Source organism: Pseudomonas maumuensis, assembly GCF_019139675.1.
Lineage (GTDB): Bacteria > Pseudomonadota > Gammaproteobacteria > Pseudomonadales > Pseudomonadaceae > Aquipseudomonas > Aquipseudomonas maumuensis.
Map to the genome: position 1 here is coordinate 1013513 of NZ_CP077077.1, position 115343 is coordinate 1128855.

Sequence of the window (115343 nt, forward strand, 5' to 3'; positions counted from 1 at the left end):
CGCCGATGTGCCGGGCTATGTGGTGGACGTACCGGTCAAGGACAACCAGCGGGTGAAGAAGGGCGACGTGCTGATCCGCATCGACCCGGAGCACTACCAGTTGGCGCTGGAGCAGGCCAAGGCGCTGGTTGCCTCGCGAAAGGCCACCTGGGAAATGCGCAAGGTCAACGCCAGGCGCCGCGCCGACATGGACAACCTGGTGATCTCGAAAGAGAACCGCGACGACGCCAGCAATATCGCCAGCTCCGCCCTGGCCGACTACCAGCATGCCCAGGCCCAGCTGGCCGCCGCCGAACTGAACCTCAAGCGCACGCAGATCGTTGCCACCGTCGATGGCTACGTGACCAACCTGAACATACACAAGGGCGATTACGCCCGCACCGGCGAGGCAGTGATGGCGGTGGTGGATGAGCAGTCGTTCTGGGTGTATGGCTTCTTCGAGGAAACCAAGCTGCCCCACGTCAAGGTAGGGGACGTGGCCGAACTGCAGATGATGAGCGGCGAGCGCATCAAAGGGCATGTGGAGAGCATCGCCCGGGGGATCTATGACCGCGACAACCCGCAAAGCCGCGAGCTGATCGCCGACGTGAACCCGACCTTCAACTGGGTGCGCCTGGCGCAGCGGGTGCCGGTGCGGATCCATATCGATGAAGTGCCGGAAGGGTTCCTGCTGGCGGCGGGGACAACGTGTACCGTGGTGGTCAAGCCGAGCGAGGGCTGATCCAGTCCTCGCGCTGACGCCATCGATAAATTGGCGGGCAAGTGTCAGCGCTTGAGGGTGGCGTTGAATCGGGCTGTTGCCGCAGTTGCTTCCTGCAACAGCTGATCCCAGTCGTCAGGCGGGTGTCCGTTACCCAGCATGCGGCGGAACACTCTGTAGGCGTCGTCGCTGCTCTCGTAAGCGCGTTTGCTGTCGTCATCATTCACCCACGCCAGCACGATGATCTTGCTGGATGCGTGATAACGGAAAAACAATCGATATTGCTGGAAGAACTTGGCACGGAACCAGTGCTTGTGTTCCGCGCCCAGTGTGCCGCCCATGCGATGGTCCGGATTGCCGGGCGCCTGGGCAATGACGTCGAAGGCCAAGCGTCTGATGGCCTTCAATCGTTTTGCCGCATTTTTCTTCACATAACCGACCGGATCTTTCCTCTTAAGCACTTCGACTTCATCGATGAGCGCCTCGAGCTTGTCGAGAAAGAGGGGGTGGGCGAACACACTCCAGCCATGCACGCATAGAGGTTTGCGCCTCGTTTCAGTCATTCATCGTCCGCCGATAGAGGTTGATCGAGATCGATTTCAACGTCGCCAACCAGTGCATCCAGGCGAGCGACAAACTCTGCATCGACAACCTTCAAACGTTGCGGGTTCGTGGCGATATCCCGCTCCAGGAACTCGAGGAACTGCCCCACGGCAGGGTCTTCCTCGGCTGTCTCTGCGCGGGTCAGTATCACTGCTCCGTCAGGGCGGATCGAGTAGTGAATCTTGTCACGCTTTTTCAGGCCCAATGCGCGGCGAACGGTTTCGGGGACCGTTGTCTGGTAGCGCTCGGTCAGGGTCGATTCCGCTTCGAAGGTAGTAGCCATGGTCGTCAGTCCGCGAGGGGTAATATCGGCCACGGTAATGCGAGTGCATTACCTGGTCAATGCAGTTGCATTACCTCGTGTGTACTGGCTGATCAACGGTTTTCCTGGCTCAAGCTGCCCCGACCAGCACGGGCACCTTCACCCGGTCGATCACCTTGGCACTGATCGACGGATCGAGCAGCCTGCCTAGCCGTGACAGGTGGCGGTGGCCGATGATGACCAGTTCGCACTCCAGCTCCCGGGCCTTGGCGACGATCGCCTCCACCGGCTGGCCGGCGACCATGCAGCCCAGGCTGTCGAAGCCGGCGTCGCGCAGCATGCTCACGGCGTTGTTCACGGCGTTCTCGGCCTGTTGCTGTTCATCGCAGGCGGCGGGGTATTCCTCCAACTCATCTTCGGTGTAGGCGGTGCGGTGATCATGCACGGCGAAGGTCGAGTCGATGGCCAGCAGCACATGCAGGGTGTGCTCGCCGGGGCGGCAGTAGCGCTGGGCGAGGGTGAGCAGGCTGGCGGCTGCCGGAGAGGCGTCGATGGCGATCAGAACCGGATGGGGCATGGGCAATCCTTTGGAGAATGGATGGCAGTGCTGCGCTCAACGCCGGCAAGTCGCAATGGCGAACCGCCGCGCCCACAGGGAGATGCGCTGCCTGCAGGCGCTGCGGTTCGCCGCCGCGGCTTGCCAACGGTGAGGCCACACCATTGTCGATTCATTGACCTCTATGGATAAATGGTCCCCCACGCACGGCGCCATTGCGTCAGACGCAATCGGCCAACCTGTTACCATCGCGTTTCCCACAGCTGTCACGGAAAACGGCCATGCAACTCCCGGACATGAACCTGCTCGTCGCCCTCGATGTGCTGCTCGACGAAGGCAGCGTGGTCGGTGCCGCCCAACGCATGAACCTGAGCCCGGCGGCAATGAGCCGGACCCTCGGGCGAATCCGCGAGGCCATGGGCGATCCGATCCTGGTGCGTGCCGGCCGTGGCCTGGTGCCGACACCGCGAGCGTTGGCCCTGCGCGAACAGGTGCATGGCTTGGTGGAGCAGGCTGGCCTGGTGTTTCGCAGCCGCGACGCCGTCGACCTGGTCAACCTCGACCGCGCCTTCAACATCCGTACCAACGACCTGTTCATTGCCCTGTATGGCGCACAGTTGCTGCGCATGATGCTGGCCCAGGCGCCGCGCACGGTGCTGCGTTTCGTGCCCGAGGGCAGTGGCGATGACGATGCGGTGCTGCGCAACGGGCAGATCGACCTGATCATCAGCTCGGCCATCGAACTGGGGCCGGAGATCAAGGTGCAGAGCCTGTTCAACACCTACTTCGTCGGCCTGGCCCGTGAGGATCACCCGATCTTCGATGCCGCGATCACCCCCGAGCGTTTTGCCGCCTACCCGCAGATCAGCGTGTCCCGGCGTGGCCGCGCCAACGGGCCGATCGACGTGTCGCTGGCCAACTGCAAGGTGGAGCGGCGAGTGGCGCTGATCACCACCAGCTTCCATTCGGCGATGTTCTCGCTGCCGGATTCGGACCTGATCCTGCCGATACCGGCCAACATCCTCAACAGCGTGCAGCGCTTGAAGCTGCCGTTGCGTTCGTTCGAGATCCCGGTACCGCTGGAGAAGGTCAACGTGATGCAGGCCTGGCATCCGCGCTTCGACAATGACCCGGCGCACCGCTGGTTGCGGCAGACGTTGAAGGCTTGCGGCAGCATCGATCCTTGATGAGGACCGCTGCGCGGTCCATCGCCGGCAAGCCGGCTCCCACCCCGACCGCGCCGCCCTCTGGCCAAGCGCCATCCTTGTGGGAGCTGGCTTGCCAGCGATAAGGCCATTACAAGCAACACAAGACAGGAGGAGATGCTAGCTTGCAGCATTTAGCCTGGATTGCGTCTGACGCAACATAAAGCTGCCAACAAGTCAGTTTTCGTCAGCATTCGACCTTCTTAGACTTCCCCAGCCCTTAAAATGTTGCTGGAGATGTCTATCCATGAGTTCCCTGACCGCGCCTTCCGCCGCGCTGGCCGCCGCCCCTGCGCCGGCCGCCCCCGCGCAGACGGCGTTCGGCCTGCGGGTGGTGGTCGGGCTGTTCGGCGTGTTGCTGGCGGTGCTATGCGCCGGGCTCAACGAGGCGGTGACCAAAATTTCCCTGAGCGACATCCGTGGCGCCATGGGCATCGGTGCCGACGAAGGCGCCTGGCTGCTGGCGGTGTACAGCGCAGCTTCGGTCTCGGCCATGGCCTTCGCGCCGTGGCTGGCCACCACCTTCTCGCTGCGCCGCTTCACCATGACCGCCGTTGGCCTGTTTGCCGTGCTCGGCCTGATCCAACCCTTCGCCCCCAACCTGCACAGCCTGATGTTGCTGCGTGTGCTGCAGGGCTTCGCCTCGGGCGCCTTGCCGCCGATGCTGATGAGCGTGGCGCTGCGCTTCCTGCCACCGGGCATCAAGGTCTATGGCCTGGCCTGTTATGCCCTGACCGCCACCTTCGGGCCGAACCTCGGCACGCCGCTGGCTGGCCTGTGGACCGAGTACGTCGGCTGGCAGTGGGCGTTCTGGCAGATCATCCTGCCGTCGCTGCTGGCAATCGCCTGTGTCGGCTGGGGCCTGCCCCAGGATCCGCTGCGCCTGGAGCGCTTCAGGCAACTGGACTGGCGCGGGGTGCTGCTTGGCCTGCCGGCGATCAGTTGCATCGTCCTCGGCCTGTCGCTGGGCGACCGCTGGGGCTGGTTCGACTCGACGCTGATCTGCTGGCTGCTCGGTGGCGGTGTGCTGTTGCTGGTGCTGTTCATGTACAACGAGTGGTCCGAGCCATTGCCTTTCTTCCAGTTGCGCATGCTCTCGCGGCGCAACCTGAGCTTCGCCCTGGTGACCCTGGCCGGTGTACTGGTGGTGTTGTCCGGCGTGGGCAGCATTCCGTCGGCGTATCTGGCGCAGATCCAGGGCTACCGCCCGGCGCAGACCAGCCCGCTGATGATGCTGGTGGCCATGCCGCAGCTGCTCGCCCTGCCGCTCACCGCGGCGCTGTGCAACATCCGCGCGGTGGACTGCCGTTGGGTGCTGGCGGCGGGCCTGGCGATGCTGGCGGCGTCGTGCGTGGGGAGTAGCCTGCTGACCTCGCAGTGGATTCGCGGCGACTTCTACCCCTTCTACCTGCTGCAGGTGTTCGGCCAGCCGATGGCGGTGCTGCCCCTGCTGATGCTCTCCACCAATGGCATGACCCCGCAGGAAGGTCCGTTCGCCTCCGCCTGGTTCAACACGGTCAAAGGGCTCTCGGCGGTGATCGCCAGCGGCCTGCTCGACGCCCTCGGCACCCTGCGCCGGCATTTTCATTCCAACCACCTGGTCGACAGCCTGGGCAACGCGCCGCTGATCGACGACAACGCCGCTGGCCTGGCCAAGCGCATCCATGAACAGGCCCTGGTGCTGACCTCGGCCGACCTGTACCTGGTGATGGCGGGTATCGCCGTGGCCATGATCTGCCTGATCCCCTTCGTGCCTACCCGGATCTTCCCGCCGCGTGCGGTGGCCTGAAGCCGGGGCTGAATTCGAGATAGAAAGATGACCAACAACCGCAAGACGCTCTTCATCGGCTCGGCACTCGCCGTGGCCGTGCTCGCCGCCCTGGTCGGCCCCTGGATGTTCGGCAGCGATCATCGCCAGCGCACCAACGACGCCTACGTGGCCGCCGACTACACGGTGGTGGCGCCGAAGGTGGCGGGCTTCATCAAGGAGGTGCTGGTGGAGGACAACCAGCAGGTGAGTGCCGGCCAGTTGCTGGCGACCATCGATCCGCGCGACTACCAGGCCGCGCTCGACGCCGCCCAGGCCCAGCTGTTGGTGGCCAGGGCGCAGAGCCTGGATGCCCGCGCCACGCTCGAGCGCCAGGCCTCGCTGATCGCCCAGGCCGAGGCGGCGGTGAAGGCGGCCCAGGCCGAGGCGGCCTTCGCCGACCACGAGGTGACCCGCTATAGCCGCCTGGCCGAGCAGGGCGCCGGCACCGTGCAAAATGCCCAGCAGGCGCGCAGCGGCGTCGACCAGGCCCGTGCGCGGCTGGCCAACAGCCAGGCGGCGTTGCTGGCCACGCGCAAGCAGGTGGACATCCTCAGCGCCCAGGTGGCCAGCGCCGATGGTCAGCTCAAGCGTGCCGAAGCTGGGCTGGAAAAAGCCCGCCTGGACCTGTCCTACACCCGCATCACCGCGCCGGTCGACGGCATGGTCGGCGAGCGTGCCCTGCGCATCGGCGCTTACGTCAACCCGGGGGCGCGGCTGCTGTCGGTGGTGCCGCTGGAGCGCGCCTATATCGTCGGCAACTTCCAGGAGACCCAACTGACCCATGTGCAACCGGGGCAACCGGTGAGCATCAGCGTCGATACCTTTTCCGGCGAACAACTCCACGGCCGTGTCGAGAGTATCGCCCCGGCTACCGGGGTGACCTTCGCCGCCGTGAAGCCAGACAACGCCACCGGCAACTTCACCAAGGTGGTGCAGCGCATTCCGGTGAAGATCGTCTTCGATGACGGCCAGCCGCTGTTGGCGCGCCTGCGCGTGGGCATGTCGGTGGAAGCGACCATCGATACCCACGGCGACACGCTGGCCGGCAAAGAGGTGACTGCGCGATGAGACGCCTGAGCCCTCTGCTGTTGGCCATGATGCTGGCCGGCTGCACCCTCGGCCCGGACTTCCGGCGTCCGGACAGCGAGGCGCCCAAGGCCTGGGCCGAGCTGCAAGGCCCCGCCGCGGCCAGCCAGCCGGTGGCCGAGCCGCTGGAACTGCGTTGGTGGGACAGTTTCCATGACCCGCGCCTGAGCGCGCTGATCCAGAAGGTCACCGAGCGCAACCTCGACCTGCGCATGGCCAGTGCCCGTCTGCTGCAAAGCCGCGCCCTGCGCAGCAGCGTGGCGGCGGACGAGCTGCCGGCGGTGGACGTGAACGCCGGGTACAGCCGTGCGCGCAACAGCGCCGAGGGGCTGAACGACCCGTCCGGCAAGTCTGGCAAGTCGGCGTACAACCTCTGGCAAGGCGACCTGGTGGCCGGCTGGGAACTGGACCTGTGGGGGCGTTTGCGCCGCCAGGTCGAGGCCGCCGACGCGAGCGTGGCGGTGGCGGAGAACGACCGCCGGGGCGTGCTGCTGGCCTTGCTTGCGGAAACCGCCGGCAATTACATCCAGTTGCGTGCCGTGCAGCACACCCTGGACATTACCCAGGACAACCTCAAGGTCGCCCGCCACAGCCTGAAGTTGTCCGAAGGCCGCCAGGCGGAAGGGGTCGCCACCCGCCTCGACGTAGCCCAGGCCAGCGCCCAGGTCGCTTCGATCGAGGCGCGCCTGCCGACTCTGGAGGCCCGTCGCGACGACCTGATCAACGCCCTCGGCCTGCTCGCTGCCGAACCGCCACGCAGCCTGCAGCGTGAGCTGCTGCAAGGCGGCGAGCTGCCCGCGCCGCAGCAGCGTTTCGCCATCGGCGTGCCTTCGGAGCTGGCCGAGCGCCGGCCGGACATTCGCCAGGCCGAGGCCCGCCTGCATGCCGCCACCGCCAGCATCGGCGTGGCCAAGGCGGACTTCTACCCGAGCATCCGCTTGTCCGGGAGTGTCGGTTTCCAGGCCATGCAACTGTCCGATTTCGGTGGTTGGGATTCGCGCCGGTTCGCCTTCGGCCCGCAGCTGTCGCTGCCGATCTTCGAGGGCGGGCGGCTCAAGGGCACCCTGGCGCTGCGCGAGGCGCAGCAGCAGGAGGCGGCGCTGAACTACCGCAAGGTGGTGCTCGGTGCCTGGCACGAGATCGACGACGTGCTGCGCCTGTACAACGCCAGCCAGCTGCGCCGTGATCACCTGGCCGAGGCGGTGCGGCAGAACCGCATCGCCCTGGAGACCGCGCAGCGCCAGTATGTGGAAGGGGCGGTGGACTTTCTCAACGTGCTGACGGTGCAGGGTGCGCTGCTGGCCAGCGAGGAGCAGTGGATCGACAGTTCGGCGGCGGTGTCGCAGGCGCTGGTGGGGCTGTACAAGGCGCTGGGCGGGGGCTGGCAAGCGTTCGACGAGACGCCAGTGAAAGTCTGAGGGGCTGCTGCGCAGCCCTTTCGCCGGCAAGCCGGCTCCCACAGGGTTTCGCATGGCTTGATGCTGTGGGAGCCGGCTTGCCGGCGATGGGGCGCAAAGCGCCCCTAGTCACAATGGCCGTAACAACCCAAAGCGCTTGCGCAACACCCAATCCAGCAGCCTTTGCGGCAGCACCCGGGCCATCAACGGCAGCGCCGTGCTGCCATTGCCGATTCGTACCAGCGCCGGCACTGGCGACTTGCGCGTGGCGGCCAGCAAGCGCTGGGCAAACACCGCCGCCGAAGTCGGTCGGTCCTGCGATGCCCGCGCTCGGGCCTGTACCTGTTCGCGCAACGGCCACCACGGCGAGTCGCTCGCCAGTACCTGCTCGGCCTGTTGCTGGGCATTGCTGGCGAACTGCGAGGCGATTGCCCCCGGTTGTACTTCCATCACCTGGATACCGAATGGCGCCAGTTCCAGGCGCAAAGCATCGGTGAGCCCATGCACGGCAGCCTTCGACGCGCAGTACGCGCCGGCGAACGGGGTGACCAGCACGCCCGAGACGCTGCCGATATTCACCACCAGCCCACGCGAGCGGCGCAGCAGCGGGAACAGCGCGCGGGTCACGCCAACCAGGGCGAAGACGTTGGTTTCGAACTGTTGACGCATGGCCTCGACACCGCCGTCGAGCAGCGGGCCCATGGCGCCGTAGCCGGCGTTGTTGATGAGGATATCGAGGCCGCCGTGGCGGTCTTCCAGCTCGTCGGCCAGGCGGGTCAGTGCCTCGCCGTCATTCACATCCAGTTGCCGTGCGGCAAAGCCGGCGGCGAGCAGGGTGTCGACGTCGTCGGGCTTGCGGGCGGTGGCCCAGACTTCGTGGCCGGCATCGCGGAAGGCGTCGGCCAGGGCGCGGCCGATGCCGCTGGAACAACCGGTGATGAGGACGGTGGGCATGGGTAGGCCTTAGGTCTGGGAGGGTCGTAATACCTGCCCCGGCCCTATCGCTGCGGTTCGCCGCTGCGACAAGCCAGCTCCCACAGGGATCACCAAAGCCCCTGTGGGAGCTGGCTTGCCAGCGATAGGGCCGGTACAGGCAATGAATCAATTGGCGAATGTACCTTGCAGATGCTCGGCACGAAACTCCAGGGTCTGCGGCCGATACCCCGAGCGCAGCGGCGGCACCGGCAGGCAATCGCTCCACTCGACGCCGGGCTGCAATTCGCCGGGGCCGCGATAGCGGGGTGCTGCATAGGTGTTCTCGGCAAGGTTCACGGTATCGCCGGGGGCATAGGCGGCCACGCGCCAGCGCAGTTCGGTCAGCGGCGCCTTGTTGCCGTTCTTCATGCGCACCTGCAGGGCGCGGTCGGCGGGGCACTGGTCGGGGGCGTAGCTCAGGCGAATGTCCAGGCGCGCCAGCTGCGAGGCCTCGCGGGTGTCCTGCCAGACCACGCCTAGCGCCACCAGGCCCAGGCCGCAGACGGCGGCCAGGGAAATCGGCAGGGCCTTGGCGGGGTAGCGCAGCAGCAGGACCAGCCAGGTGAGGATGAGCAGGGCGCCGATGATCATGGTGGGGCAGGCCTTGGTGGCGGGGGTTTGATCATCGTAGCGGGAAATGGGTATTGGCTCAAAAGCGAGAGGGCCTCGCCCTCCTTTCGCCGCTGCCCATCGCCGGCAAGCCGGCTCCCACAGGAATGTACAAAGCCTGTGGGAGCCGGCTTGCCGGCGATGGGCCGCAAAGCGGCCCCGGGGCTTACTGCGCGATGGTCTTCACCGAAACCCCACGCTCCACCGGCGTGGAAGTTCGCCCATACACATCCTCGAAGCGCTCGATATCATCCTCGCCCAGGTAGCTGCCGGACTGCACCTCGATGATCTCCAGCGGGATCTTGCCCGGGTTGCGCAGGCGGTGTACCGAGGCGATGGGGATGTAGGTGGACTGGTTCTCGGTGAGCAGGAACACGTTCTCGTCGCAGGTCACCTCGGCGGTGCCGGACACCACGATCCAGTGCTCGGCGCGGTGGTGGTGCATCTGCAGCGACAGGCTGGCGCCCGGCTTGACGGTGATGTGCTTGACCTGGAAGCGCCCGCCCATGTCCACCGAGTCGTACGAGCCCCACGGGCGGTAGACCTCCAGGTGATTCTGGGTCTCGGTCCGGCCTTGGGCGTCAAGGGTGTTGACCAGCTGCTTGACGCCTTGGACCTTGTCCTTGTGGGCGATCATCATGGCGTCCTTGGTCTCGACCACCACGATGTTCTCCAGGCCGATCACCGAGACCAGCTTGCCATTGCCATGGATCATGCAGTTGTGGCTGTCCTGCACCACCACGTCGCCCTTGGTGACGTTGCCGTTGTCGTCCTTCTCATGCACGTCCCACAGCGACGACCAGCAGCCGACGTCGCTCCAGCCGGCCGACAGCGGCACCACGCAGGCGCGCTGGGTCTTCTCCATCACCGCGTAGTCGATGGAGTTATCCGGGCAGCAGGCGAAGGTGGCTTCGTCGATGCTCAGCACATCGGCGTCTTCCTCGCTGCGCTCGAGGGCCAGCAGGCAGGTGTCGTAGATGTCAGGATCGTGCTTTTTCAGCTCCTCGAGGAAGCGGCTGGCGCGGAACAGGAACATGCCGCTGTTCCAGAAGTAGCCGCCGGCGCGGACGAACTCGTTGGCGCGTTTCTCGTCGGGTTTCTCGACGAACTGCGCGACCCGTGCCACGCCCTCGGGCAGCAGTGCGTCCTGGCTGGAACGGATGTAGCCGTAGCCGGTCTCGGGCTTGGTCGCCGGCACGCCGAACAGCACCATCTCGCCGCGCTCGGCGGCCACGGTGGCCAGGGCCAGGGCGCGTTGCAGGGCCTTCTGGTCCTCGATCACGTGGTCGGCCGGGAGCACCAGCATCAGCTCGTCACGGCCTTCGTTGACCAGCTTCATCGCGGTCATGGCCACTGCCGGCGCGGTGTTGCGGCCGAACGGCTCCATGAGGATGGCCTGGGTTTCCAGCTTCAGCGCGCCCAGCTGCTCTTGGACGATGAACTTGTGGTCCTTGTTGCAGACCACGATGGGCGTGTCCATGCCATCGAACACCAGGCGTTCGATGGTCTGCTGGAACAGCGTGTGTTCGCCGGTCAGGGCCAGGAACTGCTTGGGGAACTGCTTGCGCGACAGAGGCCACAGACGCGAACCGCTACCACCAGAAAGAATTACCGGGATCATCATGTTTCTCCAATAGTCGTTTAGAGGCAGGGGGATCAGTTGCTAGCCACGGGGCGAGTTACCCACACCGGCGACAGGCTGTTGCCGGAACCGGTGACATACAGCACGGCCGCTTCGCCGCGCTCCAGGGCGACGGGCTTGACGTCGCCGACTTTCTTGTCGCCTGCATACAGGGCAAGGTTGACCTTGACCGGGTTGATTTCACGTTCGCCACGGCCCTTGGCGGCCACCGGCTTGACCACTTCGGTCTTGCCGTCGGCGGTCTTCAGGGTCAGTTGCTGGTCGCTGAGGTTCTGCACCCGCACCAGGGCTTTCTGCTTGTTCTTGAACGGTGGCTCTTCGATCAGCTGCGGGTTGCCGCCGTTGTTGTTAACCAAGGTGTAGTACTTGTCGGCGGCCAGCTTGACCGGCACGCTCTTGCCGCCGACCTGGGCGGTGTAGTCGCCGCCGGGCAGGAAGCTGAAGTCGCTGCTGGCCTGGGCGCCGACCTGCTTGATCTGGGTGTTGCCGACGCTGGCGGCGGTGGGGCTGCTGGCGGCGTTGTACAGGCGCACGAAGGTCGAGCCCTTCGGCGCACTCGGGCCATAGAGGGCGGCATCGGCGCCGGCGAAGGCCTGCATCGAGGCCAGGGACAGGCCGGCGGCGAGGGTGAGGGCTTTGGCAATGGAAGTCTTGGTGGTCATGTGCGTGTTCCTCTCTATCTTCAGTGGTCCGTCCGGTTGGACGACAGGGCCAGGTTTTCTTCGGATTTGCGGGAGTTCTTCAGCTGCGCGATCCACTGCGGATCGAAGGCGCTGAGGTCGTTCTTCATGGGCAGATACCGTTCAGGGAATTCCCACACCACGACCTGTGGCGGGGCATTTTTGAAAGCGTCGCTTTGCAGGTACTTGAGCATCGGCAGCAACGGCCCGTGGCCGTCTTCGGCGTAGTTGGCGACGTCGCTGCGCAGGGCCTGCTGCAGGGCGCCGAGGAAGTTCCAGTGCGGGTTGGCGCTGTAGCTGGTGCCTACCAGCGCGACCGGGATGCGGCTGTCGTCGAACAGCGCGTCGCCACCTTCGGCGCCCTCGGCCTGCACCGGGTGGGTCTTGCGTTGCTGCAGGGTGTCGGGGGTGGGCAGCAGGTTGCTGAACAGCGGGTCCAGCGGCAGGAAGTTGGTCAGGTCGCCCTTGTACGGCGCGCTGGCGCCGGCCTCGGTGATGTACGCCTGTGGCTCGCCGGTGAGCAGGTGCTGGCGGTCGACGGCTTCGGCCAGCGATTGCGCGACCACTTCGGCGCCCATCGGCGTCCAGTGGGTGTCGGTGCGCAGGAACACCTGGCCGCGGGCCTTGGCCTGCTCCAGCGGCGCCAGCAGGTCGGGGGCGAACACATTGGCCTGGCGCGCCTGGGCGTGGAACTGGTTGAACAGGTCGTCGTGCAGGCTGGCCGGCGTCTCCTTGCCGATGTATTCGGAATAGAGCCGGGCCTTGGCCGGGACGATCGCCAGCACCAGCTGCACGCCCTGGCGTTGCAGTGCGTCACGCACCCCGCGCACCAGTGCCAGGTTGTCCTGCATCTGTTGCTGCGCGCCGGCGGTGGGGTTGAATTCCTCGTCGGTGAACAGCCACTGGTCGCGGCCCAGCACCACGCCGGGGCGGCCTTCGTTGAACAGCTTGAAGTCCAGCGCGGCCCACAGGTTGGTGCCGACGCGCTTGATCGGGAACTGCTCGTCGTAGTGGGTTTCGGCGGCCTTGGCCAGCTTGCCGTCGAGCAGGGTCATCTGCCCGGTGCGGTTGAAGCTTTCCAGCCCGCCGACCGACCATGCGCCCAGCCCGACCAGCAGGCCCATGAACGACAGCGAATAGGTGATGCGAAGTGTCCGGTTCATGATTCAGGCCTCAGAACTGGAAGTACAGGAACGGGGAGTAGCTCTGCGCCGAGAGCTTGAGCACCGAGGCGACGAACAGCAGCAGGACCAGGGCGCGGGTCATGATCCGCGTCCAGTCCAGCCCCACCGAGCCGTCGGCGTTGATTTGCACCGGCGTGGCCTTTGGCGTTGGCCTGGCATTGCGGTAGAAGTCGCGCAGGCCGAAGAACGCCAGGCTCAGGTAGGCGACGACCAGCGTGGCCACCTGCAGGCCGGTAAGCTGGGCGCTGTTGATTTCCGACAGCTGCCAGTCGCCGAAGCTGAACATGGCGCCGTACATGCGCGCCGCCACGTGCAGGTTCTCGGCGCGGAAGATCACCCAGCCGACCACCACCAGCAGGAAGGTGAAGGCCCATTTCACCGGGTTGAAACGCTGCGGGTTGGTGTCCAGCCCCAGCGCGCGCTCGATGGCCAGCCACAGGCCGTGCCAGGCGCCCCAGATGATGTAGGTGAAGTTGGCGCCATGCCACAGCCCGCCCAGCAGCATGGTCAGGAACAGGTTGCGGTAGGTGTTGAAGGTGCCTTTGCGGTTGCCGCCCAGGGTGATGTACAGGTAGTCGCGCAGCCAGGTCGACAGGCTGATGTGCCAGCGCCGCCAGAACTCGGTGATCGACTGGCTGATGTAGGGCTGCTTGAAGTTCTCCATGAAGCGGAAGCCCATCATCAGGCCCAGGCCGATGGCCATGTCGCTGTAGCCGGAGAAGTCGAAGTACAGCTGCGCGGTGTAGGCCAGGGCGCCGAGCCAGGCATCACCGGTGGTGGGGTTCTGCAGGGCGAAGCAGTGGTCGGCGACCACCGCCAGGGTGTCGGCGATGAACACCTTCTTGATGAAGCCCTGCATGAAGCGGGTGCAGCCTTCGGAGAACTTGTCCAGGGTGTGGGTGCGGTTGTTGAACTGGTCGACCAGGTCCTTGAAGCGCAGCACGGGGCCGGCGATCAGGTGCGGGAAGATCGCCACGAAGGCCGCGAAGTCGATCAGGTTGCGGGTGGCCGGGGTGTCGCCGCGGTACACGTCGATGATGTAGCTGATCGACTCGAAGATGTAGAACGAGATGCCGATCGGCAGCAGCACATGGGTGAGGATGAACGGCTCCAGCCCCATCGAAGTCATGATCGCGTTGAGGCTGTCGACGCCGAAGTTGGCGTACTTGAAGTAGCCGAGGATGCACAGGTCGACGCCCACGCCGAGCAGCAGCCAGCGCTGCGCGGGCTTGGTGCGCACGCCGGCGGCGCCGACTTTCAGGCCGATCCAGTAGTTCCACAGGGTGACCCCGGCGAACAGGGCGAGGAAATCCACCCGCCACCAGGCGTAGAAGATGTAGCTGGCAACCAGCAGCAGCAGGTTGCGATAGCGATTCCCGCTCACGTAGTACAAGCCGAGGAAAACCGGCAGGAACAGGAACAGGAACACGTTGGACGAGAAGACCATCCCGGTTCTCCTAGTTATGCACAGCACCTGGGGCACAGCGCCCCCCAAACCCCCCAGCAAAAAGCTGGAAGGCAACCTAGTCCCCTGTGGGAGCCGGCTTGCCGGCGATGGGCCGCATGGCGGCCCCGGCCATCGCAGGGCAAGGCTTTGCCTTGCATCGCCGGCAAGCCGGCTTCCACAGGGAATTGCGTTACTTTTTCTGTTCCGCGCTTGGGTCGTAGACCCGCGTCACATCGCCACCCAGCCGGAAACTGTTGAACGGCTGCAAGTCATGCTTGCGCTCGAGGGTGTCGCCGACGCACTGGTACAGCGCGCACCACGGCTCGAGCCAGGCGTACTTGCTGTCGATCTTCAGGTCCTTGAGGTCCTGCTTCACGCCGGCGCGGGTGTTGAAATGAACAGGGTCGCGGGCACCGGCCAGCACGCCTTCGCCAAGCCGTTGCAGGGCGAAGTTGTTTTCCTTGCGCAGGTCCACGCCGTTGGCCTGGGCGAAGCTGGCGATCATCGCCAGCGGCGGCAGGGCGTAGTTGTGGTAGGCCAGGGCGCGTTGCTTGCGCTTGACCTCGTTGGGCAAAAAGCCCTGCTCGTCGACCTGGTTGACGCCGACCTTGTATTCCTTCACCGCCCAGTCGAACAGCTCCTGCTGGTCGGTGGCCACGGCGGTGGCCATCACCGACCAGGCCGCCCAGTAACTGTGGTTGTTGATCTTCTCCAGCGGCAGGTCGCTCCAGTCGCGCACGGTCTGGCGCGCCAGGCGCACGAACCATTTTTCGATCTGCTCGGCTTCGGCGCGGTGCGCCGCCAGTGGCTGCGAGTTGGAGAACTTCAGGCGCAGCCATGAGCCGCTCATGCTGCCCAGGGCCCATTTGCGCATGGACTTGCCGGTGTGGTTGTAATCGGTGGACATCAACGCATCGGCGCGTGCCCAGGTGTCGAGCCAGGTCAGGGCGCAGTCCAGTTGCGCCGGGCGGCCATCGCGCATGTACTGGCCGACCATCTTGCTGACGCCTTTCTCGAGGGTGGTGATGTCCTCGGTGGATTTGCGGAAGGCTTTTTCCGAGGCGACATTGAGTGTCGCCCGGGCCTTGTCCGAACCTTCGTACTTGCTGCGGAATTGCAGCGCGCCGGTATAAGGCTTGGGCGCGGCTTCGCAGCGGAAATTGCCGTCGCCGGTCTTGAATTTCTCGATGCCCTCGTAGTAACCCTGGGGCGGCACCAGCGCGGCCTGCGCCGCGCCGCCGAACAGGGCGAGGGCGAGCAGGGCGGGTGCGGTCTTGCTGCTTATGATGGTCATGGTCGCCTCACTGGCCAGCTTGCGCGGTGTGCTGCGCGGGGCTGGCGAAGTTGTTGCGTTTGCAGAGTTTGGCTTCGACTTTCTGCGTACCGCTTTCTGGCCCTTGTACCTCCAGGGCGAGCAGGTTCTGGCCTGCCCAGTCTTCGTCCTCGCGCATCTGGAAGACGAAGCGCCCGTCGGTGTCGGAGGTCTCGGGCTTCTCGATCTTGATGTCCTCGTGGCGGCCGTTGAGGTACCACAGAGTGGCCTGCAGCACCTTCACCGAGCTGTCCTCGAACTTGATGTCGAGCTGGTGGTTGCGGTTGACCAGGTCCTTGATCACGCCGTTCTTGCCGTTGACCATCAGCTCGTTCTTGCCGGGCTTGAGGGTGGCGCTGGCGCTCATCTGGGCCGGGCGGTCGTCGCAGCCGTCGTCGAGCAGGCCGAGGATCTGCCGCCAGATGGTTTCCTGGTCGAGGCGGTACAGCGGCGAGAACTCCCACACCAGGATCTTCGGCGGGTTGTTCTGGAACTCCTCGCTGCCCAGGTACTGGATCATCGAGCCTTCCAGGCCGCCGCCGGGGAAAGCGACATTGAGCACATCGGCCCCGATGTACTGTTCGAGGAAGCCCGAGAAGTTGTAGTTCTTGCCGCTGTGGCTGGTGCCCACCAGGGTGATCTGCGCGTTGCCCGAATCGCCGAACAGGTCGTCGCCGCCGGCGGCGCCCTTCGGTTCGGTGGCGAACTGATCCATGTACTGCACCGCATAGCTGGTGCCGCACAGCTGGCCGGCGACGTTGTGCAGGGTGCCGGTCTTGCCCATGCGGCCGGACTTTTTGGTCTCGAATTCCTTGCGCGGGATGCCTTCGAAGGCCGGCATCTTGTGCACGGTGTCGGCGACGATCTTTGCCGCGCGTTCGGCGCCATAGGGCGTCCAGTGCTGGTCGCCGCGGAAGTAGAAGTCCTTGCCCTGGTCGGCGGCGGCCAGTTGCTCGTTGGTCAGCGGCGACAGGTCGGGCACGTTGTAGCCCATTTTGCTGAAGCGCTGGAGCATGGCCTGGTAGTTGCGCAGGGCCTTCTGGTAGTCGAAGGCGGCCTTCTCTTCGGGGTTGAGCATGTTGCGGTTAACCAGGCCACGGGTCGGCTGATAGACCACCACCAGCTCGACGCCACGCTTCTTGAACGCGTCGTGCACCTGCTGCAGGCGCTTGTAGCCGCCCGGGGTGGTGTCGAACTCGGTGCGCAGGTCCTCTCGGGTACGGAACAGCCAGTCGCCCTGGGCTTGCACCAGGGTGGTGAAGTTCTGCTGGTAGCGCGTGGTGTAGCGGCTGGCGTCGTGGGCCTCGGGGCACAGCTGGCAGCACGGTTCGGCGCTGAAGGTCGGTGCCTTGACGTCTTCGGCGCGCACGCCCTGGCTGATGGCCAGGAGGGCGGCGGACAGGCCCAGCAGTTTCATCAGGTGTGGAGTCATGGTCTGGGCTTCCTTAGTCGATCATTTCGGTCTGGCGTTCGACCGGGTCGATCAGCACGGCCTTCTGCTGGCGCACCAGCAGGTCGAGGATTTCGTCCTGGCGCTCGCCGAGCACGCCGTTGAAGCTGATGCCGTTGGCCTTGCGCGGCATCAGCATCGACACCTTGTACAGCTCCACCGACAGCGGCGAATCGATCGACAGCGGGCCCGAGCCGTTGGCCGCCAGCTCGCCGCCGACCACGATCAGCGACACCTTGGTATCGAACGGGTCGAGGGCGATGTCGCGGTCGGTGTCGGACAGGTCCTTGATATGGCCGTACACGCCCACCAGGCCGTTGGCCATGGCGACGTTCTCGTACAGGCGGATGTTCACGCTGTTGCGCACGCGGATGCCGTGGCGGCGGTTGTTGATCAGCTTGTTGCCCCAGATCAGGTTGTCGCCGCTCTCGTACAAGGTGATGCCGTCGGTGTGGTTGCGGTAGATCTCGTTGTAGGCGATCAGGTTGTTGACGCTGTTACGGTCGATCACCACGCCCGAGAGCTTGTTGTCGTAGCTCTTGTTGTTGATGATCCAGCTGTCGTTGACCTCGCGCGAGACGATGATCCCGTGCTTCTTCTTGGTGCCGTATACGGTGTTGCCGGCGATGATCAGGCGGTGCGAACGGTCGTGGGGGTCGATGCCGTAGACGATGTTGTCGCGGTAGGTGCTGTCCTTGATCACGAAGTCGCTGGTCTCGTAGCAGTAGAAGCCGTACCACATGTCGCTGAACTCGGAGCCGATGATCCAGCCGGTGGGTTCCGGGCGGCCCATCTGCTTGGCCATGTTCGGCGTGTACTGCGAGATGCTCACGCCATAGGACTTGGATTTGGCGTAGCCGAAGCTGGCCATCTTGCTGTTGACGATATAGGTCTCGGTGCCGCCCCAGCTGAGCAGGAACGGGCGGAATTCGTCGGGCTTGCGGAAGGTCGCCGGGCCGTTGGCCTGCTCGCGCCAACCGGTGACCCGGGTGTCGCTGACGAACAGCTTGCCGTCGTTGACGATGAACGAACCGCCTTCCTCGGACAGGCGCAGTTCCTTGACCTTGCCGTCGATCTCCAGCACCCCCTTGCGCCCGACCACGATCGGCAGGCGCGCCAGGTACACGCCCGGCGCGGTTTCACGCAGGTACTGGCTGGGGACTTTCTTGCTCAGCTCCACCAAGTCGACGTGGCCGTCATCGACGAAGATCGCCTGGGGGATGCCGTGCTGGCGGCGTACCCATTCGGCGCCCTTGTTGTCGCCGCCGATGAACTCTTTGAGGGTGTCCTCCTGGAGCATGCGGCGCACGCTGACCTTGCCCTTGTGCTGGCGGTCGATCTTTTGCTGTACGGCCTGGGCGGTGTAGCCGGACAGGTCGGGCAGCTTGGGCGGGTCCATCTTCAGCGGCTCGATCGGCGCGCTGGAGATGGTGTAGGTCTTGGCCTGTTGCAGCCCTTTGGCCATTTCCGGCTCGGCGGCCTGGGCAAGGCCGCCGGCCAGCAGCAGGGCGCTGGCGAGCAGGCTGTGGCGAAGGTTCGGGTGCAGGTTCATGGCTATCCTCTCCCGGCCTCAGTAGCGCCAGATCACGTCGACGAAGGCGCGGTGCATGTACGAGTCGGCCTCTTTGCCGTAGGCGTCGCCCGGCTTGAACACACCGGCGCGCAGGCGCACCAGGGCCGACGGCTCGTCGATCGACTGGCTGATCGAGGCCGGCAGCAGACCCTGCTTGAAGTACTTGGTCACGACCACGTCCATTTCCTGGCCGAGGTCTTTCTCGCCCTGCACCAGCGGGCGGCTGATGCCGCCGTCGTCGACCACCGCGTTGATGCCGCTGGAGCCGATGTTCTGCTTGCCGTCGACGCGCCAGAACTTGTGGTAGATGAAGCTGGCGTCGTAGTCGTCGCGCAGCTGCCAGGAGGCGAACAGGGTGGCCGCCTGCAGGTTGCCCAGCTCGCCGCGGAAGGCTTCGCCGAAGCGGTGTACCCGCGAGCGGGTGCCGGTGAAGTTGGAGCGGTTGCTCTCCAGGCCGGTCTGCTCGAAATTGTTCGAACCGTCGCTGCCGCCGCCGCCGCTGCCCCGGGCGTAGGCCGCGCCGACTTGCCACTGCGGGTCGAGGCGCAGGCGGATACCGAGGTCGGTGGCCCAGGCGTTGACGTCGCCGCTCTGCTTGCCGGTGGCGACCTGGTCGTTGCCGACCGCCTGGCTGCTGAGGGTATCGCGGTCGCCGGTCAGCCAGGTGACGCTGCCCCAGTAGTTGACGGTGTGGTCGTTGCGCCAGTTGTAGGCGTCGCTGTTGGCCTCCAGGCCCAGCCAGGTGAGGTCGCCGGTGCGGGTCTTGTCGAGGGCGTCGACGGTTTCGCCGGGGCTCTTCAGGCTGCCGCCGTCATGGCTGTGGTGGGCACGCAGGCCAACCCAGTGGCCGGGTGTCCATTGCGTGGCGACGTTGCCGTAGACATGGCTGCGGTCCTTGTCTTCGGGGGCCAGTTCGGTGAGGTCGGTGCGGTATTCGCTGAAGCGCTGGGCAACGCCAAGGTCGGCCTTGAGCAGGGTGGTGTCGAAGGTCCAGTTCAGCGCCTCGATGTTGGTGTCGCGCCACATGCCGTCATCGCTGCGCAGGCGCTGGCGACCGAAGCGCAGCTGCTCGCCGGGGTAAGGGGTCAGGCCGCTGTAGCCGATCCAGAATTCGCGCATGGCCAGGTAGCTCTTGTCCGGCTTGCGGCTGTCGTCGCCGTTGTCGCTGGTGGTGCCGTCGTCGTTCTGGCGCAGGGTGTCGGTTTCGATGATGTCGGTGGCGGCCACCGCCTGGCCCATGGCGAAGGCGCTCCAGTTGCCGCGCTCGCCGTACACCCAGGGGCGCAGGTCCAGGCCCAGGCCGTTGACGTCGCCGCCGGAGCGGGTGCCCAGGTCGCGGTCGTCCTCGGACTGGCCGGTGATCTTCACGTCGAGGCCGAAGTTCTTCTGCGCGGTTTCCGCCGCCAGGGTCGGCATCGACCACAGCAGGGCGAAGCTCAGGCCGATGCCGGCTTTCACGAAGGGGTTGAGCGTCATAGCGAATCCTCGGCGTCTACTTCTTCTTTCTCGTCCTGCAGCGCTTCGATGGCCAGGGTGCTGTTGGCGCTCTGGGCCATGCTGCCGCGTGCCTGCTTTTCCTGCGCCAGCAGTTGCTGGGCCTGATTGCGCTGGTCGGGCGTGAGCTGCTGGTCGAGCTGTTGCAGCAGCTCGCTCGACTGTGGGGTCGGGTTGACCTGGGAGAGTTGCGCGAACACCCAGGCATTGGTCGGCGCCGGGCGGATACCGTGGCCTTCGCTGAACAGCTGGGCCAGGGCGTAGTCGGCGCTGTTCTGGCCACCACGGGCGGCGGCGAGCAGGTGGTCGACGGCCTTTTGCGGCTCGACCTGGCCCAGGTAACCGCGGCGGTACAGCTGGCCGAGGTAGTAGTCTGCGCTGACTTCGCCGGCGTCGGCGGCGGCCTGCAGGTGCTCCTGGGCCTTCTGCGCGTCGGCGGGCACGGTCTTGCCTTCGTAGTAGAGCCGGCCCAGCAGCAGTTCGGCGCGGGGCTGTTCTGCCTCGCGGCCCTTGTCGATATAGGCCATCAGCTGGTCGGTGTCGCCCAGTTCGGGGAAGTCGTAGAGCAGCTGCGCCAGGCTCACCCAGGATGCCGGGTTCGCCGGTGCGACCTGCTCGAGCAAGTCCTTGGCGGTCTTCTCGTCGGTCTGGCCCAGGCTGCGGTCGGCCAGCACGCGGGCGACGCTGTCGACCCGGGTGGCCGGCACGGCGCCGCGGGCATGGGCTGCCTTGAGCTGCTCCAGTAGGGCGGCCTGCTGCTCGGGCTGGGCGCGTTTCTGGTAGACGGTGGCCAGTTCCACGTAGCAGATGTCGGTAGTGGCCAGCGCGGCCTTGCAGATCTTCTCCACCTCGCCCAGGTGCTGGTCATAGGTGCCCTGGGTGCGGTACAGCAGCACCTGGGCCAGGCCGGCCTCGGGGTTGTCGGCGGCGCGCCACTGGTCGATCTGCTGTTGGGCGTTGACCTTGGGGAAGCTCTGCGGGTACTGCAGGTAGAGCATCGCCAGCGGGATCAAGGTATTCGCTTCACCTTGTTGCGCCGCGAGCTTGAGCAGGGTCTCGGCCTCTTCGCGCTCGGCCTGGGTGCTGTCGGGCTTGGCCACCAGCAGGCGGCCGAGGCGCGCCTGGGCACGGGGCGAGGTGGCGGCGGCGGCGCGGTAGGTGGACTCGGCTTGCTTGAGCTTGGCCGGGTCGCGGGTGCTGACCTGGATATCCGCCAGGCCGACCTGGGCGTCGCTGTAGCCAAGGTCGGCGAGGGCCTTGTAGTTGCGCTCGGCGGTGGCGGTGTCGCCGCGCTTGAGTGCTTCGTTGGCCAGGCGCTGGTCGGGCAGGCCGGCGCAGCCGGCCAAGGTGATGGCGGCGGCCAGGGCGCATGCCCCCAGGCGCAAGCTGTCCCTGTGGGAGCCGGCTTGCCGGCGAGAGGCCAGTGCAGGCGCTGCATCCGCTGGGCGAGTGCTGCGCACTCGATCGCCGGCAAGCCGGCTCCCACAGATATCGGGGTGTCTGCTGGTCATTATCCGATCCTCTTACAGCCCGCGGGCCACGGCCTTGTCGATCAGCCAGTTCAGCGACGGGCCACGGTCGCTGTTGACCGAGGCCGGGCGGCCGGCGAGCTCGGCCGGCAGGCCGCCGTCGGGCTTGATCTGCACGCGGATATCGGAGGCCAGGTTGTCGGTGTCCAGGCTCGAGCTACCGGTGATCCGGCCGCTGCGCACTTCATCCTCGCCGGCGATCTGGAAGTTGACCCGGGTGCCCGGTTTCACTTCATCGAACTGGCGGTAGCTGAAGCGCGCCTCGATGGTCGGGGTGCTGGTACGTGGGATCAGCGCGAACACCGGCTGGCCCTTGCTGGCGTACTGGCCGTCATCCACCAGCTGGCGCGAGACCACACAGTCGCACGGGCTGGTGAGGGTGCCGGAGAGCTGCTTGCCGAACAGTTCCTCGACCTTGGCCGGCTCCAGTTGCGCGTCGTCCAAGTGGCCCTTGAGCAAATCGAGCATGCTGGTGTTGAAGGTGGCCAGTGGCGCGCCCTTGGCCACGCTCGCGCCGTTTTCCACCAGGCTCTGCACGCTGCCGTCGCGGGGCATGGTGACGTTGGTGGTGGGCACCGCGACCACGCCGGCCTCGGCATGGCTGACGAAGTACAGGCCATACAGCGACTTGGCGACGAAGCCGAAGGCCACCAGGCCGACCACGAACACCCCGGCGGTGACGGTGACCGCGCGCAGGCGGCCGAAGGCCGACAGGCCCGAGCCCCCGTCCTTCTGTTTGCGCGCCTTGGTGAAGTTGTCGCGCTGCAGGGTGCTGAGCACGTCGCCGACGCTGATCAGCTCGCCGGACAGGTGGCTGGTGATGATATGGCGCAGGGTGGCGATGTCGCGCGGTTCGAGGTTCTGGAACTCGGCGCCGGTGCGAGCGGTTTCGCGGCTGCTGGTGCGCACCAGCAGTTCGACGTCCATCGACAGGCCGAGGTTGTCGACCACGAACTGCAGGCGACCGCGCAGCACTTCGCCTTCAGGCAGCGGTTTTTTCGCGTGGAAGGACAGGCCCCCGGCGGACAGGTCGTCAACCTTCACCTCGTGCGGCTCGCGGTTGCCGTCCAGGTAGCGCAGCTTGGCGGGAATGCGCACCCGGGCATGCTGGCGCTGCGCTTCGGATTCATGCACGACATTGACGTTCACGGCGGTATTCATGGCGATTTTCGTTCCTGTTATCCGATCCGGGGGCTCACACGACCATGAACAGCACGGCGACGAAGATGCTCGCGGCCGAGAAGGTCATGGTCCGCGAGGACCAGGTGTTGAACCATTGTTGAAAACTTGCGAGGTCGCGCTTCAGGGCAGTGGGCTGGCGGGTCCAGGACTGCTTGTCGAGGCGGAAGAACACGTAGATCTTCATCACCGCGCCGACGATCTGGTTGTAATAGAGAATCAGCGGGTAGGCGGGGCCTACGTTGTGGCCCGAGCACAGCAGCATGATGGTGAGGATCAGGCGGGTGATGCCGATCCACAGCAGGTACACCAGCAGGAACTGCAGGCCGAACTTGAAGCTGGCGATCACCGCCACGGTCAGGCCCAGCAGGCTGGTCCACATCGACACGCGCTGGTCGAGCAGGACGATGCTGGTGAACAGCCCCAGGCGCTTGAGGCCCAGGCCCAGGGCGCGGGAGTTCTGCCGCAGGTTGTTGCCGTACCAGCGGTACATCAGTTTGCGGCTGGCCTTGATGAAGCTTTTCTCCGGCGGGTGCTCGACCGTGTTGATCGCCGCGTCAGGCACGTAGAAGGTGTCGTAGCCCAGGCGCATCAGGCTGAACCAGCTGGACTTGTCGTCGCCGGTAAGGAACTTGAAGCGGCCCAGGCGCCAGTGCATCAGCGAGTCGCTTTCGACGTCGGCGATGAACTCGGGGTTGGTCACTACGCTTGCGCGGAACATCGACATGCGCCCGGTCATGGTCAGCACGCGCTTGCTCAGGGCCATCGAGCACATGTTGATATGGCGCTGGGCGAAGCGCAGTTTGTGCCACTCGCTCATGATGTAGCCGCCGCGCACTTCGCAGAACTCGTTGGTGGTCAGGCCGCCGACGTTGGGGTAGAGCTTGAACCACGGCACGGTCTTGCGCACCACACCTTCGGCCAGCACGGTGTCGCCGTCGATCACCGCGACCACGGCGTTCTCGTCCGGGAGCATCCGCGAGATGGCGCGGAAACCATAGGCCAGGCCGTCGCGCTTGCCGGTGCCGGCGATGCGCACGATGTCCAGGGTGACGTGCCCGGGCGGGTTGTACTTGGCCCACAGGCTCTTGACCAGCAACTCGTCGGACTTCTCCACCAGCGAGCAGACCACCGTGGTGGGGAAGCCACAGTCGATCGCCTCGCGGATCACCGAGCTGTAGACCTGGGCGGTGGTCAGCGCATCGATGCGGAAGCTGGTGACCATCAGGTACACATGCGACGGGTCGGCGGCCTTGCCGAGCTTCTGCACCTTGCGGCGCAGGTACGGGTAGACCAGGTACAGGAAGATCATGCCGCGGATGAAATGGGTGGCGCCCATGGAGTAGCGCCAGATGCCGACAGCGCCGACCAGGAAGATGAAGTGCTTCGACTGCGAATCGAAGATATCGCTGGGCAGGGCCAGGGCGATCAGCATGAGCAGGCTCATGTAGAGCAGCCAGCCGGCGCACTGCAACAGCACTGTCTGGAACCTTTGCATGTTCGGCATCCGTCGAGAATTCGGGGTGGGAAGGGCGGCGCGCTGGGGAGGGACGCGCCGCCCGACCGGGTTTACCAGCAGATGCCTTCGGTGCGGCTGGTGGTGCAGGTCGGCTTGCTCATGAAACCGACCAGGTCGATCACTTGCTTGCCGGCCGGCGCCTGTTGGGCCAGGGCACGGAATTTCTCGTCACGGTTGCCCAGCACGATGATGTCGGCGTCGTTCACCACCTGCTCGAAGTTGGCATTGAGCAAGGAGGACACATGCGGAATCTTCGATTCGATGTATTCCTTGTTGGCACCGTGTACCCGGGCGTACTCGACGTTCTGGTCGTAGATGTCCAGCTGGTAGCCCTTGCCGATCAGGCGCTCGGCCAGCTCCACCAGCGGGCTTTCGCGCAGGTCGTCGGTGCCGGCCTTGAACGAAAGACCCAGCAGGGCGACCTTGCGCTTGTCGTGGCTTTCGATGATGTCGAAGGCGTTCTGCACCTGGGATTCGTTGCTGCGCATCAGCGAGTCGAGCAGCGGCGCCTTCACGTCCAGGCTCGAGGCGCGATAGGTGAGGGCGCGCACGTCCTTGGGCAGGCACGAGCCACCGAAGGCGAAGCCGGGGCGCATGTAGTACTGCGACAGGTTGAGCACCTTGTCCTGGCAGACCACGTCCATCACGTCGCGGCCATCGACGCCGACCGCCTTGGCGATGTTGCCGATCTCGTTGGCGAAGGTGACCTTGGTCGCGTGCCAGACGTTGCAGGTGTACTTGATCATCTCGGCCACTTCGATCGGCTTGCGGATCACCGGGGCATCGAGTTCTTCGTACAGGGCTTGCAGGACGTCGCCGCTGGCGCTGTCCAGTTCGCCGATGACGGTCATCGGTGGGTGGTCGTAGTCCTTGATCGCGGTGCTTTCACGCAGGAACTCGGGGTTGACCGCCACGCCGAAGTCGACACCGGCCTTCTTGCCCGAGCAGTCTTCGAGGATCGGGATCACCACGTTCTTGACGGTGCCCGGCAGCACGGTGCTGCGCACCACGATGGTGTGACGGCGGGAGGTGTCGCGTAGCACGTAGCCGATCTCGCGGCACACCGACTCGATGTACTCCAGGCCCAGGTCGCCGTTCTTCTTGCTCGGCGTGCCGACGCAGATCATCGACACATCGCTGGCGCGGATGGCTTCGGCGAAGTCGGTGGTGCCGCGCAGACGGCCATTGGCGATGCCTTGCTGCAGCAACTCTTCCAGGCCCGGTTCGACGATGGGCGACTTGCCCTTGTTGATCAGGTCGATCTTGGTGCCGGACACGTCCACCCCAATCACGTCATGGCCTCGTGCCGACAGGCAACCTGCACAGACTGCACCCACATAACCCAAACCAAAGATGCTGATACGCATCGCATTCACCTCGTGTGTTTATCACGCCAGCCCTTCAGCGAAGAGCCGGCCGGGTTGATTGACCAGCAGTTTTCGGGCGCACGGTTCCATGGCGAATTGACACTTCACCGAACGCAGGCATGAACAAATCCGGAGCGCAAAAAGTTATGCACTCAAAGTTGGCAGTCAAAGGCCAGTATTTAAAAGGCGTGCCCTGAAATGCAGCCGTCTTTATTGCAAATCGCTGTTCGCGAATTGCTGTGCTTGTTTTTTCAAGTGGATAAATCCTTTGAAATCAACCACTAGGACGAATTTTAGGGGCGCTTGTCTCCTGCATGGATTATGGCTTCAGGCACTTCCTGTACCGCCGTTGAAGTTCTCGGGCCGGTTAGGGATGGCGGCCCTTTGTCATCTGTAAGTCATTTCTCACGCTGGGCGCTTGAAACTCGTTACGGGTGCTATGAGCGATTGGGCGTAGCAGAAGTTCCTGGCACGTTTGCGCCATGGTTAAAGATTTCTAAATATTTTTTCAGGGGGAAATACTTTCAATCTGATAGCACGGCGCAGTTTCGTCCCCGTATATAAAGGGCGAAATCAAAGGGGGATGGTTTTATGCCAGCATGCAAAATTATTTTTCAAAATTCGTCAAAAAACTACGAACGGTCTTATGGCGTTTTGCGATAAGGATGTGCCTGATGATTTATTGGCGCTGGAAATTTGGCTGATGGCGTTTTGCAGTGTGCCCCATTGCGGGGCTGATGGGCTCATCGCGGGCTTGCCCCGCGATGAACTGCAAAGCGGCGCTGAAAAATCAGCCCTCAGCGTGATCGCGCAGGAATACCAGGTGGTCGGGTTTGGACTGCTCGGCGCTGTAGTAGTAGCCCTGTGCATCGAAGCGCTTGAGCTGCTCCGGGTCGTTGACCCGCTCCTGGATCACGAAGCGGCTCATCATCCCGCGGGCCTTCTTGGCGTAGAAACTGATGATCTTGTACTGGCCGTTCTTCAGATCCTTGAAGTCGACATCGATCACCCGCGCCTTCAGGGCGTTCTTCTTCACCGCGCTGAAGTATTCGTTGCTGGCCAGGTTGAGCAGCACGTCGTCGCCCTGGTCGGCCAGGGCCTGGTTCAGCCACTCGCTGATGCGCGTTCCCCAGAAGGCATAGAGGTCCTTGCCGCGGGCGTTGGCCAGCTTCGTGCCCATTTCCAGGCGGTAGGGCTGCATCAGGTCCAGTGGGCGCAGCAGGCCGTACAGGCCCGAGAGCATGCGCAGGTGATCCTGGGCATAGCTGAAATCGTCCTCGCCCAGGCTTTCGGCGTCGAGCCCGGTGTAGACGTCGCCCTTGAACGCCAGCAGCGCCTGCTTGGCGTTGGCCTGGGTGAAATCCGGGGTCCAGCTGCCGAAACGCGCGGCGTTGAGGCCGGCGAGCTTGTCGGAGAGGTGCATCAGCTCGGCGATTTGCGCCGGCGACAGCTCGCGCAGTTGCACGATCAGTTCCTGGGAGTCGTCCAGGTACTGAGGCAGGGTATGGCGTTGGATCACCGGCGGGGTGTCGTAGTCGAGGGTCTTGGCGGGGGAAATCACCGTCAGCATCGGGTCGGCTCCTGGAATCGTCGGGCGAATTCTACGGGGCTGCCGGCGCAACGCCAAACTATGGCGACGATAGTCAGCGAACATCGCCACAGGCAATGCTCGGCTGTCGCGTTATAGTGCGCGCCATGCCTTCAAGGAGAATGCACATCGTGCGTATCGCGTTTGCCCTGTTCGCCGGGCTGTTGAGCCTGGGTACACAGGCGGCCCCGGCCGACTTCGTCAGTTTCGACCGTGAGCGCTGGCCGGAGCAGTTGAACAGCCCGGCGCTGTTCGACGTGGCGTCGCGGGCGGAGATACTGTCGTTTGCCCGCGTGCTGCACGAAAGCGAGATGCTCGACGAGCAGGCGCTGAAGGCCCGGCTGGGCCTGCGCCAGATCAACCTGAATGTCGTGCGGGCAGTGCGCGCACGTCTGTGGCAGCGGCTGTGGACCAGCTATCAACAGGCGCAGCGCAGTTGCGAGCAGGACGCCTCATTCTGCTACCCGGTGGAATCCATGGCCGATTTACGTACACAGGCCGCCGTGTTCGCCGAAGATGTCGGCTCGTTCTACACCGAGTGGGTCGAACCCAGCCACCAGTTCCATACCCGTTACCTGGATGAGCAACTGCGCAAGGCTGCGCTGTTCCCGCAGACCACCAGTGAGGTGGCCAAGCTCTCCGATCGTGAACGCAATGGCGAGGAACTCAATGACCGGATGTTCCTGCTGACCTTCGTCAGTGGCCCGGCCCCCCAGGGCGGTAGCACCGATGCGTTGGCTGACTACCTGCGTCGGCAGAAGCTCGACGGGATTTTCTTCGTGCTCGGCAATCGCCTGCAGCAACGCCGCGATGCCGGCCCGCTGGGCGAGCTGTATGCCGGCCAGTGTGTGGGTATCCAGGGCTGGGAATACCGCTCCCATGCCCAGTGGCAGGATTGGCAGGATTCACTGCGGCGCAGCCAGGCACGGGTGCAGGCCGACCTGGCCGAGCAGTATGTGCCGCTGTTCCGTCCGCCCTATGGCCAGCGCCGCGCCGATGGCGAAGCGTTCCTGGACAGCCAGCAACTGCGGGTTTCACTGTGGGACATCGACGCCCAGGATGACGGGCCGCTGACCGCCGAGGCCTCGGCGCAGCGGGTGCTGACGCTGATGCTGTTGTGGCGCAAAGGGGTTATCCAGTTCCGTGACGGCTTGCCCAAGGCCCAGCCGGCGCTGGAGTGGTTGTTGCAGCACACGGCCCAGAGCGGGATCGGTTGGGAAGGCTGTCGGGAGTACGCACGGCGGGGGTAGGCAGCGGCCGGCGGCTCAAGGCACGCGGGCCGTACACTGCGCCTCACGTTGCATCGACTCCAGGTTGCGCTCGATGGTCTCGCAGATCGTGTCCATCGGGATCTGATGCTCGCTGATGCGAAACGGGCTCTGCAGGTCCGTGCCGATCCGTTCGATCGCCAGCAGCATGAAGCCGACCACCGTCGAAGCCAGCGGCGTGAACCAGCCCAGCGACTCCACCAGGCCCACCGGCACGATCAGGCAGAACAGCGTAATGAACAGCCGTGGGAAGTACACATAAGGGTAGGGCAGGGGCGTATTGGCGATCCGCTCCATCCCGCCCTGGGCGTTGGACAGGTCCACCAGCGTCGACTCCAGGCGCGCCAGGCGGATGCTGTCCAGCCGCCCGGCCTGGTATTCCTGGGCCAGCAGTGCCGCCGAACCGCTGAGGATATCGTTGGCGAAGTTGTTGGAGCGATTGCGCCGTTCGAACTCGCCGGGCGGTATGAAGGCCATCAGCTCGTCCGGGCATTTCTCGTTCTTGAGGTGGGCGGCCAGGCAGTTCACATAGGCGATATGCCGACGCAGCAAGGTCGCCTTCACCGGGTTCGGCCCGTCAGCCGGGTCGTCGACCAGCGTCAGTACCTGCCGGGCGAAACTGCGCGAGCTGTTCACCAGCGCGCCCCACAGCGTGCGCGCCTCCCACCAGCGGTTGTAGGCACTGCTGTTGCGAAAGCTCACCAGCACCACCAGCGCCGAGCCCAGCAGGGTGAGCGGGATCAGCGGCAGGCTGAACTTGCTGTTGAAGAACAGCATGAAGTCGATGGTGACCAGCACGTCCCAGATCAGCAGCCAGAACAGCGACCAGCCGATGTAGCCGAAGGTCTTGACCACCAGGCGGTACTTGCGGGCGAGGAGGGCTTTCACGTTGCGGGAACCTCGAAGCGGGGGATGCAGGTTCCGACGCCTACTCTCATTCAAAGTTCGGCAGAGGATCCACGGTCGCGGAAGCAGGGCGTTGATTTCTTGAGGTCATGACTCGCCAACTCAATGTATCTGATGATTCGCTGGTTGAAATGAGCGTGGTCACTTAGCAGTGCCTTGACGAGCAGGACGATAAGGATAAGCAACACGATGACTAGGATAGAAATCTTGCCAGCGCCAGACTCCCAGGATTCGCTTGCCTTGAGTACTTCGATCGAGAGCGGAGCGAGAAAGGTTACAAGTGCGATCAGTACCAGGCTTTGGGACAGGTTCAGGGACTTGGGCGGTGGCGTGCAGATTTTTGCGAACTCTGCCAGCCGAGCGGCTTGAGTGGCGGTCATGCCACTGTCCTGGAGGCGTTGCAGAAAGAGCGCATAGCGAAGAGTGAAGCTGCTTTTCAATGAGGATTGCGATGCGATGGCATGCAGGCGGTACAAGTCCTGATAGTAAGACAGACTGAAGATTTCCCGCGAGAGCCAAAGGGCAGTCATGCACAGTGCAACGCAAACTGCCAAGCCCAGTAGGAGGACGGGGCGGCCATGAAAGTCCGGCGCCTGTGTAAGCAGGATTGTCAGCAGGATGACACAAAGCCAAATGGGTAGCTTCTCGAGTCGGAACGGCTGGGTGAAAAGTGCCTGGAAGTAGCGGGGCCTACTGGCTCGATACGCTTTGAGTACTTCATTCCATTCTTCGAACACTGTGGGCTCCTGTCTGTTGATCCATCCTTTGCGTGCTGCCCACCCTCAAGGCGCCAGGCTGGGTGACCACTAAAATCCGCCCATAAAAAAACCGACCATAAGGTCGGTTTTTTCTGGATCTTGGTGCCCCGAGGGAGACTCGAACTCCCACTCCTTTCGAAAACGGATTTTGAATCCGCCGCGTCTACCAATTCCGCCATCAGGGCTTGTGGCGCCGCAGTATAGAGAGGTCGCCCAAGGCGGTCAATCGGCTTTCATGGTCAATTTTCACGCATTGGGCTAAACTTCCCGGCCCTGTCGAACCCGAACATCATCATGCGCGTCGCCGATTTTTCCTTCGAACTCCCCGATTCCCTGATCGCCCGCCATCCATTGGCCGAGCGTCATGGCAGCCGCCTGCTGGTGCTCGATGGCCCCAGCGGCGAGCTGGCCCACAAGCAGTTCACCGACCTGCTCGACTACCTGCGCCCCGGCGACCTGATGGTGTTCAACAACACCCGGGTGATCCCGGCGCGGCTGTTCGGCCAGAAAGCTTCCGGCGGCAAGCTGGAAGTGCTGGTCGAGCGCGTGCTCGATAGCCACCGCGTGCTGGCCCATGTGCGTGCCAGCAAGGCGCCTAAGGAAGGCGCGCAGATTCTCATCGACGGCGGTGGCGAGGCCGAGATGGTCGCCCGCCACGACACCTTGTTCGAGCTGCGTTTCAGCGAAGAGGTGCTGCCATTGCTCGAGCGCGTCGGCCATATGCCGCTGCCGCCGTACATCGACCGCCCCGACGAGGGCGCCGACCGCGAGCGTTACCAGACTGTCTACGCACAGCGCGCCGGCGCCGTGGCCGCGCCCACCGCTGGCCTGCACTTCGACGAGGCGCTGCTGGAAAAGATCGCCGCCAAGGGCGTCGAGCGCGCCTTCGTCACCCTGCACGTAGGGGCGGGCACCTTCCAGCCGGTGCGGGTCGACAAGATCGAAGACCACACCATGCATAAAGAGTGGCTCGAAGTGAGCCAGGATGTGGTCGATGCCGTGCAGGCTTGCCGCGCCCGTGGCGGGCGGGTGGTCGCCGTGGGCACCACCAGCGTGCGTTCGCTGGAGAGCGCGGCGCGCGATGGCGAGCTCAAGGCGTTCAGCGGCGACACCGACATCTTCATCTTCCCGGGCCGGCCGTTCCATGTGGTCGATTGCCTGGTCACCAACTTCCACCTGCCGGAGTCCACGCTGCTGATGCTGGTCTCGGCCTTCGCCGGTTACCCCGAGACCATGGCCGCCTATGCGGCGGCGGTCGCGAACGGTTACCGCTTCTTCAGTTACGGTGATGCCATGTTCATCACCCGCAATCCGGTGCCACGCGGCCCAGAGGATCAAGCATGAGTCGCACCTGTCGAATGTCGTTCGAACTGCTGGCCACCGACGGCAAGGCCCGTCGCGGCCGGCTGACCTTCCCCCGTGGCACGGTCGAGACCCCGGCCTTCATGCCGGTGGGCACCTATGGCACGGTCAAGGGCATGTTGCCGCGTGATATCGAGGCTATCGGCGCCGAGATCATCCTCGGCAACACCTTCCACCTGTGGCTGCGCCCGGGCACCGAAGTCATCAAGAAACACAACGGCCTGCACGATTTCATGCAATGGAAAGGCCCTATCCTCACTGATTCCGGTGGTTTCCAGGTGTTCAGCCTGGGCGCCATGCGCAAGATCAAGGAGGAAGGCGTGACCTTCGCATCGCCAGTGGACGGTTCCAAGGTGTTCATGGGGCCGGAAGAGTCCATGCAGGTCCAGCGCGACCTGGGCTCGGACATCGTGATGATCTTCGACGAGTGCACGCCGTACCCGGCCGAGCACGACGTGGCGCGCACCTCGATGGAGCTGTCGCTGCGCTGGGCCCAGCGCTCGAAGAATGCCCATGGCGACAACACCGCGGCGTTGTTCGGCATCGTCCAGGGCGGCATGTACCAGGACCTGCGCATGCGCTCGCTGGAAGCGCTGGTCAATATCGACTTCGACGGCCTGGCCATCGGCGGCCTGTCGGTGGGCGAACCCAAGCACGAGATGATCAAGGTGCTGGACTACCTGCCCGCGCAGATGCCGGCTGACAAACCTCGTTACCTTATGGGGGTAGGCAAGCCGGAAGATCTTGTAGAGGGTGTGCGCCGCGGCGTCGACATGTTCGACTGCGTGATGCCCACGCGCAACGCGCGCAACGGCCACCTGTTCGTCGACACAGGGGTGATCAAGATCCGCAACGCGTTCCATCGCCACGATGAATCGCCGCTGGATCCGACCTGCGATTGCTACACCTGCACCAACTTCTCCCGCGCCTATCTGCACCATCTGGACAAGTGCGGCGAAATGTTGAGCAGCATGCTGAATACCATCCACAACTTGCGCCATTACCAGCGCTTGATGGCCGGTTTACGCGAGGCTATTCAACAGGGTAAATTGGCCGCCTTTGTCGACGCCTTCTACGCCAAGCGCGGGCTTCCCGTTCCGCCTTTGGACTGACTGTTCGTAACCATTATTAGAAAATTCCATTAGGAGAGCCCAATGAGCTTCTTTATCCCCGCCGCCTACGCGGACGCAGCAGCCCCCGCCGCCGGCCCAGCCGGTACCGGCTTCGAGTGGATCTTCCTGGTCGGCTTCCTGGTCATCTTCTACCTGATGATCTGGCGCCCGCAGGCCAAGCGTGCCAAAGAGCAGAAGAACCTGCTGAGCAACTTGCAAAAAGGTGACGAAGTTGTCACCAACGGCGGCATCGCCGGCAAGATCGTCAAGGTTGCCGATGACTTCGTGGTCCTGGAAGTGTCCGACAATGTCGAGCTGAAGTTCCAGAAGGGCGCCATTGCCGCGACCCTGCCAAAAGGTACGCTCAAGGCTATCTGAGTTACCGGTTTCATTTTTCCAGTCGGGGCGCGCAAAGCGCCCCGCGTCTTGAACGGGCGGCGTGATGCTGAACAAATACCCTCTGTGGAAATACCTGCTGATCGTGGTGGTACTGGCGGTCGGCTTCATTTATTCCGCACCCAACCTCTATCCGGATGATCCGGCGGTGCAGATCAGCGGCGCCAGTTCCGCCCTGCATGTCAGCCAGGCCGACCTCGATCGCGTCACCAAAGCGCTGACCGATGCCGGTATCACCGTCAAAGGCGGCAACCTGGGCGAGAAGGGCAGTGCGCTGGTGCGCCTGACCAACCAGGAAGACCAGCTGCCGGCCAAGGATGTGGCGCGCAAGGCCCTCGGTGACGACTATGTCGTGGCCCTGAACCTGGCCCAGACCACCCCGCAGTGGCTGCGTAACCTGGGTGCCAGCCCGATGAAGCTCGGCCTGGACCTGTCCGGTGGTGTGCACTTCCTGCTGGAAGTGGACATGGACAAGGCCATGACCGCGCGCATGAAAGTCTACGAAGGCGAGGTCAAGACCTTGCTGCGCAAAGAGCGCGTCCGCTACCGCAGCCTGCCGCAGCAGGACGGCGGCATCATGCTGGGCTTCGCCGACGATGCCACCCGCGAACAGGCTCGTAGCCTGATCCGCAAGAATTTCAATGATTTCGACCTGACCACCACCGAGCGCAACGAGCTTGCCGTGCTGCGCCTGGCACTGACCCAGGCCAAGGTCGCCGAGATCCGTGAATACTCCATCAAGCAGAACCTGACCACCGTTCGCAACCGTGTGAACGAGCTGGGCGTGGCCGAGCCGCTGGTGCAGCGCCAGGGCGCCAACCGCATCGTGGTCGAGCTGCCGGGCGTGCAGGACACCGCCGAAGCCAAGCGTATCCTCGGCAAGACCGCCAACCTGGAGTTCCGCTTCGGTGCCGAGCCAGGCGCGTCCAAGGCCACCACCGAGGTGTTCGAGTTCCGCGAAGGCGGTCGCTCCGCTCCGGTCGAGCGCGGCCTGATCATCACCGGTGACCAGGTTACCGACGCCCAGGCCAGCTTCGACGAGCACGGTCGCCCGCAGGTGAACATTCGCCTCGACGGCCATGGCGGCGAGCTGATGAGCCGCGCCACGCGCACCAACGTCGGGCGCAGCATGGCGGTGATCTTCATCGAGCAGAAGCCGATCACCCGCTACGAGAAGCAGACCGTCGATGGCGTCGAGAAGGACGTTGCCGTACAGAGCTTCAAGGAAGAGAAGAAGATCATCAGTCTGGCGACCATCCAGTCGCCTTTGGGCAGCCAGTTCCGCATCACCGGCCTGAACGGCCAGGGCGAATCGTCCGAGCTGGCCCTGCTGCTGCGTGCCGGTGGTCTGGCCGCGCCGATGTACTTCGCCGAAGAACGTACCATTGGCCCGAGCCTGGGTGCCGACAACATCACCAAGGGTATCGACGCGTCCCTGTGGGGCATGCTGTTCGTCTCGCTGTTCATCATCGCCATCTACCGTGGCTTCGGCGTGATCGCCACCGTGGCCCTGGCGGGCAACATGGTCCTGCTGCTGGCGCTGATGTCGCTGCTGGGGGCCACGCTGACCCTGCCGGGTATCGCCGGTATCGTGCTGACCATGGGTATGGCGGTGGACGCCAACGTGCTGATATTCTCGCGTATCCGCGAGGAGCTCAAAGCCGGCATGTCGGTGCAGCGCGCCATCCACGAAGGCTTCAACCGTGCGTACACCGCGATCATCGACGCCAACCTGACCAGCCTGCTGGTCGGCGGCATCCTGTTCGCCATGGGTACCGGCCCGGTCAAAGGCTTCGCGGTCACCATGTCCCTCGGGATTTTCACCTCGATGTTCACCGCCGTCATGGTGACCCGTGCCATGGTCAACCTGACCTGCGGCGGGCGTGACATCAAGAAGCTGTGGGTTTGAGGGAGCTGCGATGAAAACCATCAACTTCATGGGCGTGCGCAATGTCGCGTTCGCCATTACCGTGCTCCTCACCGTGCTGGCGCTGTTCAGCTGGTGGCAGAAGGGCCTGAACTTCGGCCTGGACTTCACCGGCGGCACGCTGATCGAGCTCACCTATGAGCGCCCGGCGGACCTGGAGAAGGTGCGTACCGAGCTGGTCGGTTCCGGCTTCCACGATGCCGTGGTGCAGAGCTTCGGCGCCACCACCGACCTGCTGGTGCGCATGCCGGGCGATGACCCGCAGCTGGGCAATCGCGTGGCCGAGGCTCTGCAGAAGATCGGCGGCGACAACCCGGCTACGGTCAAGCGCGTCGAGTTCGTCGGTCCGCAGGTGGGTGAAGAGCTGCGTGACCAGGGCGGCCTCGGCATGCTCCTGGCCCTGGGCGGCATCCTCATTTACCTGGCGTTCCGCTTCCAGTGGAAGTTCGCGGTGGGTGCGATCATTTCGCTGATCCACGACGTGGTGGTGACCCTGGGTATCCTGTCGTTCTTCCAGATCACCTTCGACCTGACGGTACTGGCGGCGGTGCTGGCGATCATCGGTTACTCGCTCAACGACACCATCGTCGTGTTCGACCGCGTGCGCGAGAACTTCCGCGTGCTGCGCAAGGCCTCGCTGATCGAGAACATCAACATTTCGACCACCCAGACCCTGCTGCGTACCGTCGCCACTTCGGTGTCGACCTTGCTGGCCATCGCCGCGCTGCTGTTCTTCGGCGGCGACAACCTGTTCGGCTTCTCCCTGGCGCTGTTCATCGGCGTCATGGCGGGTACCTACTCGTCGATCTACATCGCCAACGTGGTGCTGATCTGGCTGAACCTGAGCAGTGAAGACCTGATCCCGCCGGTCAAGACCGACGGTGTGGACGAGCGCCCGTAAGGCTTAGCCCCGCGCCGTCTGGCGTAAAGAAAGGCGCGAGTGTTGAACTCGCGCCTTTTTTTTTGCTCCAAGGCTGGGAGAAGGCGGGCCCTATGCCCGCGGGTACGATCAGGAGGTTCACGTGAACAAATCAATGCTGGTGGGTGCGGTTCTGGGTGCTGTCGGTGTAACCGCCGGAGGTGCTGTGGCGACCTACAGCTTGGTGAACAAGGGGCCTGAGTACGCCCAGGTCACCGACGTGCAGCCGATCAAGCAGCAGGTGAAGACGCCGCGCGAGGTCTGCAAGGACGTCACCGTGACGCGCCAGGCGCCGGTCAAGGACCAGCACCAGATCGCCGGTACGGTGGTCGGTGCCATCGCCGGTGGTCTGCTGGGTAACCAGATCGGCGGCGGTACCGGTAAGAAGATTGCCACCGTGGCCGGTGCGGTCGGCGGCGGCTATGCCGGCAACAAGGTGCAGGAAGGTATGCAGGAGCGTGACACCTACACCACCACGCAAACTCGTTGCAACACGGTCAATGACATCAGTGACAAGGTCGTTGGCTACAACGTTACCTATTCCATCGGTGATCAGGTGGGCAAGGTAAAGATGGATCACGAGCCGGGCTCGACCATCCCGCTGGACAAGAACGGCAAGCTGATCCTGAGCCAGAATCAGCCGGGGCAGTGACGCAGGTTCAGTGCTCTTAAACGAAAAAAGCACCCCGAGGGGTGCTTTTTTTGTGCTCGCAATCTGCGCTTAGCGCTTCATGTGTTCCGGCAGGTGCGGCTGGATGGCAGTCAGCACGGCCTTGAAGCACTTGATGTTGCCCGCAACGATGTGGCCTTTCTCGAGGAATTCGTGACCACCGTTGAAGTCGCTGACCAGGCCGCCCGCTTCCTGGATCAGCAGCACGCCCGCGGCCATGTCCCACTCGGACAGGCCCGACTCCCAGAAGGCGTCGAAGCGGCCGGCAGCGACATAGGCCAGGTCCAGGCTGGCGGAGCCGGCGCGGCGGATGCCGGCGGTCTGGCCGGTGAGGGCGCGGAACATGCCCAGGTAGTTGTCCAGGTCGGCCATCTGGCTGTCACGGAACGGGAAGCCGGTACCCAGCAGGGCGCCTTCCAGGCTGGTGCGCGAGCTGACGCGCAGGCGGCGGCCATTGATCTGGGCGCCACGGCCACGGCTGGCGGTGAATTCTTCCTGGCGAACCGGGTCGACGATCACGGCGTGCTCGAGGCGGCCACGGTATTTGCAGGCGATGCTGACAGCGAAGTGCGGAACGCCACGCAGGAAGTTGGTGGTGCCGTCCAGCGGATCGATGATCCACAGGTAGTCCTTGCCTTCTTCGCCGGTGCCGGCGTGCAGGCCAGTTTCTTCGCCCTGGATGGAGTGGTTCGGGTAGGCCTTGCGCAGGGCCTCGACGATGACCTTCTCGGCGGCGCGATCAACTTCGGACACGTAGTCCTTGGCCTGTTTTTCGTCGACTTTGATGCTGTCCAGGCGTTCGATGGAGCGGAAAATCAGTTCACTGGCGCTGCGAGCGGCGCGCAGGGCGATATTCAGCATAGGCTGCATGGGAAGGTCACCTGGAGATGTTAAAGAGGAAAGCCGGCCATTCTAGCAGAAATCTTTGACGACAGAAGTGTCACATTTGCTTTCATGGCGTTACGCTGGTCGGTTCTGTAAGATCGAACCCTCCTTTTTCTGCATCCGAGAGCACGACACCTTGCTGCAAAATATTCGTGTTGTCCTGGTCAATACCAGCCACCCCGGCAACATCGGCGGCGCTGCGCGTGCCATGAAGAACATGGGCTTGTCGCGCCTGGTGCTGGTGCAACCGAAAGAATTCCCGGCCGCCGATGCCTCGGCGCGCGCCTCGGGGGCCGACGATGTGCTGGCCGGCGCCCAGGTGGTCGACAGTCTCGAGCAGGCGCTGGTCGGCTGCAGCCTGGTGATGGGCACCAGCGCCCGCGAGCGCAGCATCCCCTGGCCGTTGATCGGCCCCCGTGAGTGCGGCACCAAGGCGGTGGAGCACGCCCTGGGCGGTGAGGACATCGCCCTGGTGTTCGGTCGCGAACACGCCGGCCTGACCAACGAAGAACTGCAGCGATGTCACTTCCACGTGCACATTCCCTCCAATCCCGACTTCAGCTCGCTGAATCTGGCCGCCGCGGTCCAGGTGCTCGCCTACGAGGTGCGCATGGCCTCGTTGGCGGTGCAGGACGCGACGCCAAAGGTCGAGAAGGCGGACGCCAATGAGCTGGCGACCATGGACGAAATGGAGCTGTTCTATGACCACCTGGAAAAGACCCTGGTGGACATCGGCTTCCTCGACCCTGCCAAGCCCAAGCACCTGATGCCGCGCATGCGCCGGCTGTATGGGCGCAGCTCGGTCGAGCGTACGGAAATGAGCATTTTGCGCGGCATCCTCACCGAGACCCAGAAAGTCGTCCGGGGCGAGCCGCATAAACGGAAGGACTGAACGATGTTCGAGCGTCTGCGTGAAGATATTCAAAGTGTTTTCCATCGTGACCCGGCGGCGCGCAATGCCTTCGAGGTGCTGACCTGCTACCCGGGCATGCACGCCATCTGGCTGCACCGCCTGGGCAATGCTCTGTGGAAGCGCGATTTCAAATGGCTGGCGCGCCTGGTGTCGAACTTCGGTCGCTGGATGACCGGCATCGAGATCCACCCGGGCGCGACTATCGGCCGGCGCTTCTTCATCGACCACGGCATGGGCATCGTCATTGGCGAAACCGCCGAGATCGGCGACGACGTGACCCTCTACCAGGGTGTCACCCTTGGTGGTACCAGCTGGAACAAGGGCAAGCGTCACCCGACCCTGGAGAACGGCGTCGTGGTCGGTGCCGGGGCCAAGGTGCTGGGCCCGTTCACCGTGGGCGCCGGGGCCAAGATCGGCTCCAACGCCGTGGTCACCAAGGCGGTGCCGGCCGGCGCCACGGCGGTGGGCATCCCGGGGCGGATCATCGTCAAGACCGAGGATGACGCCGTCGAGGCCAAGCGCAAGGCCATGGCCGAGAAGATCGGCTTCGACGCCTATGGCGTCAGTGGCGACATGCCAGACCCGGTAGCGCGCGCCATCGGCCAGATGCTCGACCATCTGCAGGCCGTCGACGAGCGCCTGGAGGGTATGTGTGGCGCGCTGACCCGGATGGGCAGTGACTACTGCGCCAAGGAGCTGCCGGCGCTGCCCGACGACGACTTCGCCGAAGCCTGCGTCGAGCTGAAGCAGGGCGACACTCGGTCGCATTGATTGCGCCGGCCTGACACAAGGGGCGTGTGCTCGCGCCCCTTGTCTGCTACACTCGCGCCCGCCTCCCGCATGCATACCCGACTAAAGCACTAGGTCTTATAGTTGACTTAAATGCTCGGGAATCGCATACTCGCACACATCCTGTAACTCCCGTGGTACCCATACGCCATGCGACTGACTACCAAAGGCCGATACGCCGTGACCGCCATGCTTGACCTGGCGTTGCACGCGCAGCAGGGGCCGGTGTCTTTGGCCGATATTTCCGAGCGCCAGGGCATTTCCCTCTCTTATCTGGAACAGCTGTTCGCCAAGCTGCGCCGCAGCAGCCTGGTATCCAGCGTTCGCGGCCCAGGCGGCGGCTACCAGCTGTCGCGAGGCATGGAAACCATCCAGGTGGCCCAGGTCATCGACGCGGTCAACGAATCGGTCGATGCCACCCGTTGTCAGGGCCTGGGGGATTGCCACGCCGGTGATACCTGCCTGACTCACCACCTGTGGTGTGACCTGAGCCAGCAGATCCATGAATTCCTCAGTGGCATCAGCCTGGCCGACCTCGTCATGCGCCGCGAGGTGCAGGAAGTCGCCCAGCGCCAGGACCTGCGCCGTGTCGCAGGCCGAACTGCCCAGCTGGACAAGATTGAGACGTCCGCCGTCGACTGAACATTGCAGCGACGAGCGACGCCACCGCCTGATAGGAGATACTCAATGAAGTTGCCGATCTACCTCGATTACTCCGCGACCACGCCGGTCGATCCCCGTGTCGCCCAGAAGATGGCCGAGTGCCTGCTGGTTGACGGGAACTTCGGTAACCCAGCCTCGCGCTCCCACGTGTTCGGCTGGAAAGCCGAGGAAGCAGTCGAGAACGGCCGCCGCCAGGTCGCCGAGCTGATCAACGCCGATCCGCGCGAGATCGTCTGGACCAGCGGTGCCACCGAGTCCGACAACCTCGCCCTCAAAGGCGTGGCGCACTTCTATCAGACCAAGGGCAAGCACATCATCACCTCCAAGATCGAGCACAAGGCGGTCCTGGATACCGCTCGCCAGCTCGAGCGTGAAGGTTTCGAGGTCACCTACCTCGAGCCAGGCGAAGACGGCATCGTCACCCCGGCGATGGTCGAAGCCGTCCTGCGCGACGACACCATCCTGGTCTCGCTGATGCACGTGAACAACGAAGTCGGCTCGATCAACGACATCGCCGCCATCGGCGAACTGACCCGCTCGCGCGGTGTACTGTTCCATGTCGATGCCGCGCAGTCGGCCGGCAAGGTCGAAATCGACGTGCAAAAGCTGAAAGTCGACCTGATGTCGTTCTCCGCGCACAAAGTCTACGGCCCCAAAGGCATCGGCGCGCTGTACGTCAGCCGCAAGCCGCGCGTGCGCCTGGAAGCAATCATTCACGGCGGTGGCCATGAGCGCGGCATGCGTTCGGGCACCCTGCCGACCCACCAAATCGTTGGCATGGGCGAGGCCTTCGCCATCGCCAAGCAGGAAATGGCCGCCGAGAACGTGCGCATCAAGGCCCTGAGCGACCGCTTCTTCAAGCAGGTCTCGGACCTCGAAGAGCTGTATGTCAACGGCAGCCAGACCCAGCGCGTGCCGCACAACCTGAACCTGAGCTTCAACTACGTCGAAGGCGAGTCGCTGCTGATGTCGCTCAAGGACATTGCCGTTTCGTCCGGTTCGGCCTGCACCTCCGCTTCGCTCGAGCCGTCCTACGTCCTGCGCGCCCTGGGCCGCAACGACGAGCTGGCGCACAGCTCGATCCGCTTCTCCTTCGGTCGCTTCACCACCGAGGAAGAAGTCGACTACGCCGCGCAGGAAGTCTGCAAGGCAGTCAACAAGCTGCGCGAATTGTCGCCGCTGTGGGACATGTACAAAGACGGCGTCGACATCTCCAAGATCGAGTGGGCCGCCCACTAAGCAGTCGCCGGCAAGAGCGGCTCCCTGATGAGGAAGGAATTGCACCATGGCATACAGTGAAAAGGTCATCGACCACTACGAAAACCCGCGCAACGTCGGCAAGATGAACGCCGACGATCCGGATGTCGGTACCGGCATGGTCGGCGCTCCGGCTTGCGGTGACGTGATGCGCCTGCAGATCAAGGTCAACGAGCAGGGCGTCATCGAAGACGCCAAGTTCAAGACCTACGGTTGCGGCTCGGCCATCGCCTCCAGCTCCCTCGCCACCGAGTGGATGAAGGGCAAGACCCTGGACGAGGCCGAGACCATCAAGAACACCCAGCTGGCTGAAGAGCTGGCATTGCCGCCGGTCAAGATCCACTGCTCCGTGCTCGCCGAAGATGCCATCAAGGCCGCTGTTCGCGATTACAAGCAGAAGAAAGGCTTGGTCTAAGTCGACTGCGAGGTAAGGAGTTCCGATGGCTATCAGCATGACAGAAGCCGCCGCCAACCACATTCGCCGCTCCCTCGACGGACGCGGCAAGGGTGAGGGCATTCGCCTGGGCGTGCGCACCACCGGCTGCTCGGGCCTGGCCTACGTGCTGGAGTTCGTCGACGAGCTCGCCGCCGAAGACCAGGTGTTCGAGAACCACGGCGTGAAGGTCATCATCGACCCGAAAAGCCTGGTGTACCTCGACGGCACCGAGCTGGACTTCGTCAAGGAAGGGTTGAACGAAGGTTTCAAGTTCAACAACCCCAACGTGCGCGGTGAGTGTGGCTGCGGCGAAAGCTTCAACGTTTGAGGCTGGCCGTGGGTACTCTTTGCCATTTCGCCCTGTTCGACCTGCAACCGGCTTTTCGCCTGGACCTCGACAAACTGGCCGTTCGCTATCGCGAGTTGGCCCGTGAGGTCCACCCCGACCGCTTCGCCGACGCTTCCGAGCGTGAGCAGCGTGTCGCCCTGGAAAAGTCCGCGGCGCTGAACGACGCCTACCAGACCTTGCGCAGCGCGCCGCGTCGCGCCCGGTACCTGCTGGCCATCGGTGGTCACGAAGTGCCTCAGGAAGTCACGGTGCATGATCCGGACTTCCTGCTGCAGCAGATGCAGTGGCGCGAAGAGCTCGAAGATTTGCAGGACGAAGCCGACCTCGACGGTGTTGGTGTGTTCAAGAAGCGCCTCAAGGGTGCCCAGGACGCACTGAACAATGACTTCGCCGACTGTTGGGACGATGCAGCCCAGCGCGACAAGGCCGAGCGCCTGATGCGCCGCATGCAGTTCCTCGACAAGCTCGCCCAAGAAGTGCGCCAACTCGAAGAGCGCCTCGACGATTAACCCCGGCGTCGCCCGTGATGACGCCTAAGGTACTCAGATAAGCATGGCCCTACTGCAGATCGCCGAACCCGGTCAGAGCCCTCAACCGCACCAGCGCCGCCTGGCGGTGGGTATCGACCTGGGCACCACCAATTCTCTCGTCGCCGCCGTGCGCAGCGGGCGCAGTGAACCGCTGCCCGATGCTCAGGGTCGGGTCATCTTGCCCTCCGCAGTACGCTACCTGGATAACGGCGTCGACGTTGGTCTGAGCGCGCGCGAGGCAGCGCCCAGCGACCCGCTCAACACCATCGTCTCGGTCAAGCGCCTGATGGGTCGAGGCCTGGCCGACGTCAAGCAGCTCGGCGAGCAACTGCCGTACCGCTTTGTCGGTGGTGAGTCGCACATGCCGTTCATCGACACTGTCCAGGGGCCGAAGAGCCCGGTGGAAGTGTCCGCCGACATCCTCAAGGTGCTGCGTTCGCGTGCCGAAGAGACCCTCGGCGGTGAGCTGGTCGGCGCGGTGATCACTGTTCCTGCATATTTCGACGACGCCCAGCGCCAGGCCACCAAGGACGCCGCCAAACTGGCCGGCCTCAATGTGCTGCGCCTGCTCAATGAGCCGACCGCTGCTGCCGTGGCCTATGGCCTGGACCAGAACGCCGAAGGCGTGGTGGCGATCTTCGATTTGGGTGGCGGTACCTTCGATATTTCCATCCTGCGCCTGACCGCTGGCGTCTTTGAAGTGCTGGCCACCGGCGGCGACACCGCCCTGGGGGGCGATGACTTCGACCACGCCATTGCTGGCTGGATCATCGAGCAGGCCGGCCTGTCCGCCGATCTCGATCCCTCCACCCAGCGCCTGCTGCTGCAAACCGCCTGCGCGGCCAAGGAGGCTTTGACCGATGCCGACGTGATTAGCGTCCAGCACGGTGCCTGGCAGGGCGAGCTGACCCGCGCCGCCTTCGACGCCATGATCGAGCCGATGATTGCCCGCAGCCTCAAGGCCTGCCGCCGCGCCGTGCGCGACAGCGGTATCGAGCTGGAAGAGGTGGGTGCGGTGGTGATGGTTGGCGGTTCTACCCGCGTACCGCGTGTGCGCGACGCCGTCGGTACGCTGTTTGGCCGTACCCCGCTGACCTCGATCGACCCAGACCAGGTGGTGGCCATCGGTGCCGCGATCCAGGCCGACACCCTGGCCGGCAATCGTCGCGAAGGCGGCGAGCTGTTGCTGCTGGACGTCATCCCGCTGTCGCTCGGCCTCGAGACCATGGGCGGGCTGATGGAGAAGGTGATCCCGCGCAACACCACCATCCCGGTGGCCCGCGCCCAGGAGTTCACCACTTACAAGGATGGCCAGTCGGCCATGATGATCCACGTCCTGCAGGGTGAGCGCGAGCTGATCAGCGATTGCCGCTCGCTGGCACGCTTCGAGCTGCGCGGCATCCCGGCGATGGTGGCCGGCGCGGCGAAGATCCGCGTGACCTTCCAGGTCGACGCCGATGGCCTGCTTAGCGTCGCGGCCCGCGAGCTGGGGTCGGGCGTGGAATCGAGCATCCAGGTCAAGCCATCCTATGGCCTGACCGACGGCGAGATCGCCCGCATGCTCAAGGATTCGTTCGAGCATGCCGGCTCCGACAAGCACGCGCGCCAGTTGCGCGAGCACCAGGTCGACGCCGAGCGCCTGCTCGAAGCGGTGCAGGGCGCCCTGGACGCCGATGGCGAACGCCTGCTCAGCAGTGACGAGCGCGACGCGATCGAATTCCAGATGCAGGAACTACGTGATTTGCTGAGCGGCACCGATGGCGCCGCCATCGAGCAACAGACCAAGCGTCTGTCGCAGGTGACCGATGCATTTGCCGCCCGTCGCCTTGATTCGACGGTCAAAGCCGCACTGGCCGGGCGCAACCTGAATGAGATCGAGGAGTAATCGATGCCGCTGGTGACATTCCTGCCGCATGAAAAATTCTGCCCCGAGGGGCTGACCGTGGAAGTGCCGGCCGGGACCAATATCCTGGAGCTGGCCCACGACCATCACATCGAGATGGAAAGTGCCTGCGGCGGCGTCAAGGCCTGCACCACCTGCCATTGCATTATCCGCAAGGGCTTCGACTCCCTCGAGGAGGCCGATGAGCTGGAGGAAGACATGCTGGACAAGGCCTGGGGCCTGGAGGCGCAGTCGCGCCTGGGTTGCCAGGTGGTCGTCGGCGATGAGGACCTCACCATCGAGATCCCCAAATACTCGCTCAACCACGCCGCAGAAGCGCCGCACTGAGGTTTTGTACATGAGTCTGAAATGGGTTGATGTACTTGAGATCGCCATCCAGCTTGCGGAAAGCAAGCCTGAGGTCGATCCTCATTACGTGAATTTTGTCGATCTGCGCGCTTGGGTGATGGCGCTGCCTGAATTCGATGACGATCCGTCGCGTTGCGGTGAGAAGGTTCTCGAGGCCATCCAGGCGGCCTGGATCGACGAAGCCGACTGAACGCACGCTGCAGGTTAGGCAATCCCCCGGAACCCGCGTATAATTCGCGGGTTTAATTTTTCGCAACACTCATATTTCTGGAGTTTTCCATGGCTGTTCAACGTACTTTCTCCATCATCAAGCCTGACGCCGTTGCCAAAAACGTCATCGGCAAGATCACCACTCGCTTCGAAGAAGCCGGCCTGAAAATCGTCGCTTCGAAAATCAAGCAACTGTCCAAGGCCGAAGCCGAAGGCTTCTACGCCGAGCACAGCGCTCGTGGCTTCTTCGGTGACCTGGTTGCCTTCATGACTTCCGGCCCGGTCGTTGTCCAGGTTCTGGAAGGCGAGAACGCCATCGCTCTGAACCGTGAGCTGATGGGCGCCACCAACCCTAAAGAAGCTGCTGCCGGCACCATCCGCGCCGACTTCGCCGAGTCGATCGACGCCAACGCCGTTCACGGTTCGGACTCCGAAGCCGCTGCCGCTCGCGAAATCGCTTACTTCTTCGCTGCTACCGAGGTAACCACTCGCTAAGCGAAGGCTTACGAGTGAGGGTGAATCCATGACGACATCGACTGACAAGATCAACCTGCTGGGGCTTACCCTGGCGGAAATGGAACAGTTCTTCGACTCAATCGGGGAGAAGCGCTTCCGTGCCGGTCAGGTGATGAAATGGATTCACCATTTTGGCGTCGATGATTTCGCCGCCATGACGAACGTCGGCAAGGTCTTGCGCGAAAAGCTCGAGGCCGTTGCCGAAATTCGCGGCCCGGAAGTGGTCAGCGAAGACATTTCCGCCGACGGCACCCGCAAGTGGGTGGTCCGCGTTGCCTCCGGCAGCTGCGTCGAGACCGTCTACATCCCCACCGACGATCGCGGCACCCTGTGCGTGTCGTCGCAAGCCGGCTGCGCCCTGGACTGCAGTTTCTGCTCCACCGGCAAGCAAGGCTTCAACAGCAACCTCACCGCAGCCGAAGTGATCGGCCAGGTGTGGCTTGCCAACAAATCCTTCGGGACCGTCCCGGCCAAGATCGACCGCGCGATTACCAACGTGGTCATGATGGGCATGGGCGAGCCCTTGCTGAATTTCGACAATGTCATCGCTGCCATGAAGATCATGATGGAAGATCTGGGCTATGGCATTTCCAAGCGTCGCGTGACCCTGTCCACCTCGGGCGTGGTGCCGATGATCGACGAGCTGGCCAAGCACATCGACGTGTCCCTGGCCCTGTCGCTGCACGCGCCGAACGACGAGCTGCGCAACAAGCTGGTGCCGATCAACAAGAAGTACCCGCTGAAGATGCTGCTGGAGTCGTGTATGGGCTACATGTCCACCCTCGGCGGCAAGCGTGTGCTGACCATCGAGTACACCCTGCTCAAGGACGTCAACGACCAGCCCGAGCACGCCGCGCAGATGATCGAGCTGCTGCGTGATGTGCCATGCAAGATCAACCTGATCCCGTTCAACCCGTTCCCGCACTCCGGCTACGAGCGGCCGAGCAACAATGCCATCCGCCGCTTCCAGGACCTGCTGCACCACGGCGGCTTCAACGTGACCACGCGCACCACACGCGGTGACGACATCGACGCTGCCTGCGGTCAGCTGGTGGGCCAGGTCAACGACCGCACCCGCCGCAGCGAGCGCTACATCGCGGTGCGCCAATTGGCCGCCGACGAGCCGCAAGACAGCGCCGCGCGCCCCTGACGAGCACCTGCCCCATGAGCCTGCGCACCGCGCTGTCGATCCTCACGCTTTCGCTGCTAGCCGGCTGCGTGTCCGGCGGCGCGGGTGACCCCCTGGCCAACCGCCAGGGTCGCGAGGCGGCGGGGCAGGCCTATGTGCAGTTGGGCCTGGGGTATTTGCAACAAGGTTTGACCGAACGCGCCAAGGCCCCTCTGGCCAAAGCCCTGGCCCTCGACGCCCGCGACGCCGACGCCCATGCCGCGCTCGCCCTGGTGTTCCAGGCCGAGGATGAGCCCGCCCTGGCCGGCGAACATTTCGACAAAGCCTTGGCCATCCGCCCGGATGACACGCGAATCCGTAACAACTACGGCAGTTTCCTATATGCTCAGGGCCGTTTCGACGAAGCCCAGGCGATGTTCCTCCAGGCTGCCGCCGATACCCTGTACCCTGAACGTTCGCGCGTCTACGAGAACCTCGGGCTCACCGCCTTGAAGCGGGGGCAGGGCGCTCAGGCCCGCGAATACCTGGAAAAGGCCCTTCGGCTCAATCAGCGGCAACCGAAGGCTTTGCTCGAAATGGCTGAGTTGTCCTACGAAAACAGGCATTATGTGCCGGCCCGGGATTACTACGATCGATTCAGCCAGCTGAGCGACCAGAATGCCCGCAGCCTGCTGCTGGGCCATCGCCTGGCACTTGCCCTTGACGAGCAGGGCACCGCGGCCCGTTTGGGCCAGCAATTACAACGACTTTATCCCGGTACGCCGGAATATCAGCAATACCTGTCGGAGCAACGATGAAAGCCGCGCACACTGAAGTAGCAGCAGCGACTCGCCAGAACCCCGGTGACGTCTTGCGCCAGGCCCGCGAAAAACGCGAATGGAGCCAGGCCGAGGTCGCTCGCAAGCTCAACCTCACGGTATCTTCGCTGAACAACCTGGAAAACGGCGCCTTCGACAAGCTGCCTGGGCATACCTTCGCCCGTGGCTACATCCGTGCCTATGCCAAGCTGATGGACATGGACCAGGCGCCGCTGGTCGAGGCCTTCGACCAGATCACCGGTACTCACGCCAAAGGAAGCGAAGTTCACGCGCTTGGCCGTATTGAAGAGCCGGTGCGCCTGTCGCATAACATCCTGCGCGTGGTCAGCCTGTTGCTGCTGATCGCCGTGGTCGGTGGCGGCTTTTTCTGGTGGCAGGACCAGAGCAACCTGCGTGGCAAGGACCTGGCCAAGATCGCCCTGGAGCATGTCGAGGTCGAGAGCGCCGACGGCACCACGCAGATTCACCCGCTGGACGAGCCGGAAGACCAGGCCGTGAGCGAGGGCCAGCAGGCCGAAGGCCAGGCCCTGCCGCTGGAGCCGAACAGTGCCGAGCAGGCGCCGGTCGCCGAGGCCCAGGCGCCAGTCGCCTCCGTTGCGCCTGCCACGCCAGCCACCAGCACCGCGCCGACCGCCGCCGCGCCTGTGGCACCGGTTGTCGCGCCAGCCGCTCCTGCCGTGGTTACCCCCGCCGTGCCTGCCGCCACCGCGCCAGTCGCAGCCGTCGCGGCCACCGCTGCGGTCGCACCGGCTGCGCCCGCTGAAACCGCACCGGCCCCGGCCGGCAGCGCCAAGGTTCATATCCAATTCACCGCCGATTGCTGGACCCAGGTCACCGACGGCAACGGCAAGGTGCTGTTCAGCGCCATCAAGCGCAAGGGCGACAGCCTGGAACTGACCGGCAAGCCACCGTTCGCGGTACGCCTGGGCTTCGCCCGTGGCGCCCAGGTGAGCTACAACGGCCAGGCGGTCGATGTCGCCCCGTTCACCAGTGGCGAAACCGCTCGCCTGAAGTTGGGACAGTAAGTCATGCACGGCGAATCTCCGATCAAACGTCGCGAATCCCGCAAGATCTGGGTCGGCAATGTGCCGGTGGGCGGCGATGCGCCCATCGCGGTGCAGAGCATGACCAACACCGACACCAACGATGTCGCCGCCACCGTGGCGCAGATCCAGCGCCTGGTCGATGCCGGCGTGGACATCGTCCGTGTCTCGGTACCGGACATGGACGCCGCCGAGGCGTTCGGCAAAATCAAGAAACTGGTCAGCGTGCCGCTGGTCGCCGACATCCACTTCGACTACAAGATCGCCCTGCGCGTGGCCGAGCTGGGCGTCGACTGCCTGCGCATCAACCCGGGCAACATTGGCCGTGAAGACCGTGTGCGCGCCGTGGTCGATGCCGCCCGCGACCGTGGTATCCCGATCCGCATCGGCGTCAACGCCGGCTCCCTGGAAAAGGACCTGCAGAAGAAGTACGGCGAGCCGACCCCGGCGGCGCTGGTCGAATCGGCCCTGCGTCACGTCGAGCACCTTGACCGCCTGGATTTCCAGGACTTCAAGGTCAGCGTCAAGGCCTCCGACGTGTTCATGGCCGTCGAAGCCTACCGCCTGCTGGCCAAGCAGATCATCCAGCCGCTGCACCTGGGCATCACCGAAGCCGGTGGCCTGCGCTCGGGGACGGTGAAATCCGCCGTCGGCCTAGGTATGCTGCTGGCCGAAGGCATCGGTGACACCATCCGCATTTCCCTGGCCGCCGATCCGGTCGAGGAAGTGAAGGTCGGCTACGACATCCTCAAGTCGCTGCACCTGCGTTCCCGTGGCATCAACTTCATCGCCTGCCCGAGCTGCTCGCGGCAGAACTTCGATGTGGTCAAGACCATGAACGAACTGGAAGGGCGCCTGGAGGACCTGCTGGTGCCGCTGGACGTGGCGGTGATCGGTTGCGTGGTCAACGGCCCGGGCGAAGCCAAGGAGTCGCATGTGGGCCTGACCGGCGGCACGCCGAACTTGGTGTACATCGACGGCAAGCCATCGCAGAAGCTGAACAACGACAACCTGGTCGACGAGCTGGAAAAGCTCATTCGCCAGAAAGCGGCCGAGAAGGCCGAGGCCGACGCGGCGCTGATCGCCCGCGGCTGAGACACAGATTCGTAAGGACTATTCGTGAGCAAATCGCTGCAAGCCATCCGTGGCATGAACGACATCCTGCCCGACCAGTCGCCGCTGTGGCGCTACTTCGAGGGTACCGTGGCCGGCTTGCTGGACAGCTACGGCTACAGCCAGATCCGCACGCCGATCGTCGAGTTCACCGAGCTGTTCAAGCGCTCGATCGGTGAAGTCACCGATATCGTCGAGAAGGAGATGTACACCTTCCAGGACAACAAGGACTCGCTTACCTTGCGCCCGGAAGGCACCGCCGCTTGCGTGCGCGCCGTGCTCGAGCACGGCATCATCGGTAATGGCCAGGTGCAGAAGCTCTGGTACGTGGGCCCGATGTTCCGCCACGAGCGCCCGCAACTGGGACGCTACCGGCAGTTCCACCAGATCGGTGTCGAAGTGTTCAACCTGGCCGGCCCGGATATCGACGCCGAACTGATCATGCTCACCTGGCGCCTCTGGGCGTTGCTGGGTATCCAGGACGCAGTGACCCTGGAGCTCAACAGCCTTGGCACCAGCGAAGCCCGCGCGCGCTATCGCGATGCACTGGTGGAGTTCCTGTCCCAGCGCATCGATCAGCTGGACGAAGACAGCCAGCGCCGCCTGAAGAGCAATCCGCTGCGTATCCTCGACAGCAAGAACGCAGGCACCCAGGCCGCCCTGGTGGGCGCGCCGAAGCTCGAAGAGTACCTGGACGAAGAGTCCCGCGTGCATTTCGAGGGTGTGAAGGCGCGTCTTGACGCTGCTGGCATCCCGTTCGTGATCAACACCAAGCTGGTACGCGGCCTGGACTATTACAGCAAGACCGTGTTCGAGTGGGTCACCGACAAGCTCGGTGCCCAGGGCACGGTCTGCGCCGGTGGGCGCTACGACGGCCTGGTCGAGCAGATGGGCGGCAAGCCGACCGCTGGCGTTGGCTTTGCCATGGGTATCGAGCGCCTGCTGCTGCTGATCGAAACCCTCGGCCAGGTGCCCGAGTCGATCAGCCGTACCATCGACGTCTACCTGTGCGCCTTTGGTGAGCAGGCCGAGCTTGCTGGCCTGAAGATCAGCGAGCAACTGCGTGATCGTCTGCCGAACTTGCGCCTGGCGGTCAACGCCGGTGGCGGCAACTTCAAGAACCAGTTCAAGAAGGCCGACAAGAGCGGCGCGTTGTTCGCCCTGATCCTCGGCGACGACGAGCTGGCCAAGCAAGAGATTGGCGTGAAGCCCCTGCGTGGCCAGGGCGAACAACAGAACATTGCCTGGGATGCGCTTGCTGCGCACCTGGAAACCGCGATCGCCCAGGCGTAACGCGGTCCGACAACGAATAGGCGAATAGGAGTATTGGGGTGTCGAGTACCGATGATGAAGGCCTGGCAGCGGCCAAGGACTGGTGGAACCGCAACGGCAAGCCACTGCTGACCGGCGCCCTGCTGGCCGGTGTGGTGGTGATGGGCTGGCAGACCTGGCACAAGTACCAGGCCAACCAGTCGCAAGGCGCTTCGGCGCTGTACCAGGCCCTGCTGGAAACCTCGTTGACGCCGGATGGCAAGCCTGACGCGAGCAAGGTGGCGGAGCTTTCCGGCAAGCTCAAGAGCGAGTTCGGCGGCACCGCCTACGCCCAGTACGGCAGCCTGTTCGTCGCCAAGGTGGCGGTCGAGAGCGGCAAGCTGGACGACGCGGCGAGCGAACTCAAAAGCGTGATGGACAAGCCGGCCGACGCCACCCTGAGCGAGATTTCGCGCCAGCGCCTGGCCCGCGTGCTCGCGGCCCAGGACAAGGCCGAGGACGCCCTCAAGCTGCTCGACGGCGACACCGACAAGGCCTTCCTGGCCAGCCGTGAAGAACTCAAGGGCGACCTGCTGGTGCAGCTGGGCCGCGCCGACGACGCGCACGGCGCCTACGAAAAAGCCAAGGCCGCGCTGTCCGACGACGCCGCGATCGGTGGCCTGCAACTGAAGCTGGATGACCTGGCCAAAGGGGACGCCTGAAGTGAAGGGTTGGAAACAAGCAGCAGTGCTCACCCTCGCCGTCCTGGCGGCGGGTTGCAGCAGCAACAGCAAGAAGGAACTGCCCCCGGCCGAGCTGACCAAGTTCACCGAGGAAGTGGTACTGAAGAAGCAGTGGAGCCGTTCGATCGGTGACGGCCAGGGTGAGACCTACAACACCCTGGTGCCGGCTATCGAGAACGACCGCATCTACGCTTCCGACGTCAACGGCGAGGTCTTCGCGTTGAACCGCATCACCGGTGACGTGGTGTGGAAGAAGGACCTCGAGCTGCCGGTTTCCGGTGCCGTGGGCGTGGGTTATGGCCTGGTCATGCTGGGGACTCTGAAGGGCGAGGTCATTGCCCTGGACTCCAGCACTGGCGAGGAGCGCTGGCGCTCCCGCGTCTCCAGCGAAGTGCTGGCACCGCCCGCCAACAATGGCGACGTGGTGGTGGTGCAGACCCAGGACGACCGCCTGGTCGGCTTCGACGCCGCCACCGGCGACCGTCGCTGGATCTACGAGAACAGCCCGGCCGTGCTGACCCTGCGTGGTACCGGTGCGCCGGTGGTGACAAACCGCCTGGCCGTTGCCGGCCTGTCCACCGGCAAGGTGGTGGCGGTCGACATCAGCAACGGCGTGCCAGTGTGGGAAAGCCGCGTGGCCGTTCCACAGGGCCGTTCCGAGCTGGACCGCGTGGTGGACATCGACGGCGGCCTGCTGCTGTCCGGTGGCACCCTGTACGTCAGCACCTACCAGGGCCGCGTCGCCGGCCTGGACCTGGAAAGCGGCCGCGTGCTGTGGCAGCGCGATGCCTCCAGCTACGTGGGTGTCGCCCAGGGCTTCGGCAACGTCTATGTCAGCGAGGCGTCGGGCACCGTACAGAGCGTCGACGAGCGTTCTTCCAGCTCGCTGTGGAGCAACGACTCCATGGCCCGCCGTCAGCTGTCGGCGCCGGAAGTGTTCTCCAGCTATGTGGCGGTCGGTGACTTCGAGGGTTACCTGCACCTGCTCAGCCAGGTCGATGGCCGCTTCGTCGGCCGTGAGCGTATCGACAGCGATGGCCTGCGCGCCCGCCCACTTGTGGTCGGCGACACCATCTACGTCTTCGGCAACAGCGGCAAGCTCGAGGCACTGACCATCCGCTGAAGCTATGCTTGGGCCCGTTCGCGGGCTCAGGTTGCGGCGTAGGAAACGCCGCCCGAACTCCGGCCGCTGCCTTGCAGCGGCCTTTGCATTTTCAAGAATTCAAGAGTGGAGAGCCGCATGGTTCCCGTAATCGCCCTGGTGGGCCGCCCCAACGTCGGCAAATCCACCATGTTCAACCGCCTGACCAAGACCCGCGATGCCATCGTCGGCGACCTGTCGGGCCTGACCCGTGACCGCCAGTACGGTGATGCCAGCTGGCAGGGTCGTTCCTACATCCTGATCGACACCGGCGGTATCACCGGTGACGAGGTGGGCATGGACGAGAAGATGGCCGAGCAGTCGCTGATGGCCATCGAGGAAGCCGACTACGTATTGTTCCTGGTCGACGCCCGTGCCGGCATGACCGCCGCCGACCAGATGATTGCCGATCACCTGCGCAAGCGGAACAAAGAAGCGATCCTGGTCGCCAACAAGATCGACAACATCGACCCCGATATCGCACGCGCTGAGTTCTCGCCGTTGGGCATGGGTAACGCGATTCCGGTTGCCGGTTCCCAGGGCCGCGGCATCAACGCCTTGATGGAGTCGTTGCTCGGCCATATTCCTCGTGATCCCGAGGAAGAAGCGCTCGACGAGGATGTCGCCGAAGGCGAGGAAGCGACCCGTATTCCCGGCCCGAGCGAAAAAGATGGCATCAAGATTGCCATCATCGGTCGCCCGAACGTGGGCAAGTCGACTCTGGTCAACCGCATGCTCGGCGAAGAGCGCGTGGTGGTGTACGACCAGCCGGGTACCACCCGTGACAGTATCTATATCCCGTTCGAGCGTGATGGCGAGAAGTACACCTTCATCGACACCGCGGGCGTGCGCAAGCGCGGCAAGATCCACGAGGAAGTCGAGAAGTTCTCGGTGGTCAAGACGCTGCAGGCGATCAAGGACGCCAACGTGGTGATCTTCGTCATGGACGCCCGCGAAGGCGTGGTCGACCATGACCTCAACCTGCTGGGCTTCGCCCTCGACGCCGGTCGCGCCGTGGTCATCGCCCTGAACAAGTGGGACGGCATGGAGCCGGGCGAGCGCGATTATGTGAAGACCGAGCTGGAGCGCCGGCTGTTCTTCGTCGACTTCGCCGACATCCACTTCATCTCCGCGCTGCACGGCACCGGCGTGGGTCACCTGTACAAGTCGGTGCAGGCCGCGTTCAAGTCGGCGGTCACCCGCTGGCCGACCAGCCGCCTGACGCAGATCCTCGAAGATGCCATCACCGTGCATCAACCGCCGTTGGTCAACGGTCGTCGCATCAAGCTGCGCTATGCCCACCTTGGTGGCGCCAACCCGCCGCTGATCGTGATCCACGGCAACCAGACCGACAAGATCCCCAACTCCTACTCGCGCTACCTGGAGAATACTTACCGCCGGGTGCTCAAGTTGGTCGGCACGCCGATCCGCATCGAGTACAAGGGGGGTGACAACCCGTTCGAGGGCAAGAAGAACACCCTCACCGATCGCCAGGTCAACAAGAAGCGCCGCCTGATGTCGCACCACAAGAAGGCCGAGAAGAAGCGCCGCGACAAGCGCTGATTCCGTGCTGGCTTCATCGCCGGCCAGCCGGCTCCCACAGCGTATGCGCAAGCCACATACCTGTGGGAGCCGGCTGACCGGCGATAGGGCCCTTTGATCCACCGCAATCCCCCTATTGTTTCAACCTTTTTCCTGACCGCTCGTTCCGCTATGCTCGGATCCACCCCCGTGCCGGACAAACCCCAGGAAAGAGGGCTCCATGATCCGCAGCAAACTGCCGAACGTCGGCACGACCATCTTTACCACCATGTCGCAACTGGCCATGCAGACCGGTGCGCTCAACCTGTCCCAGGGCTTCCCTGACTTCAACGGCCCCCAGGCCCTGCTCGATGCCGTTGGCCGCCATGTGGCCGCCGGGCATAACCAGTATTCGCCGATGACCGGCCTGCCAGCCCTGCGCCAGCAGGTTGCAGCCAAGATCGCCCGGTTGTATGGCGTGGCAGTGGATGCCGACCAGGAAGTGACCATCACCCCGGGCGCCACCGAGGCGATCTTCTGCGCGATCCAGGCGGTGATCCACCCCGGTGACGAGGTGATCGTCTTCGACCCCAGCTACGACAGCTACGAGCCATCGGTGGAGCTGGCCGGTGGCCGCTGTGTGCATGTGCCGCTGCGCGACGGCAGTTTCAGCATCGACTGGCAGAGGTTCAGCGACGCCCTGAGCCTGCGCACGCGCATGGTCATCCTCAATTCGCCACACAACCCCAGCGGCGCCTTGATCAGCCGCGACGACCTGGACCAGCTGGCCGCGTTGATCGGTAACCGCGATATCTACCTGGTCAGCGACGAAGTCTACGAGCACCTGATCTACGACGGCGTACGCCACGCCAGCGTGCTGGCCCACGCGCAGCTGTACAGCAAAGCCTTCGTCATCAGCTCGTTCGGCAAGACCTATCACGTCACCGGCTGGAAAACCGGCTACGTGGTCGCGCCACCGGCCCTCAGCGCCGAATTGCGCAAGGTGCATCAGTACGTCAACTTCTGCGGCGTCACGCCCTTGCAGTGCGCCCTGGCCGACTTCATGGCCGAACACCCTGAGCACATCGACGAACTGCCGGCCTTCTACCAGGCCAAGCGTGACCTGTTCTGCGACCTGCTGCAGGCCTCGCGTTTCACCTTCACCCGCACCCCGGGCACCTATTTCCAACTGGTGGACTATTCGCAGATTCGCCCCGACCTGAACGATGTCGACATGGCCCTGTGGCTGACCCGTGAGCATGGCGTGGCCAGCATCCCGGTGTCGGTGTTCTACCAGCAACCCATCCCCGAGCAACGCCTGGTACGCCTGTGCTTTGCCAAACGCGAGGAGACGCTGCGCCAGGCAGCGGAGAGACTATGCGCGATCTGAGCCAACTGCCGAACCTGAAAATCGCCCTGGTGCAGACCACCCTGGCCTGGCACGACCGCGAGGCGAACTACGCGCACTTCGAGGAGCTGATCACCCAGGCCGGCGAGGTGGACCTGGTGGTCCTGCCGGAAATGTTCACCACCGGGTTTTCGATGGAGTCCGAAAGCCTGGCCGAGCCGGAAAACGGCCCGACCTACAAATGGCTCAAGGCCCAGGCGAAGAAAGCCAACGCCGTGATCACCGGCAGCGTGATCATCCAGGCCGCCGACGGCAGCCATCGCAACCGGCTGCTGTGGGCGCGGCCCGATGGCGAGATCCTGCATTACGACAAGCGCCACCTGTTTCGCATGGCCGGCGAGCACAAGCACTACACCCCAGGCGAGCGCCAGGTTCAGTTCGAGCTCAAGGGCTGGCGGATTCGCCCGCTGATTTGCTACGACCTGCGTTTCCCGGTGTGGAGCCGCGATGCCCAAGACACCGACCTGCTGTTGTATACGGCGAATTGGCCTGCGGCGCGGCGCACCCATTGGAACCGGCTGCTGCCGGCACGGGGCATCGAGAACCTGTGCTTCGTGGCGGCAGTGAACCGGGTCGGCACCGATGGCAAGGGTTTCGCCTACTCCGGCGACAGCCAGGTGCTGGACTTCCAGGGTGAGAGCCTGCTCAGCGCGGGCGAGGCCGACGGGGTGTTCACCGTGGTGCTGCGGGCGGCGGAGCTGGCGGCGTATCGGGCGCGGTTCCCGGCCAATATGGATGCCGATACCTTCGAACTGCATTGAGGGCCAATCGCTGGCAACGCTCCCACACGGACGGCGCTTGGCTTGAGGGCGGCGCGGTCAGGGTGGGAGCCGGCTTGCCGGCGATGAGGCCGGCATTGCTGACCTGACTGTCTGATCAGTACACATCCCGCCGATAGCGCCCATCCTCGATCAGTTGCTGCACTGCCGCTTCACCCAAGAGTCCCTGCAGCGCCGCATCAACGCCGGCAGCCATGCCGTGCAAACTGCCGCAGACATACACGCAAGCTCCTTCATCGACCCAGCGCTTGAACTCGGCGGCCTGCTGCAACAGCACGTCCTGCACATAGATCTTCTCCGCCTGGTCCCGTGAGAAAGCCAGGTCCAGCCGTTGCAGGTCGCCGCTTGCCACCCAGCCTTGCAGTTCCTCACCGCACAGCAGGTCGTGCGCCTGGTTTCGCTCACCGAACAGCAGCCAGTTGCGCTGCTCGCCCGCCGCGATGCGCGCCTTGAGCAGGCTGCGCAGGCCAGCCAGGCCGGTTCCGTTACCGATCAGAACCAGAGGGACCGATCCGCCGGGCAGGTGGAAACCGCTGTTGCGACGCAGGCGTGCGCTGACGCTGCCATCGAGTGGGAGATACTCGGTCAGCCAGCCGGAACCCAGGCCCAGGCTGCCATCGGCGTGGCGCTCCTGGCGCACGATCAGCTCCAGTACGCCGTCGCTGGCGATCGATGCAATCGAGTACTCGCGGGCGGCCAGCGGGATCAGGGCATCGACCAGCGCCTGGGCATGCAGGCCGACCAAATGTTCGCGGCTGACCGGCAACTGGCGGCTGGCCAGGGCCTGCGCCAGGTTTTCCTGCAGGCCGTCGAGCAGCACCGGGCAACGAGGGTCGAGGCCCAGGCCTGCCAGGAAGGCATCGACACGGGGCAGGCCATTGCGCGGCAGGATCTCGATCAGGTCGCCGGCTTCCCAGGTTGCGGGCGTTTGCGCCTGCAGGCCCAGCAGGTAGACCGGCGCGCCCTGGCTGCCCGGATTGAGCAGTTCACGGCGCAGCAGATGCCAGTTGCCGAAGCTCGGTGGTTGCCAGGCGGCTACCGGACGAGCGCCGGTCAGTTGCGTCAGTTCCTGTTGCCACAGCGCAAGCGCGGCGGGGTCGGTATTGTCCACTTCCACCGGGCTGAAGGCGCAGGTGGCGCCGCGCTCGCCGAGCCAGGCCTGGAGGCGGCGGGCGAAGCCGCAGAAGTGCGGGTACTGGCGGTCACCCAGGGCCAGCAGGGCGTAGTCCAGGTGCTCCAGCGCCCACGGCTGGCCGAGCACCTTGCGTTCGAAGCCGCGGGCGCTGTCCGGGGCTTCGCCGTCGCCGAAGGTGCTGACCACGAACAGTGCGCGGTGGGCATTGCGTAATTGGGCTTCGCCCAGCTCGGCCAGCGGACGGACCTGCACCGGCAAGCCGGCAGCCTGCAGCTGGCCGGCGCTCTGCCAGGCCAGTTGCTCGGCGAAACCGCTCTGGCTGGCGAAACCGATCAGCCAGCTGTCGCGGGCGTTGCCCTGATCGCCCACCGCGCCACGGGCGGCGCGTACCTGGCGTTTCTTGCGGCGGCGGTCGAGGTACAGCAACCAGCCGGTGACGAAGAACAGCGGCATGGTCAGGCTGGCGAGGGTAACGATGATGCGACCGGGCAGGCCGAAGTACTCGCCGACGTGCAGGGCATAGACGCTTTGCAGCAGTTGCGCCTTGAACGACTTGTCGGCATAGCGTTCGTGACGCTTGACCTGGCCGCTGGCCGGGTCGAGGGTGAGGGTGTTGAAGGCCCGCTCGTGCTCGGCGCCCCGCAGCAGGTAGAACAGCGTCGCGGGCTGGCCGCCGGCCGGTGGCAGGCGCAGGTTGTAGGTAGCCAGGTCCGGGCCTGCGGCTGCCTTGAGGTTGGTCCAGATGGCGTCATAGTCCACCACCCGTGGCGGGGCGTTCTTGTCCACTTTGGGCGGGCCATGACGACCGCCACGGCCCTCGCCGCGTTTCTGCTCGCCCGCCGCGGGCTGGTCGGCCAGCAGTCGGTTGAGGCCCTCGCGGTACCACTCGTAGGACCAGAACAGCCCGGTCAGGGCGAACAACAGGTAGAACAGCAGGCACCAGGTGCCGAACACCGCGTGCAGGTCCCAGTTGAAGGCGCGGCCTTTTTTCGCCCAGTCCAGCGTCAGCCAGGTCCGCCAGTTCAGGGCCTTGCGCGGCCAGCGCAAATACAGCCCGGAGAGGCAGAAGAAGATCAGCATCAGGGTGCAGGCGCCGGTGATCTGCCGGCCGGTGTCGCCCATGGCCAGGAAGCGGTGCAGGTTGAGCATGAGGTTGAAGAAGCCCAGGCCTGTAACTTCACCCTTGAGCTCGCCGGTGTACGGGTCGGCGTAGCGTAGCGCACCACGGCGCTCACCGGGCGCCGGGGTGAAGAAGATCCGCGCCGCGTTGCCCTCGCGGGTATCGACCCAGAGCATGGAGACCTGGTCGCCTTGCGCGGCCTCGACCCGACGCACCAGCTCGGCCGGCGGCAGCACGCCTTCCTGGCGTACCTCGACCTTGAGCACCTCGGCGTTGAACGCGCGCAGCAGTTCTTCCTGGAATGACCAGATCGCGCCGGTGATGCCCATCAGCGCCAGCACCAGGCCGGCGGTGATGCCAAAGAACCAGTGCAATTGGAACAGCGTCTTCTTCACCACATCGATCACCTTGTCTTGCCGCCAGCAACTGCGCGGCGTGCATTATGCCTTGATACGCAAAAGCCCCGTTCAATCGATTGAACGGGGCCTGGGGTGCGGCTTTTAGAAGTGGACGCTGGTGGTCAGCAATGCCGTGCGTCCCGCTGCCTGGTTGGCGAAGTGGGTGGAGTAGGCCTTGTCGTAGTAGACCTCGTTGGTGAGGTTCTGCACGTTCAACTGCAGGTCGATGTTCTTGGTCAGCTTGTAGGCCGCCATGGCGTCGTAGCGCACGTAGCTGTCGACCATGGTGGTGTTGGCCACGCTGCCGTAGACGTCGTCGACATAGAAGGCGCCGCCACCGACGGTCAACTTCGGCGTCAGCTGGTAGGTAGTCCACAGGCTGGCGCTGTTGTTCGGCGTGTTGGGCAACTGGTTGCCGTCGTTCGCCTTGCCCAGCGGGCCACCGTCGATCTGGCGGGCCTGCATGTAGGTGTAGCCGGCGAATACCTGCCACTTGTCGGTCAGCTTGCCGCTGGCCGACAGCTCGATGCCTTGCACACGGGTTTCGCCGACGTTCTCGTAGGTGTTGGTGTTGACCTGGACCCGCGCGTTTTCCTTCTCGGTGCGGAACAGCGCCGCTGCCAAGGACAGGCGTTGGTCGAGCAGGTCCCACTTGGTGCCGAGCTCGTAGTTGGTGGTTTCTTCCGGCTCCATGTCACTGCCCAGCAGGTTGCCGGAGCGGTCGGTGGCATTGCCCAGCGGGTTGCCTTCGGTACCTTCGCCGAGCATGGCGCCAGGCGGTGTGGCCGACGTGGCGTAGGACACATAGATGCTGCCGTTGTCCGCTGGCTTCCACACCAGGCCCAGCTGGCCGGTGATGAATTCGCTGGTGTCCTGGCCCTTGGCGGGTACGCCCTTGGCGCTCACCGCGGTACTGCCGTTGGCATTGTAGCCACGGTAGTCGGTGTCGAAGTGGTCATAGCGCAAGCCCATGTTCAGCAGCCACTGCGGGGTCAGCTCCAGGGTGTCGAACACGTAGAGTGCGCGGGTCTTGCTGCTGGTCTTGGTGCCGGCGTAGTTGCGCGCGACGGTGCCGACCCAGGCATCGTCCGGGTTCGGGTTGTCCAGCGAGGTGCAGCTGCCGCCGCTGCCCGGCCCGGTGCAGGTGAGCTTGCTGTTGGGGGTAACGGTGTAGCTCTGGCGGTCGGACTCTTCCTTGGTGAACTCGACGCCGGTGGAGAAGCTGTTCTTCAGGCCGCCGAGGTAGAACTCGCCGAACAGGTCGGTCTGGTTGGTGGTGGTGGCGGTGTTGCCTACACGGGTGTTGGCACGACGCCAGACGCCGTTGTTGTTGACGTTGCCGGCACTGTCGTCGGGCTGGGTCAGCACGTAGTCCTGCATGCTGTTGCCGTGGCGCAGGGTGTTCTTGATGGTCAGCGTGTCGGACAGGTCGTGCTCGATGGCGAAGGTCGCGATATCGACACGGGTCTTGCGGAAGTCGCGGCCGGTCAGGCCGTAGAAGTTGTCGCTGTCGCCGCCGTCCACCGGTTTGTCCGGATGGGCAGAGGTGCGTGCGTTGCTGCCTGCCCGTGGAACGCTGTAGGGAATGCCGGAGTCCGGCAGGTCGTCGCTTTCCAGGTGGTAGTAGTCGAGGTTGACGCGGGTCGGCGTGCCCAGGCCGAACGCCAGCGACGGGGCGATGCCCCAGCGGTCGTAGTTGACCTTGTCGCGGCCGGCGACGTTGCTTTCGTGGGTCATCAGGTTCAGGCGCCCGGCGACGCTGTCGCTGAACTGGTAGTTGCCGTCGAAGGTATAACGCTGGGTCTGGTCGCTGCCCCAGGTCCAGGCGCCGTCCAGCGAGTTGCCCAGGTGCGCGCGCTTGCTCACCAGGTTGATGGTGCCGCCAGCGGCGCCACGGCCACCAATGGCCGAGTTCGGCCCCTTGGCCACTTCGACAGACTCGATGGCGAAGATTTCGCGGGTCTGCGCGCCGGTGTCACGCACGCCGTCCAGGTAGGTGTCGCCCTGGGCGTCGAAGCCGCGGATGAAGGGACGGTCGCCCTGCGGGTTGCCGCCTTCGCCGGCACCGAAGGTGATCCCGGGCACAGTGCGCAGGGCGTCCTGCAGGGACATGGCGTTGGTGTCCTTGATCACCTGCTGGGGGATCACCGTGATCGAGCGCGGTGTGTCCACCAATGGCGCGGTGTACTTCTGCGACGAGGCCTTGTCGACCTTGTACTCGGTGCTCGCCTGTTCGGCCTTGCCATTGACGCTGGTGGCATCGAGGGTGATGGCGTTGCTGGCGGCCGGGTCGGCGGCATAGGCCGAGGTGGCGGTGATCGCCATGCCGATGGCGGAGGCGAGCAGACGTGGTGAACTCACAGCAGATGGCACGTGACGCATTGTTGTAGACCTTCCCCAAGGTATGAAGGCCGCGGATGTTAATGTAAGCGAATGTAAGGAACAATTGAGAAGCGTTACCATTCGCCAGGAATTTACATTCTTTACAATTTTGCCTTACGGTTTTTACGGTCTCATCCGTCGCGCTCTGGAGAAAGGGGCTTGTGGTAGGTAAAAGGTAATCAATATCATTGGCGCTCCTTTCGCTCTCGGTGCCGTCGCCATGCTGCTTCACATCCCAGGCCTGTTCGAGGCCGACGAAATCCTGCGCATTCGCGAGGCCCTGGAGCAGGCCGACTGGGCCGACGGCAAGATCACCGCGGGATACCAGTCGGCCAAGGCCAAGCACAACCTGCAGTTGCCCGAGGGCCATGCGCTGGCCAAGGAAATCGGTAGTGCGTTGATCGAGCGGCTGTGGCGCAACCCGTTGTTCATGTCGGCGGCGCTGCCGCACAAGGTGTTCCCGCCGCTGATCAACTGCTATCGCGAGGGCGGCAGTTTCGATTTCCATATCGACAATGCCCTGCGCCAGCCCAAGGGGAGTCCGGAGCGCGTGCGTACCGACCTGTCCTCGACGCTGTTTCTCAGCGACCCGGGCAGCTACGACGGCGGTGAACTGGTGATCCAGGACACCTACGGCGTGCGCCAGGTCAAGCTGGCCGCCGGCGACCTGGTGCTGTACCCCGGCACCAGCCTGCACAAGGTCAACCCGGTCACCCGTGGGGCGCGCTATGCGGCGTTCTTCTGGACCCAGAGCCTGGTGCGCGAGGACAGCCAACGCACCTTGCTGTTCGAGATGGACAATGCCATCCGCCAGCTCGGCGCCGATGTGCCGGAGCACCCGTCGCTGCTGCAGCTGACGGGCACCTACCACAACCTGCTGCGCCGCTGGGCCGAGGTCTGAGCCGTGTCTTATCAATTGCGTCGTGAGGAAGTGGTGGATGTGGCCGGGTTGAAGGCGATGCTCGAGCACAGCCCGGGGCAGGCCGCGCAGGCGATCCTCACGGCGGCGGGGCAGGGGGCGGTCGAGGCGCAGCTGTTGCTCGGGCAGATCCTGCTCGATGGGCGCGGTATTGAAGAGGATGCCAACGTGGCCCGCCGTTGGTTCGCCATTGCCGCCCAGGGTGGCAGCGCCATGGCCCATAACATGCTTGGCCGTTGCCTCGAGCACGGCTGGGGTGGCGAGGTGGATCTCGCCCAGGCGGCCATTCACTATGCCCGGGCGGCCGACGCCGGACTGGACTGGGGGATGTACAACCTGGCCAATCTGCTGGCCACCGGTCGTGGGGTGGCGGCTAACCAGTCCCAGGCGTTGATGTGCTACGAGAAAGCCGCGCAGTTGGGACATGCCAAGTCGATGAACCTGTATGGGCGGTATCTGGAGCAGGGCATTGCCACCGCCGCGAGCCCGGTGCGGGCCATGCGCTGGTACCGGCGTTCGGCCGAGGCGGGGGATTTCCGTGGGATGTTCAGCCTGGCGCTGGTGCTGGTCGAGCGGGGGCAGATAGCCGAGGCCGGGCCTTGGCTGGACCGGGCCAGGGTCGAGGGCAACCTGAATTTTCTGCGCAGTGCGCTGGTGACGTTGCAGGGGGCGGGGCCGGCGTTGATGGCTTTTGCGGCGCGTTATGCCGAAGAGATCGAACGGCGGGAAGACTGAGCCTGATCGTGCGGGCCTCTGCGCGAGACCGCTGCCACGAGCGAGTAGGGGCCGCCTTGCGGCCCATCGCCGGCAAGCCGGCTCCCACAGGTTCAGCGCAAGTCATAGAACTGCGCGATCCCTGTGGGAGCCGGCTTGCCGGCGATGGGCTGCGTAGCAGCCCCAAGTGACGCCTCGAGTTACAGGTAGTAAGCCTTCAGCGGCGGGAAGCCGTTGAATTCCACCGCGCTGTAGCTGGTGGTGTAGGCGCCGGTGGACAGCCAGTACAGGCGGTCGCCGATGGCCAGATTCAGCGGCAGGCCGTACTTGTAGTTCTCGTACATGATGTCGGCGCTGTCGCAGGTCGGGCCGGCGATCACCACTTCCTCGGCCTCGCCTTTCTTCTCGGTCCAGATCGGGAACTTGATCGCCTCGTCCATGGTTTCGATCAGGCCGGAGAACTTGCCTACGTCGGTGTAGATCCAGCGCTCGACGGCAGTGCGCGACTTGCGCGCCACCAGCACCACTTCACTGACCAGGATGCCGGCGTTGGCGATCAGCGAACGGCCAGGCTCGAGGATGATTTCCGGCAGGTCGTCGCCGAAGTCTTCCTTGAGGAAGCGGATGATTTCTTCGGCGTAGGTCTCGAGGCTGTTGGTGCGGGTGATGTAGTTGGCCGGGAAGCCGCCGCCCATGTTGATCAGCTTCAGCTCGATGCCGTCTTCTTCCTTGAGGCGCTCGAAGATCACCTTGACCTTGGCGATGGCCGCGTCCCACACGCTGATGTCGCGCTGTTGCGAGCCGACGTGGAAGGAGATGCCGTAAGGCACCAGGCCCAGGTCGCGGGCGAGGATCAGCAGGTCCATGGCCATGTCGGTCTGGCAGCCGAACTTGCGCGACAGTGGCCAGTCGGCGGTGGTGGAGCCTTCGGTGAGAATGCGCACATAGACTTTCGACCCCGGCGCGGCTTTGGCGATGTTGCGCAGGTCGGCCTCGGAGTCGGTGGCGTACAGGCGCACGCCTTTCTCGTAGAAGTAGCGGATGTCCTTGGACTTCTTGATGGTGTTGCCGTAGCTGATACGGTCGGCACTGACGCCGCGGCCGAGCACCTTGTCCAGTTCATAGATCGAGGCGATGTCGAAGCTCGAGCCCTTTTCCTTCAGCAGGTCGATGATCTCGACCGCAGGGTTGGCCTTGACCGCGTAGTAGACCTTGGCGAATTCGAACCCGGCGCGCAGGTCGTCATAGGCCTGGCTGATCATCTGGGTATCGATGAGAACGAACGGGGTTTCCTGCTTGTCGGCGAACGCCTTCATTTTCTGGAAGGTGTCACGCGCAAAGTAGTCTTCGACCTGGATCGACATGCTCAGGGGCTCCATGGGCAAACTGAAAAGATAAGTGGCAGCAACTGAACGTCCTCCGTATCCCCACTTTGGTTCGCCTACTTCCCAAGGCATGTCGCCGAAAGCAAAAAGGTCAGCCGTGCTTGGATAAAGCGGGTGACCTTGCTGTCTCGTCGTCAGTACTTGAGCCGGATGGATCGTTTCCAGCATGGACGTTCGGCGCGCACTTTAGGACGTGAAAACGGCAATATCAACAGGCAATCCCGGGGTGCTCGTCGCCTGTCGCGGAGCTGCCGCCGTGATAACCGACTGATGTGCGCTCGGTAGGTTCCTGAAAAGGCCATCAGCGTAAAAAATTGTGGAATAGGTGGCGATCTGGCCGCGATCGGCTGACAGCTCCATTCTTTGCATGATGGCTTGGGTTTCGCTGCGAAAGTACGGAAGTACCCGCTGGCGACCATTTGTCGGACAAGGAGAAGGGGCGTCGAAAGAACACTGAGTGTTCAAATTTATGGCCACATGCTCAGCCCGGTTTTTACCGCGAAATTGGCCATAAATTTTTTGTTACGCAGAGCCCGTCGTGGCCATTGGTCGTGGAAGAGATATGCCGATTGCCGTCCTTGATGAGAAACATTACTATTCGCGACCTCATCTGCCTCCCTGACGACCCCGACCGTGTCCGGACCCAAAGGCTTCCTCGACCATTACCAAGAGCTGATCGGCACCTGGACGCGCAAGCTGCGCAGTCGACAGCAGGCCGAGGATCTCGCCCACGATGCCTTTGTACGGGTGCTGGAAAATCCGCGCGAGCAGGTCGAACAACCACGCGCCTACTTGCACCAGACCGCCCGCAACATCGCCGTCGACGGCTTTCGCCGCGAGGACCGACGCCAGGCCCTGGAGCTTGAGGCCTTCGCAGGGGACATGGCCGCAGGGGACGATCCGGAAGCGTATGTACATGCCCTGGAACTGGCCGACAGCGTCGAGCGGGCGCTGGCCGAGCTGCCGCTCAACTGCCGCAGGGTGTTCATCTGGCAGAAGCTCGAAGGCCTGACCCAGGCCGAGATCGCCGAGCGCATGGGTTTGACCAAGAACATGGTCGAAAAGTATATGATCCGCACGCTCCGACATCTGCGTGAGCACCTGGATGTGTCGGCCAGATGAGTCAGGAGACCCCTTCGATGAAACAGCACGCGCCCGATCCCGTGGGCGAGCAGGCGGCCAGCTGGTTCGCCCGGGCCCAGGACGCGCCGCACGACAATACCGTGCAGGCGGCGTTGCAGGCGTGGCTGGCGCAGCACCCGCGGCACCGGCAAGAGTATGAGCGCCTGGCGCAGCTGTGGTGTGCCGCCGACTTCATCCCCCGGCAACGCCTCGAAGCGCTGTGCCAGCCCGAGCCGGTACGTCAGTTGCCGCGCCGACGCCTGTTGCGCCAGGCATTGGCGGCCGGGGTGGCGGTGGTCGCGCTGGGGCTGGGCTGGACAGGTTGGCAGTATCAGCAGCTCAACCATCAGGACACCTTGAGCACGGCCCTGGGCGAGCGGCGTCAGGTCGAGTTGCCGGACGGTTCACGGTTGGAGCTCAACAGTGCCACCCAGGTGCAGGTGATGTTCTCTTCGGGGCAGCGCCATGTGCGCCTGGGCGCGGGCGAGGCGATGTTCATCGTCGCCCATGACAGTGGCCGGCCATTTGTGGTGAGCACTGCCCAGGGCGATGTCACCGTTACCGGCACCCGCTTCGATGTGCGACAGGATCCGGGAAGCACTCGCGTGGCGGTGGAGCAGGGTTCGGTGAAGGTACAGGGCGCGGCCGAGTCGCTGGCGCTGCTCACTGCCGGCCAGGGTTCGCATATCGATGCGCAGGGCAAGGTCGCCGCGCCCTATGCCATCGATGCCAACGCCGTGACCGCCTGGCGCCAGGGCAAGCTGGTGTTCGACAATGCCCCGCTGAGCGAAGTGGTGGCGGAGGTCTCGCGCTACCGCGCCCAGCCGCTGCATGTGGCCGGCAAGGCCGCCGCGCTGCGCCTGTCGAGCACCTTCAGTAGCGACGATCCGGATGCCCTGTTGCGGGCCTTGCCGAGCATCCTGCCGGTGCGGGTGAAGACCCTTGCGGACGGCTCCAGCGAAATTGTTCTGAAATAGATTCAGGTTTTTTTCCGTTCGTTCGTCTTCCCCGCCAGCTGCAACTGCCAAGCATTTCCATTTGCATGCGGTTGGCGTTTATCCCGACTCTCAGGACCCATCGAAGACGTGAACAACAATAATCCCCTTCTCCAGCTGCGCCGCCTGGCGCTGGCCCTGGCGGTCAGCGCCGCCGCCGGCAACAGCTACGCCGACAGCATCCAGATCCAGGCCCAGCCATTGGCGGGCGCGCTCAAGCAGCTGGGCCAGCAGACCAATCTGCAACTGTTCTTCAGCCCCGAGCTGGTGGATGGCAAGCAGGCCCCGGCGGTGTCCGGCAACCTGGCGCCGGAGCAGGCCCTGCAGCAACTGCTGCAAGGCAGCGGGCTGACCTTCGAGCAGTCCGCGGACACCGTGGTGGTCAAGCCGGTCCAGGCCGCTGGCACCCTGACTACCGGTAGCCTGGAGCTGGCGCCCACCGATGTGAAAGTGGTCGGTGATTGGTTGGGCGACGCCCAGCAAAGCGTGGTGCAGAACCATCCAGGCGCGCGCACCGTGGTGCGCCGCGAAGCGATGGTGGAGAAGGGCACGATGAACGTGCGTGACGCACTGCGCGGTATCCCGGGCGTGCAGGTGCAGGATTCCAACGGCACCGGTGGCAGCGACCTGTCGCTGAACGTCGGCGTGCGTGGCCTGACGTCGCGCCTGTCGCCGCGTTCGACCGTGCTGATCGATGGCATTCCGGCGGCATTCGCCCCCTACGGCCAGCCACAGCTGTCGATGGCGCCGATCTCGTCGGGCAACCTCGACAGCATCGACGTGGTCCGCGGTGCAGGCTCGGTGCGCTATGGCCCGCAGAACGTCGGTGGGGTGATCAACTTCGTCACCCGGGCGATCCCCGAGAAGGCCAGCGGCGAGCTGTCCACCACCCTCGAGACTTCGCGCGATGGCGGCTGGAAACACACCGAATCGGCCTTCGTCGGCGGCACCGCCGACAACGGCATGGGCGTGGCGTTGCTGTACACCGGCGTGAATGGCGATGGCTATCGCGAAAGCAACAACGACAACGATATCGACGACGTGATGCTCAAGACCCATTGGGCACCGACCGATGTCGACGAGTTCTGGCTCAATTTCCACTACTACGATGGCCGCGCCGACATGCCGGGCGGCCTGACCCAGGCCCAGTACGATCACAACCCGTACCAGTCGGTGCGCGACTACGACTACTTCAGCGGCCGGCGCAAGGATGTGTCGTTCAAGTGGCAGCGGCAGATCGACGACGCCACCCAGTTCGAGGTGCTGACTTACTACACCGACAGCTTCCGTGGCAGCGCCATCGCCGCTCGCGATCAGAAGACCCTGTCGTCGTACCCGCGCAACTACCACACCTTCGCCATCGAGCCACGCCTGTCGCGGATCTTCTTCGTCGGCCCGACCACCCAGGAAGTCAGCGTCGGCTACCGCTACCTGAAGGAAGCGATGCGCGAGCAGTCCACCCGCCTGGCGCTGGTCGACAACGTGCCGACCGTGACCCCGACCTCCGACGGCCATGTGTTCCAGGACCGCAGCGGGGGCACCGAGGCCAGCGCCTACTACATCGACGACAAGATCGACGTCGGTAACTGGACCATCACCCCGGGCATCCGCTTCGAGCACATCAACACCGACTGGCGCGACCGCCCAGTGCTGGACGCCAACTATCGTCCGGTGCCGGAGAAGAACCGCAGCATCACCAGCAACGAACCGCTGCCGGCGCTGAGCGTGATGTACCACATGTCCGATGCCTGGAAGCTGTTCGCCAACTACGAGACCTCGTTCGGCAGCCTGCAGTACTTCCAGCTGGGCCAGGGCGGTACCGGCAACAACACGGCCAACGGCCTGGAGCCGGAGAAAGCCAAGACCTACGAAGTGGGTACCCGCTATGACGACGGCGGTTTTGCCGGTGAGTTGACCGCGTTCTACATCGACTTCGACGACGAGTTGCAGTACATCAGCAACGATATCGGCTGGACCAACCTGGGGGCGACCAAGCACCAGGGCATCGAGGCGTCGGTGCGCTACGACCTGGTCGGTCTTGACCCACGCCTGGAAGGCCTGTCGGTCAATGGTGGCTACACCTATACCCGCGCCACCTATGAAGGGGAGATTCCCGGCTTCAAGGGCCGCGACCTGCCGTTCTACTCGCGCCAGGTGGCCACGGCCGGTGTGCGCTACGAGGTCAATCGCTGGACCTGGAACCTGGACGCCTTCGCCCAATCCAAGCAGCGCGCGCCGGGTACCGGGATGAACGCCAACGGCAGTTTCAATGGCAACTACATCACCGAGCCGAGTGCCGACGGGCAGTATGGCGACATTCCGGGCTACGTCACCTGGCATGCCCGGGGTGGCTATGCGTTCGGGCCGCAGCTGTCGAACCTGAAGCTGGCCGCGGGGGTGAAGAACCTGTTCGACAAGCAGTACTTCACCCGCTCCAGCGACAACAACGCGGGGATCTATGTGGGTGAGCCGCGCACGTTCTATGTGCAGGCCAGCGTAGGGTTCTGATCCAAGATTGCCGGGGCTGCTTTGCAGCCCTTTTCGCCGGCAAGCCGGCTCCCACAAGGTATTGGCCGCAGCTACTACTGTGGGAGCCGGCTTGCCGGCGAAAAGGGGCGCAAAGCGCCCCCGGCTTTCTGTCAGGAGGTCACTGCCTCGGCCGGCGATACGATGCTGGTCTTCGCCCCGCGCGAGCGCCCGGAACTCAGGTACGCCGCAATCGACTCCTGCGTCACCTCGCCCAGGAACACCTGCTCGGCATCCAGCACCGGCAACCACGCCCGGTTGAACTCGTACATGCGCGACAGCAGGATGCGCAGGTGCTCATCGTGCGCCGCCGTGGCATTGAACGGACGCAGGAAATCCCCGCACGTGCCCTGCTGGCGGTGCATGTCGCGCCGGCGTACATAGCCCAGCGCGCGATTCTGCGCATCGGTCACCACCACATAACGGCGGTCATGCTCGTCCAACAGCTCCAGCGCATCGCCCACCGGTGTTTCCGGGCTCAGCGACGGCGCGTTGTCCGCCGCATCCTCGGCGCGCACCAGCAGCAGGCGCTTGAGGGTGCTGTCCTGGCCGACGAAGTTGCTGACGAAATCGTCCACCGGATGGGCCAGCAAGGTGTCCGGGTGATCCAGCTGCAGCAACTTGCCAGCGCGGAAGATGGCGATCTTGTCGCCCAGCTTGATGGCCTCGTCGATGTCATGGCTGACCATGATCACCGTCTTGTTCAGGGCCCGCTGCATCTCGAAGAACTCGTTCTGGATCATCTCGCGGTTGATCGGGTCGACCGCGCCGAACGGTTCGTCCATCAGCAGCACCGGCGCCTCGGCGGCCAGGGCGCGGATCACGCCGATGCGTTGCTGCTGGCCACCGGACAGTTCGCGCGGGTAGCGCTGCAGGTACTGCTTGGGCTCGAGCTTGATCATGTGCATCAGCTCGCGGGCACGCTCGTGGCATTTCTGCTTGTCCCAGCCGAGCAGACGCGGCACCACGGTGATGTTTTCCTCGATGGTCATGTTGGGGAACAGGCCGATCTGCTGGATCACGTAGCCGATATGCCGGCGCAGGGTCACCTCGTCCAGGCCGGTGGTGTCCTCGCCATTGATGAACACTTGCCCGGAGGTCGGGGTAATCAGGCGGTTGATCATCTTCAGCGTGGTGCTCTTGCCGCAGCCGGAGGGGCCGAGGAACACGCAGATTTCGCCTTCGTTGACGGTGAGGCTAACCGCGTCGACGGCTTTGACGTCCTTGCCGTTGACGTTGAAGGTCTTGCTGAGGTTCTTCAGTTCGATCATGAGCGCAGTCCTTCTGGAGTCAGGGCACGTTGCAGGGCTTGCAGGAGCAGGTCGGCGATGATCGCCAGCAGGCTGACCAGCACCGCGCCGACCAGCAGCATCGACATGTCGCTGCGGCTGATGGAGGTGAGGATGAGCACGCCGAGGCCGCCGGCGCCGATGGTCGCGGCGATGGTCATCACGCCGATGTTCATCACCACGGCGGTGCGCACACCGGCGAGGATCACCGGCACGGCGATGGGCAGCTCGACCATGCGCAGGCGCTGGCCGAAGGTCATGCCGATGCCGCGGGCGGCTTCACGAATACCGGGCTCGACGTTGGTCAGGGCCAGGTAGGTGTTGCGCAGGATCGGCAGCAGTGAATAAAGGAACACCGCGGTGATCGCCGGCAGCGGTCCCAGGCCCTGGCCGAATTTCGAGTAGAACGGCAGCAGCAGGCCGAACAGGGCGATGGAGGGGATGGTCAGCAGCACCGTGGCGCTGGCCTGCAGGGGGCCGGCGAACACCGGGAAGCGGGTCATCAGGATGCCCAGCGGCACGCCGACGAGGATCGCCAGGCTTACCGCGATGCCGACCAGCATGATGTGCTGCCAGGTCAGTTGCAGGACCTGTGCCCAGTCGAGGTGGGCGAAGGTGTCGACCAGGTTCATGGCTGTACCTCGCTGAGTGGGTGCTCACGCAGGAACGCCGCGGCCACCACCGTCGGGCTCTGGTGCTCGACATCGACCTTGGCGTTGAGCTGGCGCATGGTCTCGTCGTCCAGTTGCTCGGCCAGCGGCTTGAGCAGGGTGGCCAGGCGAGGGTGGGCGTCGAGCACGGCCTGGCGCAGTACCGGGGCGGCGGTGTAGTCGGGGAAGTAGTGCTTGTCGTCTTCCAGCAGCTTGAGGTCGAACGCGCTCAAGCGCCCGTCGGTGGTGTAGACCAGGCCGGCGAACACTTGGTTGTTGCGCATGGCGGTGTAGACCAGGCCGCCGTCCATCTGGCGGATGTTGCGCCGGTCCAGCGGCAGCTCGTACAGCTCGCGCAGGCCGACCAGGCCATCCGGGCGGTTGGCGAACTCGGTGTCCAGCGCCACCAGGTGGTTGCGGTCGTGCTCGTCGCGCAGCACCTGGTTGAGGTCGCTGATCGAGTTGATCTGCGGGTAGGCCTCGGCGACTGCCTTTGGCAGGCCCAGGGCGTAGGTGTTGCTGAACTTCGACGGCGCCAGCCAGACCAGGCCCTTCTTCGCGTCGAGTTCTTTCACCCGCGCATAGGTGGCTGCGGCGTCGGGCATGCGCTCGTCGATATGGTTGTACGAGACCAGCGATACGCCGGTGTATTCCCACATCAGGTCGAGCTGGCCGGTTTCCTGGGCCTGGCGGGCGATATTGCTGCCCAGGCCGGTGGTCACCCGCACATCGAAGCCGTTGGCGCGCAGGTATTGGGCGGTGATTTCGGCGAGCACGGTCTGTTCGGTGAACACCCGGGCGCCGATGCGAATCTGGGGTTTTTCCGCTGCCTGGGCAACGCCTGCGCAAAGCAGGGCCGCGCCCAGGAACAAGGCGATGGTTTTCTTCATGCTTTGCCTCTTGTTATTGGGCCAGGCCACGTTCCAGCCAGCGCTTGCTGGAGAAACTCACCAACGCATCGAGCGCCAGGGCCAGCAGCGCCGTGCAAGCGGCGCCGAGCAGCAGCTGCGGCTGGTTGTTCAGGGCGATGCCGGGGAAGATCAGGCTGCCCAGGCTGTTGGCGCCGATCAGGAACGCCAGGGGCGCGGTGCCCACGTTCAAGGCCAGGGCCACGCGCACGCCGCCGACGATGATCGGCACGGCGTTGGGCAGCTCTACCTGCCACAACTGCTGGCGCGCGGTCATGCCGATGCCGGTGGCGGCTTCCTTGAGCGAGGCGGGGACGTTTTTCAGGCCCTCGTAGGTGTTGCGCACGATGGGCAGGAGGGAGGCGAGGAACAGTGCGAAGATCGCAGGACCTGCGCCGATGCCCAGGATACTCAGGGCAATGGCCAGGACGGCCAGGGGAGGAATGGTGTTGCCAACGTTGAACAGCTGCATGAAGCGCTCGGCCTTGTCGACCCGGTGCGGTCGACTCAAGGCAATGCCGGCGGGGATGCCCACGGCCAGCGCCGCCGCCATCGAAGCCAGCACCAGGACCAGATGCGCTTGCAGGTAGAACCCAAGATCGTCGCGGTAGCGGGCGATCGTGTCGATGCCGATCCAGTGGATCAGCAGGGCCAGGATGACGAGCACGGCGGCCCATCCCAACAGCCCTTTTCCGTAGCGTGCAGCCACAGGCGGACTCCTTTTTTATAGTCGGCGATCACACCCCCGTGCGGCCGGCCATTCCTGGCGGCGGGTGGTGTGCTCGCGAGTAGCAGCCGATGCGCGGCATCAGGCCATGAGCCGAACCCCGTCGGGCTCGTGAAGCAGGTGAAACCAGCCCTGAAGCGAGGCGGCTTGCAGGGGAGTGGACGTCTCCGTGGAGGGAAAGGTTCCCATCTGGGGCGGCATTTGGCCAGTGCTAATCACTGGCATGTAGGAAATTTCACGCGAAAATCAAGCGCGGATATTACGTGGAGGCGTTGAAGTACCTGCTATCGGGGCGTTTGCCGTCGCGACGTTGGATGGCCCTGGGCTAGGCCATGTATGCGTGGCCGTCGTGATCCCTCGAATGCCATGTTCGGGCCGCCTTTCGTATCTTCGGTTTTGGCCCGCGCCCCGACTTCAGGTATGATATCGCCCCTTTTTGAATCCCCAGTCAGGCGATTTCCCATGACCAACCAGGCCGCCGAAGTCGCGAAGCGCCGCACTTTCGCAATCATTTCCCACCCCGACGCCGGTAAGACCACCATCACCGAGAAGCTCCTGCTGATGGGCAAGGCCATTGCCGTCGCCGGTACCGTGAAGTCGCGCAAGTCCGACCGCCACGCCACCTCCGACTGGATGGAAATGGAGAAACAGCGCGGCATCTCCATCACCACCTCGGTGATGCAGTTCCCCTACCGCGAGCACATGATCAACCTGCTCGACACCCCCGGCCACGAAGACTTCTCGGAAGACACCTACCGCACCCTGACCGCGGTGGACTCGGCGCTGATGGTGCTCGACGGCGGTAAAGGCGTCGAGCCGCGCACCATTGCCCTGATGGATGTGTGCCGCCTGCGCGACACGCCGATCGTCAGCTTCATCAACAAACTCGACCGTGACATCCGCGACCCGATCGAACTGCTCGACGAAATCGAGGCGGTGCTGAAGATCAAGGCCGCGCCGATCACCTGGCCGATCGGTTGCTACCGCGACTTCAAGGGCGTGTATCACCTGGCCGGCGACTACATCATCGTCTACACCCCGGGGCATGGCCACGAGCGCACCGAAGCGAAGATCATCGAGAAGCTCGACTCCGATGAAGCCCGCGCCCACCTGGGTGACGAGTACGACCGCTTCCTCGAACAACTCGAGCTGGTGCAGGGTGCCTGCCACGAGTTCGACCAGGACGCGTTCATCAACGGCCAGCTGACCCCGGTGTTCTTCGGTACCGCATTGGGCAACTTCGGTGTCGACCATGTGCTCGACGCGGTTGTCGACTGGGCGCCGCGCCCGCTGGCCCGTGTCGCCCACGAGCGCACCGTGGAACCGGTGGAAGAGAAATTCACCGGCTTCGTGTTCAAGATCCAGGCGAACATGGACCCGAAACACCGTGACCGTATCGCCTTCATGCGTATCTGCTCGGGCAAGTACGAGAAAGGCATGAAGATGCGTCATGTGCGCACTGGCAAGGACGTGCGCATCGGTGATGCCCTGACCTTCTTCTCCTCCGAGCGCGAGCAGCTGGAAGAGGCCTATGCCGGCGACATCATCGGCCTGCACAACCACGGCACCATCCAGATCGGCGATACCTTCACCGAAGGCGAGGCACTGGGCTTCACCGGCATCCCGCACTTCGCTCCGGAGCTGTTCCGCCGCGTGCGCCTGAAGGACCCGCTGAAATCCAAGCAGCTGCGCCAGGGCCTGCAGCAGCTGGCCGAAGAGGGCGCGACCCAGGTGTTCTTCCCCGAGCGCAGCAACGACATCATCCTCGGCGCGGTCGGTGTGCTGCAGTTCGACGTGGTCGCCAGCCGCCTGAAGGAAGAGTACAAGGTCGAGTGCGCCTATGAGCCGATCACCGTCTGGTCGGCGCGCTGGATCAGCTGCGACGACAAGAAGAAGCTCGAGGAATTCCAGAACAAGGCGGTGGAGAACCTGGCCATCGACGGCGGTGGCCACCTGACCTACCTGGCCCCGACTCGGGTCAACCTGGCGCTGATGGAAGAGCGCTGGCCGGATGTGAAATTCCGCGCGACTCGCGAGCACCACTAAGAGCAGCTGCAAGCTGCGAGCTTCAAGAAGAGGCGGGCCCGGAAAGGCCCGCTTTTTTCTTGTCGCTTGCAGCTTCAAGCTTGTAACTGACGAATGTCAGTTGCCGGCTTTTATGCTGGTCCAGATTCGCGTCCTGATGCGGTCGATCTTCGCCGGCATCGCTTCCAGGGCATACAACTTGCCCATCACGTCGTCACTCGGGTAGATCATCGTGTTGCCCTTCAGCGCCGGGTCCACCAGCGCATCCGCCTGCTGGTTGCCATTGGCGTACTGCACAAAGTTGCTGATGTTGGCCATCACTTCCGGCTGCAACAGGTAGTTCATGTACGCATACCCGGCCTTCTCGTCAGGTGCGTCGGCCGGCATGGCCACCATGTCGAACCACATCGGCGCGCCTTCCTTCGGGATCGAGTAGCCCACCTTCACCCCGTTCTTGGCCTCCTCGGCACGGTTCTTCGCCTGCAGCACGTCGCCCGAGAAACCCACCACCAGGCACACGTCGCCATTGGCCAGGTCGCCGGTGTACTTCGAGGAATGGAAGTAGCTGATATACGGGCGCACCTGCATCAGCAACGCCTTGGCCTTGTCGTAGTCCGCCGGGTTCTGGCTGTGGTGGGGCAGGCCCAGGTAGTGCAGGGCGATCGGCAGCAGCTCGGGGCCGTTGTCCAGCACCGCCACGCCGCAGCTCTTGAGCTTGGCGAGGTATTCGGGCTTGAAGAACAGGTCCCACGAATCGATGGGCGCGTTGTCGCCGAGCACCGCCTTGACCTTGTCGATGTTGTAGCCGATGCCGGTGCTGCCCCACAGGTACGGGAAGCCGTACTGGTTGCCCGGGTCGTTGACCTCCAGGGCCTTGAGCAGCACCGGGTTGAGGTTCTTCCAGTTGGGCAGTTGCGACTTGTCCAGCTGCTTCAGGGCCTTGCCCTGGATCTGCCGGGCCATGAAGTGGTTGGAGGGGAACACCACGTCGTAGCCGGAGTTGCCGGTCATCAGCTTGCCGTCGAGGGTCTCGTTGCTGTCGAACACGTCGTAGGTGGGATCGATGCCGGTGGTTTGCTGGAAGTGCTTCAGGGTGTCCGGGGCGATGTAGCTCGACCAGTTATAGATCTTCACCGAGTCGGCGGCACTGGCCACGCTGGCGGCCAGCATCAGGGGAGCGAGAAGGAGGGTGCGCATGTCGGGGTTACCTTGCTTTGTCTGTTGTTATCGAAGGCAGGCGATCAGCGGATCAGAAAATGAGGACGTAGGTCTTGCGCACGGTCTCCTGGATATCCCAGGTGCCGAGGCTGTTGGCCGGTAGCATCAGTGCGTCTCCGGCTTCTATGACCAGGGGCTCGCCACCGTCGGGGGTGAAGGTGCAGCGGCCCTTGATGAAATGGCAGAACTCCTGCTGCACGATCTGCCGCCGCCAGCGCCCCGGGGTGCATTCCCAGATGCCGGTCTCGACGCCGTCGCTGCGCTCGACGCAGGTGACCGAGGTGACCGCGACCGGCTCGCCGAGGGGCACGGCGACCGGGGTGCTGCTGTCCAGGATGGCGCTGTCGGTGTGCTTGAACTGGGTGATGCTCATGACCGGTGGATCCTGTGTGGTGGTGAGGGGAAGTCAGTGCATGAAGCCTTCCATGAAGTCGGCCAACCCACTGGCCAGACGCCGCCGCCAGGGGGCGCTGGCCGGGTTGGCGAGGGTCCGGTCCTCGTGGACGAAACTCTGGATGATCGCGTTGTAGCCCAGCCAGCGGCACGGTTCGGGCGGCCAGCTGGCCAGGCTCGACAGCGGGCGGTTGTCGTGGACCCAGGGCTGGGCGGTCAGTTCGTTGTGCTGGCCGAGGATCAGCGCGGCCAGGGTGCGCCCGCCCAGATTGGTGGCACCGACACCTTCGCCGCCATAACCGCCGGACAGGGCGATGCCGCGCTGGCGGTCGCAGAGCATGTGCGGGCGGAAACGCCGGGCCATGCCGAGATTGCCGCCCCAGGAGTGGGTGATACGCACGTGCTTGAGCTGTGGGAACAGTTCGCCGAACAGGTAGCGGCGCAGCTCGACCTCGTCGGCGGTCAGGGTGAAGTCCTCGCGCAACCGACCACCGAAGCGATAGCCGCCCCGGGCACCGAACACCAGGCGGTTGTCGGCGCTGCGTTGGCCATAGGTGACCTGGCGACTGTTTTCGCTGAAGGCCTGGCCCTGGCTCAGGCCGATCTGTTCCCAGGTCGACTCCGGCAGTGGCTCGGTGGCCACCAGCAGGCTCTGCACCGGTAACTGGTGTCGCCCGAGCGGTGGCAGGCTGGCGGCGTAGCCTTCGACGGCCGGCACCACCCAGTGGCTGCGAATGCGTGCCAGCGGGGTGCGCACTTCGCCGGTCTGCCAGTCGATGGCCGGGGTGTTCTCGTAGATCGGCACGCCCATGGCCTCGACCGTCCGTGCCAGGCCTCGGACCAGCCTGGCCGGCTGTATCGTGGCGACATGCGGGCAGTAGAGTGCGCCGTAGGGGTTGCTTACCTTCAACTGGGCATCCAGCTGTTCGGGGCGCAACCAGCGGTAGTCGTCTTCATTCATGCCCTGGCGGTAGAGGTCGTCCAGCCAGGCGCGCAGGCTGCGCTCCTGTTCCGGGTAGCGGGCGGCGCAGTAGAGCACTCCGCCCTTGCGGTAGTCGCAGGCGATGCCCTCGCGCAGGAGCACGTCGTGGACCTCGTCGGGAATGCCGTGCAGCAGGTCGATGCTTTCACGCCGTTGTTGCGGCGAGAGCGTGCCGAGCAGGCGGTCCTCGCCCAGCAGGTTGCCCATCAGCCAGCCGCCATTGCGCCCGGAAGCGCCGAAGCCGGCGATGTTGGCCTCGATCACCGCGATGTTCAGCTGTGGTGCTTGGCGCTTGAGGTAGTAGGCCGTCCACAGCCCGGTGTACCCGGCGCCGATGATGCATACGTCGAGGTCCAGGTCCTGGCGCAGGGCCGGGCGTGCGCACAGCGGCTCGTCGAGCTGGTCCATCCACAGGCTGATCGTGCGCAGGGGTTGCATCGGGTCGGGCTCCACATCCACTGAGTGTCTGTGGGCGATCCTAATGAAGCACGGGGAAGGCTGTCTTACGTGCGCGCACGCAGGGAAATTTGCTTGAGGTAGGCCTTGGGCGACAGACCGGTGTGTTCGCGGAAGCACTTGTAGAAGGCCGACAGCGAGTTGAAACCGGCGTTGAATGCCAGCTCATCGACCGGCGCCGCGATGTAGCTGTTGTCCAAACGGCTCATCAGGTGCTGCAGGCGCGCCTGGTTGACGTAGCGGTAGAAGCTCTGGCCAAGCACCTGGTTGAGCAGGTAGGAGATCTGGTTACGGCTGTAGCCGCTTTCGTCGGCGACCTGCTGCAGGTCCAGTTCTGGGTCAAGGTAGGGGCGTTGGGCCTGGAAGTAATGCTCCAGGTCCTGGGCCATGGTCGCCAACTGACGTGGCGACAGGCCAAGTCGGCTGGTGGCCGGGCGCGCAATGCTGGCGGGGCTGCCCTTGGCATCGCCGCGCACTAGCGTGGCGTATTCGTTGACCCGCCAGATCAGCCCGTCCCTGACCGTGATCGCCTCGCTGGACTGGAACGCCGCCAGTCCAGCGCCACCCTGCACCGTGACCTGATACTGGATGAATGCCGTGCAGCCGTCGACGCGGATACGGTCGCTGTGGACGATGTCTTCGCCGGCTTCATGGGGCAGGCAGGCATGCACGTAGTCACGCAGCTCGTCGAAGCCGAGCACGCGGTTCTGGAAGAAGTCGTGGTACTGGATGTCTGGGTGGTACAGGGCCATCACCCCGTCCAGGTCGCGATGCTTCCAGCACAGGTGGTAGCGCATGACGGTGTCGGCGGTGAGCGGGGTCTGCCCAGGGCCGTCGGGGAGGAGGGGAGTGGCGGTCATGAGCTCGATAGTGCATTGCAGAAAACCCAGGCGCAAGGCCACGGATCCGGCATTTTGCACGGTTTTCCCGAGAGGTTAGCGGCTAAGGGCTTGATTCGTATGCATGTAATTTTTTGATACAGCTGGCATGGGGGCTGCACTGCCTTTGTTCAACACTGAACGAGGAGAACAGCCATGCGCTCGATACTGCTGTGGATGATTGGGGTGCCAATTCCGGTGATCATCCTGATCTGGTTCTTCATGCATTGAAGCAATCGCGGGGCAAGCCCGCTCCCACGAGGCCGACCTGGCTTTCGTGGGAGCGGGCTTGCCCCGCGATGAAGGCTACCCGGACCTACAGGAACTGCTCGGCATAGTGGCAAGCCACCTGCCGGGTACTCACCTGCCGCAACGCCGGTACTTCTTTGGCGCAGCGCTCGGTGGCATGTGGGCAACGCTTGTGGAACGCGCAACCATCCGGCGGATTCAGCGGGTTGGGCAGCTCACCGGCAATGCGGATCTTCGGCTTGAGCGGGTCCGGATGGATCGCTGGAGTCGCCGACAGCAGTGCCTGCGTGTACGGGTGCAGCGGCTTGTCGTAGATATCCTCCTTGGGCCCCATTTCCGCCGGCCGACCGAGGTACATCACCAACACCTGGTCCGCCACATGGCGCACTACCGCCAGGTTGTGGGAGATGAACACGTAGGCGGTGTTGAACTCCTTCTGCAAGTCCATGAACAGGTTCAGCACCTGGGCCTGGATCGACACGTCCAGTGCCGAGGTCGGCTCATCTGCCACCAGCACCTTGGGTTGCAGCATCATTGCCCGGGCCAGGGCGATGCGCTGGCGCTGGCCACCGGAGAACATGTGCGGATAACGCTGGTAGTGCTCGGGGCGCAGGCCCACCTGCTCCATCATCTTCTGCACTTTTTCGCGGCGCTCGGTCTTGCTCAGCGAGGTGTTGATCAGCAGTGGCTCGGCCAGCTGGTCGCCGATCTTCTGTCGCGGGTTGAGCGAGGCGTAGGGGCTCTGGAACACCATCTGCACGTCGCGGCGCAGTTGCTTGCGCTGGTCCTTGCTGGCGCCCTTGACCTCGTGGCCGGCGATCTGCAGCGAGCCGGAGGAGGGCTCCTCGATCAGGGTCAGGGCTCTGGCCAGGGTCGACTTACCGCAGCCGGATTCACCGACCACGGCCAGGGTCTTGCCGGCCTCCAGTTCGAACGACACGCCGTTGAGTGCGCGGACCAGGGCATGGCCTTTGAACAGGCCGCGGGAGACTTCGTAGTGGCGGGTCAGCTCACGAGCGGAAAGTACGACGGCCATCACGCCACCTCCTGGTTCAGCGGATAGAAGCAACGCACCAGGCTATGGGCCTGGGGATCGAGGGCCGGGCGCTGCCGGCGGCAGTTTTCCTGCACATAGGGGCAGCGCGGCGACAGCAGGCAGCCTTGCGGGCGGTCATAGCGGCCGGGGACGATGCCGGGCAGGGTGGCCAGGCGTTCGGCGCCGATGCTGTGCTCGGGGATGGCCGCCAGCAGCGCTTCGCTGTACGGGTGGGCGGGGATGTCGAACAGCTCCGGCACTTGGCCGACTTCGACCGCTTGCCCTGCGTACATCACGCACACGCGCTTGGCGGTTTCGGCGACCACGGCCAGGTCGTGGGTGATCAGGATGAGCGCCATGTTGCGCTCTTTCTGCAGGTTGACCAGCAGCTCCATGATCTGCGCCTGGATGGTCACGTCCAGCGCGGTGGTCGGTTCGTCGGCGATCAGCAGTTTCGGCTCGCCGGCAATGGCCATGGCGATGGCCACGCGCTGGCTCATGCCGCCGGACAGCTGGTGCGGGTAGGCGTCCAGGCGGCTTTCGGCGGCCGGGATCTCGACCTTCTTCAGCAGCTCCAGGGCGCGCTGGCGTGCTGCCTTGCCCTTGAGGCCGAGGTGCTGGCGCAGCACTTCCTCGATCTGGTAGCCCACGGTATAGCTGGGGTTGAGCGCGGTCATCGGGTCCTGGAAGACCATGGCGATGTCCTTGCCCACCACCTTGCGGCGCTGGCGGCCGCTGAGCTTGAGCATGTCGATGCCGTCGAACGTCAAGGTGTCGGCGGTAATACGCCCGGGAGCGTCGATCAGGCCCATCAGGGCCATCATGGTGACGGACTTGCCGGAGCCGGACTCGCCGACGATGGCGAGGATCTCGCCGGCATCCACGCTGAGCTCGAGGCCGTCCACCACGGGCACGGCATTGGCGTCGCCGAAGCGCACGTTCAGGTTGTTGATCTGCAACAGTGACATGGCGATCTCCTCAGGCGGCGTTCTTGAGTTTCGGGTCCAGCGCGTCGCGCAGGCCGTCGCCCATCAGGTTGATTGCCAGCACACTGAGCAAAATGGTCAGGCCGGGCAGGCTCACCACCCACCAGGCGCGTTCGATGTAGTCGCGGGCCGAGGCCAGCATGGTGCCCCACTCGGGGGTTGGCGGCTGCACGCCGAGGCCGAGGAAGCCCAGGGCCGCGGCGTCGAGGATCGCCGAAGAGAAGCTCAGGGTGGCCTGGACGATCAGCGGCGCCATGCAGTTGGGCAGCACGGTGACGAACATCAGCCGTGGCAGGCCGGCACCGGCCAGGCGCGCGGCGGTGACGTAGTCGCGGTTCAGCTCGCCCATCACTGCGGCGCGGGTCAGGCGTACGTAGGACGGCAGCGAGACGATGGCGATGGCGATCACGGTGTTGATCAGGCCTGGGCCGAGGATGGCGACGATGGCCACGGCCAGCAGCAGCGAGGGCAGGGCCAGCATCACGTCCATCAGGCGCATGATCGAGGGGCCGAGGATCTGCGGGAAGAAACCGGCCAGCAGGCCCAGCAGGATGCCCGGGATCAGCGACATCACCACCGACGACAGGCCGATCAGCAGCGACAGTCGGGCGCCCTGGATCAGCCGCGAGAGCAGGTCGCGGCCCAGTTCGTCGGTACCGAGGATGAATTGCCAGGTACCGCCTTCGAGCCATACCGGCGGCGTGAGCAGGAAGTCGCGGTATTGCTCGCTGGGGTTGTGCGGCGCCACCCAGGGGGCGAACAGGGCGCAGAACACCACCACGCACATGAACGCCAGGCCGGCCACCGCGCCCTTGTTGCGCGAGAAGGCCTGCCAGAATTCTTTGTACGGCGAGGGGTAGAGCAAGCTTTGGTCGACCACGCTGGGCGGGGTGACGGATTTTGGAATCGGGCTGGTCATGGCGTAGTCCTCAGCGCTGATGACGGATGCGTGGGTTGGCCAGGCCGTAGAGGATGTCCACGACGAAGTTGACCAGGATCACCAGGCAGGCGATCAACAGGATGCCGTTCTGGACCACGGGGTAGTCACGGGCACCGATGGCTTCGATCAGCCATTTGCCGATGCCCGGCCAGGAGAAGATGGTTTCGGTGAGCACGGCGCCGGCCAGCAGCGTGCCGACCTGCAGGCCGAACACGGTGAGTACCGGGATCAGCGCGTTGCGCAGGCCGTGGATGAACACCACGCGCGACGGCGACAGGCCCTTGGCGCGGGCGGTACGGATGTAGTCCTCGCGCAGTACTTCGAGCATTGACGAACGGGTCATGCGGGCGATCACCGCCAGCGGGATGGTGCCCAGCACGATGGCCGGCAGGATCAGGTGCATCACTGCATCCTTGAACGCGCCTTCCTCGTCGCTGAGCAGGGTGTCGATGAGCATGAAACCGGTTTTCGGCTCGATGTCGTAGAGCAGGTCGATACGCCCGGAGACCGGTGTCCAGCCCAGGCTCACCGAGAAGAACATGATCAGGATCAGGCCCCACCAGAAGATCGGCATCGAGTAGCCGGCCAAGGAGATGCCCATTACCCCGTGGTCGAACAGCGAGCCGCGCTTGAGCGCGGCGATCACCCCGGCCAGCAGGCCGATGACCCCGGCGAACAGCAGGGCGGCCATGGCCAGCTCCAGGGTTGCCGGGAACAGGGTGAGGAATTCGTTCCATACGCTTTCACGGGTGCGCAGGGATTCGCCCAGGTCGCCCTGGGCGAGCTTGCCGACATAGTCCAGGTACTGGGCCGGCAGCGGCTTGTTCAGGCCCAGGCGCTCCATGGCCTGGGCGTGCATTTCGGGGTCGACCCGGCGTTCGCCCATCATCACTTCGACGGGGTCGCCGGGGATCAGGCGTATGAGCGCGAAGGTCAGCAGGGTGATACCGAAGAAAGTCGGAATCAGCAGACCCAGGCGTCGGGCAATAAAACTCAACATTGTCAGGGGTACCTCATCAGCCGGAAACGGCATGCCGCCGGGGCCTCTTGCACAAGGTCCGGCGGCTGTTGTTGTTCTACTTCACCTTGGTGGTGGCGAAGTTGTTGTTGGTCAGTGGGTTGATCACATAGCCTTCGACGTTCTCGCGCATGGCGGTGAACATTTTCGGGTGGGCCATGCTGATCCACGGCTGGTCCTCATCGTACACCGCCAAAGCCTCGTTATAGAGCCTGGCGCGTTCGTCGTTGTCGATCACTTCGCGGGCGCGGGTAATCAGCTCCTGGAATTTCTGGTTGCACCAGCGCGCATAGTTCTCGCCGCTTTTCACCGCGTCACAGCTGAGCATCGGCGTGAGGAAGTTGTCCGGGTCGCCGTTGTCGCCGGCCCAGCCTGCCGACACCAGGTCGGCCTCGCCCTTCTTGGCGCGACGCAGCATTTCGGCCCATTCCATCACGCGGATGTCGAGCTTGATGCCGATCTTGGCCAGGTCCGACTGCAGCATTTCGGCGGACAGGCGCGGGTTGGGGTTGGTCGGGCCACCGCCGTTGCGGGTGAACAGGGTGATCACCGTGCCCTCCGGCACGCCGGCTTCCTTGAGCAGGGCGCGGGCCTTGTCGAGGTCGTGGGGCGGGTTCTTGTTGTCGGTGTTGTAGCCGATCATGGTCGGTGGGTACGGGTTGACCCCAACCAGGGCGTTGCCCTTGCCGAACAGCTGGTCGACGTGGGTCTGGCGGTCGAAGGCCATGTCGATCGCCTTGCGCACGCGCACATCGCTCAGATACTTGTGCTGGGTGTTCATCGAGATGTAGCCGGTAACCAGCGCCTCGATCTCGGCGACCTTGAGTTTCGGGTCGGTCTTGATCCCCGGCACGTCGTCAGGCTTGGGATACAGGGCGATCTGGCATTCGTTGGCGCGCAGTTTCTGCAGGCGCACGTTGCTGTCGGTGGCGATGGCGAAGATCAGCGCGTCGGCGGGTGGCTTGCCACGGAAGTAGTCCGGGTTGGCCTTGTAGCGGACGTTGGCGTCCTTGTTGTAGCGCTGGAACACGAACGGGCCGGTGCCGACCGGCTTGCTGTTGAGGTCGCCGGTCTTGCCGGCCTTGAGCAGCTGGTCGCCGTACTCGGCGGAGTAGATCGAGGTGAAGGCCATGGCCAGGTCGCGCAGGAAAGGCGCTTCCGGGCGGGTCAGGGTGATCACCACGGTGTGGTCGTCGGTCTTCTCGACCGACTTGAGCAGGTCCTTGAAGGCCATGCTCTCGAAGTAGGGGTAGCCGACGCTGGTCTTGTCGTGCCACGGATGGTCTTTCTTCAGCTGACGGTTCAGGCTCCACAGCACGTCATCGGCGTTGAAGTCGCGGGTGGGCTTGAAGTAGTCGGTGGTGTGAAACTTGACGCCTTCACGCAGGTGGAAGGTGTAGACCAGGCCGTCGGGGCTGACGTCCCAGCTGGTGGCCAGGGCCGGCTGGATCTCGGTGGTGCCGGGCTTGAAGTCGACCAGGCGGTTGAAGATGGCCTCGGCCGTGGCGTCGGCGGTGACGGCGGTGGTGTACTGGACGATGTCGAAGCCTTCCGGGCTGGCTTCGGTGCATACCACCAGCGGCTTGGCCGCCAGATTCGATGCGGCGCCCAGGATGACGGCTGCCAGGGCAGCACGTAGCGGTAGCTTTTTCATGGAACCTCCCTGCAGTGCTAGTTCCAGCGTAGCCGCCACGGCCCGTGGGGAGGCGGGCCGTGGCGCCAACGGTCAGAGGATGTTGAACGGAATGGTGGTGACGACGCGGAACTCGTCGAGGCTGCCGTCGCTCTGCGCCTTGCTGGCACGGTGGGCGGTATAGGTGGCGCGGATGGTGGTGTCCTTCAGCATGCCGCTCTGCACCGCGTAGCTGGTGCCGATGCCCCACTCGTAGTGGTTCTCGCCGTCCTGACCGCGGACGTCATAGGCGGTGCCCTTGTAGTGGGTACCGTCGATATCCCAGCCGCGGGCGTTGTAGACGTTGAACTTCAGGCCTGGTACGCCGTAAGGCGCCATGTTCAGCACATAGCTGATCTGCAGCGACTTCTCGTTCGGGCCGTTGAAGTCCGACAGCAGGGAGTTGGCCAGGTAGATGCCGTTGGTCTCGTGCAGGTAGTCGAAGTACTCGTTGCCGTTGACCTGCTGCCAGGAGGCGGTGAGGGTGTGGGCCTGGTGGGTCAGGCCGAACGACAGGCTGTAGGTGTCGTTGTCGATCTCGCCCATCTTCTTGCTGCCTTCGTCCACGGTCTTGTAGTAGTTCAGACCGGTGGTCAGGCTCAGCACCGCGCTGTCGCCCAGCACGTGGTTGGCGCCGAAGTAGTACTGGTTCCAGAAGTCGTCGACCTTGGTCGCGTACAGGCTGGTGGTCAGGCTCTTGAGCGGCTGGTAGTTGATGCCGACGGTGCTGGCGCGGTCGGTCTCGACCCCGGCGGCGCCGTATTCGCTGCGGAACTTGCTCAGGCTCTGCTCGGTACGAGGCGAGACGCGGTCGAAGGTACCCACGTCGAACGACAGGTTCTCGAACTCGGCGCTGTGCAGAAACGCGCCCTGGAAGCTCGATGGCAAGGCACGGTTACCGATGTAGGCGATCATCGGCGTGTCGACCGACTGGCGACCGACGGTCAGCGTGGTGTTGGAGATGCGCGCCTTGACGTTGCCCAGGCCCATTTTGCTCCACTGGCCGATCGGGTCGCCGTCGCTGTGGGTCAGCGTCCGGTTGTTCGGGCCGGCCACGGCGGCGCGGCCCTGCTCGAGGGCGATGGCATTGTAGGCTGCGGCCTCGACGGCAAAGCCGACGGTGCCTTCGGTGAAGCCCGAGCTGTAGTTGAGGATGGTGCCCTGCACCCAGTTGTCGCGGCTGTGGGTGTCGTGGCGGGTGCCGTCGCTCTTGGTGTATTTCCACAGCGGTGCGCGGGTGGCGCGTTCGCGGGCATACCAGTTGCGGGTGCTGCCGGACAGGCTCTGGCCATCGATGAAGCCTTTGGCCTCGGCCTGTTCGCTGCTGGACTTGAGCGCAAACGGCACGAAGTCCTGACTTACGGGTTCGGCCTGGGCGAAGGCGCAGAAGGCGCCGACGGACAAGGCCAGTGCGGTGGTTGTGGTACGAATCAACATGAAAGCTCCCTGATATTTTTCTAGTTATCACCCGACCTTGTGAGCCGGGCTTGCCACGGTGACGCGGTACTGCAGTGTCTGCCTGGGGGTTGCCAGGCAAATCCGGGCTGCACGCCGTCGCGGGAGTGGGTCGCACTCCCGGTCGGGCGTTGCAGGGTCAATCGATGCTGACGCCGGAGAAAACGTTGCGTCCGAAGGGGCTGACCTTGAAGTCTTTCACGCTGATGCTCAGCGGCTGGTTGACCGTGGAGTGCGCGACCGGGGTGATCGGCACCTGTTGCTTGAGACGTTGCTGGGCTTGTTCGTAGAGGCTGGTGCGCTGCTCGCGGTCGGTGACCTGCTTGGCTTTTTTCACCAGTGCGTCGTACTGCGAATCGCACCACAAGGAGTAGTTGTTGCTGCCGATGGCGTCGCAGCTGAACAGGGTGCCGAGCCAGTTGTCCGGATCACCGTTGTCGCCGGTCCAGCCGATCAGGGCGATGTCGTGCTCGCCGTTCTTCATGCGCTTGAGGTATTCACCCCATTCGTAGCTGACGATGCGCACCTTGAAGCCGAGCTTGCTCCAGTCGGCCTGGAGCATTTCGGCCATGAGCTTGGCGTTGGGGTTGTAGGGGCGCTGTACCGGCATGGCCCACAGGGTGATCTCGGTGCCCTCCTTGACCCCGGCCTGCTTGAGCAGCTGCTTGGCTTTTTCCGGGTCGAAGGGGGCGTCCTTGATCGATTTGTCGTAGGACCATTGGGTCGGCGGCATGGCGTTGACCGCGGTCTGGCCGGCATCCTGGTAGACCGCCTGGATGATCGCCTGCTTGTTCACCGCCATGTCCATGGCCTGGCGCACCTCCAGCCGGTCGAACGGCGGGTGCTGGGTGTTGTAGGCGATGTAGCCAAGGTTGAAACCGGATTGCGTCATCACCTGCAGCTTGTCGTCCGCCTTGAGCGCGGGCAGGTCGGCCGGGCGTGGGTGCAGGGTGATCTGGCATTCGTTGCGGCGCAGCTTCTGGATGCGCACCGAGGGGTCGACGTTGATGGAGAACACCAGATTGTCGATCTTCACCCGGTCAGGTGCCCAGTAGTCCTTGTTGCCCTTGAAGCGGATCTGCGAATCCTTCTGGTAGCGCTGGAACACGAACGGGCCGGTGCCGATCGGCTTCTGGTTGATATCGCTGGCCTTGCCGCTGGCCAGCAGGTGGTCGGCGTACTCGGCGGAGAGGATCGAGGCGAAGGCCATGGCGATGTTCTGCAGGAACGCGGCGTCGACCTTGTTGAGGGTGAAGACCACGGTGAGCGGGTCGGTCTTCTCGACCTTGGCGATGTTCTTGTCCAGCCCCATGCTGATGAAGTACGGGAACTCGGTGGGGTAGGCCTTGCGGAAGGGGTGGTCCTTGTCGAGCATGCGGTTGAAGGTGAACAGCACGTCGTCGGCGTTGAAGTCGCGGCTGGGCTTGAAATCCTTGTTGCCGTGGAACTTCACCCCGGGGCGCAGGTGGAAGGTGTACTTCAGGCCGTCCTCGGACACCTGCCAGTCGGTGGCCAGGCCCGGCTGCACGGCGGTGCCGCCGCGCTCGAACTCCACCAGGCGGTTGTAGATCGGTTCGGCGGCGTCGTTGTCGGTGGCCGCGGTGTATTGGGCGGTGTCGAAGCCCGCCGGGCTGCCTTCGGAGCAGAACACCAGGTTGTTGGCGAGGCTCGCGGGAGCCTGGCTCAGCAAACCGAGGGCAAGCAGGGTGGAACACAATGTGGTCAGGCGCATGGCAGATCCTTTGTCCGTCTTTTCAGGCAGCGGCAGGCAAAACGCAGCTGCTGCATCCCGGTCCTGACGATAGGGACGCCAGGATGCGGGAACCAGGGTTCGCTACTGATTTGGGTGCGGGAGCGTTCCGGCGAGCGTGAGGGAAATGCCTTACGTATCGCCCGATCGTGTCATCGTCCCGCCGGAAACCCGGCGGGACGATCACGACCGTTACTTGTCCACGCTGACCCCATAGAAGGAGTTCAGGCCGAAGGGGCTGATCCTGAAGTCCTTCACGGACGTGCTCATTGGCTGATACACGGTGGAGTGGGCGATCGGGGTGATCGGCACCTGCTCCTTGAGGATATGCTGCGCCTGCTTGTACAGCTCGGTGCGCTTGGCCTGGTCGGAGGTCGCCTTGGCCTGCTTGATCAGATCGTCGTAGGGCTTAAAGCACCATTTGGAGAAGTTGTTGCCGCTCATGGCGTCGCAGCTGTACAGGGTGCCGAGCCAGTTGTCCGGGTCACCGTTGTCGCCGCTCCAGCCGATCAGCATGGCGCCTTGTTCGCCGCCCTTGGAACGCTTGATGTACTCGCCCCATTCGTAGCTGACGATCTTGGCCTTGATGCCGACCTTGGCCCAGTCGGACTGGAGCATTTCGGCCATCAGCTTGGCGTTGGGGTTATAGGGGCGCTGCACCGGCATGGCCCACAAGGTGATCTCGGTGCCTTCCTTGATGCCGGCTTCCTTGAGCAGCTGTTTCGCCTTCTCCGGATCGTACTTGGCGTCCTTGATGGTGGTGTCGTAGGACCACTGGGTCGGCGGCATGGCGTTGACCGCCAACTGGCCGGCGCCCTGGTACACCGACTCGATGATCTGCTGCTTGTTGACGGCCATGTCCAGGGCCTCGCGGACCTTGAGCTGGGCCAGCGGGTTGGCGTCATTGCTGCCCTTGACCTTGTCCATCACGTTGTAGGCGATGTAGCCGAGGTTGAAGCCGGCCTGCTCAGGCATCTGCAGCTTCTTGTCTTCCTGCAGCGGCTTGATGTCGGCCGGGCGCGGGAACAGCGTGACCTGGCATTCGTTCTTCTTGAGCTTTTGCATGCGCACCGAGGCGTCGGTGCTGATGGCGAAGATCAGGTTGTCGATCTTCACGTCCTCGGGTTTCCAATAGTCCTTGTTGCCCTTGTAGCGGATCTGCGCGTCCTTCTGGTACTTGCTGAACACGAACGGGCCGGTGCCGATAGGCTTTTGGTTGATGTCGGCGGCCTTGCCCTGCTTGAGCAACTGGTCGGCGTACTCGGCGGACTGGATCGAAGCGAAGCTCATGGCCAGGTTCTGGATGAACGCGGCGTCGACGTCGTTGAGGGTGAACTTCACGGTATGGTCATCGACCTTCTCGAGCTTGGCGATGTTCTTGTCCATGCCCATGTCGGTGAAGTACGGGAACTCGGTGGGGTAGGCCTTGCGGAAGGGGTGGTCCTTGTCGAGCATGCGGTTGAAGGTGAACAGCACGTCGTCGGCGTTGAACTCACGGGTCGGCTTGAAGTACTCGGTGGTATGGAACTTCACACCTTCGCGCAGGTGGAAAGTGTAGGCCTTGCCGTCATCGGAGACCTCCCACTGGGTGGCCAGGCCCGGAATGACCTTGGTACCGCCACGCTCGAACTGGGTCAGGCGGTTGAACATGGTCTCGGCGGAGGCGTCGAAGTCGGTTCCGGTGGTGTATTGCCCCGGGTCGAATCCGGCCGGGCTGCCTTCGGAGCAGAACACCAGGTTGGACGCGGCGTGGGCGAACGGTGCGCCGGCTAGCAAGCCTGCGCCTACCAGGAACGGAATGACTGCGTGTTTGAGCATGGTGGCCTCATTGTTGTCATTTTTCGAATTGAGGCGGCCTCGTGAGCCGACCTGCGGATACTTATGCAGGGGGTATTCCCAATGCAACACTCAGCAGGATGGTTGGCGGCAAAAACGTGGTACGGACGTACATGGATGTCGCATCCATATAACTTTGGCGAATGTTGATCGTTTGCGGCGGAGAAAAGGGCGGAAATTTCAGGATATTTCGCACTTTATGTGACAAGCGGACGCACCCGTTTGGTGCGTAGGAAGGGTCTGAAACTGTTGTCCGAGACGGTTTTGACCATCTCGGACATCCAGTTGAGTGATTCAGGGCACCTGGACTTCGATCAGGCCATCGGCACTCATGCTGACTTCACTGGTGCCGGCTTCGATATCCGGTGCCGGCGCGGCTTCGTCGGCAGCACCCTTGGCCATCATCGCCATCGGCGCGTTGCGCAGGTAGGGGCGCGGGTAACCGCTGCTGTTGAGGTTCAGGCTGACCACCTTGTAGCCTTTGCCGCCAAGGGCATCGGTGGCCAGCTGGGCGCGTGCCTTGAAGGCGGCGACGGCATCCTTGAGCAGCTCGTCTTCGCTGGTCTTACGGGTGGCCGGGGCGATGGAGAAGTCCATGCCGCCCATCTTCAGGTCTTGCAGCAAGTCACCGGTGAGCTTGGACAGGGCCGGGAAGTCGGCGCTTTCCAGACGCAACTCGGCGCGCTCGCGCCAGCCGGTGATCTTCTGGCCCTTGGTGTCGTAGATCGGGTAGCTGTTGCGGCTGCCCTGGCTGATCTTCACGTCCTTGACCTGGCGAGCCTGCTGCACGGCCTTGTTCATGGTCTCGGTGATTTCCTTGGCCAGCTTGCCCGGGTCGGTGTTCTGCGCCTCGCTGTACAGCGTCACGACCATCAGGTCGCGCGCCACCTCCTTGCTGACTTCGGCACGCAGCGACACCTGGTTGTAGCGTGGCTCGTCGGCTGCCAGGGCCGGCAGGCTGGCGAGCATGCCGCAGGACAGGGCAACGGCGGCGGCGCCGCGACGGGTAATGTGCATGTGGAACTCCTTGGCAGGGTAAGGCGTGGATGAGCAGATCCGTTCCACGCATGGCCGATCAGACCGGCAACAGTGTAGTGGGTTCAAAAGTGCCATCATGAATCTGTGACAAAGTGTGGCGCTTTGCCGCATCGCTGCAGTGAAGCGCCTGGCTTCGGTATACTCCAGCCGATTTTCCTGGAGCACTCATTGGGAGAGCTCATGCTCGCCGTCGCACATCCGTTGTCCGCCACACGCCAGAACCTCTGGCGCCTGACCTTTATCCGCATCCTCGTCCTGGCGGCCCAGGCCGGCTCCGTGGGCGTGGCCTACTGGACCGAGCTGCTGCCGCTGCCGTGGTTCTCGTTGGCCGTCACGCTGGCCCTGTCGTCGCTGCTGTGCGCGTTCACCGCCCTGCGTCTGCGCCTGTCGCTGCCGGTCACCGAACTCGAGTACGCCCTGCAACTGGCTTGCGACCTGCTGATCCACAGTGCCCTGCTTTATTACTCGGGTGGCTCGACCAACCCCTTCGTCTCCTATTACCTGGTGCCGTTGGCCATCGCCGCGGTCACCTTGCCGTGGATCTACTCGCTGGTGCTCTCGGGCATTGCCCTGGTGGCCTACAGCCTGTTGCTGGTGCAGTACTACCCGCTGGAAACGCTGCCGCTGGCGCGCGACACCATGCAGGTCTACGGCATGTGGCTGAGCATCGCCCTGGCTGCGGGGGTGATCACCTTCTTCGCCGCGCGCATGGCCGAGGAGTTGCGCCAGCAGGAGAACCTGCGGGCCGAGCGCCGGGAAGAAAGCCTGCGCGACGAGCAGTTGTTGGCCGTGGCCACCCAGGCCGCTGGCGCCGCCCACGAACTGGGCACGCCGCTGGCGACCATGAGCGTGTTGCTCAACGAAATGCGCCAGGACCACGCCGACCCGCTGCTGCAGGAAGACCTGCAGATCCTCCAGGACCAGGTCAAGCTGTGCAAGGAGACCCTGCAGCAGCTGGTGCGCGCCGCCGAGGCCAACCGGCGCCTGGCGATCATCGAGCAGGATGTCACCGCCTGGCTCGACGAGGCGCTCAACCGCTGGCACCTGATGCGCCCGGAAGCCAGCTACCGCTTCCAGCGCTTGCGCGATGGCGTGGTGCCGCGCCTGACGCCGCCGCCGGACCTGACCCAGGCCCTGCTGAACCTGTTGAACAACGCCGCCGATGCCTGCCCGGACGACCTGGAGGTGCGCCTGGACTGGGACGCCCAGGACATCGTCATCAGCATCCGCGACCATGGCCCCGGCGTTCCGCCGGCCATCGCCGAGGCGATCGGCAAACCTTTCATTACCACCAAGGGCAAAGGCTTCGGCCTGGGCCTGTTCTTGAGCAAGGCCAGCGTGACGCGTGCGGGCGGTTCGGTGAAACTCTATAGTCATGAGCAGGGTGGCACCCTGACCGAATTGCGCCTGCCCCATGGCAAGCGAGGAGATGCATGATGAGCGAAGAAAACCAGGTCGAAGGCGAAGAGCTGCCGCACCTGCTGCTGGTGGATGACGACGCCACCTTCACCCGGGTGATGGCCCGGGCGATGTCGCGTCGTGGCTTCCGTGTGAGCACCGCGGGTTCTGCCGAGGAAGGCTTGAAACTGGCCGAGCAGGACCTGCCCGACTACGCCACGCTGGACCTGAAGATGGAGGGCGACTCGGGCCTGGTGTTGCTGCCCAAGCTGCTGGAGCTGGATCCGGAGATGCGCGTGGTGATCCTGACCGGTTACTCGAGCATCGCCACGGCGGTCGAGGCGGTCAAGCGCGGGGCCTGCAACTACCTGTGCAAACCGGCCGACGCCGACGATGTGCTGGCGGCGCTGCTCTCGGAGCACACCGACCTGGATACCCTGGTGCCGGAAAACCCGATGTCGGTGGATCGCCTGCAGTGGGAGCACATCCAGCGCGTGCTGGGCGAGCACGAGGGCAACATCTCCGCCACGGCGCGGGCGCTGGGCATGCATCGGCGCACCTTGCAGCGCAAGCTGCAGAAGCGTCCGGTCCGACGCTGAAGTCCACTGGGGGCGCTGCGCGCCCCATCGGCGCGGTTCGTCGCCACGACAAGCCGGCTCCCACCCCGACCGCGCCGCCCTCAGGCCAAGCGCCATCCTTGTGGGAGCTGGCTTGCCAGCGATGAGGCCATTACAAGCAACACAAGACAGTTGCTCCCACAAGGATCATCGATGCCCTGTGGGAGCCGGCTTGTCGTGGCGACGAGCCGCGACGAAAGGGCCACGTAGTGGCCCCCTGCGTTTTGTCAGGCTTTCCCTCCCGAGCGGTCAACCCGTACCGCCAGCTGTCCTGCTCCCGATGGCGCCTCGAACGCCACCTGTCCCCCTGCCGGCACTTTCGCCCGGCCAATCACCTTGCCATCACGCAGCAATTCCAGCGGCATGCCTTCCATCGACTGGCCCGAAGCCAGTTCCAGTTTGACCTTGATATTCATCGGTGACCTCCTTGTCACGCGTTGCGATCGATATAGAGCGTTGTCTTTGCGTCCAGGCTGGCGATCAGTTCCGGTGAACCGCCGCGGAACTGGCGGAACAGGTTGCGCCCGCGTTGCTTGCCGTCCGCCGGCACCTGCACGCTCGGATGGAACTGGTCGGTGAGCTCGGCATAGCCGCTCCATGGGCCAATGTACGACTCGTTGAGCTGGTCGGTGATGCTGAAGGCATAGCGCACTGCGTTGCCCCGTTGCCAGTTCAGGCCATCGGGCTCACGGCGCTCCCAGCCGGTGATCACCGGCGAGGTGGCGGGGGCATCGATGAAACCGGTGGGCTTGTTCGGCTTGTAGTCCTTGAGCAGCAGGTAGGTGCTCCAGCCCCACCAGTCGCCGATGCGGTTGCGGTCGTTGAGGTCGTTGACGTCCTTGCGCCGCAGCACGGCCTTGCCGTCCTGGAAGTACAGCGCGGCGAAGTTGCCGGGCACCAGGTCCTGTTCGGCGGCGCGCAGGTCGGGCGCCAGGCGCAGGGCCGAAAAGTCCTTGGCCTGGGGCATGCGGCCCTCGGCGAAGGCCTGGAACACTTCATCGGCCGAGCGCTGCACGGCGCGCGCCACTTGACGACGGTTGGCCACATCGACGCTGTCGAAGTAGCGCTTGTCGCCGTAGGCGCGCCATTGCTCGCCCTCGGCATTGCGCACGGCCAGGCCGTACTTGCTGTCCTCGTCGTGCATGAAGCGCGAGATCAGCGAGCCGACGTCGCTCGGCGTGACGGTGTCGGCCAGGGCCTTGCGCGGTACCCGCAGGTGGCCGGCGGAGAACAGGTCGGTGAGGAAGTGGTCGGCGAAGGCGTTCATCGCATAGGCCAGTTGCAGGTCGCGTTCGGCGCCGCTGGCGCGGGCTTTCAGCGCCTGCTGCAGGGCGGCGGCGTGGCCGGCCTGGTAGGCCAGCAGCGCCCAGGGGCCGAAGTGGTCCCAGTTGCTGGCGGCCAGTTTCAGGTAGCGGCCCAGGGGGAACAGGTCGGAGGCGAAGCTGCCGCCGCCGGTGATGCGGTTCCAGCGTGCCGACAGGCTGTCGCCCAGTGCGTCATAGGCTTCATGGGGCTGCCGGCCGTCCTTGATGGCCTGGTTGGCGGCGCGGATTTCTTCCTGCATGACCGCGAGGATCTGTTCGGCTTCCGCCTTGGCCGCCGGTAGGCGTGCCAGGGAGTCGAAGGCCTGGATGAAGCGTTCGATTCGTTCGGCGTCGCTGCCGCCATCGGCGATCGGGCGATCGGGCAGGCCATAGAAATCGCCGCCCAGGGCGATCACCTGGCCATAGGTCAGGTTCAGGCCGTTGGGCAGAGGCAATGGTGACTGATGGGCGGGGATGCCGGGTTGGCCTGCTTCGTAGCGCAACAGGGTGTTGTCACCGATGGCGGTGTGCTCGGCGCCTTCGAAGAACAGCTCCGGGCCGCGCTGCGCAGATTTGCCGCCAGTCGACGGTGGTACAGGGCGGTGATACTTGAGGGTGTGGTGGCCGTGCATGACCAGCATCAGATGGCTGTCGGGACCGGGCAGGGCGATGCCGTGCTCATCGAACAGCTGGTCGAGGTCAGCGACCACCAGCGTGGCCTGGGCCTTCGCGGCCACAGGTGCAGTGTGTATTCCTGACATGATTTGCTCCTTGCAATGTCTGGATAATCCATTTTTATACTGTATGCATGTACAGTAATATGCATCATATGCAGGAAATTTCCTACGTCAAGACCCCTTTGTGCTGGCATCTGGCAGCTGTGGCGGGCGCAAGCCCCCGGCTCTCACGTATGATTGCGCTCCCTAACGGCATTTCCCGGGACCACGTTGCATGCTCGCCCTACTCATCCAGACACTGAACATCACGGCACCTGTGTTCGCCATGCTGTTCATGGGCGTGCTGCTCAAGCGCGTCCACTTGATCGACGACAACTTCAACCGGGTCGCCTCCAAGCTGGTGTTCAACGTGTGCATGCCGGCGCTACTGTTCCTCGGCATCTACCACGCCGACCTGGCTGCGGCGGTGAAGCCCGGGGTGATCCTCTATTTCGTGGTCGCGACACTGGTTTGTTTCGGCCTGGCCTGGGGCCTGGCGATCTGGCGCTGCCCGCGGGTGGACCGCGGCATCTACACGCAAGGCGCGTTTCGCGGCAACAACGGCGTGATCGGCCTGGCACTGGCGGCCAGCCTGTATGGCGACTACGGTATATCCCTCGGCGCGGTGCTGGCCGGGCTGGTGATCCTCATGTACAACTCGCTGTCGGCGGTGGTACTGGCGGTGTACAGCCCGGACCTGAAGTCCGACCCATGGAGCATCTGCAAGAGCATCCTCAGCAACCCGTTGATCATCAGCGTGCTGGTGGCCACGCCCATGGCCTACGGCCAGGTGCCGCTGCCCAACTGGCTGCTGACCTCCGGTGACTACCTGGCGCAGATGACCCTGCCGCTGGCGCTGATCTGCATCGGCGGCACCCTGTCGCTGGCGGCCCTGCGCGACAGTGGCAGGCTGGCCGTCGATGTCAGTTTGGTGAAGATGGTCTGGCTGCCGCTGCTGGGCACCCTGGGTGCCTGGCTGTGCGGGTTCCGTGGTGCCGAGCTGGGCATCCTGTTCCTCTACATCGGCAGCCCCACCGCGGCGGCGAGCTATGTGATGGCGCGGGAGGCCAATGGCAACCATGAGCTGGCGGCGTCGATCATCGTGATCACTACACTGATGGCGGCGATCACCACGAACATCGGGATTTTCATCTTGCAATGGGGTGGATGGATCTAGTCCAGTTGCAAGCAAAACCAATAACACTGCCTCACCTAAAGGACACTTCATGCAAGACCAGAGCACGCCCGAGCGCTTGCAGCGCGGGCTGAAGAATCGCCATATCCAGCTGATCGCGCTGGGCGGGGCCATCGGCACCGGGCTGTTCCTGGGCATCGCCCAGACCATCCAGCTGGCCGGCCCCTCGGTGCTGCTGGGCTACGCCATCGCCGGCCTGATGGCCTTCCTGATCATGCGCCAGCTGGGCGAGATGGTGGTCGAGGAGCCGGTCGCCGGTAGCTTCAGCCATTTCGCGCACCAGTACTGGAGCGAGTTCGCCGGTTTCGTCTCGGGCTGGAACTACTGGGTGGTGTACGTGCTGGTCGGCATGGCCGAGCTCACGGCCGTTGGGATCTATGTGCAGTACTGGTGGCCGGATTTCCCCACCTGGGCTACCGCGGCGATCTTCTTCGTGGTGATCAACGCCATCAACCTGACCCAGGTGAAGGTGTATGGCGAAATGGAGTTCTGGTTCGCTCTGGTCAAGGTGGTGGCCATCGTCAGCATGATCGGCTTCGGCGCCTGGCTGCTGGGCAGCGGCCATGGCGGGCCGGATGCCAGCGTCGCCAACCTGTGGCAGTACGGTGGCTTCTTCCCCAATGGCGTCACCGGGCTGATCATGGCGCTGGCGGTGATCATGTTCTCCTTCGGCGGCCTGGAGCTGGTGGGCATCACCGCCGCCGAAGCGGCCAACCCGCGTGAAAGCATCCCGAAGGCCACCAACCAGGTGGTCTATCGCATCCTAATCTTCTACATCGGCGCGCTGGCTGTGCTGCTGTCGCTGTATCCATGGCAAAAGGTGGTACAGGGCGGTAGCCCGTTCGTGATGATCTTCCACGAACTGGACAGCGACCTGGTGGCGACCATCCTCAACATCGTGGTGCTGACTGCCGCGCTGTCGGTCTACAACAGCTGCGTGTACGCCAACAGCCGCATGTTGTTCGGCCTGGCCACCCAGGGTGATGCGCCGCGCCAGTTGCTCAAGGTCAGTCGCCGTGGCGTGCCGCTCACCGCGCTGGGCGTATCGGCGTTCGCCACCGGCCTGTGCGTGCTGATCAACTACCTGATGCCGGGCGAGGCCTTTGGCCTGTTGATGGCCCTGGCGGTGTCGGCGTTGGTGATCAACTGGGCGAGTATCAGCATCACCCACCTGAAGTTCCGCAAGGCCAAGCTGGCGGCCGGCATCACGCCGTTCTACAAGAGCCTGTGGCACCCGCTGAGCAACTACCTGTGCCTGGCGTTCATCGTGCTGATCCTGGTGGTGATGTACCTGACGCCGCCGATTCGCATCTCGGTGATGTTGATTCCGGCGTGGATTGCCGTGCTGTGGGTGGCCTTCCGCATGAAGAAGGCGCGTCAGGCCTGATCTGATCTACCGCGGCTTCGGGATGCTGTTATCTGGCGTCCTGATGCCGCGCTGGCAAGGTAGCCAATACACAAAAGCTCAGTCACATGGGTGACAACCCTGGCCTAATTCGTAGCATTCGCCTGATAACTCTCGATCACTTCCTGCGCCGCCCGAAACGCATCGATCGCTGCCGGCACCCCGGCATATATCGCGCAATGCAACAGCGCCTCGCGGATCTCCTCGACGCTGCAACCGTTGTTCAACGCCCCACGCACGTGGCCTTTTAGTTCTTGCGGGCACTTGAGCGCGGTCAGGGCGGCCAGGGTGATCAGGCTGCGGGTCTTCAGCGGTAGCCCGTCACGGGCCCAGACACTTCCCCAGGCATGTTCGTTGACGAAGTCCTGCAGCGGTTGGGTGAACTCGGTCGCGTTGCCGAGCGCGCGATCGACGAAGGCATCGCCCATTACCTGGCGACGAATGCTTTCACCGGTCTGTTTGTTGTCAGCCATGTTGTTTTCCTTAGTGTTGGCGGCGCCAGGCGCGCACTGTCGTGTACAGCAGCACGACCCCGAGCACTGGCATTACATAGAACAGCATCAGTTGTTCGAGGCGTCCGGCCAATGGCAGGCCGGTGGTGAAGGTCACCACGTGCAGTCCGTAGGCCAGGTAAAGACACAGGAACACCAGGCCTTCGGCGCGGGTGACCCGGTAGCCGGAGTAGAACACCGGCAGGCACAGAGCCGCGACGCCGAGCATCACCGGCAGGTCGAAATCCAGGGCGTTGGGTGAAATCGACAAGGGTTCGGGGGCGGTCATGGCCGTCAACCCCAGCACCGCCAGCAGGTTGAACAGGTTGCTGCCGATCACCGTGCCCACGGCGATCTCCCGTTCGCCGCGCAGGGCCGCGATCAGCGCGGCGGCCAGCTCCGGCAGCGAGGTGCATACCGCAACCACGGTCAGGCCGATGATGCGTTCGGACAGGCCCAGGTCGGTGGCTACTTCGACGGCTGCCTCCAGTACCAGGTGACCCGCCAGGCTCAGCAGCCCCAGGCCCATGAGAATCTGCAGCAGCGCCCCGCTCCAGAAGCGCAGCGGGCTGGCGTGCTCGGTGCGTGGTGCCGGGTAGGTGCGGGCATAGTGGCGCGACTGATGCCAGAGCATGGCCAGGTAACCGGCCAGGCCGAGCAGCAGCAGGCCGCCTTCCAGCCGCCCCAGTTCGCCGTTGAGCGCAAGCAGGTAGACCAGGGCGCTGGCGAAGATCATCAGTGGGATATCCAGGCGCACCAGCTGGCGTGACACACGCAGCGGAATGATCAGTGCGGCAAGGCCCAGGATCACCAGCACGTTGAAGATGTTGCTGCCCACGACGCTGCCCACCGCGACATCCGGCGCGCCCTGGTAGGCGGCTTGCAGGCTTACGGTCAGCTGTGGCGCGGTGCTGCCGAAGGCGACCAGGCTCAGGCCGATGATCAGCGGGCGCACGTGCAGGCGGCTGGCCAGGCGCAGGGCGGCGCGTACCAGCAGTTCGGCACCGAAGATCATCAGCAGCAAGCCCAGGCCCAGTTGCAGCAGGCTGAAGGCGGGGAGGGTGGCCAGGTCGAAAATGGCGAGGGCTCCAGTCAGGTCAATCGCTCAGACCTTGTACCCGGACTCGCGCGGTTCCGCTACGGAGCATGCCGATTTTTTCTGCGGCGGCGCGTGACAGGTCGATCAGCCGGCCGCGGGTGTGGGGGCCACGGTCGTTGATGCGTACCACCACGCTGCGCTGGTTGGCCAGGTTGGTGACCAGCACACGGCTGCCAAAGGGCAGGCTGCGGTGGGCGGCGGTGAGGCCATGCTGGTTGAAGGGCTCGCCGCTGGCAGTGCGTTTGCCATGGTGGCGTGAGCCGTAATAGGAGGCGGTGCCGCTCTGGTCGTAGCCGCGAGGGTCGATGTCATGGCTGGCGCAGCCGGCCAGGAGGGTAAAGAGGGCGAGGGTGGTGAGGGAACGCTTGAGCAATTCGGAAGCTCCGCTGTCACTTCGAATCATCGCGCGGCTAGCCCGCTCCCACAATCTGGGAGCGGGTTAGCCCCGCGATCAGGATCACCCTTCGAGCTTGGCCTTGAGCAATTGGTTCACTTGCCCCGGGTTGGCCTTGCCTTTCGACGCCTTCATCGCCTGGCCGACGAAGAAGCCGAACATCTTGCCGCGCTTGGCTTCATCGGCGGCGCGATATTGTTCGACCTGTTCGGCATTGGCGGCGAGCATCTCGTCGAGCATCTTGTCGATCGCGCCGGTATCGGTGACCTGCTTGAGGCCGCGGCTTTCGATGATGCTGTCGGCATCGCCTTCGCCAGCGGCCATGGCCTCGAACACGGTCTTGGCGATCTTGCCGCTGATGGTGTTGTCACGGATGCGCAGCAGCATGCCGCCGAGGTGTTCGGCATTGACCGGCGACTGGTCGATCTCGACGCCGAGCTTGTTCAGCAGGCTGCCCAGTTCCACCATCACCCAGTTGGCGGCCAGCTTGGCATCGCCGCCGATCTTCACCACCTGTTCGAAGTAGTCGGCCTGCTCGCGGCTGGAGGCCAGCACGTTGGCGTCATAGGCCGACAGGCCGTACTGGCTCTGGAAGCGCTCGACCTTCTGTGGTGGCAGCTCCGGCAGGGCGGCGCGCACGCTGTCGAGGAAGCCTGGCTCGATGACCACTGGCAGCAGGTCCGGGTCGGGGAAGTAACGGTAGTCGTTGGCTTCCTCCTTGCTGCGCATGGAGCGGGTCTCGTCCTTGTTCGGGTCGTACAGGCGGGTTTCCTGCACCACCTTGCCGCCGTCCTCGATCAGGTCGATCTGGCGCTGGATCTCGCTGTTGATCGCACGCTCGATGAAGCGGAACGAGTTGACGTTCTTGATCTCGCAGCGGGTGCCGAACTCGGTCTGGCCCTTCGGGCGGATCGACACGTTGCAGTCGCAGCGCAGCGAACCTTCGGCCATGTTGCCATCGCAGATGCCCAGGTAGCGCACCAGGGCATGGATGGCCTTGACGTAGGCCACGGCTTCCTTGGCGCTGCGCATGTCCGGCTCGGAGACGATCTCCAGCAGCGGGGTGCCGGCGCGGTTCAGGTCGATGCCGGTGGCGCCGTTGAAGTCTTCGTGCAGGCTCTTGCCGGCATCTTCTTCAAGGTGCGCGCGGGTCACGCCGATGCGCTTGATGGTGCCGTCTTCCAGGGCGATGTCCAGGTGGCCCTTGCCGACGATCGGCAGGTCCATCTGGCTGATCTGGTAGCCCTTGGGCAGGTCGGGGTAGAAGTAGTTCTTGCGCGCGAACACGTTGCGCGGCCCGATCTCGGCATCGATCGCCAGGCCGAACATGCACGCCATGCGCACGGCCTCCTGGTTGAGCACCGGCAGCACGCCGGGCATGCCCAGGTCGACCAGGCTGGCCTGGGTGTTCGGCTCGGAGCCGAAGGTGGTGGCGCTGCCGGAGAAGATCTTCGACTGGGTGGCGAGCTGGGTATGAATCTCCAGCCCGATCACAACTTCCCATTGCATGTGTGAACTCCTCAGAAGCCGTTGGGGGCGCGGGTGTGCCAGTCGGTGACTTGCTGGTAACGGTGCGCGATGTTGAGCAGGCGGCCTTCCTGGAAGTACGGGGCCAGCAGTTGCACGCCCACCGGCAGGCCGTCGACGAAGCCGGCCGGCATCGACAGGCCCGGCAGGCCGGCCAGGTTGGCGGTGATGGTGTAGACGTCTTCCAGGTAGGCGGCGACCGGGTCGCTGCTCTTGGCGCCCAGTTTCCAAGCCGGGTTCGGCGTGGTCGGGCCGAGAATCACGTCGACGTCGGCGAACGCGGCCATGAAGTCGTTCTTGATCAGGCGACGGATCTGTTGCGCCTTGACGTAGTAGGCGTCGTAGTAGCCGGCCGACAGGGCGTAGGTACCGACCATGATGCGGCGTTGCACTTCCGCGCCGAAGCCTTCGCCACGGGAGCGCTTGTACAGGTCGGTCAGATCTTTCGGATCTTCACAGCGATGACCGAAGCGCACGCCGTCGAAGCGCGACAGGTTGGAGGAGGCTTCCGCCGGGGCGATCACGTAGTACGCCGGGATGGCGTGCTGCATGTTCGGCAGGCTGATTTCCTTGACCACCGCGCCGAGCTTTTCCAGCTCCTTGACGCTGGCCTGGACCAGGTCGGCGATGCGCGGGTCGAGGCCGGCGCCGAAGTATTCCTTGGGCAGGCCGATGCGCAGGCCTTGCAGCGAGGCGTTCAGGTTGGCGCTGAAGTCCGGTACCGGCTCGTCGACCGAGGTCGAGTCCTTGGCATCGAAGCCGGCCATGCCTTGCAGCAGCAGGGCGCAGTCTTCGGCGGTACGGGCCAGCGGGCCGCCCTGGTCGAGGCTCGAGGCGTAGGCGATCATGCCCCAGCGCGATACGCGGCCATAGGTCGGCTTGAGGCCGGTCAGGTTGGTGAAGGCTGCCGGCTGACGAATCGAGCCGCCGGTGTCGGTGCCGGTGGTGGCCGGCAGCAGGCGCGCGGCCACGGCAGCGGCCGAGCCGCCGGACGAACCGCCGGGCACGTGTTCGAGGTTCCACGGGTTCTTCACCGCGCCGTAGTGGCTGGACTCGTTGGCCGAGCCCATGGCGAATTCGTCCATGTTGGTCTTGCCCAGGGTGACCATGCCGGCTTCGGCCAGCTTGGCGACCACGGTGGCGTCGTACGGGGCGGTAAAGCTGTCGAGCATCTTCGAGCCGCAGCTGGTGCGTACGCCGTTGGTGCAGAACAGGTCCTTGTGGGCGATCGGCGCACCCAGCAGCGCGCCGGTCTCGCCAGAGGCGCGGCGGGCGTCGGCGGCGCGCGCCTGCTCCAGGGCCTGTGCTTCGGTGACGGTGATGAAGCTGTTGAGCTGCGGGTCGAGCTGCTTGATGCGCGACAGCAGGGCGCCGGTCAGTTCTTCCGAGGAGAACGACTTGTCGGCGAGGCCGCGGGCGATTTCGGCCAGAGTGAGTTGATGCATGGCAGGCGCTATCCCTTAATCGATGACTTTCGGAACCAGGTACAGACCGTTCTCGGTCGACGGGGCGACGGCCTGGTAGCGGTCGCGCTGGTTGCTTTCGGTGACCTGGTCGGGGCGCAGGCGCTGGGTGGCTTCCAGCGGGTGGGCCAGGGGCTCGATGCCAGAGGTGTCGACGGCTTGCATCTGGTCGACCAGCCCGAGAATACTGTTCAAGGCATCGGTGATGCGTGGCAATTCGCCTTCATTCAGGCCCAGGCGGGCCAGATGGGCGATCTTTTCCACGTCGGAGCGTTGAAGCGCCATGGGGATCTCCAGGGAAACGAAAAACGGAATGGGTCCGCAGATGAGGAACATGCCGGCATTCTGGCGGTCAAAGGGCCGCGAACATCGGCAGGCATGCTCGGAAAAACAACCAATTTAACATATTGGCTCCTTGCCCAAAATCCCTGCCATTGTTAGAGTTTGCCGCACTTTTTTACCCACGCTTTCCCCAGGGTCACTTTCCCATGTTCAAGAAACTGCGTGGCATGTTTTCCAGCGATCTGTCCATCGACCTGGGTACTGCCAACACCCTTATCTACGTGCGTGAGCGCGGTATCGTCCTGAATGAGCCCTCGGTTGTTGCCATCCGTACCCACGGCAACCAGAAAAGCGTCGTCGCAGTCGGTACCGAAGCCAAGCGCATGCTGGGCCGCACCCCCGGCAACATTGCTGCCATTCGTCCGATGAAGGACGGCGTGATCGCCGACTTCAGCGTTTGCGAAAAAATGCTGCAGTACTTCATCAACAAGGTGCATGAGAACAGCTTCCTGCAGCCCAGCCCACGCGTGCTGATCTGCGTGCCGTGCAAGTCGACCCAGGTCGAGCGCCGCGCCATCCGTGAATCGGCCCTCGGTGCCGGTGCCCGGGAAGTATTCCTGATCGAAGAACCCATGGCCGCCGCCATCGGTGCCGGCCTGCCGGTCGAAGAGGCCCGCGGCTCGATGGTCGTCGATATCGGTGGCGGTACCACCGAGATCGCCCTTATCTCGCTCAACGGCGTGGTCTACGCCGAATCCGTGCGCGTCGGCGGCGACCGCTTCGACGAAGCCATCGTCACCTACGTGCGCCGCAACTACGGCAGCCTGATCGGCGAATCCACCGCCGAGCGCATCAAGCAGGAAATCGGTACCGCCTACCCGGGCGGCGAAGTGCGCGAAGTCGACGTCCGTGGCCGTAACCTGGCCGAAGGCGTGCCGCGTGCCTTCACCCTGAACTCCAACGAAGTGCTCGAGGCGCTGCAGGAATCGCTGGCGACCATCGTCCAGGCGGTCAAGAGCGCCCTGGAGCAGTCGCCGCCGGAGCTGGCCTCGGACATCGCCGAGCGCGGCCTGGTGCTGACCGGTGGTGGCGCGCTGCTGCGCGACCTGGACAAGCTGCTGGCCCAGGAAACCGGCCTGCCGGTGATCGTCGCCGAAGACCCGCTGACCTGCGTCGCCCGCGGCGGTGGCCGGGCCCTGGAGATGATGGACAAGCACGCCATGGACCTGCTCTCCAGCGAGTGATCGCTGATGCAGTAGTGTATGTCCAGGTTTACAGGTGGCACGCACAGTGCTACCTGTAAGCGCTGTGCTGGCGCCCGCCCGGGCGCCTTTTCCGTCAATCCGTAGCAGGCCGGTGCATTGCCCCATGTCCAATGACCTCCTGAGTCGTCCACGAGGAACGGCCCATTAAACCGCTTTTCTCCAAGGGCCCCTCGCTGGGCGTTCGCCTGCTCGTGCTGGTCGTGCTGTCGGTCGCGCTGATGGTGGTCGACTCGCGCTTCGACCTGCTCAAGCCGGTGCGCAGCCAGATGGGTCTGGTGCTGATGGAATCCTACTGGATCACCGACCTGCCGCAGCGCACGTGGCAAGGCGTGGCTGGCCAGTTCGGCAGCCGCACCGAACTGATCGCCGAGAACGAGAAACTCAAGACCGAGGCCCTGCTGTTGCAGGGGCGCCTGCAGAAACTGGCCGCCCTGACCGAGCAGAACGTGCGCCTGCGTGAGCTGCTCAACTCTTCGGCGCTGGTCAACGAGAAGGTCGAGGTCGCCGAGCTGATCGGTGTCGATCCCAATCCGTTCACCCACCGTATCCTGATCAACAAGGGCGAGCGCGATGGCGTGTTCCTCGGCCAGCCTGTGCTCGATGCCCGTGGCCTGATGGGCCAGGTGGTCGAGCTGATGCCGTACACCGCGCGGGTACTGCTGCTTACCGACACCACCCACAGCATTCCGGTGCAGGTCAATCGCAACGGCCTGCGCGCCATTGCCAGCGGCACGGGCAACCCGGAGCGCCTGGAGCTGCGCCACGTGGCCGACACCGCCGACATCAAGGAAGGCGACCTGCTGGTCAGTTCGGGCATGGGCCAGCGTTTCCCGGCGGGCTACCCGGTGGCCACGGTCAACGAAGTGATCCACGACTCCGGCCAGCCGTTCGCCATCGTTCGTGCCATCCCAACTGCCGCGCTCAACCGCAGCCGCTACATGCTGCTGGTGTTCAGCGACCGGCGCACACCCGAGGAACGCGCCACCGAGGCGGCGATCGCCCAGGAAGAGGCCGACCGTCAGGGCGCTGGCCACGGCCAGGCACCGGCCACGCCGGCTGCATCTGCGGCGGGTAGCGCGGTTCAGCCTGTGCCCGGCGCAGCCCCAGCGACTGCGACGCCTGCGGCAAGCCCGGCAGCGGTGCCCCCGGCGCCTGCGACCGCCCAACCCCGGAGACAATAATGGCCAGCACCCGTAGCAGAAACGGCTGGGCCATCTGGCTGACCTTCGCCATCGGCCTGTTGCTCAGCGTCTTGCCCATGCCGCAGTTCATGGAAGTGTTCCGGCCCATGTGGCTGGCCCTGCTGCTGGCCTTCTGGACCCTTGCGGTGCCGGGCAAGGTCGGCATGACCACCGCGTTCCTGCTTGGCCTGGCCGAGGACGTGCTGTACGGCACGCTGCTTGGCCAGAACGCCCTGATTCTTACCCTGATCACCTTCCTGGTGCTTTCGTTGCAGCAGCGCCTGCGCATGTTCCCCATGTGGCAGCAGAGCCTGGTGATCCTGGTGATCTTCGGTATCGCCCAGTTGATCCAGCTGTGGCTCAGCGCGCTGACCGGCAATCGCCTGCCGACCCTGGCCCTGGTCTGGTCGGCGGTGATCAGCGCCTTGCTCTGGCCGTGGGTCAGCTTTGCCCTGCGCGGCCTGCGCCGTCGCCTGCATATCCACTGACGCGCCGCCACTGACAGGGAGATGTCCACATGACCCAGCTGTATCTGGCCTCCGGCTCGCCACGCCGCCGTGAACTGCTGACCCAGATCGGTGTGCCGTTCACCGTCGTCAGCGCACCCATCGATGAAACCCCGTTGCCGGGCGAAGCGCCGGCAGCCTACGTCGAGCGCCTGGCCCAGGCCAAGGCCGTGGCGGGCTTCGCCCACATCGATGGCGCAGGGGTGGTACTGGGCGCCGACACCACCGTGGTGCTCGATGGCCAGATCCTCGGCAAGCCGGAGAGTCGCGAGCAGGCGTTGGCCATGCTCGGCGACCTTTCCAAGCGCGAACACCAGGTGCTTACCGCCGTGGCGCTGACCGATGGCCAGCGCAGTATCAGCCGCTGCGTCAGCACCACCGTGCGTTTTCGCACCATCTCCTTCGAGGAAGCGCTGCGCTACTGGGACAGCGGCGAACCTGTCGACAAGGCCGGTGGCTATGCCATCCAGGGCCTGGGCGCGGTGTTCGTCAGCGGCATCGAGGGCAGCTACTCGGCCGTGGTCGGATTGCCCCTGAGTGAAACCGCCGAACTGCTCGAGCAATTCGGCGTGCCATGTTGGCAACTGCAAGAGGGTTCCGCACAGCGCTAGCCAGCCACGCCGCAGCAATCCATCATTACCACAGACCACTGACGAGAGCGCGCCATGAGTGAAGAGATCCTGATCAACATCACCCCGATGGAATCACGCGTGGCGGTGGTGGAGAACGGAGTCCTGCAGGAGGTGCATGTAGAGCGCACCCAGCGGCGTGGCATCGTCGGCAACATCTACAAAGGCAAGGTAGTGCGGGTGTTGCCGGGCATGCAGGCGGCATTCGTCGATATCGGCCTGGAGCGGGCGGCGTTCATCCATGCCTCGGAAATCTCCCAGCGCGAAGGCTCGGCCGTGGAGACCATCACCGCACTGGTTCATGAAGGCCAGGCACTGGTGGTCCAGGTCACCAAGGATCCCATCGGCAGCAAGGGCGCACGCCTGACTACCCAGCTTTCGATTCCGTCGCGCTACCTGGTGTACATGCCGCGCAGCAGCCATGTCGGCATCTCGCTCAAGATCGAGGAAGAAGCCGAGCGCGATCGCCTCAAGCAGGTGGTCACCGACTGCATGGCCCAGGAAGACATGAAGGATGCCGGGGGGTTCATCCTGCGCACCGCCGCAGAGGGCGCCCGCGCGGAGGATATCCTCCAGGACATCCGCTACCTGCGCCGCCTGTGGGAGCAGATCGGCTCGCAGATCAAGACCTGCGGAGCGCCCGTGGTGATCTACGAGGACCTTGGCCTGGCGCTGCGGACCTTGCGCGACCTGGTCAACCCCAAGATCGAGAAGATCCGCATCGACTCGCGGGAGACCTTCCAGAAGACCACCCAGTTCGTGGCCGAATTGATGCCGGAGATCGCCGATCGCCTGGAGCACTACCCTGGCGAGCGGCCGATCTTCGACCTGTATGGGGTGGAGGACGAAATCCAGCGCGCCCTGGAGCGCAAGGTGCCGCTCAAGTCCGGCGGCTACCTGGTGGTCGACCCGGCGGAAGCAATGACCACCATCGACGTCAACACCGGTGCGTTCGTCGGCCATCGCAACCTTGAAGAGACCATCTTCAAGACCAACCTCGAGGCGGCCACCGCGATTGCCCGGCAACTGCGCCTGCGCAACATCGGCGGGATCATCATCATCGACTTCATCGACATGGAGGACGAGGAGCACCAGCGCCAGGTCCTGCGTACCCTGGAGAAGCAGCTCGAGCGTGATCATGCCAAGACCAACATCATCGGCATCACCGAGCTGGGCCTGGTGCAGATGACCCGCAAGCGCACCCGCGAAAGCCTCGAGCAGGTGCTGTGCGAACCCTGTGCGGCGTGCCAGGGGCGCGGCAAGCTGAAGACCCCCGAGACGATCTGTTACGAAATTTTCCGCGAGATCCTCCGTGAAGCCCGTGCCTACCAGGCCGAGGGCTATCGCGTGCTGGCCAACCAGAAGGTGGTGGATCGGCTGCTCGATGAAGAATCGGGCAACGTCGCCGAACTAGAAGCGTTCATCGGGCGAACCATCCGCTTTCAGGTGGAGTCCATGTATTCCCAGGAACAATACGATGTGGTGCTGCTCTGACCCCTTCTAACAGCGGTCGCCCCATGGACGGGCTGGCAAAGCGCTATACACCGGCCATAGTTAAGGGACGACTTGGAGGGCCTCGGCCATGGAACGTCTGACCCGCGTTCTGAGCGCCTTGACCCGCTGGGGGCTGGTTATCTGCGCCCTGCTGGCGGTGCTGGTGGCGCTGTATGTCAGCCTCGGTCGGCAACTGGTGCCTCTGGTCGCCGAATACCGTGCAGACGCCGAACTCAAGGCCGAACAGGCCTTGGGCATGCCCGTGCATGTCGGGGCGCTCGAAGGACGCTGGAGCGGCTTGGCGCCGGTGCTGCGTGTACGTGACCTGCAACTGGGCGAAGGCGCCTCGGCGCTGCGCCTGGACGACGTCAAGCTGGTGCCTGACCTGTGGGCCAGCCTCAAGGCGCGTGAAGTGCGCCTGGCGCGCATCCAGCTCAGTGGGCTGCAACTGATCCTGCGCGAGAACGAGCAGGGCGGCTGGGCCTTGGAAGGCCTGCCGCACAAGGACGATGCGCCGCTGGATCCTGCGGATGCGCTCAAGCGTCTACGCCAACTCGGTCGAATCGATGCCTTCGACAGCCAGGTCACCTTGCATCCCTGGCAACGAGACCCCCTGACCCTCACCTACGTCAGCCTTGGCTTGCAGGCAGGCGCCTCGCGCCAGAGCCTCGACCTGCGCGCCACGCTGCCCGATGGCCAGCCCCTGGCCCTTAGCCTGAACAGCCGCGCCACGGCCAAGGCCTGGCGCGACGGGCGCGTGCAGGCTTACCTGAGCCTGCCGCAAAGCGACTGGGCACGCTGGCTGCCGCCGCAGTTGCTGGGCCAATGGCAGGCCGGCGCGCTGCGCGCAGGTGGTGAGCTGTGGATCGACTGGCGGCAAGGGCAATTGCAGCAGGCGATGGTTCGCCTCAATGCGCCGCAGCTCAAGGGCGCCTACACCGGGCGCAAGGCCATCACCGTGGACAACCTGGCCCTGTCGGCATGGTTCCAGCGCCGGGACCAGGGCTTCGACGTCGTCGTCGACTCACTGGCCATGAGCCTTGGCAAGAGCCGTTGGGAGTCCCACCTGCAACTGGCACAGCGTCCGGGCCAGAACCCGGCCGAGGAAAGCTGGCAGGTGCAGGCGGACCGCCTCGACCTGACCCCGCTGACCCCGGTGATCGATGCCCTGGCGCCATTGCCGGACAAGCTGATGACCGTGGTCGATGCGCTCAAGGTCACCGGCGCCCTGCGCAACGTGCGCCTGGACATCCGACCCAAGGCCGAGGGCGATCAACGGCTGCAGTTTGCCGCCAATCTGGAGAAGGTCGGCTTCGACGCTTATCACGGCGCGCCGGCCGCCGGCAATGTCAGCGGGGCGATCAGCGGTGACCTCGGACACGGCGAGCTGCGCCTGGATACCCAGGCGTTCATGCTGCACCTGTACCCGATCTTCGGCAAACCCTGGCATTACCCGAAAGCCAATGCCCGCCTGGCCTGGACCCTGGACAAGGAGGCCTTCACCCTGGTCGCCCCCTACATCAAGGTGCTGGGTGACGAGGGCAAGATCGCCGCCGACTTCCTTATTCGCATCCACCTGCAGCCGGGCCACGAAGACTACATGGACCTGCGCGTCGGCCTTACCGAAGGCGACGGCCGCTACACCGCCAAGTACCTGCCCGAAGTGCTCAGCCCCGCCCTGGACGAATGGCTGCGCAGCGCCATCGTCAAGGGCAATGTCGACGAGGGTTACTTCCAGTACCAGGGGTCGCTGCACCATGACGCGCCGCCCCATGCCCGCGATATCAGCCTGTTCTTCAAGGTGCATGACGCGGCGCTGGATTTCCAACCAGGCTGGCCGCAGGTGCAAAAGGTCGACGGTAATGTCTATATCGAAGATACCGGTGTACGCATCCAGGCCCATCATGGGCTGCTGCTGGACACCAAGGTCACGGATGTCAGCGTCGACATTCCCCATGTCGAAGGCGATCAGCACAGTCATCTGATCCTTGACGGAGATTTCGACGGCAGCCTCGGCGATGGCCTGAAGATCCTCAAGGAAGCGCCCATCGGCACGGGGGAGATCTTCGCCGGTTGGGAAGGCGAGGGGCCGCTCAAGGGCAAGGTCAAGCTCGATGTACCCCTGGCCCACGGGCAGCGGCCCAAGGTGCTGGTGAACTTCGCGACCGCCGACGCTACCTTGAAAGTGGCGCCACCGGCCCTGGAACTGAGCCAGCTGAAGGGCGACTTCAGCTTCGATCTCGACAAGGGCCTGAGCGGCAAGGACATCAGCCTGCACGCCTTTGGCAAGCCGGTCAGCGCCCAAATCACTGCCGAAGGGCAGGGTGGCCAGATCCAGACTCGTATCAACGCCAATGGCCAGGTCGCCCTCAAGGCCCTGACCGATTGGTTGCAGTATGCGCAGCCGCTGCCAGCTTCTGGCGAGTTGCCGTATCAACTGCAAGTGACACTGGGCAGCCGCGACAACCGCTTGACCGTGAATTCGTCGCTCAAGGGCCTGGCCATCGATCTGCCGGCGCCTTTTGGCAAGGCCGCCGCAGAGACCCGTGACAGCCGCTTCGGCCTGACCCTGCAGGGTCCGGAACGGCGCATCGATGGCAGCTATGCGGACCTGGCCCGCTTCGCTTATGCCGCGCCTGCCGACAAGCTGGCCCAGGGGCGCGGCGAGCTGTTGCTGGGCACGGGCGAGGCCAGCTTGCCTTCCGGCCAGGGCCTGCGGGTGCGTGGCCGGCTCGAGACGCTGGACCTGGCCCCCTGGCAGCAGCAGATGGAGCGCCTCGCCGGCAAGGATCCGGGCGGTAGCGCCCGGCAGAACCTGCAGAGCGTTGACCTCAGCATCGGTCAGCTCAAGGCGTTCGGCATGGACCTCAACCAGGCGGTGATCCGCCTGATGCGTGGTGGTCCGGCCTGGGACTTGCGCCTGGATAGCCAGGAAGTCATCGGCAATGCACGCATTCCCGATGCCAAGGCCACACCCATGACCGTCCGTCTGCAGAGCCTGCGCCTGCCGCCAGCCGACCCGAATGAGGCCCAGGCCGAGAATGCGCCGGATCCTTTGGCCGGGTTCGACCCGCGCAAGGCGCCGCCGCTGGACCTGACCATCGACAAGCTGTACCGCGGCGACGACCTGTTCGGCAGCGCTGCCCTGAAGTTGCGCCAGACCCCCAGGGGTATGGCCATGAGCGATATCGACCTGGACCTCAAGGGGCTGCATATCGACGGCAGTGGTGGCTGGGAAGGCGAGCCAGGGAGCACGTCCAGCTGGTACAAGGGCCGCGTGGACGGTAAGAATCTGGGCGATGTGCTCAAGGCCTGGGGCTTTGCCCCCACCGTCACCAGCCGCGACTTCCGCATGGATGTGGATGGCCGCTGGCCGGGATCGCCGGCCTGGGTCAGCCTCAATCGGTACTCGGGCAGCCTCGATGCGGCCCTGCGCAGCGGCCAGTTCGTCGAAGTCGAGGGCAGCGCCCAGGCCTTGCGGGTGTTCGGGCTGCTCAACTTCAATTCCATTGGCCGGCGCCTGCGCCTGGACTTCTCCGACCTGTTCAGCAAGGGCCTGGCCTACGATCGGGTCAAAGGCCTGCTGGTGGCTAGCGAAGGGGTCTATGTGACGCGTGAGCCGATCACCGTCACCGGCCCTTCGAGCAATTTCGAGCTCGACGGCACCATGGACTTCGTCCGTGATCGGGTCGATGCCAAGTTGCTGGTGACGTTGCCGGTCACCAACAACCTGCCGTTGGCGGCCTTGATCGTCGGTGCGCCAGCGGTCGGTGGCGCGCTGTTCCTGGTCGATCGCCTGATCGGTGACCGGGTGGCGCGCTTCGCCAGTGTTCACTATCGCGTCGAAGGTCCGGTCAAAGAGCCTAAAATCACCTTTGTGAAACCTTTCGACAAGTAACCCCGGGGTGGTCATGACGTCAGCAGTGATCCAGATGGTCAGCCAGGACGATGTGCTGGCCAACCTGCAACGTGCCACGGCGCTGCTCGAGCAGGCCGCCGTCGGAGGCGCGCGTCTGGCCGTGCTGCCGGAAAACTTCGCCGCCATGGGCCGCCGCGACGCTGCGGCCATTGGTCGGGCCGAGGCGCTGGGCGAAGGGCCGATCCTGCCCTGGTTGAAACGCACCGCCCGCGACCTCAGGTTATGGATAGTTGCCGGTACTTTGCCGTTGCCGCCGGTCGGCCAGCCTGAGTCAAAGGCCCATGCCTGCTCGCTGCTGATCGACGAGCACGGTGAGATCGCCGCTCGCTACGACAAGCTGCACTTGTTCGATGTGGACGTGGCCGACAATCGCGGTCGCTACCGCGAGTCGGACGACTACGCCCACGGTAGCCAGGTGGTGGTGGCCGATACGCCGGTGGGGCGCCTTGGCCTGTCGGTGTGCTACGACCTGCGCTTCCCTGAGCTTTACAGCGCCCTGCGCGCCGCCGGGGCTGAACTGATCAGCGCGCCGGCGGCGTTCACCGCGGTGACCGGCGCGGCGCACTGGGAAGTGCTGATTCGCGCACGGGCCATCGAGACCCAGTGCTATGTATTGGCGGCCGCCCAGGGCGGCTTGCATCCGGGGCCGCGGGAAACCCACGGCCAGGCGGCGATCGTCGACCCCTGGGGGCGGATCGTCGCGCAACAGGCGCGGGGCGAGGCGGTGTTGCTCGCCACGCGCGATATTGAAGAACAGGCGTCCATCCGGGCGCGCATGCCGGTAACAACGCACCGGCGCTTTTTCTCGCAGGACGCCTTGCGGCCTGCGCATACCTCGGAGTGACTATGAGCCAGATGTTATCCACCGTCAGTGAGCAGCTCCTGGCCCCGGGCGGGTTGACCCTCGACAGCCTGCAGGCGGTGCTGGGCGAGTTGGCCGGTCCCGGCATCGATGCCGCCGACCTGTATTTCCAGGGCCAGATCTCGGAAACCTGGGCACTGGAGGACGGCATCGTCAAAGAGGGCAGCTTCAACCTCGACCAGGGCGTGGGCGTGCGTGCCCAGTCCGGCGAGAAGACCGGCTTTGCCTACAGCAATGCGATCAACCTCGAAGCCCTGACTTCGGCGGCGCGTGCCGCCCGCTCGATCTCCCGCGCTGGGCAGAACGGCACGGTGCAAGCCTTCCGCAGCCAGGACGTGACCGCCCTGTACGCGCCTGACAACCCCCTGGATGTACTGACCCGCGCCGAGAAGGTCGAGCTGCTCAAGCGCGTCGATGCCGCCACCCGTGCCCTCGATCCGCGCATCCAGCAGGTCAGCGTGAGCATGGCCGGGGTCTGGGAACGCATCCTGGTGGCCGCCGCCGATGGCAGCCTGGCCGCCGACGTGCGTCCGCTGGTGCGCTTCAACGTCAGCGTGATCGTCGAGCACAATGGTCGTCGCGAGCGTGGCGGGCAGGGCGGCGGTGGGCGCACCGACTATCGCTATTTCAGTGAAGAGCGGGTGATGGGCTACGCCCGTGAGGCGCTGCGCCAGGCGCTGGTCAACCTCGAGGCGATTCCCGCTCCGGCCGGCACGCTGCCGGTGGTGCTGGGCCCGGGTTGGTCCGGCGTGCTGCTGCACGAGGCGGTCGGCCACGGCCTGGAAGGCGACTTCAACCGCAAGGGCAGCTCGGCGTTCAGTGGTCGTATCGGTGAAAAGGTGGCTTCGAGCCTGTGCACCATCGTCGACGACGGCACCCTCGAAGGCCGTCGTGGCTCGCTCAGCGTCGATGACGAAGGCACGCCGACCGAGTGCACCACGCTGATCGAGAACGGCATCCTCAAGGGCTACATGCAGGACAAGCTCAATGCTCGCCTGATGGGCATGGCCGTGACTGGCAACGGCCGACGCGAATCCTACGCGCACCTGCCGATGCCGCGCATGACCAACACCTACATGCGTGCCGGCGACAGCGACCCCGAGGAAATCATCCGGTCGGTGAAGAAAGGCATCTACTGCGCCAACCTTGGTGGTGGCCAGGTGGATATCACCAGCGGCAAGTTCGTGTTCTCCACCAGCGAGGCCTACCTGATCGAGGACGGCAAGATCACCGCGCCGGTAAAGGGCGCGACCTTGATCGGCAATGGTCCGGAAGCGATGCGTGGTGTGTCGATGGTCGGCAACGACCTGGCGCTGGACAGCGGCGTGGGCACGTGCGGCAAGGATGGGCAGTCGGTGCCGGTGGGCGTTGGCCAGCCGACCCTGAAGCTGGATGCCATCACTGTCGGTGGTACAGGGGCTTGATCAATGATCGCGGGGCAAGTCGCACCGCCGCTCCAACAGATGCCTGCGAAGGCTGCGTGGGAGCGGCGGTGCGCCGATGCGACTTGCCCCGCGATGGCTTTAACGCAACCCGCGCTGGGTTTCGTCGAGGTCGCGGATGTACTTGAACACTTTACGCGCAGCGGCAGGCGGCTTGTTCCGCGCCTTTTCATGCTGGGCATGACGGATCAGCGAGCGCAGGTGCTGACGATCGGTGTCGGGGAACTCGTTGACGAAGCGCTCGAGGTCTTCGTCGTTACCGTCGATCAGGCGATCGCGCCAGCGCTCGAGGCCGTGGAAGCGCTCGTTGTACTGGCGGCTGGAGCTGTCGATCTGCTCGAGCACGGCATGGATGGCGTCCAGGTCCTGCACGCGCATCAGCTTGCCGACGAACGACATGTGGCGTTTGCGGGCGCCGTGGGCGGTGTGCTTGCTGGCCTCGTCCAGCGCCTTGCGCAGCTCGTCGGTCAGCGGCAGGCGGGCCAGGGTGTCGGCCTTGAGGGTGGTGAGGCGTTCACCGAGTTCGACCAGCGCATGCAGCTCGCGCTTGATCTGGGTTTTGCTTTTTTCGCCATCGAAGGCGTCGTCGTAAGAATCAATCATGGGGGCCGTCCGCAAGAAATCGCCGCCATGATAACCAGTCGGGGGCCGCTTGTCCGGCCCGGTCGTAGAATGACCCAAGCCGTACGCAGAATTTTCAGTGGAGAAAACCATGAGTGCAGTCCAGAGCGTAGGCCCCAAGGACCTGCCGGCGTTGCAGGAGCAGGTCGAGGCGATCGTCGCCGAGGCGCGCCGCCAGGGCGCCAGCGCCTGCGAAGTGGCGGTGTCGCTGGAGCAAGGCCTGTCCACCACGGTGCGCCAGCGCGAAGTCGAGACGGTCGAGTTCAATCGCGACCAAGGCTTCGGCATCACCCTTTACGTAGGTCAGCGCAAGGGTTCGGCCAGCACCTCGGCCAGCGGCCCTGAGGCAATCCGCGAGACGGTCGCAGCCGCGCTGGCAATCGCGAAACATACCTCCGAGGACACTTGCTCGGGGCTGGCCGATGCCGCGTTGATGGCCCGTGAGATCCCCGACCTGGACCTCTACCATGACTGGGACATCGAGCCGGAGAAAGCCATCGAGATGGCGTTGACCTGCGAGGCGGCGGCGTTCGATGCCGACAAGCGCATCAGCAACGCCGACGGCACCACGCTCAATACCCATCAGGGTGTGCGGGTGTACGGCAACAGCCATGGTTTTATCGGTGGCTACGCCTCAACCCGTCACAGCCTGAGCTGCGTAATGATCGCCGAAGCCGATGGGCAGATGCAGCGTGACTATTGGTACGACGTCAATCGCCAGGGCCAGCTGCTGGCCGACCCGCGTAGCATCGGCCTGCGTGCCGCGCAGCGCGCGGCAAGCCGCCTGGGTGCCCGTCCGGTCCCGACCTGCGAGGTGCCGGTGCTGTTCTCGGCTGAACTGGCCGGCGGCCTTTTCGGCAGCTTCCTGTCGGCCATTTCCGGCGGCAATCTGTACCGCAAGTCGTCGTTCCTCGAGGGTACCCTCGGCCAGCGCCTGTTCCCCACCTGGCTGACCCTCGACGAGCGGCCGCACATCCCGCGTGCGCTGGGCAGCGCGGCGTTTGATGGCGACGGCCTGGCCACCTATGCCAAGCCGTTCGTCGACAAAGGCGAGCTGGTGTCGTACATCCTGGGCACCTATTCCGGGCGCAAGCTGGGTTT

Annotated in this window: 102 protein-coding genes and 1 tRNA gene (2 of these 103 running past the window's edge); 52 read left to right on the top strand and 51 right to left on the bottom strand. The window is 64.4% G+C overall.

Annotated features, from left to right (window positions below; all coding sequences use genetic code 11):
* A protein-coding gene (locus tag KSS90_RS04730) for an efflux RND transporter periplasmic adaptor subunit (protein ID WP_217868406.1) crosses the window boundary here: on the top strand, positions 1-721 show its 3' portion. It extends 140 nt beyond the left edge of the window; 721 of the gene's 861 nt are visible here — the last part of the coding sequence; its start codon lies off the left edge, out of view; its stop codon occupies positions 719-721.
* Between the two features lie 44 nt (positions 722-765).
* On the opposite strand, the gene KSS90_RS04735 is transcribed toward KSS90_RS04730, so the two are convergent.
* From KSS90_RS04735 to KSS90_RS04745, 3 genes are all read right to left on the bottom strand, one after another.
* On the bottom strand, positions 766-1263 hold the full coding sequence (locus KSS90_RS04735) for a type II toxin-antitoxin system YhaV family toxin (RefSeq protein ID WP_217868407.1): 498 nt from the start codon (positions 1261-1263) through the stop codon (positions 766-768).
* Positions 1260-1586 carry a type II toxin-antitoxin system PrlF family antitoxin gene (locus tag KSS90_RS04740; RefSeq protein ID WP_110735832.1) on the bottom strand — a complete coding sequence of 109 codons (327 nt, stop codon included), beginning with the start codon at positions 1584-1586 and terminating at the stop codon, positions 1260-1262. The genes KSS90_RS04735 and KSS90_RS04740 overlap by 4 nt, the downstream gene beginning before the upstream one ends.
* A 109-nt stretch (positions 1587-1695) precedes the next feature.
* On the bottom strand, positions 1696-2142 hold the full coding sequence (locus KSS90_RS04745) for a universal stress protein (protein ID WP_217868408.1): 447 nt from the start codon (positions 2140-2142) through the stop codon (positions 1696-1698).
* A gap of 260 nt (positions 2143-2402) precedes the next feature.
* On the opposite strand from KSS90_RS04745, the gene KSS90_RS04750 reads away from it, so the two are divergent.
* From KSS90_RS04750 to KSS90_RS04765, 4 genes are all read left to right on the top strand, one after another.
* Positions 2403-3308, top strand: a complete 906-nt coding sequence (locus KSS90_RS04750; RefSeq protein ID WP_046854222.1) for a LysR family transcriptional regulator — start codon at positions 2403-2405, stop codon at positions 3306-3308.
* Positions 3309-3573: 265 nt separating this feature from the next.
* A complete protein-coding gene (locus KSS90_RS04755; protein ID WP_217868409.1) occupies positions 3574-5115 on the top strand; it encodes an MFS transporter in 1542 nt (513 codons plus the stop codon).
* 27 nt (positions 5116-5142) lie between these two features.
* The gene (locus KSS90_RS04760) at positions 5143-6204 is read left to right on the top strand and encodes an HlyD family secretion protein (protein WP_217868410.1); all 1062 of its coding nucleotides are present in this window, start codon (positions 5143-5145) and stop codon (positions 6202-6204) included.
* The gene (locus tag KSS90_RS04765) at positions 6201-7640 is read left to right on the top strand and encodes an efflux transporter outer membrane subunit (RefSeq protein ID WP_217868411.1); all 1440 of its coding nucleotides are present in this window, start codon (positions 6201-6203) and stop codon (positions 7638-7640) included. The genes KSS90_RS04760 and KSS90_RS04765 overlap by 4 nt, the downstream gene beginning before the upstream one ends.
* 108 nt (positions 7641-7748) lie before the next feature.
* On the opposite strand, the gene KSS90_RS04770 is transcribed toward KSS90_RS04765, so the two are convergent.
* From KSS90_RS04770 to yaaA, 15 genes are all read right to left on the bottom strand, one after another.
* The gene (locus KSS90_RS04770) at positions 7749-8573 is read right to left on the bottom strand and encodes an SDR family oxidoreductase (protein WP_217868412.1); all 825 of its coding nucleotides are present in this window, start codon (positions 8571-8573) and stop codon (positions 7749-7751) included.
* A gap of 147 nt (positions 8574-8720) precedes the next feature.
* The gene (locus KSS90_RS04775) at positions 8721-9185 is read right to left on the bottom strand and encodes a hypothetical protein (RefSeq protein WP_046854227.1); all 465 of its coding nucleotides are present in this window, start codon (positions 9183-9185) and stop codon (positions 8721-8723) included.
* 184 nt (positions 9186-9369) lie between these two features.
* Positions 9370-10824, bottom strand: coding sequence for a mannose-1-phosphate guanylyltransferase/mannose-6-phosphate isomerase (locus KSS90_RS04780; RefSeq protein ID WP_217868413.1), 1455 nt, complete (start codon positions 10822-10824; stop codon positions 9370-9372).
* Between the two features lie 35 nt (positions 10825-10859).
* Positions 10860-11507 (bottom strand): alginate O-acetyltransferase AlgF, encoded by a 648-nt coding sequence (locus KSS90_RS04785; RefSeq protein WP_217868414.1) that lies wholly within the window; start codon positions 11505-11507, stop codon positions 10860-10862.
* Between the two features lie 20 nt (positions 11508-11527).
* Complete coding sequence (locus KSS90_RS04790) at positions 11528-12688, bottom strand: alginate O-acetyltransferase (RefSeq protein WP_217868415.1); 1161 nt, start codon at positions 12686-12688, stop codon at positions 11528-11530.
* A 10-nt stretch (positions 12689-12698) separates the two neighbouring features.
* Entirely contained in the window at positions 12699-14156 is a 1458-nt protein-coding gene (locus KSS90_RS04795) for an MBOAT family O-acyltransferase (protein WP_217868416.1), read from the bottom strand.
* A gap of 190 nt (positions 14157-14346) precedes the next feature.
* On the bottom strand, positions 14347-15450 hold the full coding sequence (locus KSS90_RS04800; protein ID WP_217868417.1) for a mannuronate-specific alginate lyase: 1104 nt from the start codon (positions 15448-15450) through the stop codon (positions 14347-14349).
* 7 nt (positions 15451-15457) lie between these two features.
* The gene (locus KSS90_RS04805; protein ID WP_217868418.1) at positions 15458-16900 is read right to left on the bottom strand and encodes an alginate O-acetyltransferase; all 1443 of its coding nucleotides are present in this window, start codon (positions 16898-16900) and stop codon (positions 15458-15460) included.
* A gap of 13 nt (positions 16901-16913) precedes the next feature.
* Positions 16914-18470 carry a mannuronan 5-epimerase AlgG gene (gene algG, locus KSS90_RS04810; RefSeq protein WP_217868419.1) on the bottom strand — a complete coding sequence of 519 codons (1557 nt, stop codon included), beginning with the start codon at positions 18468-18470 and terminating at the stop codon, positions 16914-16916.
* 18 nt (positions 18471-18488) lie between these two features.
* The gene (locus tag KSS90_RS04815; protein ID WP_217868420.1) at positions 18489-19967 is read right to left on the bottom strand and encodes an alginate export family protein; all 1479 of its coding nucleotides are present in this window, start codon (positions 19965-19967) and stop codon (positions 18489-18491) included.
* A complete protein-coding gene (algK, locus tag KSS90_RS04820) occupies positions 19964-21496 on the bottom strand; it encodes an alginate biosynthesis TPR repeat lipoprotein AlgK (RefSeq protein WP_225933135.1) in 1533 nt (510 codons plus the stop codon). The genes KSS90_RS04815 and algK overlap by 4 nt, the downstream gene beginning before the upstream one ends.
* Before the next feature lie 12 nt (positions 21497-21508).
* The gene (locus KSS90_RS04825; protein WP_217868422.1) at positions 21509-22675 is read right to left on the bottom strand and encodes an alginate biosynthesis protein Alg44; all 1167 of its coding nucleotides are present in this window, start codon (positions 22673-22675) and stop codon (positions 21509-21511) included.
* Positions 22676-22709: 34 nt separating this feature from the next.
* Complete coding sequence (locus tag KSS90_RS04830; RefSeq protein ID WP_217868423.1) at positions 22710-24191, bottom strand: glycosyltransferase family 2 protein; 1482 nt, start codon at positions 24189-24191, stop codon at positions 22710-22712.
* A 71-nt stretch (positions 24192-24262) separates the two neighbouring features.
* A complete protein-coding gene (locus KSS90_RS04835; protein WP_217868424.1) occupies positions 24263-25579 on the bottom strand; it encodes a nucleotide sugar dehydrogenase in 1317 nt (438 codons plus the stop codon).
* A 790-nt stretch (positions 25580-26369) separates the two neighbouring features.
* Complete coding sequence (gene yaaA / locus KSS90_RS04840) at positions 26370-27149, bottom strand: peroxide stress protein YaaA (RefSeq protein WP_217868425.1); 780 nt, start codon at positions 27147-27149, stop codon at positions 26370-26372.
* A gap of 149 nt (positions 27150-27298) precedes the next feature.
* Between yaaA and KSS90_RS04845 the strand changes: the two genes are divergently transcribed.
* Positions 27299-28417, top strand: coding sequence for a polysaccharide deacetylase family protein (locus KSS90_RS04845; protein ID WP_217868426.1), 1119 nt, complete (start codon positions 27299-27301; stop codon positions 28415-28417).
* 15 nt (positions 28418-28432) lie between these two features.
* Here KSS90_RS04845 and KSS90_RS04850 read toward each other — a convergent pair whose 3' ends face one another.
* The 3 genes from KSS90_RS04850 to KSS90_RS04860 form a co-directional block, all read right to left on the bottom strand.
* Positions 28433-29323 carry a bestrophin family protein gene (locus KSS90_RS04850; RefSeq protein ID WP_217868427.1) on the bottom strand — a complete coding sequence of 297 codons (891 nt, stop codon included), beginning with the start codon at positions 29321-29323 and terminating at the stop codon, positions 28433-28435.
* A gap of 50 nt (positions 29324-29373) precedes the next feature.
* Positions 29374-30078, bottom strand: coding sequence for a hypothetical protein (locus tag KSS90_RS04855; RefSeq protein WP_217868428.1), 705 nt, complete (start codon positions 30076-30078; stop codon positions 29374-29376).
* A 121-nt stretch (positions 30079-30199) separates the two neighbouring features.
* Positions 30200-30284, bottom strand: a tRNA-Leu gene (locus tag KSS90_RS04860).
* A gap of 109 nt (positions 30285-30393) precedes the next feature.
* Here KSS90_RS04860 and queA point away from each other — a divergent pair.
* From queA to KSS90_RS04890, 6 genes are all read left to right on the top strand, one after another.
* Positions 30394-31443 carry a tRNA preQ1(34) S-adenosylmethionine ribosyltransferase-isomerase QueA gene (gene queA / locus KSS90_RS04865; RefSeq protein ID WP_217868429.1) on the top strand — a complete coding sequence of 350 codons (1050 nt, stop codon included), beginning with the start codon at positions 30394-30396 and terminating at the stop codon, positions 31441-31443.
* Between the two features lie 14 nt (positions 31444-31457).
* Positions 31458-32573 (top strand): tRNA guanosine(34) transglycosylase Tgt, encoded by a 1116-nt coding sequence (gene tgt / locus KSS90_RS04870; protein ID WP_023629281.1) that lies wholly within the window; start codon positions 31458-31460, stop codon positions 32571-32573.
* Positions 32574-32615: 42 nt separating this feature from the next.
* On the top strand, positions 32616-32951 hold the full coding sequence (yajC, locus tag KSS90_RS04875) for a preprotein translocase subunit YajC (protein ID WP_023629280.1): 336 nt from the start codon (positions 32616-32618) through the stop codon (positions 32949-32951).
* Between the two features lie 64 nt (positions 32952-33015).
* Complete coding sequence (gene secD, locus KSS90_RS04880) at positions 33016-34878, top strand: protein translocase subunit SecD (RefSeq protein ID WP_217868430.1); 1863 nt, start codon at positions 33016-33018, stop codon at positions 34876-34878.
* Positions 34879-34888: 10 nt separating this feature from the next.
* Entirely contained in the window at positions 34889-35797 is a 909-nt protein-coding gene (gene secF / locus KSS90_RS04885; protein ID WP_217868431.1) for a protein translocase subunit SecF, read from the top strand.
* 121 nt (positions 35798-35918) lie between these two features.
* Positions 35919-36467 (top strand): glycine zipper 2TM domain-containing protein, encoded by a 549-nt coding sequence (locus KSS90_RS04890; RefSeq protein WP_102682081.1) that lies wholly within the window; start codon positions 35919-35921, stop codon positions 36465-36467.
* A 69-nt stretch (positions 36468-36536) separates the two neighbouring features.
* Here the strand turns inward: KSS90_RS04890 and suhB are convergent, their stop codons facing one another.
* Entirely contained in the window at positions 36537-37355 is an 819-nt protein-coding gene (gene suhB, locus KSS90_RS04895; RefSeq protein ID WP_046854248.1) for a type III secretion system regulator SuhB, read from the bottom strand.
* A gap of 151 nt (positions 37356-37506) precedes the next feature.
* Here suhB and trmJ point away from each other — a divergent pair, with 151 nt between their 5' ends.
* The 21 genes from trmJ to KSS90_RS05000 all read left to right on the top strand — a co-directional run bounded on the left by trmJ (position 37507) and on the right by KSS90_RS05000 (position 56212).
* Positions 37507-38262 carry a tRNA (cytosine(32)/uridine(32)-2'-O)-methyltransferase TrmJ gene (trmJ, locus tag KSS90_RS04900; protein ID WP_217868432.1) on the top strand — a complete coding sequence of 252 codons (756 nt, stop codon included), beginning with the start codon at positions 37507-37509 and terminating at the stop codon, positions 38260-38262.
* Between the two features lie 3 nt (positions 38263-38265).
* Positions 38266-39054, top strand: a complete 789-nt coding sequence (gene cysE / locus KSS90_RS04905; RefSeq protein WP_046854250.1) for a serine O-acetyltransferase — start codon at positions 38266-38268, stop codon at positions 39052-39054.
* 168 nt (positions 39055-39222) lie between these two features.
* The gene (gene iscR / locus KSS90_RS04910) at positions 39223-39714 is read left to right on the top strand and encodes a Fe-S cluster assembly transcriptional regulator IscR (RefSeq protein ID WP_023630639.1); all 492 of its coding nucleotides are present in this window, start codon (positions 39223-39225) and stop codon (positions 39712-39714) included.
* Between the two features lie 45 nt (positions 39715-39759).
* Positions 39760-40974, top strand: coding sequence for an IscS subfamily cysteine desulfurase (locus KSS90_RS04915; protein ID WP_134689989.1), 1215 nt, complete (start codon positions 39760-39762; stop codon positions 40972-40974).
* A gap of 46 nt (positions 40975-41020) precedes the next feature.
* Positions 41021-41407, top strand: a complete 387-nt coding sequence (iscU, locus tag KSS90_RS04920) for a Fe-S cluster assembly scaffold IscU (protein ID WP_023630637.1) — start codon at positions 41021-41023, stop codon at positions 41405-41407.
* 25 nt (positions 41408-41432) lie between these two features.
* Positions 41433-41756, top strand: coding sequence for an iron-sulfur cluster assembly protein IscA (gene iscA, locus KSS90_RS04925; protein WP_023630636.1), 324 nt, complete (start codon positions 41433-41435; stop codon positions 41754-41756).
* Positions 41757-41764: 8 nt separating this feature from the next.
* Positions 41765-42286 carry a co-chaperone HscB gene (gene hscB, locus KSS90_RS04930; protein ID WP_217868433.1) on the top strand — a complete coding sequence of 174 codons (522 nt, stop codon included), beginning with the start codon at positions 41765-41767 and terminating at the stop codon, positions 42284-42286.
* A 43-nt stretch (positions 42287-42329) separates the two neighbouring features.
* Complete coding sequence (gene hscA, locus KSS90_RS04935) at positions 42330-44192, top strand: Fe-S protein assembly chaperone HscA (RefSeq protein ID WP_217868434.1); 1863 nt, start codon at positions 42330-42332, stop codon at positions 44190-44192.
* Between the two features lie 3 nt (positions 44193-44195).
* On the top strand, positions 44196-44537 hold the full coding sequence (fdx, locus tag KSS90_RS04940) for an ISC system 2Fe-2S type ferredoxin (protein ID WP_217868435.1): 342 nt from the start codon (positions 44196-44198) through the stop codon (positions 44535-44537).
* A gap of 10 nt (positions 44538-44547) precedes the next feature.
* Positions 44548-44748 (top strand): Fe-S cluster assembly protein IscX, encoded by a 201-nt coding sequence (iscX, locus tag KSS90_RS04945; RefSeq protein WP_023630071.1) that lies wholly within the window; start codon positions 44548-44550, stop codon positions 44746-44748.
* A gap of 89 nt (positions 44749-44837) precedes the next feature.
* Positions 44838-45263 (top strand): nucleoside-diphosphate kinase, encoded by a 426-nt coding sequence (ndk, locus tag KSS90_RS04950; RefSeq protein ID WP_008092560.1) that lies wholly within the window; start codon positions 44838-44840, stop codon positions 45261-45263.
* 28 nt (positions 45264-45291) lie between these two features.
* Positions 45292-46434, top strand: a complete 1143-nt coding sequence (rlmN, locus tag KSS90_RS04955; protein ID WP_028689594.1) for a dual-specificity RNA methyltransferase RlmN — start codon at positions 45292-45294, stop codon at positions 46432-46434.
* Between the two features lie 14 nt (positions 46435-46448).
* On the top strand, positions 46449-47210 hold the full coding sequence (gene pilW / locus KSS90_RS04960; protein WP_217868436.1) for a type IV pilus biogenesis/stability protein PilW: 762 nt from the start codon (positions 46449-46451) through the stop codon (positions 47208-47210).
* A complete protein-coding gene (locus tag KSS90_RS04965) occupies positions 47207-48256 on the top strand; it encodes a RodZ domain-containing protein (protein ID WP_217868437.1) in 1050 nt (349 codons plus the stop codon). Before pilW ends, KSS90_RS04965 begins: the two co-directional genes overlap by 4 nt.
* 3 nt (positions 48257-48259) lie before the next feature.
* Positions 48260-49369 carry a flavodoxin-dependent (E)-4-hydroxy-3-methylbut-2-enyl-diphosphate synthase gene (gene ispG / locus KSS90_RS04970; protein ID WP_011532347.1) on the top strand — a complete coding sequence of 370 codons (1110 nt, stop codon included), beginning with the start codon at positions 48260-48262 and terminating at the stop codon, positions 49367-49369.
* Between the two features lie 24 nt (positions 49370-49393).
* Positions 49394-50680, top strand: a complete 1287-nt coding sequence (gene hisS, locus KSS90_RS04975; RefSeq protein WP_217868438.1) for a histidine--tRNA ligase — start codon at positions 49394-49396, stop codon at positions 50678-50680.
* 38 nt (positions 50681-50718) lie between these two features.
* On the top strand, positions 50719-51360 hold the full coding sequence (locus KSS90_RS04980) for a tetratricopeptide repeat protein (protein ID WP_038706767.1): 642 nt from the start codon (positions 50719-50721) through the stop codon (positions 51358-51360).
* Positions 51335-52504, top strand: coding sequence for an outer membrane protein assembly factor BamB (gene bamB / locus KSS90_RS04985; protein ID WP_094011722.1), 1170 nt, complete (start codon positions 51335-51337; stop codon positions 52502-52504). Before KSS90_RS04980 ends, bamB begins: the two co-directional genes overlap by 26 nt.
* Before the next feature lie 117 nt (positions 52505-52621).
* Positions 52622-54085, top strand: coding sequence for a ribosome biogenesis GTPase Der (gene der, locus KSS90_RS04990; RefSeq protein WP_217868439.1), 1464 nt, complete (start codon positions 52622-52624; stop codon positions 54083-54085).
* A 199-nt stretch (positions 54086-54284) separates the two neighbouring features.
* Positions 54285-55433: a pyridoxal phosphate-dependent aminotransferase gene (locus tag KSS90_RS04995; RefSeq protein WP_217868440.1), complete on the top strand. Its 1149-nt coding sequence runs from the start codon at positions 54285-54287 to the stop codon at positions 55431-55433.
* On the top strand, positions 55421-56212 hold the full coding sequence (locus KSS90_RS05000; RefSeq protein ID WP_217868441.1) for an amidohydrolase: 792 nt from the start codon (positions 55421-55423) through the stop codon (positions 56210-56212). The genes KSS90_RS04995 and KSS90_RS05000 overlap by 13 nt, the downstream gene beginning before the upstream one ends.
* 115 nt (positions 56213-56327) lie before the next feature.
* Here the strand turns inward: KSS90_RS05000 and KSS90_RS05005 are convergent, their stop codons facing one another.
* Both KSS90_RS05005 and KSS90_RS05010 read right to left on the bottom strand, forming a co-directional pair.
* Positions 56328-58883, bottom strand: coding sequence for a sulfite reductase flavoprotein subunit alpha (locus KSS90_RS05005; protein ID WP_217868442.1), 2556 nt, complete (start codon positions 58881-58883; stop codon positions 56328-56330).
* Between the two features lie 102 nt (positions 58884-58985).
* Complete coding sequence (locus tag KSS90_RS05010) at positions 58986-61265, bottom strand: TonB-dependent receptor (protein WP_217868443.1); 2280 nt, start codon at positions 61263-61265, stop codon at positions 58986-58988.
* 220 nt (positions 61266-61485) lie between these two features.
* Here KSS90_RS05010 and KSS90_RS05015 point away from each other — a divergent pair, with 220 nt between their 5' ends.
* Positions 61486-62166 carry a Fe2+-dependent dioxygenase gene (locus KSS90_RS05015; protein WP_217868444.1) on the top strand — a complete coding sequence of 227 codons (681 nt, stop codon included), beginning with the start codon at positions 61486-61488 and terminating at the stop codon, positions 62164-62166.
* 3 nt (positions 62167-62169) lie between these two features.
* Positions 62170-62919, top strand: coding sequence for a tetratricopeptide repeat protein (locus KSS90_RS05020; protein WP_217868445.1), 750 nt, complete (start codon positions 62170-62172; stop codon positions 62917-62919).
* Positions 62920-63098: 179 nt separating this feature from the next.
* On the opposite strand, the gene KSS90_RS05025 is transcribed toward KSS90_RS05020, so the two are convergent.
* Positions 63099-64262, bottom strand: coding sequence for a type III PLP-dependent enzyme (locus tag KSS90_RS05025; RefSeq protein WP_025337787.1), 1164 nt, complete (start codon positions 64260-64262; stop codon positions 63099-63101).
* A 654-nt stretch (positions 64263-64916) separates the two neighbouring features.
* On the opposite strand from KSS90_RS05025, the gene KSS90_RS05030 reads away from it, so the two are divergent.
* The 3 genes from KSS90_RS05030 (at position 64917) to KSS90_RS05040 (ending at position 68908) form a co-directional block, all read left to right on the top strand.
* The gene (locus KSS90_RS05030) at positions 64917-65405 is read left to right on the top strand and encodes a sigma-70 family RNA polymerase sigma factor (protein ID WP_217868446.1); all 489 of its coding nucleotides are present in this window, start codon (positions 64917-64919) and stop codon (positions 65403-65405) included.
* Between the two features lie 17 nt (positions 65406-65422).
* Complete coding sequence (locus KSS90_RS05035; RefSeq protein WP_217868447.1) at positions 65423-66382, top strand: FecR family protein; 960 nt, start codon at positions 65423-65425, stop codon at positions 66380-66382.
* Between the two features lie 108 nt (positions 66383-66490).
* Positions 66491-68908, top strand: coding sequence for a TonB-dependent siderophore receptor (locus KSS90_RS05040; RefSeq protein ID WP_217868448.1), 2418 nt, complete (start codon positions 66491-66493; stop codon positions 68906-68908).
* A 131-nt stretch (positions 68909-69039) separates the two neighbouring features.
* On the opposite strand, the gene KSS90_RS05045 is transcribed toward KSS90_RS05040, so the two are convergent.
* The 4 genes from KSS90_RS05045 to KSS90_RS05060 are packed head-to-tail and all read right to left on the bottom strand — an operon-like array spanning position 69040 to position 72482.
* Entirely contained in the window at positions 69040-70197 is a 1158-nt protein-coding gene (locus KSS90_RS05045; RefSeq protein WP_217868449.1) for an osmoprotectant ABC transporter ATP-binding protein OsmV, read from the bottom strand.
* Positions 70194-70847, bottom strand: coding sequence for an ABC transporter permease (locus KSS90_RS05050; protein ID WP_217868450.1), 654 nt, complete (start codon positions 70845-70847; stop codon positions 70194-70196). The genes KSS90_RS05045 and KSS90_RS05050 overlap by 4 nt, the downstream gene beginning before the upstream one ends.
* Complete coding sequence (locus KSS90_RS05055; protein ID WP_217868451.1) at positions 70844-71755, bottom strand: glycine betaine ABC transporter substrate-binding protein; 912 nt, start codon at positions 71753-71755, stop codon at positions 70844-70846. The genes KSS90_RS05050 and KSS90_RS05055 overlap by 4 nt, the downstream gene beginning before the upstream one ends.
* A 13-nt stretch (positions 71756-71768) precedes the next feature.
* Positions 71769-72482, bottom strand: coding sequence for an ABC transporter permease (locus KSS90_RS05060; RefSeq protein ID WP_217868452.1), 714 nt, complete (start codon positions 72480-72482; stop codon positions 71769-71771).
* 480 nt (positions 72483-72962) lie between these two features.
* Between KSS90_RS05060 and KSS90_RS05065 the strand changes: the two genes are divergently transcribed.
* Positions 72963-74546, top strand: coding sequence for a peptide chain release factor 3 (locus KSS90_RS05065; RefSeq protein ID WP_023629783.1), 1584 nt, complete (start codon positions 72963-72965; stop codon positions 74544-74546).
* A gap of 96 nt (positions 74547-74642) precedes the next feature.
* On the opposite strand, the gene KSS90_RS05070 is transcribed toward KSS90_RS05065, so the two are convergent.
* The 13 genes from KSS90_RS05070 to KSS90_RS05130 form a co-directional block, all read right to left on the bottom strand.
* Entirely contained in the window at positions 74643-75722 is a 1080-nt protein-coding gene (locus KSS90_RS05070) for a polyamine ABC transporter substrate-binding protein (protein WP_217868453.1), read from the bottom strand.
* A 52-nt stretch (positions 75723-75774) separates the two neighbouring features.
* A complete protein-coding gene (locus KSS90_RS05075) occupies positions 75775-76116 on the bottom strand; it encodes a cupin domain-containing protein (protein WP_217868454.1) in 342 nt (113 codons plus the stop codon).
* A gap of 33 nt (positions 76117-76149) precedes the next feature.
* A complete protein-coding gene (locus KSS90_RS05080) occupies positions 76150-77556 on the bottom strand; it encodes an NAD(P)/FAD-dependent oxidoreductase (RefSeq protein WP_217868455.1) in 1407 nt (468 codons plus the stop codon).
* Positions 77557-77621: 65 nt separating this feature from the next.
* On the bottom strand, positions 77622-78434 hold the full coding sequence (locus KSS90_RS05085) for a helix-turn-helix domain-containing protein (protein WP_217868456.1): 813 nt from the start codon (positions 78432-78434) through the stop codon (positions 77622-77624).
* Between the two features lie 334 nt (positions 78435-78768).
* On the bottom strand, positions 78769-79737 hold the full coding sequence (locus KSS90_RS05090) for a peptide ABC transporter ATP-binding protein (protein WP_217868457.1): 969 nt from the start codon (positions 79735-79737) through the stop codon (positions 78769-78771).
* Positions 79737-80705, bottom strand: a complete 969-nt coding sequence (locus tag KSS90_RS05095; RefSeq protein WP_062572886.1) for an ABC transporter ATP-binding protein — start codon at positions 80703-80705, stop codon at positions 79737-79739. The genes KSS90_RS05090 and KSS90_RS05095 overlap by 1 nt, the downstream gene beginning before the upstream one ends.
* 10 nt (positions 80706-80715) lie before the next feature.
* A complete protein-coding gene (locus tag KSS90_RS05100; protein ID WP_217868458.1) occupies positions 80716-81642 on the bottom strand; it encodes an ABC transporter permease subunit in 927 nt (308 codons plus the stop codon).
* Between the two features lie 10 nt (positions 81643-81652).
* Complete coding sequence (locus KSS90_RS05105) at positions 81653-82663, bottom strand: ABC transporter permease subunit (protein ID WP_028689623.1); 1011 nt, start codon at positions 82661-82663, stop codon at positions 81653-81655.
* A gap of 76 nt (positions 82664-82739) precedes the next feature.
* The gene (locus KSS90_RS05110) at positions 82740-84335 is read right to left on the bottom strand and encodes an ABC transporter substrate-binding protein (RefSeq protein WP_217868459.1); all 1596 of its coding nucleotides are present in this window, start codon (positions 84333-84335) and stop codon (positions 82740-82742) included.
* 72 nt (positions 84336-84407) lie between these two features.
* Positions 84408-85790, bottom strand: a complete 1383-nt coding sequence (locus KSS90_RS05115; protein ID WP_437180056.1) for an OprD family porin — start codon at positions 85788-85790, stop codon at positions 84408-84410.
* Between the two features lie 157 nt (positions 85791-85947).
* On the bottom strand, positions 85948-87540 hold the full coding sequence (locus KSS90_RS05120) for an ABC transporter substrate-binding protein (RefSeq protein ID WP_217868460.1): 1593 nt from the start codon (positions 87538-87540) through the stop codon (positions 85948-85950).
* A 210-nt stretch (positions 87541-87750) separates the two neighbouring features.
* Entirely contained in the window at positions 87751-89376 is a 1626-nt protein-coding gene (locus tag KSS90_RS05125; protein WP_217868461.1) for an ABC transporter substrate-binding protein, read from the bottom strand.
* Positions 89377-89688: 312 nt separating this feature from the next.
* Positions 89689-90411 (bottom strand): SIMPL domain-containing protein, encoded by a 723-nt coding sequence (locus tag KSS90_RS05130; RefSeq protein ID WP_217868462.1) that lies wholly within the window; start codon positions 90409-90411, stop codon positions 89689-89691.
* 201 nt (positions 90412-90612) lie between these two features.
* Between KSS90_RS05130 and KSS90_RS05135 the strand changes: the two genes are divergently transcribed.
* Together KSS90_RS05135 and KSS90_RS05140 are read left to right on the top strand one after the other, a co-directional pair.
* Positions 90613-91869 (top strand): ATP-binding protein, encoded by a 1257-nt coding sequence (locus KSS90_RS05135; RefSeq protein ID WP_217868463.1) that lies wholly within the window; start codon positions 90613-90615, stop codon positions 91867-91869.
* A complete protein-coding gene (locus KSS90_RS05140) occupies positions 91869-92429 on the top strand; it encodes a response regulator transcription factor (RefSeq protein ID WP_023632665.1) in 561 nt (186 codons plus the stop codon). Before KSS90_RS05135 ends, KSS90_RS05140 begins: the two co-directional genes overlap by 1 nt.
* A 245-nt stretch (positions 92430-92674) precedes the next feature.
* On the opposite strand, the gene KSS90_RS05145 is transcribed toward KSS90_RS05140, so the two are convergent.
* Both KSS90_RS05145 and KSS90_RS05150 read right to left on the bottom strand, forming a co-directional pair.
* Entirely contained in the window at positions 92675-92863 is a 189-nt protein-coding gene (locus KSS90_RS05145) for a hypothetical protein (protein WP_046854282.1), read from the bottom strand.
* Positions 92864-92877: 14 nt separating this feature from the next.
* Entirely contained in the window at positions 92878-94512 is a 1635-nt protein-coding gene (locus KSS90_RS05150; RefSeq protein WP_217868464.1) for a phospholipase, read from the bottom strand.
* A 190-nt stretch (positions 94513-94702) separates the two neighbouring features.
* On the opposite strand from KSS90_RS05150, the gene KSS90_RS05155 reads away from it, so the two are divergent.
* Positions 94703-95644, top strand: coding sequence for an AEC family transporter (locus tag KSS90_RS05155; RefSeq protein ID WP_217868465.1), 942 nt, complete (start codon positions 94703-94705; stop codon positions 95642-95644).
* Between the two features lie 49 nt (positions 95645-95693).
* On the top strand, positions 95694-97049 hold the full coding sequence (locus tag KSS90_RS05160; RefSeq protein ID WP_023631899.1) for an amino acid permease: 1356 nt from the start codon (positions 95694-95696) through the stop codon (positions 97047-97049).
* A gap of 104 nt (positions 97050-97153) precedes the next feature.
* Here the strand turns inward: KSS90_RS05160 and KSS90_RS05165 are convergent, their stop codons facing one another.
* From KSS90_RS05165 to gatC, 6 genes are all read right to left on the bottom strand, one after another.
* Positions 97154-97540 carry a carboxymuconolactone decarboxylase family protein gene (locus tag KSS90_RS05165; RefSeq protein WP_217868466.1) on the bottom strand — a complete coding sequence of 129 codons (387 nt, stop codon included), beginning with the start codon at positions 97538-97540 and terminating at the stop codon, positions 97154-97156.
* 10 nt (positions 97541-97550) lie between these two features.
* Entirely contained in the window at positions 97551-98594 is a 1044-nt protein-coding gene (locus tag KSS90_RS05170) for a calcium/sodium antiporter (protein WP_217869739.1), read from the bottom strand.
* A gap of 61 nt (positions 98595-98655) precedes the next feature.
* Positions 98656-99030 carry a septal ring lytic transglycosylase RlpA family protein gene (locus KSS90_RS05175; RefSeq protein WP_046856981.1) on the bottom strand — a complete coding sequence of 125 codons (375 nt, stop codon included), beginning with the start codon at positions 99028-99030 and terminating at the stop codon, positions 98656-98658.
* An 84-nt stretch (positions 99031-99114) separates the two neighbouring features.
* Positions 99115-100560 carry an Asp-tRNA(Asn)/Glu-tRNA(Gln) amidotransferase subunit GatB gene (gene gatB, locus KSS90_RS05180; protein WP_217868467.1) on the bottom strand — a complete coding sequence of 482 codons (1446 nt, stop codon included), beginning with the start codon at positions 100558-100560 and terminating at the stop codon, positions 99115-99117.
* 11 nt (positions 100561-100571) lie between these two features.
* A complete protein-coding gene (gene gatA, locus KSS90_RS05185; protein ID WP_217868468.1) occupies positions 100572-102023 on the bottom strand; it encodes an Asp-tRNA(Asn)/Glu-tRNA(Gln) amidotransferase subunit GatA in 1452 nt (483 codons plus the stop codon).
* A gap of 15 nt (positions 102024-102038) precedes the next feature.
* Complete coding sequence (gene gatC / locus KSS90_RS05190; protein ID WP_023631156.1) at positions 102039-102326, bottom strand: Asp-tRNA(Asn)/Glu-tRNA(Gln) amidotransferase subunit GatC; 288 nt, start codon at positions 102324-102326, stop codon at positions 102039-102041.
* A 203-nt stretch (positions 102327-102529) separates the two neighbouring features.
* Here gatC and mreB point away from each other — a divergent pair, with 203 nt between their 5' ends.
* The 8 genes from mreB (at position 102530) to tldD (ending at position 113603) form a co-directional block, all read left to right on the top strand.
* Positions 102530-103567, top strand: a complete 1038-nt coding sequence (gene mreB, locus KSS90_RS05195; protein ID WP_003255163.1) for a rod shape-determining protein MreB — start codon at positions 102530-102532, stop codon at positions 103565-103567.
* A 194-nt stretch (positions 103568-103761) separates the two neighbouring features.
* Complete coding sequence (gene mreC / locus KSS90_RS05200; protein WP_437180081.1) at positions 103762-104769, top strand: rod shape-determining protein MreC; 1008 nt, start codon at positions 103762-103764, stop codon at positions 104767-104769.
* Positions 104769-105257, top strand: a complete 489-nt coding sequence (gene mreD / locus KSS90_RS05205) for a rod shape-determining protein MreD (protein ID WP_217868469.1) — start codon at positions 104769-104771, stop codon at positions 105255-105257. The genes mreC and mreD overlap by 1 nt, the downstream gene beginning before the upstream one ends.
* 29 nt (positions 105258-105286) lie before the next feature.
* Complete coding sequence (locus tag KSS90_RS05210; RefSeq protein WP_217868470.1) at positions 105287-105886, top strand: Maf family protein; 600 nt, start codon at positions 105287-105289, stop codon at positions 105884-105886.
* A 54-nt stretch (positions 105887-105940) separates the two neighbouring features.
* Positions 105941-107398, top strand: coding sequence for a ribonuclease G (gene rng / locus KSS90_RS05215; protein ID WP_046856978.1), 1458 nt, complete (start codon positions 105941-105943; stop codon positions 107396-107398).
* Positions 107399-107486: 88 nt separating this feature from the next.
* Positions 107487-111296 carry a YhdP family protein gene (locus KSS90_RS05220; protein ID WP_217868471.1) on the top strand — a complete coding sequence of 1270 codons (3810 nt, stop codon included), beginning with the start codon at positions 107487-107489 and terminating at the stop codon, positions 111294-111296.
* Positions 111297-111309: 13 nt separating this feature from the next.
* Entirely contained in the window at positions 111310-112161 is an 852-nt protein-coding gene (locus KSS90_RS05225; RefSeq protein WP_217868472.1) for a carbon-nitrogen hydrolase family protein, read from the top strand.
* A 2-nt stretch (positions 112162-112163) separates the two neighbouring features.
* A complete protein-coding gene (gene tldD, locus KSS90_RS05230) occupies positions 112164-113603 on the top strand; it encodes a metalloprotease TldD (RefSeq protein WP_217868473.1) in 1440 nt (479 codons plus the stop codon).
* Between the two features lie 99 nt (positions 113604-113702).
* Here tldD and yjgA read toward each other — a convergent pair whose 3' ends face one another.
* On the bottom strand, positions 113703-114224 hold the full coding sequence (yjgA, locus tag KSS90_RS05235) for a ribosome biogenesis factor YjgA (RefSeq protein WP_217868474.1): 522 nt from the start codon (positions 114222-114224) through the stop codon (positions 113703-113705).
* Between the two features lie 109 nt (positions 114225-114333).
* Between yjgA and pmbA the strand changes: the two genes are divergently transcribed.
* A protein-coding gene (pmbA, locus tag KSS90_RS05240) for a metalloprotease PmbA (protein ID WP_217868475.1) crosses the window boundary here: on the top strand, positions 114334-115343 show its 5' portion. The gene runs 337 nt beyond the window's last position; 1010 of the gene's 1347 nt are visible here — the first part of the coding sequence; it begins with the start codon at positions 114334-114336; its stop codon lies off the right edge, out of view.

What these genes read in the sequence shown, in the direction of transcription:
- KSS90_RS04735 (WP_217868407.1), bottom strand. Translation starts at nt 1,263, where the DNA reads ATGACTGAAACGAGGCGCAAACCTCTATGCGTGCATGGCTGGAGTGTG.
- KSS90_RS04740 (WP_110735832.1), bottom strand. Translation starts at nt 1,586, where the DNA reads ATGGCTACTACCTTCGAAGCGGAATCGACCCTGACCGAGCGCTACCAG.
- KSS90_RS04745 (WP_217868408.1), bottom strand. Translation starts at nt 2,142, where the DNA reads ATGCCCCATCCGGTTCTGATCGCCATCGACGCCTCTCCGGCAGCCGCC.
- KSS90_RS04750 (WP_046854222.1), top strand. Translation starts at nt 2,403, where the DNA reads ATGCAACTCCCGGACATGAACCTGCTCGTCGCCCTCGATGTGCTGCTC.
- KSS90_RS04755 (WP_217868409.1), top strand. Translation starts at nt 3,574, where the DNA reads ATGAGTTCCCTGACCGCGCCTTCCGCCGCGCTGGCCGCCGCCCCTGCG.
- KSS90_RS04760 (WP_217868410.1), top strand. Translation starts at nt 5,143, where the DNA reads ATGACCAACAACCGCAAGACGCTCTTCATCGGCTCGGCACTCGCCGTG.
- KSS90_RS04765 (WP_217868411.1), top strand. Translation starts at nt 6,201, where the DNA reads ATGAGACGCCTGAGCCCTCTGCTGTTGGCCATGATGCTGGCCGGCTGC.
- KSS90_RS04770 (WP_217868412.1), bottom strand. Translation starts at nt 8,573, where the DNA reads ATGCCCACCGTCCTCATCACCGGTTGTTCCAGCGGCATCGGCCGCGCC.
- KSS90_RS04775 (WP_046854227.1), bottom strand. Translation starts at nt 9,185, where the DNA reads ATGATCATCGGCGCCCTGCTCATCCTCACCTGGCTGGTCCTGCTGCTG.
- KSS90_RS04780 (WP_217868413.1), bottom strand. Translation starts at nt 10,824, where the DNA reads ATGATCCCGGTAATTCTTTCTGGTGGTAGCGGTTCGCGTCTGTGGCCT.
- KSS90_RS04785 (WP_217868414.1), bottom strand. Translation starts at nt 11,507, where the DNA reads ATGACCACCAAGACTTCCATTGCCAAAGCCCTCACCCTCGCCGCCGGC.
- KSS90_RS04790 (WP_217868415.1), bottom strand. Translation starts at nt 12,688, where the DNA reads ATGAACCGGACACTTCGCATCACCTATTCGCTGTCGTTCATGGGCCTG.
- KSS90_RS04795 (WP_217868416.1), bottom strand. Translation starts at nt 14,156, where the DNA reads ATGGTCTTCTCGTCCAACGTGTTCCTGTTCCTGTTCCTGCCGGTTTTC.
- KSS90_RS04800 (WP_217868417.1), bottom strand. Translation starts at nt 15,450, where the DNA reads ATGACCATCATAAGCAGCAAGACCGCACCCGCCCTGCTCGCCCTCGCC.
- KSS90_RS04805 (WP_217868418.1), bottom strand. Translation starts at nt 16,900, where the DNA reads ATGACTCCACACCTGATGAAACTGCTGGGCCTGTCCGCCGCCCTCCTG.
- algG (WP_217868419.1), bottom strand. Translation starts at nt 18,470, where the DNA reads ATGAACCTGCACCCGAACCTTCGCCACAGCCTGCTCGCCAGCGCCCTG.
- KSS90_RS04815 (WP_217868420.1), bottom strand. Translation starts at nt 19,967, where the DNA reads ATGACGCTCAACCCCTTCGTGAAAGCCGGCATCGGCCTGAGCTTCGCC.
- algK (WP_225933135.1), bottom strand. Translation starts at nt 21,496, where the DNA reads ATGACCAGCAGACACCCCGATATCTGTGGGAGCCGGCTTGCCGGCGAT.
- KSS90_RS04825 (WP_217868422.1), bottom strand. Translation starts at nt 22,675, where the DNA reads ATGAATACCGCCGTGAACGTCAATGTCGTGCATGAATCCGAAGCGCAG.
- KSS90_RS04830 (WP_217868423.1), bottom strand. Translation starts at nt 24,191, where the DNA reads ATGCAAAGGTTCCAGACAGTGCTGTTGCAGTGCGCCGGCTGGCTGCTC.
- KSS90_RS04835 (WP_217868424.1), bottom strand. Translation starts at nt 25,579, where the DNA reads ATGCGTATCAGCATCTTTGGTTTGGGTTATGTGGGTGCAGTCTGTGCA.
- yaaA (WP_217868425.1), bottom strand. Translation starts at nt 27,149, where the DNA reads ATGCTGACGGTGATTTCCCCCGCCAAGACCCTCGACTACGACACCCCG.
- queA (WP_217868429.1), top strand. Translation starts at nt 30,394, where the DNA reads ATGCGCGTCGCCGATTTTTCCTTCGAACTCCCCGATTCCCTGATCGCC.
- tgt (WP_023629281.1), top strand. Translation starts at nt 31,458, where the DNA reads ATGTCGTTCGAACTGCTGGCCACCGACGGCAAGGCCCGTCGCGGCCGG.
- yajC (WP_023629280.1), top strand. Translation starts at nt 32,616, where the DNA reads ATGAGCTTCTTTATCCCCGCCGCCTACGCGGACGCAGCAGCCCCCGCC.
- secD (WP_217868430.1), top strand. Translation starts at nt 33,016, where the DNA reads ATGCTGAACAAATACCCTCTGTGGAAATACCTGCTGATCGTGGTGGTA.
- secF (WP_217868431.1), top strand. Translation starts at nt 34,889, where the DNA reads ATGAAAACCATCAACTTCATGGGCGTGCGCAATGTCGCGTTCGCCATT.
- suhB (WP_046854248.1), bottom strand. Translation starts at nt 37,355, where the DNA reads ATGCAGCCTATGCTGAATATCGCCCTGCGCGCCGCTCGCAGCGCCAGT.
- cysE (WP_046854250.1), top strand. Translation starts at nt 38,266, where the DNA reads ATGTTCGAGCGTCTGCGTGAAGATATTCAAAGTGTTTTCCATCGTGAC.
- iscR (WP_023630639.1), top strand. Translation starts at nt 39,223, where the DNA reads ATGCGACTGACTACCAAAGGCCGATACGCCGTGACCGCCATGCTTGAC.
- KSS90_RS04915 (WP_134689989.1), top strand. Translation starts at nt 39,760, where the DNA reads ATGAAGTTGCCGATCTACCTCGATTACTCCGCGACCACGCCGGTCGAT.
- iscU (WP_023630637.1), top strand. Translation starts at nt 41,021, where the DNA reads ATGGCATACAGTGAAAAGGTCATCGACCACTACGAAAACCCGCGCAAC.
- iscA (WP_023630636.1), top strand. Translation starts at nt 41,433, where the DNA reads ATGGCTATCAGCATGACAGAAGCCGCCGCCAACCACATTCGCCGCTCC.
- hscA (WP_217868434.1), top strand. Translation starts at nt 42,330, where the DNA reads ATGGCCCTACTGCAGATCGCCGAACCCGGTCAGAGCCCTCAACCGCAC.
- fdx (WP_217868435.1), top strand. Translation starts at nt 44,196, where the DNA reads ATGCCGCTGGTGACATTCCTGCCGCATGAAAAATTCTGCCCCGAGGGG.
- iscX (WP_023630071.1), top strand. Translation starts at nt 44,548, where the DNA reads ATGAGTCTGAAATGGGTTGATGTACTTGAGATCGCCATCCAGCTTGCG.
- ndk (WP_008092560.1), top strand. Translation starts at nt 44,838, where the DNA reads ATGGCTGTTCAACGTACTTTCTCCATCATCAAGCCTGACGCCGTTGCC.
- rlmN (WP_028689594.1), top strand. Translation starts at nt 45,292, where the DNA reads ATGACGACATCGACTGACAAGATCAACCTGCTGGGGCTTACCCTGGCG.
- pilW (WP_217868436.1), top strand. Translation starts at nt 46,449, where the DNA reads ATGAGCCTGCGCACCGCGCTGTCGATCCTCACGCTTTCGCTGCTAGCC.
- KSS90_RS04965 (WP_217868437.1), top strand. Translation starts at nt 47,207, where the DNA reads ATGAAAGCCGCGCACACTGAAGTAGCAGCAGCGACTCGCCAGAACCCC.
- ispG (WP_011532347.1), top strand. Translation starts at nt 48,260, where the DNA reads ATGCACGGCGAATCTCCGATCAAACGTCGCGAATCCCGCAAGATCTGG.
- bamB (WP_094011722.1), top strand. Translation starts at nt 51,335, where the DNA reads ATGACCTGGCCAAAGGGGACGCCTGAAGTGAAGGGTTGGAAACAAGCA.
- der (WP_217868439.1), top strand. Translation starts at nt 52,622, where the DNA reads ATGGTTCCCGTAATCGCCCTGGTGGGCCGCCCCAACGTCGGCAAATCC.
- KSS90_RS04995 (WP_217868440.1), top strand. Translation starts at nt 54,285, where the DNA reads ATGATCCGCAGCAAACTGCCGAACGTCGGCACGACCATCTTTACCACC.
- KSS90_RS05000 (WP_217868441.1), top strand. Translation starts at nt 55,421, where the DNA reads ATGCGCGATCTGAGCCAACTGCCGAACCTGAAAATCGCCCTGGTGCAG.
- KSS90_RS05010 (WP_217868443.1), bottom strand. Translation starts at nt 61,265, where the DNA reads ATGCGTCACGTGCCATCTGCTGTGAGTTCACCACGTCTGCTCGCCTCC.
- KSS90_RS05015 (WP_217868444.1), top strand. Translation starts at nt 61,486, where the DNA reads ATGCTGCTTCACATCCCAGGCCTGTTCGAGGCCGACGAAATCCTGCGC.
- KSS90_RS05025 (WP_025337787.1), bottom strand. Translation starts at nt 64,262, where the DNA reads ATGTCGATCCAGGTCGAAGACTACTTTGCGCGTGACACCTTCCAGAAA.
- KSS90_RS05035 (WP_217868447.1), top strand. Translation starts at nt 65,423, where the DNA reads ATGAAACAGCACGCGCCCGATCCCGTGGGCGAGCAGGCGGCCAGCTGG.
- KSS90_RS05045 (WP_217868449.1), bottom strand. Translation starts at nt 70,197, where the DNA reads ATGATCGAACTGAAGAACCTCAGCAAGACCTTCAACGTCAACGGCAAG.
- KSS90_RS05050 (WP_217868450.1), bottom strand. Translation starts at nt 70,847, where the DNA reads ATGAACCTGGTCGACACCTTCGCCCACCTCGACTGGGCACAGGTCCTG.
- KSS90_RS05055 (WP_217868451.1), bottom strand. Translation starts at nt 71,755, where the DNA reads ATGAAGAAAACCATCGCCTTGTTCCTGGGCGCGGCCCTGCTTTGCGCA.
- KSS90_RS05065 (WP_023629783.1), top strand. Translation starts at nt 72,963, where the DNA reads ATGACCAACCAGGCCGCCGAAGTCGCGAAGCGCCGCACTTTCGCAATC.
- KSS90_RS05070 (WP_217868453.1), bottom strand. Translation starts at nt 75,722, where the DNA reads ATGCGCACCCTCCTTCTCGCTCCCCTGATGCTGGCCGCCAGCGTGGCC.
- KSS90_RS05075 (WP_217868454.1), bottom strand. Translation starts at nt 76,116, where the DNA reads ATGAGCATCACCCAGTTCAAGCACACCGACAGCGCCATCCTGGACAGC.
- KSS90_RS05080 (WP_217868455.1), bottom strand. Translation starts at nt 77,556, where the DNA reads ATGCAACCCCTGCGCACGATCAGCCTGTGGATGGACCAGCTCGACGAG.
- KSS90_RS05085 (WP_217868456.1), bottom strand. Translation starts at nt 78,434, where the DNA reads ATGACCGCCACTCCCCTCCTCCCCGACGGCCCTGGGCAGACCCCGCTC.
- KSS90_RS05090 (WP_217868457.1), bottom strand. Translation starts at nt 79,737, where the DNA reads ATGGCCGTCGTACTTTCCGCTCGTGAGCTGACCCGCCACTACGAAGTC.
- KSS90_RS05095 (WP_062572886.1), bottom strand. Translation starts at nt 80,705, where the DNA reads ATGTCACTGTTGCAGATCAACAACCTGAACGTGCGCTTCGGCGACGCC.
- KSS90_RS05100 (WP_217868458.1), bottom strand. Translation starts at nt 81,642, where the DNA reads ATGACCAGCCCGATTCCAAAATCCGTCACCCCGCCCAGCGTGGTCGAC.
- KSS90_RS05105 (WP_028689623.1), bottom strand. Translation starts at nt 82,663, where the DNA reads ATGTTGAGTTTTATTGCCCGACGCCTGGGTCTGCTGATTCCGACTTTC.
- KSS90_RS05110 (WP_217868459.1), bottom strand. Translation starts at nt 84,335, where the DNA reads ATGAAAAAGCTACCGCTACGTGCTGCCCTGGCAGCCGTCATCCTGGGC.
- KSS90_RS05115 (WP_437180056.1), bottom strand. Translation starts at nt 85,790, where the DNA reads ATGTTGATTCGTACCACAACCACCGCACTGGCCTTGTCCGTCGGCGCC.
- KSS90_RS05120 (WP_217868460.1), bottom strand. Translation starts at nt 87,540, where the DNA reads ATGCGCCTGACCACATTGTGTTCCACCCTGCTTGCCCTCGGTTTGCTG.
- KSS90_RS05125 (WP_217868461.1), bottom strand. Translation starts at nt 89,376, where the DNA reads ATGCTCAAACACGCAGTCATTCCGTTCCTGGTAGGCGCAGGCTTGCTA.
- KSS90_RS05130 (WP_217868462.1), bottom strand. Translation starts at nt 90,411, where the DNA reads ATGCACATTACCCGTCGCGGCGCCGCCGCCGTTGCCCTGTCCTGCGGC.
- KSS90_RS05135 (WP_217868463.1), top strand. Translation starts at nt 90,613, where the DNA reads ATGCTCGCCGTCGCACATCCGTTGTCCGCCACACGCCAGAACCTCTGG.
- KSS90_RS05140 (WP_023632665.1), top strand. Translation starts at nt 91,869, where the DNA reads ATGAGCGAAGAAAACCAGGTCGAAGGCGAAGAGCTGCCGCACCTGCTG.
- KSS90_RS05145 (WP_046854282.1), bottom strand. Translation starts at nt 92,863, where the DNA reads ATGAATATCAAGGTCAAACTGGAACTGGCTTCGGGCCAGTCGATGGAA.
- KSS90_RS05150 (WP_217868464.1), bottom strand. Translation starts at nt 94,512, where the DNA reads ATGTCAGGAATACACACTGCACCTGTGGCCGCGAAGGCCCAGGCCACG.
- KSS90_RS05155 (WP_217868465.1), top strand. Translation starts at nt 94,703, where the DNA reads ATGCTCGCCCTACTCATCCAGACACTGAACATCACGGCACCTGTGTTC.
- KSS90_RS05160 (WP_023631899.1), top strand. Translation starts at nt 95,694, where the DNA reads ATGCAAGACCAGAGCACGCCCGAGCGCTTGCAGCGCGGGCTGAAGAAT.
- KSS90_RS05165 (WP_217868466.1), bottom strand. Translation starts at nt 97,540, where the DNA reads ATGGCTGACAACAAACAGACCGGTGAAAGCATTCGTCGCCAGGTAATG.
- gatB (WP_217868467.1), bottom strand. Translation starts at nt 100,560, where the DNA reads ATGCAATGGGAAGTTGTGATCGGGCTGGAGATTCATACCCAGCTCGCC.
- gatA (WP_217868468.1), bottom strand. Translation starts at nt 102,023, where the DNA reads ATGCATCAACTCACTCTGGCCGAAATCGCCCGCGGCCTCGCCGACAAG.
- gatC (WP_023631156.1), bottom strand. Translation starts at nt 102,326, where the DNA reads ATGGCGCTTCAACGCTCCGACGTGGAAAAGATCGCCCATCTGGCCCGC.
- mreB (WP_003255163.1), top strand. Translation starts at nt 102,530, where the DNA reads ATGTTCAAGAAACTGCGTGGCATGTTTTCCAGCGATCTGTCCATCGAC.
- mreD (WP_217868469.1), top strand. Translation starts at nt 104,769, where the DNA reads ATGGCCAGCACCCGTAGCAGAAACGGCTGGGCCATCTGGCTGACCTTC.
- KSS90_RS05210 (WP_217868470.1), top strand. Translation starts at nt 105,287, where the DNA reads ATGACCCAGCTGTATCTGGCCTCCGGCTCGCCACGCCGCCGTGAACTG.
- rng (WP_046856978.1), top strand. Translation starts at nt 105,941, where the DNA reads ATGAGTGAAGAGATCCTGATCAACATCACCCCGATGGAATCACGCGTG.
- KSS90_RS05220 (WP_217868471.1), top strand. Translation starts at nt 107,487, where the DNA reads ATGGAACGTCTGACCCGCGTTCTGAGCGCCTTGACCCGCTGGGGGCTG.
- KSS90_RS05225 (WP_217868472.1), top strand. Translation starts at nt 111,310, where the DNA reads ATGACGTCAGCAGTGATCCAGATGGTCAGCCAGGACGATGTGCTGGCC.
- tldD (WP_217868473.1), top strand. Translation starts at nt 112,164, where the DNA reads ATGAGCCAGATGTTATCCACCGTCAGTGAGCAGCTCCTGGCCCCGGGC.
- yjgA (WP_217868474.1), bottom strand. Translation starts at nt 114,224, where the DNA reads ATGATTGATTCTTACGACGACGCCTTCGATGGCGAAAAAAGCAAAACC.